Here is a 115,343-nt window from a genome sequence, read left to right on the forward strand (position 1 = left end):
TCCACAGGATCAGCGCACATACAACCACGCCACATCCACTTCAATCTTCGATAGCCTGGGCAACTCCCACGAGCTGACTCAGTTCTTCGTGAAAGAGCCTTCGCCGGGAAATGGCGTGGGGGTAAGCGAGTGGTCGGTGTACCTGCAGATTGACGGGGAGATGGTTGCCGGTACAGATACCACGCCCTACACCGCAAGGTTTGATCAGGACGGCATCCTGCAATCCATCGACGGCAACCCCAATGGTGAAATACTGGTAACCGACTGGATTCCAAAGGACAAAAACGGCCAGCCCAACGGTGCCGATGGCCCACCGGCAGCGGGCACCTCAGTGGTTACACCCATCCCTGAACCACCAACTACATCAGCCTTTGTGCTGAACCTTGGGGAAACTACCCAGTATGGTGCCGCTTTCGGGGTGGATGACCAGCGCCAGAACGGTTACACCACAGGCCGCCTCTCGGGGCTGGATGTTTCTGGCCAGGGTGTCCTTTTTGCCCGCTATACCAATGGCCAGTCCAAGGCGCTGGGGCAGGTTGCCCTTGCCGCGTTCAACAATACAAACGGGTTGTCGCCGGTTGGAGATACCAGCTGGGTTGAAACCTTCGAATCCGGGCAGCCCATCATTGGCCAGCCGGATACCGGCACCCTCGGCAGCATCAAGTCCAGTTCGGTAGAGGAATCCAATGTGGATCTCTCGGCGGAACTGGTGAACCTGATTATTGCCCAGCGCAACTATCAGGCAAACGCCAAAACCATTGAAACCTCCGATGCGGTCACCCAGACCATCATCAACCTCCGCTAAACGGCTTTGATGTAACTATGGCACGACTCCTGCAGGAATTCTGGAAAGCACTGGAAACAGTCAAAATTCCGGCAGGAGTTTTCCCATGGACAAAGCACTTTATATCGGTATGTCTGGCGCCAAGCAGAATATGCTGTCCCAGCGTGCCCATGCCAACAACCTGGCCAATGTAAGCACAACCGGCTTCAAGAAAGACTTTGCCCAGGCCCGGAGTATGCCTGTGTTCGGGGAGCACTACCCGACCCGGGCCTATGCCATGTCTGAGCGCCCCGGCACAGACCTGTCTGCCGGCTCCCTCATGCAAACGGGTCGCAAGCTGGATGTGGCTATAGAGGGGGAGGGCTGGCTGGCGGTTCAGACCAGCCTTGGGGAAGAGGCCTTTACCCGTTCCGGTAGCCTGCAAATTGATGTCAACGGTCTTGTTCGTCTGTCCAGTGGCGAGATGGTGCTGGGCAATGGCGGGCCGGTTGCACTCCCGCCCTTTGACAATGTTCAGGTGGGCGCAGATGGCACCATTTCAATCGTTCCTGTGGGCGGTCCTCCCGATCAGCTTGTGGAAGTAGACCGGCTGAAACTGGTTAATCCACCGCAGGAGGCGCTTGAGAAAGGTCTGGACGGGTTTATTCACCGCAAGGCGGATCAGGCAATTGATGGCGAAGAGCCGGTGGATGCGTCATTGCGGGTGGCTTCTGGTTTTCTCGAGGGTTCCAACGTTAATGCAGTGGAAGAAATGATTTCCAATCTTCAGCTTTCGCGACAGTACGAGATGCAGGTGAAGGTTATGCGCACCGCAAACGAAAATTCCGAAGCAGCGGCACGGCTGTTGCAGAACCTCTGATAACTGTTGAAAACAACGCCAGCCAAGCCAGAAGCGGCAATTTCTGGCCGCTGGCCTGGCACCGGCAAGGAGTAAAGACTATGCATCCGGCTCTTTGGGTCAGTAAGACGGGTCTCAGCGCCCAGGACACCAACATGTCCACCATCTCCAACAACCTGGCCAACGTGAACACCACCGGTTTCAAACGCGACCGGGCAGTGTTCCAGGATTTGCTGTACCAGATCAACCGGCAGCCCGGGGGCATGAACACCCAGAACTCCGAACTGCCCTCCGGCTTGCAACTGGGCACCGGTGTGAGGGTGGTGGGCACGGCGAAGCAGTTCGGCCAGGGCAACCTGGAGGTGACCGAGCAGCCCCTTGACCTCGCCGTTAATGGCCGGGGTTTTTTGCAGATTCAGCTGCCCGATGGCCAGACCGCCTACACCCGCGATGGCCAGTTCCAGCTCAATGCGGACGGCGATGTGGTTACACCCGATGGCTATCCGCTTGAGCCCAATATCAACGTGCCGGATAACGCCACAACGGTAACCATCGGCAAGGATGGCACCGTATCTGCCATCACTGACGACCAGGCGGCACCGGTTAACCTGGGCCAGATTACCCTGGTGGACTTCATCAATCCGCAGGGTCTGCAGGCTATTGGTAATAACCTGTTCAAGGAAACCAATGCCAGCGGCGATCCGGCGGAAGGCGAGCCCGGGCTGGCCGGGTTGGGCTCGCTGGAGCAGGGCATGGTTGAATCATCCAACGTGGAAGTTGTGGAAGAACTGGTGAATATGATTACCACGCAGCGTGCGTATGAGATGAATTCCAAGGTGGTCTCCACTACCGACCAGATGCTCCAGTTCATCACCAATAACATTGGCTGATGATGTGAAAGGCGCAGGATACGAGGCGAGGAGTGAGCTCATGAAACCGACCACATCAATCCGGTTGACCCGGCCGGCAGCAAGCCTTCTGCTGGTCTGGTTGCTGATATTGCTGCAGGGATGTACCGCCATGAGCCGGCCACGGGCGGAGCCGGACGACCCCGCCTATGCTCCGGTGCGCGCTCAGGCAATGATACAGCGTGATCCGGAGTCCGGAGCGATTTACCAGAGTTCCCGTAACTACAATTTTTACGGCGATACGGTAGCACTCAATGTTGGTGATGTTTTGACGGTTACCCTCAGGGAATCCACCCGTGCCAGTAAAAATGCGGAAACCAGCATTACCAAGGACAACGAGATTTCCTTGCCGGAACCCAACATTCTGGGCAAGAACAATATCGGCCTCGCAACGTCCCTGAAGCATGAGCGGGATTTTAGCGGCAAAGCCGAAGCCGACCAGAGCAATAGCCTGGCGGGCAGTATCACAGTGACGGTCACAGAAGTGTTGCCCAATGGCGTTCTCAGGGTTCGCGGAGAGAAATGGATCTCGCTGACCAATGGTGATGAATATGTGCGCCTGACCGGCCTCGTACGCCCCCAGGATATCGACCCGGGTAACGTTGTTGCTTCCAGTCGTATTGCAGATGCGCGCATCGCTTACGGTGGTACGGGTGATTTTGATCAGGCAAACCAGATGGGCTGGCTGGCCCGGTTCTTCAACAGCGAGTGGTGGCCCTTATGACGATACGCCGGTGCGTGATTCTCTCGCTCATGCTTGCGGTTCTGGCAGCCCCGGTAATGGCTGACCGCCTCAAGGATCTGGCGCGGATCAAAGGGGTGCGTAATAACCAGCTTGTGGGTTACGGGCTGGTGGTTGGCCTTGACGGGACGGGCGACAAGGCACCGTTTACCAACCAGACTTTCCGCAACATGATGAACCAGTTTGGCATTACCTTGCCGGATGGCGTGAACCCCAACCTGGCCAACGTGGCAGCGGTTACCGTGAGCGCCACTCTGCCGCCATTCGCCAAAACCGGCCAGGAAATGGACATTACCGTTTCTTCCATTGGGAATGCCGACAGCCTGCGCGGGGGCACTCTGCTGATGACACCGCTCAAAGGGGCGGACGGCAACGTTTATGCCATGGCGCAGGGCAGTCTTGTGGTAGGCGGTTTTGGCGCCCAGGGTCAGGACGGTTCCCGCATTACTGTGAACGTACCAAGCGTGGGCCGTATACCGAACGGGGCAACCATTGAGCGTGAGGTTGCCTCCCCGTTCACCCGGGGCGATACCATTACATTCAATCTGATGCGCCCTGACTTCACCACAGCCCGTCGCGTGGTTGAAGTGATTAATGAATACCTTGGCCCGGACATGGCATACGCCCACGACGCAACAGCGATTTCAGTGCGGGCACCCCGCGACCCGTCCCAGCGAGTGAGTTTTTTATCCATTCTGGAAAACCTTGAAGTGGATCCGGCAGAAGATGCCGCCAAGGTGGTGATCAACAGCCGCACAGGCACTATTGTGGTTGGGCAAAACGTCAAAGTGAGCCCCGCCGCCGTAACCCACGGCAACCTGACGGTAACCATTCAGGAAAACCCCGAAGTGCAGCAGCCTAATCCGTTTGCGGGTGGCACAACAGCTGTGGAGCCGGATACCCAGATAGCGATTACCGAGGACCCGGCCCGCATGTTCAAGTTCGGGCCGGCGGTGACGCTCAACCAGATTGTTCAGGCGGTGAATCAGGTAGGCGCAGCACCCGGCGACGTGATGGCGGTGCTGGAAGCGCTCAAACAGGCTGGCGCTCTGCGTGCCGAGCTCATTGTTATCTAGGTGACGTGATGCAGGACTATCAGCTTCAACAGGCCAGGATATACACAGATTTCAGCGGATTGAACGCGCTGAAGCACAGTGCCGGGGATGATAAACGGGCAGCCCTTGAGGAAGTGGCGCGCCAGTTTGAGAGCATATTCCTCTCCGAGATGCTGAAATCCATGCGCAAGGCCGGCGACGTGTTTGCTGAGGGCAATTATCTGAACAGCAGCCAGTCCGAATTCTACCGTGATATGTTTGACAGCCAGTTGAGCCTGACCATGGCAGGCGGGCAGGGCACCGGCCTTGCAGATGCTCTGGTTCGGCAGTTGGGTAAAGATATTCCCGGAACGGACAGCCAGGGCAGCCCGCTTGCCTCCCGCAAGACCGCACTGGCGGACTATGAACGCAATCTGCCTCCGATTTCTCCGAGGCTGCCGGCCCGGGTTGATGAAGTTACAGCGGCGGCTGAGAGCCAGGCCCTGATGCCTGCGGACACGGACCCTGTGCTGCCTGAGCAGTTCGAGTCGCCTGAGCAGTTTGTACGCACCTTGTTGCCGGTTGCCCAATCCATCGCCGCAGATACGGGTATTGACGCAAGACTGATGGTTGCGCAGGCAGCTCTGGAAACCGGTTGGGGGCGCCACATGATCCGTGGTGATGCCAACGAACACAGCTATAACCTGTTCGGTATCAAGGCCGACAGCCGTTGGCAGGGGGATGCGGTAACCGTCACCACCACTGAATTCCGTGAAGGCGTGCCCATGAAAGAGCGTGCGGATTTCCGGGCTTACCCGGATTACGAATCCAGCTTTCGGGATTACGTGGCGTTTCTGGAATCAAACCCGCGGTATCGGGATGTGCTGGCCAGTGCAGACCAGCCGGAAGTGTTTGCCAGAAAGCTGCAGGAAGCCGGCTACGCTACGGACCCGCAGTACGGTGACAAGATCAACCGGATAATGAACCGTGATTCTCTGATGACACTTTCAATGGGTAATGGAGCCGGGGAGTAAATGCTATGGCGGGACTGATTGGTATTGGCCTGACCGGTATTCTTGGTCACCAGAGTGCGCTGAATACCACGGGCAACAACATCACCAACGCCAATACTCCAGGCTATAGCCGGCAGGAAGTGGTGTTCGAAACCCAGCCGGGGCAGCGTACCGGAGCCGGAACCATTGGCAAGGGTGTCAACGTTGCGGATATCCGCAGGCTGGCCAATGAATTTCTTGTGCAGCAGGTTCGCGAGGACAGTACCCTGACTGGCGAGCAGCAGGCTCTGAACTCCGAACTGAGCCGGCTTGATAACCTGCTGGGCGGCGAGACCACGGGGCTGAATAATGCCCTGAACAACTTCTTTGCAAGCCTGCAGAATGCCGCAGAAGATCCAGCTTCGCTGCCGCAGCGCCAGCTGGTGCTGAGCGAGGCGCAGCAAGTGGTAAACCGTTTTCAGGCGCTTAGCCAGGAGTTTGTTCAGCAGCGGGAATCGGTAAAAACCCAGATGCAGCAGGGTGTGAAGGATGCCAATACCCTGCTGAACAGCATTGCGGATCTGAATCTGGCTATTTCGGAATCCCCGGGTCTTGCCCAGGGCAGAATGCCGAACGAGTTATTGGACAAGCGCGACGAAAAGCTGCGTCAGCTCTCTGAACTGGTGAACATACGGGTAACGGAAACCGAGGGCAGCCAGGTAAACGTTTCGCTTGCCAACGGGCTTTCCCTCGTAGTGGGAAATAACGCCGCACAGTTTGGTACCAGAAGTAGTTCAGAAGACCCGACACGCCTGGAATTTACCCTCACCAATGGCGGCCGTATCCTCAGTGTTGATGAGCAGATCAACGGTGGAAAGTTGGGAGGTTTGCGTCGTTTTGACAATGAGGCCCTCAAACCTGCGTTCGATGAACTGGGGCGAATTGCCATAGGGCTGTCCGCCAGTGTAAATCAGCAGCACGAGATTGGAATGGACCTCGAGGGTGATCTTGGCGGGCTGTTTTTTAACGATGTTAATAATCTTGCGGCGCAAAGAAGCCGGGTTGTGGCCAACGCCAACAACCAGTTGCCAAAAGATGGTCAGTTGGCGGTAGAAATCACTGATAGCACCATGCTGCCGGCAGGCAGCTGGACACTGCAGTTCAGTGGCGACGGGCGCAGTTTTGAACTTATTGACAAGGCTACCGGCGAGATTGTGAATCAGGGCCGGCTGCCAAACCCTGTGCAATCTGAAATTTCCATGCCCGGTTTTAATATTCGCGTTGAAGGCGGCACCTTCAACGCAGGTGACAAGTATCTGATCCAACCCAGCCGCAACGCAGCAGAATCCATGGCCTTGCAGGTTAACCGGGAAGAGGATCTGGCGTTCGCCAGCCCGGTGCGAGCCACTACCGGTGGTCAAAACGTCGGTACCGCAAGGATCGATCAGGGCACAATGTTGAATGTGCGCAGCCCGTTTACAGGCTCTCTGTTACCGGCTTTTCAGACCGCGGGCGAGTTGGCGAACGGACCTTTTACCATTTCATTTGCAGTGCCAAATCCCGCCAACCCGGAATCCATGACGTACACGGTGTCCGGGTCATCACCATTTGTTGACATAACAAAGTCATTTACCCGCGGAGATCCGATTACATTTTTCAGCAATGATCCAGCCGCTGGTGGTGAATACCAGGGGTTTCAGTTCAAGCTGACGGGCGAGCCAGCACCGGGGGATACCTTTCAGATTATCTATAACAGCAACGGGGTTTCAGATAACCGTAACGCCGAACGCCTGGCGGCGCTGGGCACCGCCAACACCTTAAACGGCAAAAGCCAGAGTTTCACCGAAGGCTATGCAGGGCTGGTGGAAGATATTGGCGTAAAAACCCGCCAGAGCCAGTTTGATCTGGACGCTGGCAAAACCCTGCTGGAGCAGTCCACCGCGCAAAGGGAGTCAGTTTCAGGGGTAAACCTTGATGAGGAGGCCGGCAAGCTGATCCAGTACCAGGCTGCCTATAACGCCTCTGCGCAGGTGATTTCAGTGGCCCAGGATCTATTCAATACGCTGTTGCAGACGTTCCGGTAACAGACGAGGTGATGTGACATGATCAGAATTTCCTCACAACAGGTGTTCTCAAGCGGTATCAATCGGTTGCAGGAGTTGAATGCTAACCTGAATAACACGCAACAGCAGATATCCACGGGTAAGCGGGTAAACAAGCCTTCCGATGATCCGGTGGCCGCAGCCCGTATTCTGAAGCTTGACCAGGAACTGTCCCGGGTAAAAACCTACGAGCGCAATGTTAACCTTGCCGACAATCGCCTCAAGCAGGAAGAAAGTACTCTGGCAAGCGCCATAGACGTTATTCAGCGAATTCGTGAGCTAACGGTGCAAGCGGGTAATGGGGCGTTGTCCCCCAATGATCGCAAGTCGATCTCTTCCGAAATGAAAGAGCGGCTGGAGCAGCTTGCCAATATCGTGAATACCCGGGATGCGTCAGGCGAGTATATCTTCAGCGGGTTTCAGGGTTCTGTTCAGGCATTCCAGCAGGAAAACGGAAGGTACGTTTACAAGGGTGACGAAGGTCAGCGGGTGCTTGAAATTGATGATGGGGTAACCGTGCCTATCAGCGATAACGGCAAAGGTATTTTTGTAAATGTGCCTGCAGCTGTGACCGGAGAACCTACGATAAACAACTCCGGTAGCTTTATCTCGGGTGTTTCGGTTGTCAACGAAGCGGATCTCATTGCTGCCTATAGCGGCTCGTTTCCAGACGATATTACGATCACCGTAGATGCTTCTAACACTATTCAGGCGCGGGACAGCCAGAACAACCCGCTTGCCGTTAGCCCGACGACCTATACAAGCGGCGAGCCTTTCGTGGTTGCTGGGGTGGAGGCAACCATCACGGGTACAACGGCGGGAAGCGGAGATGTGTTCACACTGAAAATCAACGAAAAACAGTCAGTCTTCGGCACCATCGAGAACCTGGTTGCCGGTCTGGATTCAATCGATAAGGGCACTCCGGAAGGCCAGGCAAAATACAATGACCTTGTCGCCCAGTCATTGGTGAACCTGGATAACGCGCAGGAGAGCATCATCCTGAAGCAGACCGAGCTGGGCGGGCGTATGAATGCGGTGGAATCCACCAAAAGCTTTCTGGCGGATTCCTCGGTGTATACCAATGAAATCCGTTCCCAGTTGCAGGATGTGGATTATGCCGAAGCAATCAGTAACCTGAGCTTCCAGAGCTTTGTGTTGCAGGCGGCACAGCAGTCATTTGCGCAGGTTTCGCAGCTGTCGTTATTCGATCGGTTGTAAAACAGGCGCCAAGGGGAAACTCTCAGGCCAAGTGTATTGATTTCACGATCAGCCCAAGTATAATCCCCCCACTCTTCGTTGGCGGCGTGGTGAAATTGGTAGACACGACGGATTCAAAATCCGTTGGGGTAAAACCCGTGGCGGTTCGAGTCCGCCCGCCGCTACCATATTCAAGTCGCAGATAGCGGCTCCGTGAACAGCCCGGTCCATGAACGTCTCCGATTTTCACTTCGATCTCCCGGACGAACTCATCGCCCGGTATCCACTCAGGGAGCGCAGCGCTTCCCGGCTGCTTTGTCTTGACGGCACATCGGGCGACATTGCTCACCGTTGTTTCACAGACCTTCCGAATATACTCCAACCGGGCGATTTGCTGGTTTTCAATGACACTCGTGTGATACCGGCGCGCCTGTTTGGAAAAAAACAAACCGGGGGTCAGGTTGAAGTACTGGTTGAGCGGGTAACCGGTGAGCACAGCCTTGTTGCCCATGTTCGTGCTTCCAAGGCATTGAAAGAAGGGCAGAGAGTAATTCTTGAGGATGGCTCCGCACTGCGCATGGCTGGCCGTAGCGAGGCGCTTTTTTATCTGGAGAGTGAAAGCACGGAGCCGGTTCTTGAACTGCTTGAGCGCATAGGGCACATGCCTTTGCCGCCGTATGTGGATCGTCCGGACGAATCCACCGATCGTGAACGCTATCAAACCGTCTACGCCAGGCAGGCAGGCGCCGTTGCGGCGCCGACCGCGGGTTTGCATTTTGATGATGCGGTTCTGGAAGCCCTGAGAGCCCGCGGCGTGGAAAGCACCTTTGTGACCTTGCATGTGGGTGCCGGAACCTTCCAGCCGGTGCGGGTAGACCGTATTGATGAACACGTTATGCACAGCGAGATAGTGCACGTACCTGAAGAAGCCGTGAGCGCCGTGAATCGTGCACGTGCGCGGGGTGGCCGGGTGATTGCTGTTGGAACCACATCGGTACGTTCACTCGAATCTGCAAGCCGTGGGGGCCAGCTGAGGGCATTTCAGGGTGAAACGGACATATTCATTTACCCGGGTTACAGGTTTCAGACCGTGGATGCGATGGTTACCAATTTTCATCTGCCTGAATCCACGCTGATTATGCTGGTCAGCGCCTTTGCAGGCTACGACCATGTGATGCAGGCCTACCGTGAAGCGATTGCCGAAAAGTACCGGTTTTTCAGTTATGGTGATGCCATGTTCATAACCGGGCAGGAGCCGAGCCGGGGTATGCTGCTTGGCGCACCGGATGCTTCTGCACAGGCTGGCCGCCCAACACCATTCAATGCCGGAGACAAGCTGTGAACCAGTCCTGTTTTATGTCTTTTGAAAAACTGGGAGAAGACGGCCTTGCCCGGCGTGGCAGGCTGACGTTCCCCCGGGGAACCGTTGAAACCCCGGCGTTTATGCCGGTGGGCACATACGGAACAGTCAAGGGAATGTTGCCCCGGGATATTCATGAAATCGGCGCCGAAATCATACTCGGCAATACCTTTCATCTGATGCTGCGCCCCGGCACTGAAGTGGTGAAAGCCCATGGCGATCTTCACGATTTTACCCAGTGGAAAGGCCCGATACTCACCGACTCCGGTGGGTTCCAGGTTTTCAGTCTTGGCGACATGCGCAAGATTACCGAACAGGAAGTGACCTTCCGCTCGCCGGTGGATGGCTCGCCGGTCAAGTTGTCGCCGGAAATCGCAATCCAGGTACAGCGCGATCTGGGCTCTGATATTGTGATGATTTTCGACGAATGCACACCGTATCCGGCAACAGAGAAACAGGCACGGGAATCCATGGAGCTTTCGTTACGCTGGGCAAAGCGTAGCAAGGATGCTCACGGGGACAGCCCTTCGGCGTTGTTTGGAATTGTTCAGGGCGGAATGTATGAACCACTTCGGGACCGGTCCCTTGAAGGCCTCACGGAAATCGGGTTTGACGGTTACGCCATTGGCGGGCTTTCCGTTGGAGAGCCCAAAGAGGATATGATTCGCATACTGGATCACCTGACACCCAGAATGCCTGAAAACAAACCCCGTTATCTGATGGGTGTAGGGCGGCCTGAGGATCTGGTAGAGGGTGTACGCCGGGGAGTCGACATGTTCGATTGTGTGATGCCAACCCGAAATGCCCGTAACGGGTACCTGTTCACATCCACCGGTATTGTAAAAATACGCAATGCCAGGCACCGGCACGACACAGCCCCCCTGGATGCGCGTTGTGACTGTTACACATGCAAGAATTTTTCGAGAAGTTACCTGTATCATCTGGATAAATGCGGAGAAATGCTTGGCGCCCAACTGAATACCATTCATAACCTGCGCTATTACCAGAACCTGATGGCCGGATTGCGCGGGGCCATTGAAGCAGGTACATTGTCGGACTTTATAACCAACTTCTATGCTCTGCGCGGCGAGACAGTGCCGGCCATGAGTAATGAGTAAATTATTATTTAATCAACGGAGAGTTTTGATGAAATCAGTCAAGTTGTTTCTGGCCGGCCTGATGGCCATGCTACCCGCGCTGGCAATGGCTCAGGAAGGTGCCCCGGCTGGCGGCATGGGTGTTATGGGCCAGGTTATCTTTTTTGCCGGTTTTATTCTGATTTTCTATTTCCTGATCTGGCGCCCCCAGTCCAAGCGTGCCAAGGAACACAAGGCGCTGATGTCTGGCCTAAACAAGGGTGATGAGGTGGTTACCTCCGGTGGCATTGCCGGTAAAATCACCAAGGTGTCTGACGATTTCATTGTTGTTGAGATTGCCGACAATGTTGAAGTGAAGGTACAGAAAGTGGCTGTTGCCGCCGCACTGCCTAAAGGTACGCTCAAAGATATCTGAGCAAGGACTCTCCGGCCAGCCCTGATACCTGCTGGCCTGAACCTTTCTGGCTGAAACACCAAGGCCGGCCCCCGGGCCGGCTACAAGGGATCCCATGCTGAACAAGTATCCGCTCTGGAAAAACCTGCTTATCCTGATCGCAATCGTGATCGGGTTTATCTACGCATTGCCCAACCTGTTTCCCGATGATTACGCTGTGCAGATCACCGGTGCCCGCAGCAGCACCGAAGTGGATGCTGCGGTGCTCGAAAGAGCCGTTAAAGCACTGGAATCGGATGGTATTGAGATAAAAAGCAGTTCGCTCGATGATCGTGATGCGCTCATCCGGTTAACCAGCTCTGATGATCAGTTGCGTGCCCGGCCAGTGGTGCAGGCGGCTCTCGGTAACGATTATCTGGTTGCCCTGAATATGGCGGCTTCTACACCTGCCTGGTTGAAAAGCCTGGGCGCCGGCCCTATGAAACTCGGCCTTGATCTGCGTGGTGGTGTTCACTTCCTGCTGGAGGTGGATATGGACACGGCTGTCGGGCAGAGGCTCGAAGCCGTATCCGGGCAAATCAAGCGCGAGCTTCGCGAGGAGCGTATACGCTACCGGGGCGGAGATGTGGAAGGTAACCGTAACATCGTCCTGTCGTTCCGCGATAAGGCATCACGTACCGAGGCCTTCAACCTGATCAAACGCCAGTACAACGAGTTTCTGTTGGATGAAAGAACCAGCGGTGACGAGTTCCAGATTGTTCTTACCCTTTCCGAAGGTGAAGTAAACGCCATCCGCAAGTACGCTCTCGAACAGAACCTGACGACCATTCGTAACCGGGTGAATGAACTCGGGGTTGCAGAACCGCTGGTTCAGCAACAGGGTGCCGACCGGATTATTGTGGAACTTCCGGGTGTGCAGGATACAGCCCAGGCCAAACGGGTTCTTGGTGCAACTGCCAACCTTGAGTTCCGTATGGAAGCGCGCCAGGATGCGCCGGCCAGCGAGACTGAACAGTTCAGCTTCCGGGATGACCCCCAGCGCACCGCCCGTCTTGAGCGTGAAGTGATTGCCACCGGTAACAATGTCGCCAATGCGCAACAGGCGTTCGACGAAAATGGCCAACCCCAGGTCAATATAACGATGGATTCGATAGGGGGCGATTTGATGAATCGCGCCACACGCAATGCCATAGGTCGGCGCATGGCGGTTCTGTTTATCGAGTTCCGCACTGAAACCGAAACCAGAATGGTAGACGGTGAGCCGGTTGAAACAGAGAAGCGGGTTGTGGAGAAGGGCATTATCAGCCTTGCAACTGTTCAGTCTGCTTTGGGAAGCAGTTTCCGTATCACGGGGCTGGATTCCATTCCGGAGGCTGCCGAGCTTGCACTGCTTTTGCGGGCGGGTGCACTGGCCGCGCCCATGTACTTCGTTCAGGAACGCACCATCGGCCCCAGCCTGGGGCAGAAGAATATTGATGCCGGGATGATGTCGGTGGGGCTTGGCTTTGTTCTTGTTCTGCTTTACATGCTGGTTTATTACCGCGGATTCGGTTTGGTGGCAAATATTGCCCTGACCATCAACCTGATGCTTCTGATCGCCTGTATGTCCATCCTCTCTGCCACTCTGACGTTGCCGGGTATCGCCGGTATCGTATTAACGGTGGGCATGGCGGTAGACGCCAATGTGCTCATATTTGAGCGCATAAAAGAAGAATTGAAATCGGGCGTATCACCCCAGCTTGCCATCAATGCCGGTTATTCCCGCGCCTTTGTTTCCATATTTGATGCCAACATAACCACCCTGCTGGTTGCGATCATTCTGTTCGCGATGGGCACGGGCCCGGTTAAAGGCTTTGCAGTAACGCTTTGCATCGGGATTCTTACATCGATGTTCTCGGGGCTGATGGTCAGCCGGAGTATCGTCAATATGGTTTATGGCGGCCGCAGGGTCGAGAAGCTGTCGATCGGAGGAAAGCTCGCCAATGTCTGATGATCAGAAGAAGTCGTTTGATTTTATGGGGTTCCGGAAGCTCGCTTCCGTATTCTCCATTGTGCTGGTTGTTGCGTCGGTTGTTCTGTTGGGCGTTCGTGGCCTTAATTATGGCATGGACTTCACCGGCGGTACCTCCGTGGAACTGGAATATGCAGAAGCACCACAGTTGGACGTGGTTCGCTCGACGCTTACGGATGCGGGCTATGATCAGTTTGTAGTGCAGAATTTCGGTGCCGACACGATTGTGCTGGTGCGCCTGGCAGAGGCTGGTAACGATAAGCTGGCAGAGGAAGTTGCCCAGGTCCTGGCTGCGACCGGTGATGATCTCGAGCTGATCAGCTCAGAGTTTGTGGGGTCTCAGGTTGGTGACGAACTTAAGGAAGAAAGCGGGCTTGGGCTTCTGATCGCACTTGCGGTTGTACTCATTTACGTGGGTATGCGGTTCCAGTTCAAGTTCGGGATTGCGTCTGTCGTGCCTTTGGCACACGACGTGATTATTATTCTTGGCGTTTTCGCGTTGTTTCAGTGGACATTCGATCTTACCGTACTTGCGGCACTGCTCGCGGTTATTGGTTATTCGCTGAACGATACCATTGTTGTAGCAGACCGGATCCGTGAGAACTTCCGAAAAATGCGGGTGGGTGAACCCTGGGATATCATCAACGAGTCGATCCATCAGACTATAGCCCGTACCATAAATACCTCAGGAACTACGCTGGTGGTTCTCCTGGCACTGTATTTCCTGGGTGGTGAAGCCATCAATAACTTTGCGCTTGCGTTGATTATTGGCGTGGTGGTTGGTACCTACTCATCCATCTACGTATCTGCAAACCTGTTAATGGTTATGGGAGTGTCCCGTGAGGACCTTATGGTTCCGGCCAAAGAAGGTTTGGCCGATGCGGAAGAGGACGAGCAGCCACCCGAGTGGCTCAATCGCATGTAATCCCTGATTCTTCCTGGAAATGCTTTCCGGGATACAAAAAAACCGCCAACTGGACAGTGGCGGTTTTTTGTATCCTTTTTTGTACCTTTACATCGGCCCTGGCCACAGAACCGGGGTAGGTGTCATGCGGGAATGCGGCCACGGAACGGATGCAGGATTTTCAGCACTTCGCGGAACAGTTTGGGGTTCGCAACCACCAGTTGGCGGGCGTTGTCGGTTGAGGGGTTGCCTGAGAAATCGGCACTGAGTGCGCCAGACTCCATGGCCAGAGTTACGCCAAAATCAAGATCGGCTGCTTCCGGGCGAAAGATAACGGCTGCATCCAGAAGGCCTGCAGATACCCGGGCAATATCCAGAACCACACAACCTGAAGTGCGAAACATGGAAGCGTTCTGGGCCAGTACTGCCGCTATTTCGCCCCATAGAAGTGCGTTGTCGCTCTTGCGTGCCTGATCCAGCAGGTTGGTCGCAAAAGCTGCATTCTCTGTGTACCGCACATCCGAGACCCTGACTCTGCGGCTGTTTAATGCCGCGCCACGCCCACGGCTGGCTGAATATTCCTCACCGGTAACCGGGTTCACCAGCAGAAGGTTTTCCGTACGGTTATTCTTCTTCTGTGCCAGAACCAGGGCAAATTCCGGAATGCCTCTGAGGAAGTTTTCGCGCCCCATTACCGGGAAAATATGCCAGCTTCTTTCACTGGCCCCGGCATTTGCTTCATTGAGTGGAGCGATGCTGTGATCCTTGTAAGCCTTTTCAAGCTGCTCGGCGAAATTGTCATAGATTGACTGTTCCACCCGTTCCAGTTGGCGACGACGCTCTTCGCCGTCCTTTCCAACAGGCTCCTGGCGTTCGAAGTGGGCTTTCAGGTAATCCGACCCCTGGCGTGCGACGCGCAGGGCCATTTTAATAGCTGGTTGCATCTGAGAGTTCGTTATCCGGGTGTGTGAAGGCCCGACATGATAGCAAAAGATCGCCCTCCTTGTCTGTTTTTTGACTCAGGAAAAGCACGGATAAGCGGGTATTCGGGGGCGCAGAAAGCGCTCGCTTTCTGCTATCATTGCCGCCCGTAAACGATAACCTTGGACCAAGTCGCTAATGCATAAGCCATCCCCGCCTCTGGAAGGGCCGGACATGTTTCAGGATCAGATCCGCATTGTTCTGGTTGAGACCTCTCATTCAGGGAACATCGGAGCTGTTGCCAGGGCCATGAAGAATATGGGGCTTGGCAATTTGTGGCTGGTCAATCCGAATTCTTTCCCGGATGAAGCTTCCTATGCCCGTGCGGCGGGTGCATCCGATATACTCGACCGGGCCCAGGTGGTGGGCACCCTGGGCGAAGCCCTGGGAGACTGTGTGCTGGTGATGGGCACAAGCGCCCGGGATCGCAAAATACCCTGGCCGGTGATGCCGCCATCGGAAGCGGTCGCGGTGGCAAGTGATCACAGTCGTGAAGGGGCAGTGGCCCTGGTTTTCGGGCGCGAAAATCATGGTTTGAGCAATGATGAACTGCATCGTTGTCACTATCATATCCATATCCCGTCAAACCCGGATTACAGTTCACTCAATCTGGCGATGGCCGTTCAGGTTATGTGTTACGAGTTACGCATGTTTTACCTGCGTAACCTTGAAGATAGCGATGGCAGACCCGACTTGAGGTCCATGAAGGCGCCCGGTGATGCAGGCTGGGATGTTCCCCCGGCAAAGGTTGCGGATGTCGAGGGGTTCTTCGGTCACCTTGAACAGACGCTTCATGATGTCAGTTTCCATCGACGCGACAATCCCAGGCAGCTGATGTCCCGCTTGCGCAGGCTGTTTCAGCGGGCACAGCTTGATCAGATGGAAATCAATATTCTCCGGGGTATCCTGAGCGCGGTGCAAAAGGCCGCCGGAGCGCAGGAAAGTACGAAACCAACTGAGGCCGGTGCCGAGCCGGCCAGACAGGAAGATGGCCATGTTTAGGCATTTGCGTGAAGATATAAAAAGCGTATTTCACAGGGATCCTGCTGCCAGGAATACCTTTGAGGTGCTCACCAATTACCCGGGGCTGCATGCCCTTCTGATACACCGTTTTTCCCACTGGCTGTGGAACAGGGGGCTGAAATGGCTGGCGCGTACCATTTCCACGCTGGCCCGGTGGTTTACCGGTATAGAGATACACCCGGGCGCAACCATTGGCAGGCGGTTTTTTATCGACCATGGCATGGGCGTGGTAATCGGCGAGACGACCGTCATTGGTGATGATGTTACGCTGTATCAGGGGGTCACGCTTGGCGGTACAAGCTGGAACAAGGGCAAGCGCCACCCCACGATCGGTGATCGTGTTGTTGTTGGTGCTGGTGCAAAAATTCTGGGGCCTTTCGAGGTGGGCGAAGATGCCAAGATCGGTTCCAACTCCGTTGTAACAAAAGCGGTTCCTGCCGGTGCCACGGTAGTAGGTATTCCGGGCCGGATTATTGTAAAACAGAAATCCGAAGACGATGCCCGCCGCAAGGTCATGGAAGAGCGTATGGGCTTTGACGCATACGGAGTAACAGAAGAAATGCCAGACCCGGTTGCCCGCTCCGTGCGCGCATTGCTCGATCATATGCATGCCGTGGATGATCGCATTGAGATTATGTGCAAGGCGCTTCGTAAGGTGAACAGTGAATATCAGAACGGCAAGTTGCCTGAACTGGATGAAGAGGACTTCGATTGCGTGCGGGATGAGAGCCAGGATCGCGGCTGAATACTTGACTGAAATAGTTGGTCAATTCATACTCAGTCGCGTATATCAAGATTCAATCCCATCACGGGGCTGATGCCATGAAGTTGACAACCAAAGGCCGCTACGCTGTTACGGCAATGCTGGATCTTGCTCTCCATGGAGGGCAGGGACCGGTGACGCTTGCAGATATTTCAGCCCGCCAGGAAATTTCGCTTTCATATCTTGAGCAGCTTTTCTCGCGTCTTCGCCGTCGACAGCTGGTTACAAGTATCCGGGGCCCTGGTGGTGGATACCGTCTGAGCCGGGATGCGGACTGCATTTATATTGCCGACGTTGTCGATGCGGTCAGCGAATCTCTCGACACCACTCGGTGCGGCAACAAAGGTGACTGCCAGAATGGCGAAAAGTGCCTGACACACCATCTGTGGTCAGACCTGAGTAGTCAGATTCATCAGTTTCTCAGCGAGATCAGTCTCGGCGATCTGATGAAAAGGCATGAAATCCGCCAGGTGGCGGACCGGCAGAACCGCCGCCAGACAGGCAGCGATTCTGACACGATTAATACCGAGCGTCTGAATGATCAGGCGCCCGCCTGATTCAAGCCCCTGTAAATTTATGAAAAAGCCCGTTTATCTCGATTATGCGGCGACAACGCCCGTTGACCCTGCTGTTGCCGACGAAATGGTCAAATATCTCACGCCAGACGGTGTTTTTGGCAACCCGGCATCCCGCTCCCACGGTTTCGGATGGCAGGCAGAAGCTGCCGTGGAGTCTGCCCGGGGGCAGGTTGCCAGCCTGATTCATGCCGACCCGCGCGAAATTGTCTGGACGTCCGGCGCAACAGAATCGGACAATCTTGCGATAAAAGGCGCATTTGCCGACCTCGAAAATGCCCACCTGATCACCTCGACAGTTGAACACAAGGCCGTTGTAGATACCTGCAAATGGCTCGAAGCCCGGGGTCTTGATATTACCTGGTTGACACCTGGCCGCGATGGCATCGTGCAGCCGAAGCAAGTGTTTGAGGCACTGAAACCGGAAACACGGCTGGTAAGCCTGATGCTGGTTAATAATGAGCTGGGCTGTGTGACCGATGTAGCCACGATCGGCGCCGGGCTTCGCGAGCGTGGCGTGTTGTTTCATGTCGATGCCGCCCAGGCCGCCGGCAAGACTCCCGTGGACGTAACCGCCATGCCGATGGATCTGATGTCTCTCTCCGGCCATAAGGTTTATGGCCCTAAAGGTGTGGGGGCGCTTTATGTGAGGCGCTCGCCGGATGTACGCATAGAGGCACAGATTCACGGTGGCGGCCACGAACGCGGAATGCGTTCCGGGACCCTGCCAACGCACCAGATAGTCGGAATGGGCAAGGCCTTTGCCCTTGCCGAGTCGTGTCTTGATACAGAAATTGATCAGCTTGAGACCCTGCGTGCATCCTTCCTGGAAGGCTTGAAAGGCCTGGAGGGTGTCACGCTCAACGGCTCGGAAACCAACCGGGTACCAGGAATTATCAATCTGTCGTTTGATGGTGTTGATTCGGAATCCCTCATGCTGGGTCTCCGGAATCTGGCGGTTTCATCCGGCTCCGCCTGCGCGTCCGCCACGGTTGAGCCTTCCTACGTTCTGCGTGGAATTGGGTTAAGCGACGAGCGCGCTCATCGTGCTTTGCGGTTTTCCATGGGGCGTTACACAACGGCCGAAGAAATGGCTTTTGCCAGTGCGGAAATTATTGAAGTTGTTACCCGCCTTCGCGCTGTGCGGTAGGCAGTGGCCCTCCGACTGCGTATAATCGCAGGCCTGAATTTTACCCGTACCCCATTAATCCAGTCCCTGAAGGAGAAACACCATGGCTACTGAGCGCACGCTTTCCATTATCAAGCCCGATGCCGTTGCAAAGAATGTGATTGGCGAAATCTACAGCCGTTTTGAAAAAGCCGGCCTGAGCATTGTTGCAGCCCGTATGATGCACCTCACTCAGGAGAAGGCTGAAGGCTTCTATGCCGAGCACAGGGAGCGTCCGTTCTTCAACGATCTGGTTGCATTCATGACATCCGGCCCTGTTGTTGTTCAGGTTCTGGAAGGAGAGGGCGCCATCCTGAAAAACCGCGATCTGATGGGTGCCACCAACCCTAAAGAAGCCGATCCCGGCACAATTCGCGCCGATTTTGCATCATCCATCGATGCGAATGCGGTTCATGGCTCTGATTCCGCAGCTTCTGCAGAGCGCGAAATCGCCTATTTTTTCAATGACAACGAAATCTGCCCGCGCGGCTGAGATTGTTGCCCGGGGCTGCCTGTGGCAGCCCCGGCATTGGTTATCTGATTGAGGTTATAAAATGACAGCGGCCGCTGAAAAAACCAATCTGCTGGGGATGCCCAAGGACAAGCTTGAGGCTTTCTTTGATTCCCTTGGGGAAAAGCGTTTCCGCGCTACCCAGATTCTGCAGTGGATGCATCAGCGTGGTGTGGATGACTTCGATCAAATGACCAATGTGAGCAAAGCCCTCAGGGAAAAGCTCAAACAGGTTGCAGAGATTCGTGGCCCTGAGGTCGTTTATGACGAAACATCCAAAGATGGCACCCGAAAGTGGGTCATGCGCATGGATAACGGCAACAGTGTAGAAACTGTGCTGATTCCTGACGGCGAAAGGGGCACTCTGTGTGTATCCTCGCAGATCGGGTGCACACTGGACTGCACCTTTTGCTCAACAGGCAAGCGCGGCTTCAATCGCAACCTGACAGCGGCCGAAATCATTGGTCAGGTATGGGTTGCGCGCAAGGCCTTTATGCCGTTTGAACCAGGCCCCGACCGGCCAATCACCAACGTTGTCATGATGGGCATGGGCGAGCCCCTGATGAATTTTGACAATGTGGTAGATGCAATGAACCTCATGATGGAGGATCTGGCTTACGGCATTTCCAAGCGCCGGGTTACACTGAGCACTTCCGGAGTGGTGCCGGGTATTGACCGGCTGGCAGAAGTTACCGATGTTTCACTGGCCATTTCCCTGCATGCCCCTAATGATGAATTGAGGAACCAGTTGGTTCCGCTCAATAAAAAGTATCCGATTGCAGAATTGCTGGCGGCGACACGTCGTTATTTCAGCCGTTTGCCAGACAAACGGAAGGCCACTATTGAGTACACGGTCATTGAAGGCATGAACGACAAGCCTGAGCATGCGCGAGAACTCGCCGAGCTTTTGCGAGATCTCCCCTGCAAGATAAATCTGATTCCCTTTAATCCGTTTCCGGAAAGCGATTTTCGTCGTCCGAGTATGAACGCTACCCGGCGTTTTCAGGCTGTGTTGAATGAAGCAGGTTATATCGCGACAATCAGGACGACCCGGGGCGATGATATTGATGCGGCCTGTGGTCAGCTGGTGGGCCAGGTGGAAGATCGAACCCGTCGAAGCCAGCGATATATCAATGTTCAACAGGTGAATCCCTGAACGGGCATTTGTGATGCCCAACCCGCGAGGAATGCATTCTGTGGCTATAAAACCGGTAAATGGACGTTTTACTTCTGTCGTAACCCTGCTGGTTGCGCTGCTGCTCACCGGGTGCGTCACTACAACGGACAGTCGTTTTACCCGCGAGGCAGACCGGCAAAAAGCCGTTGAAAACTATGTTCAGCTTGCAACCGCCTACCTCGGCCAGGGCAACATAGAAAGGGCACGCCATCACCTGGATCGCGCCCTTGAGCTTGATCCGGATAGTCCCCAGGCTCTTGCGGCCCTCGGGTTAATCTATAATACCGATGGTGAGGCGGAACTTGCCGAAAAGAGCTTCAGAAAAGCCATTTCCGAAAGTCCCGGGTATACCCGTGCCAGAGTCTATTACGGTGCCTTTCTCTACTCCCAGGAGCGGTTTGAAGAATCACGTGATCAGTTCCGTGCGGCTTCCAGGGATACCGATTACAAGGATCGGGGTTCTGTATTTTACAATCTGGGCATGACTCAGGAGCGTCTGGGGCAGCAACAAGAAGCCATTGTCTCATATCGTCGTGCCGTGGAGCTGACTCGTGGCGATGCCCGCTCTCTGCTCTCGCTTTCCCGGGTAATGGTGAATTCCGGTGATGTGGAAGGCGCTGCACGATACTATAATCGCCTGATGATGATCATGCAGCGGAACAAGCGTTTACAGCACTCGCCTGAAAGCCTGCTGACGGGAATTCGCATTGCACAACACACTGGTGACAGGAACCAGGAAGCAAGTCTGGTGCTGCAATTGAAGAATAACTACCCGGAGTCAGCAGAGTACCAACAATACAAGGCCCTGATTTCCAATGACAAGTGATGATTCCCCACAGACTGTTGCCCATGACTCCGTTGGCCAGCAACTGAAGCAGGCACGGGAAAGGCATGGCTTGAGCATTTCCCAGATTGCTAACGCACAGCATTTGCGAAACGGTATCATCCAGGCCATTGAAAACGGCGATTACGGGCAGATTGACAGTGAACTGTTCCTGAAAGGCTATGTGAGGGCGTACGCGAAACAGGTGGGTCTTGACGGCGATGCCATTATTGCAGATCTAAATCGCGAACTGGAACCGGGGCGCCTGCAAAAAGCACGCGAACTGGAGGCCAACCCGCTCATTGATATCGAGCGTCGCCGGCGCAGAAAACGCAGAATCGCAAAGCTGTTTTTGCTGGTTCTGGCTGTAGTGCTTTTAGCGGCTCTGGCCGTTACGCTCATTATGCCGAAACTCAGTTCCGACGCGGCTGATACCGAGCTTTCTGGTGCTGCAGAAACGGTCGGGCAGGCCGGTGAGCTGACTGCCCCGGGCAGTTCAGACATGCGGGCTGATGAATCCCGTGACGCACCGGCGACTGCTACAGAGCCAGACGTTACGCCTGAGAGCCGGGAAACGGCGGAAGGGGAGCCTGAACAGGTTGGTGCGGGCCCAGAGAACATAGCCACAGAGCCCGCTGAAGTATCCGAGGAGTTCACGGCGGATCAGATACCCGTGGTTGCGCAAACGCCTGAGCCTGCTCTGTCAGGGCCAGCGGCGGATGATGATGGCCTTGTCACGGGCAAGCTGGAAATTGTGTTTACCGGTGACTGTTGGGTGCAGGTGCGTGACGCAAATGGAGATCGTCTGGCAAGTTCCTTGCAGAGGGCCGGTGACCGGCTTGAAGTCTCTGGCAAGGCGCCCCTGAAAGTGGTTATTGGTGCGGTCGACACCGTTGATACGATTCGCTTCCAGGGTGAGCCGGTGGATATCCGGAATTTTCCGGTGGTGAACAACCGGTCCGAGTTCACGCTGACAATCTGAACATTTTTTGCATTAATCTATTTCGGTCGCAAGAAAATGAAGCACGAATCCCCGATAAAAAGACGCAAATCCCGCCAGATCATGGTCGGGAACGTACCCGTTGGCGGCGACGCGCCAATCGCGGTGCAGAGCATGACAAACACCAACACCTGCGATGTTGATGCAACCGTAGGGCAGATTACTGCGCTGCAGGAGGCGGGTGCCGATATTGTCAGGGTGTCTGTACCCTCCATGGAGGCCGCCGACGCCTTCGGGAAAATTCGCAAGCGTGTCTCTCTGCCTCTGGTCGCTGACATCCATTTTGATCACAAAATCGCACTGCGCGTGGCCGAGCTGGGTGTGGATTGTATGCGTATCAATCCGGGCAACATCGGGCGCGAAGACCGTGTAAGTGCGGTTATCAGCGCGTGCCGTGACCGTAATATCCCTATGCGTATCGGTGTGAACGCGGGGTCCCTGGAAAAAGACCTGCAGCGTAAATACGGTGAGCCTACTGCAGACGCACTGGTTGAATCCGCTATGCGCCACATCGATATTCTGGATCGCCACGATTTCCAGAACTTCAAAGTCAGCCTGAAGGCCTCCGAAGTATTCATGACCGTGGACGCTTACCGCAACATTGCGAGCCAGATCGATCAGCCCTTGCATCTTGGTATCACCGAGGCCGGCGGGCTGCGGTCTGGTACAGTGAAATCGTCCATAGGTCTTGGCATGCTGTTGATGGATGGCATCGGCGATACGATCCGTGTGTCTCTTGCAGCGGATCCGGTTCAGGAAATCAAAGTAGGTTTCGATATTCTCAAAAGTTTGCGGCTGCGCAGCCGGGGTATCAACTTTGTGGCGTGTCCAAGCTGCTCACGCCAGAATTTTGATGTCATTCAGACCATGAATGATCTGGAAGTGCGGCTTGAGGATGTTAACGAATCCCTGGACGTTGCCATCATCGGCTGCATAGTGAATGGCCCGGGTGAAGCCAAAGTGGCTGACATCGGCCTGACAGGCGGCAGCCCGAAGAACCTGTTTTACAGGGCCGGCAAACCGAACCAGAAACTAGATAATGCAACCCTTACCGATGATCTTGAACGGCTGATTCGTGAAGAAATCGCCCGTAAAAAAGAACAGGAAGATGCCATTATTGCGCGCTCAGACAAGTGATTGTTTAACGCTTTCAGGCACGATTATCCAGAAAGAATTAAGGGTTTACATTGGCTAAGATTCAGGCAATCCGCGGGATGAACGATATCCTGCCAGAGCAGACACCAATCTGGCAGTTTGTTGAATCTACCGTGCGCAAAGTGTTGCGCCAATACGGTTATCAGGAAATCCGGATGCCGGTGGTGGAGCAGACCGATTTGTTCAGGCGCTCCATCGGTGAGGTTACGGACATCGTTGAAAAGGAAATGTACACCTTCGAGGACCGCAACGGTGACAGTCTGACCCTGCGACCGGAAGGCACGGCCGGGTGTGTGCGTGCGGCAGAAGAGCACGGATTGTTGTTCAATCAGACGCGCCGGTTATGGTATATGGGGCCCATGTTCCGCCATGAGCGCCCACAAAAAGGCCGTTATCGCCAATTCCACCAAATTGGCGTTGAATGTTTTGGTATGGCCGGGCCGGACATTGATGCTGAGTTGCTGATTCTTACGGCCAGGCTCTGGCAGGAGCTGGGGCTGGGCACCCATGCGCGCCTGGAAATCAACTCCATCGGTTCATCGGCGGCGCGCAACCAGTTTCGCGGTGCCCTGGTGGATTATCTGGGGCAATACAAATCGCAGCTTGATGCAGACAGTCAGAGACGCCTGGGTACCAACCCGCTGCGGATTCTGGACTCCAAGGACCCTGAAACCCGTAAGCTGCTTGCAGACGCTCCGCGGCTGGAAGATTATCTTGACGCTGAGTCAAAAGAGCATTTTGACCGGCTTAAAGACTTGCTGGACGCGGCGGGGATTGCCTACACGGTGAACCCCGCCCTTGTTCGCGGGCTTGATTATTATGGCAAAACGGTTTTTGAGTGGGTCACCGACAGCCTCGGTGCCCAGGGCACCATCTGTGCGGGTGGCCGTTACGATGGCCTGGTGGAACAGCTTGGTGGCAAACCCACCACCGCCGTTGGTTTTGCCATGGGCCTGGAGCGTCTTATTCTGCTGCTTGAAACGCTGGGGCTGGTGCCGGAAGACGCCAACAACAATGCTGATGTGTATGTGACTGCCATGGGTGAAGCCGCAGTTACACCGGCAATGGCGCTGGCCGAGACGCTGCGCAACCGGCTCCCCGGCCAGGTGATAGTCAACCATTGTGGCGGTGGCAGTTTCAAAAGCCAGATGAAAAAAGCAGACAAAAGCGGAGCCCGGTATGCCGTGATTCTCGGCGAAAATGAGCTGGAGAATGTTACGGTCAGCCTCAAGCCGTTGCGCTCGGATGAAGACCAGATCAGCGTGGCGCAGGATGAGTTGGCCGCGGTGCTTGCGAAAGCTCTGGCAAACTGATTCGCACAGACATAAAAGTAAAAATCCATTACAGGAGTCATCATGGCTGAATTGCGCACCGAAGAAGAACAGATACAGGCGATCAAGGATTGGTGGAAGAATAATGGCAGTTCCCTGCTCATTGGTATCGGTGCCGCCCTTGCAATTGTATTCGGCTGGCAGGTCTGGCAAAACCATCAGGAGCAGCAGAGGGCCGAGGCCGCAAATCAGTTTGCAACGCTGCTGAACGCGTTTGCTGATCAGACGGACGAAACCACAGGGGAAACCGTCGCCTTTGTAGCGAAAACTCTGCGAGAGGACTATACCGACAGTGCCTATGCTGTGTATGGCAACCTTATCCTTGCACGCCAGCAACTGATGGAAGACAACAACGCAGAGGCAGCCATTGATTCACTGCAATGGGCTCTCGATAAAGCCGGAGACTACGAGGCGCTGGCTCTGGTGGTGCGTAACCGCCTTGCCCGGGCTCAGTTTTCTGCCGGGCGTTATGATGAAGCACTGGCCACTATTGAAAACGCGGGAAGTGTTGAGCGTGCAGATGCCTTTGCTGCAATTTTCTCCGAGTTACGGGGCGACATCCTGTTGGCCCAGGGTGACACAAAAGGTGCCCGTGAAGCTTACCTGACGGCCCGGGAGCAGAGCCAGCAGGGCCGCAGTGGTCTTCTGGAGCTCAAGCTGTCTGATCTTGGTGTTGGAGAGGAGGCCTGATGCAGGTGACGGGCAACAGACTGGTCCGGGCCGGCGTAATCGCTGTTTTGCTGGCAGTATTCGGTGTTTCCGGTTGCAGCACAACCGATACGTTTGAGCAGCCGGTGCCGGTTCCCGACATCGACAGCACCGTTAAGTTCAAAAAGGTGTGGAGCAGGTCGGTAGGGGATGGCCACGATGATGATTTTCTGTATCTCGCGCCCCTGAATGCCGGTGACACAGTGTATGCCGCCTCCGCTGACGGCGAGCTGATGGCCCTGGAGGCTGAAACCGGTAAGCTGAAATGGGAACGGGACCTTGAGGATCGCATATTTGCCGGTGTTGGCGGCGACCGTGATCAGCTTTACCTGGTAACCCGTGAAGCAGATCTTCTGGCCTTGTCCCGTAAAAACGGAGAGGAGCTGTGGCGCAAAGCCCTGCCAACAGAAGTCCTTGCTGCACCGCAATCCAACGGGGCATTGGTAGTCACCCAGACCACCGATGGCCGGGTGCTTGCGTTTGATACAGCCAACGGCGAGAAACTCTGGCAGTATGATGGTTTTGTGCCGGCCTTGTCGTTGCGCGCAGCTGCGGCTCCTCTGGTGGGGGGTGATGTCGTGATCGCCTCGTTCTCGAACGGCAAGCTTATCGCCCTGTCGGCCGACGCCGGCCAACCGGTTTGGCAGTATGAGGTTGGGCAGCCCCAGGGGCGCACAGAGCTGGAGAGGCTTGTAGACATTGCCGGCCAGCCGTTGGTTCTCGACAGTGCGGTGATGGTTTCCGGATACCAGGGCAAGCTGGCTCTGGTTGATATCCGTACCGGCCAGGAAATCTGGAGCCGCAAGGCATCGAGTTTGCAGGCGCCAATGGTTGGCAACGGCAACATCTACCTGTCTTTGGCAAACGGCAACATAGTCGCTTACCGGGGTAGTGACCGCAGAGAACTCTGGCTTCAGGACAAGTTATCCTGGCGCCAACTGACCCAGCCTGCCGTGTATGGAAACTACCTGGTTGTTGGCGATTATGAAGGCTATCTGCATGTGCTGGCCAGTGATGATGGCAGTCTCGTGGGCCAAAAACATTATGATGGCGATGGTATTCGGGTTCCATTGCAACGCCTGGCGAATGGAAATCTAATGGTTTTCGGAAATGGCGGTAAACTGTCCGTATTCAAACTGAAGGAGCGGAACTGAACCGCTCCTCCTCGACGCTCTGCCGGTTGCCGGGCCTGAAACGAATCTACAGCGAATTATTATGACCCCAGTAATTGCCCTTGTCGGTCGGCCAAACGTTGGCAAATCGACTTTATTCAACCAGATGACGCGTTCCCGCGATGCTCTGGTGGCGGACTTTCCCGGGCTGACCCGGGATCGCAAGTACGGTGAGGGCACTTACGAAGGCCAGCGCTTTATTGTTATTGATACCGGTGGCCTGACGGGAACAGAGGAGGGCCTGGATGCGGAGATGGCACGGCAATCGCTGCAGGCAGTTGATGAAGCCGATATCGTGCTGTTTCTGGTTGATGGTCGGGCCGGGCTGACGGCGGGTGACGAAGTGATTGCCAATCATTTGCGTCGATCAGGCAAGCAGGCGCATCTGGTGGTTAACAAGACGGACGGCCAGGACCCCGACATCGCCGCTGCTGATTTTTACAGCCTCGGGTTTGAGTCGACTTTCCTGGTGGCGGCCTCCCACAATCGCGGCATTCGTTCGATGCTGGAGGTGCTGTTACCTTCCGAAGAAGACCGCGTGGAGGAGGACCGGGCTGAGCGTTATCCGGGTATTCGGATTGGTATTGTCGGTCGGCCCAATGTCGGAAAATCGACGCTGGTAAACCGGATGCTGGGTGAGGAGCGGGTAATTGTCTACGATATGCCCGGCACTACGCGAGACAGCGTGTATATCCCTTACGAACGCCACGGCAAGCAATACACCCTCATAGATACCGCAGGTGTCCGGCGCCGTAAAAATGTCAGTGAGGTGGTGGAAAAGTTTTCCATCATCAAGACCCTGCAAGCCATTGATGATGCCCATGTGGTAATACTGGTTATAGATGCACGTGAAGGCCTGGTTGATCAGGATCTGCACCTGATTGGTTTCGTTCTTGATGCCGGCCGTTCACTGGTAATAGCGGTTAATAAATGGGATGGGATGGATCCCGAAGACCGGGCTCGGGTAAAAGAGCAGGTGAAGCGTCGCCTGGATTTTCTTGATTACGCCGATAAACACTATATTTCCGCGCTCCACGGATCCGGCGTGGGCGTTATGTACGATTCCGTTGAAGCCTGTTACGAGTCGGCGATGGCAAAATGGCCAACCAACCGCCTGACCGCCATCCTTGAAGACGCCGTTTCCCAGCACCAGCCGCCCATGGTTCGAGGGCGCAGGATTAAGCTGCGTTATGCCCACCAGGGTGGTTCTAACCCCCCGATCATTGTGGTTCACGGTAACCAGACAGCGGCCTTGCCAGCCTCCTATAAGCGTTACCTTGAAAATACTTTCCGCAAGGTGTTGAACGTAACAGGGTCGCCTATCCGCTTCGAATTCCGTTCAAGCGAGAATCCCTTTGCCGGAAAAGTTGACCGTAAAACGCCGCGCCAGAAGGTTAAGCAGGATAACGACATGAAGGCGGGGCGCCGGGTGAAAAAGGCCCGCCAGAAAAGTTTAAAGCGCTGAAAGGCCCATTCTGCGGGGCGGCTCAGGCCAGCCCCGCGTCCTCTACCTGTTTCGCCTGCACTGCCGTCAGTGCGATGGTAAATACAATATCCTCCACCAGTGCACCCCGCGAAAGATCGTTTACCGGCTTTCTCAGGCCCTGAAGCATGGGCCCGATACTTACCACATTGGCACTGCGCTGAACGGCTTTGTATGTGGTGTTTCCCGTGTTGAGATCCGGGAAGATGAATACGGTGGCTTTCCCGGCTACCTTGCTTTCCGGAGCCTTGCTTCGGGCTACGCTTTCGATGGCGGCTGCATCATACTGGAGCGGGCCATCGATCAGCAGGTCCGGCCTGCGCTCGCGGGCAATTCTGGTTGCTTCCCGCACTTTCTCCACATCATGCCCGCTACCGGACTCACCGGTGCTGTAGCTGATCATGGCGACAACCGGCTCAATACCGAATGCTTCTGCTGACTGGGCGCTCTGTATGGCAATGTCTGCCAGTTCCTCGGCGTCTGGGTCCGGGTTGATAGCGCAGTCACCGTAAACCAGAACCTGTTGCGGCAAGAGCATAAAAAATACCGACGAAACGACCTTGGCCTGATCGTGGGTCTTGATCAGCTGCAGGGCTGGGCGCACGGTATTTGCCGTGGTGTGAATAGCCCCGGAAACCAGGCCGTCGGCCTCGTCGAGCGCTACCATCATGGTGCCCATAACCACGTTATCCTCAAGCATCGCTTCCGCCATTTCCGGCGTCAGCCCCTTGTGTTTTCGCAGTTCAACCATCGGCGTGACATAATTCGGGCGGGCGCGCACAGGGTCGATGATTTCAATTTCATCGGGCAATTCAAATCCCTGAGAGGTCGCGATGGCACGGATTTCTTCCTTGTCACCGATCAGGACACAGCGTGCCAGTTGACGCTGGTGGCAGATAATGGCGGCCTGCACTGTCCTGGGCTCGCTGCCTTCGGGCAAAATGATGCGCTTATCTGCTGCCCGGGCTCGTTCGGACAACTGATAACGAAAAGCCGGAGGAGACAGGCGTTTCTGAACTTCAACACGAAGGTGTTCCTGCAGCCAGTCGGTATCAATCTTTGTCGCCACGGACTCCATCGCTTTTTCTATCCGATCCGGGTCGTCGGTCGGAATACCGGTAGACAGGTTCGCCAACAGGTGAGCTGTCTCATAGGTATTGGTCTGTGAACTCAGGACCGGCAGGCCGGTGTTCAGGGCCCGGGAGCACAGGTTGATTACCCGTTGATCGGGCATCAGGCCGCCGGTCAGCATGAGACCGGCCAGGGGTACGCCATTCAGGGCCGCCACGGCGGTTGTCACGATAATGTCTTCACGGTCGCCCGGTGTGACCAACAGGGTGCCCGGGCCCAGGATCTCTGTCATGTTGCGAATTGAACGGGCACAAACCGAAACCTTCTGAACTCTGCGTGTGTGCATCTGGCCTTCATGCAGCGCGGGAACACCAAGCTCACGTGCAATATCGGATACACGAGGCGCGAGCAGATCGGGCTGCCAGGGGATTTCGGCCAGCAAACGAAAACGACCATCCCGGAAAACCTTGCAATTGTTCCGGTAATCGGGGGTTTCACGGACGGCTTGGCTTATATTGCTATAGGGTTCGAGGCCTGACCTTTCGGGTTCTCCAATCTTGTTGAGTATAACCGCAATGACATCCTGCACGGATACATCGGAAAACAGCCGTGCAGCGAAATCCAGTTCCTCATCCAGTTCTTCCGTGCTGCTATCGCCCGGGGTGCTCACAAGTATTACATCGGAGCCGAGGTTGCGGGCCACTTCCAGGTTCAGCCGGGCTATGTACGCCTCACTGCGATCAGGAACCAGGCCTTCGATGACCACTACGTCTACATCTTTTGCGACTTTCTGGTATTCGCCAACCACAGATTCCATCAGCAGGTCAGATTTGCCTCGGTTCAGCAGTTGCTGGGCTTTTTTTAGCGGAATGGGGTCAGGTGGGCGCAGATGGCTGCGCGACTGGACAAAGGTAACCGATGAATCCTTGCCATCGTTGTGTGGCGACCGGCTCTGATTCTTTGATGGACGAAAGGGTTTGTAAAATCCAACGCTGACGCCCACGCGCTCCATGGCGCGCAACAAACCAAGGCAAACAGACGTGAGCCCCGAATCCATGGATGTCGGGGCGATAAACAGACTTTTGGCCATAAATGAGTTCCGGGTAGTGCTTGAAATAGTGCTTTAAAATGATGGTAAAAAGGCGCCGTGGCAGTTTGTGACAGGTTCTGGACACTGCGCCTCAGAGGGTGGCCGCCAGGCGGCGAGCCTCGCGGGCGATCACCAGTTCTTCGTTGGTTGGAATGACCAGAACGGGAAAGCGTGAATCGGCATGGTCTATTCTGCCATCGCTGTAGCGACCATGATGCTCGTTCATATCCGGATCAATAGTGAACCCCAGAAGCCCCAGGTGCTCCAGGGTTTTTTCCCTGACCCGGTCGCTGTTTTCTCCGATACCTCCGGTGAACACCAGGGCGTCAAGATGTCTCAGCGATGCCATCATGGCTCCGACATATTTCGCAAGGCGGAAACAGAATATCTCGATGGCAAGCGCTGACGGTTCGTGGCCATGATCAGCCAGTTCACACAGTGCCCGCATATCGTTGGTCTGGCCGGATATGCCGAGAAGCCCGCTCTTGTGGTTAAGTATCTTGTGAACCTCTGCCAGCGGGATGCCTCTGGACGCCAGGTAGTCGAAAAGGCCCGGGTCAATATCGCCGCTGCGGGTTCCCATAACCAGCCCCTCCAGCGGGGTCAGGCCCATGCTGGTGTCGACGCTGAGGCCATCCCTGATTGCCGTAATGCTGCACCCGTTGCCCAGGTGAGCTGAAATGATGGACGTTGTCGCCAGTGTTTTGCCTAATCGTCGTGCCGCCTCATTTGCCATGAAAAAATGGCTGGTTCCGTGGAACCCATAGCGTCGGACACTCCAGTCATGGTAGAAGGCTTGCGGAACCGCATAAAGGTACGCTCTCGGCGCAAGAGTCTGGTGATACGCGGTGTCAAACACCGCAACCTGTGGAACGTCGGGAAACAAGTCCCGTGTCGCTTCAATTCCCACAACGTTCACCGGGTTGTGAAGGGGTGCAAGGCCGGCACATTCGTCTATGGCAGCAACAACGTCGTCATCAATGAGCGCGGCTTCGCGGAAGGTTTCCCCTCCATGAACCACCCGGTGACCAATGGAAGCTGGAATGGCCGGCATCAGCTGACGTTCCCTCAGGGTAGAAATCAGTGCCTGCAAAGCCTGTTTGTGATCGGCACTGGCCGGGAGTGCTACGGTTCGGTTGTCGCCCTCGATTCTGGCAAAAGCATCCTTGCCATTAAGGCGCTCGGCTGTTGCCGATGCGAGCTGCTGATCAGTTTCGTCGAACAGCGCGAGTTTAAGCGATGAGCTACCACAATTAACGACCAGAATGGATTGTTTCATGTTCCAAAGACACCCCGGGGGTCAGTTTGGTGTACGGTGATTGGTTCTAAGCCACTCGCTAAACTCCTCGGCAGGGAGTGGACGACTGTAGAAGTACCCTTGGGAGTAATCGCAGCCCTCCTTTTTCAGGAACCGGGTCTGTGGTTCGCTTTCAACGCCTTCCGCGACGACGGTCAGCTCAAGGCTGTGAGCCATATTGATGATCGCGCGCACAAGAGAAGCATCCTCGGGTTCCTTCAGCACGTCATTGATAAAGGTCCTGTCTATTTTCAGACTATCAAACGGATAGCTTTTAAGGTAGCTCAGGGCAGAGTAGCCTGTGCCAAAATCATCCACTGACAGGCGTACTTTCTTCCGATCCAGCTCCTTGAGAATTTGTGCCGTTTCGATCGAGTTATCAAGCAGCAAACGTTCGGTAATTTCCAGCTCCAGACGCTCCGGCGCCAGGTTGTTGTTCGAGAGTGCACGTGCGACAGCACTGATAAAGCCGGGGTCACGAAACTGCCGGGGCGAGACATTAACCGATATGCCTATGTCCAGACCGGTCTGTTCCTTCCAGCCGGAGGCAGCGCTGCAGGCCTGCTCGAGCACCCATTCGCCGATAGAAATAATAAGCCCCGTCTCTTCGGCCAGCGGGATAAAACGGTCCGGCATCACCATGCCCATAACCGGGTTATTCCAGCGCAGCAATGCCTCGGCCGCCCGCAACTTACCGGAGGCAGTATCCACAATGGGTTGAAAGTAGAGTTCAAATTCCTTCAGCTCCAGCGCCCTGCGCAGGCGGGATTCCATTTGCAGGCGCTCATGGGATACCTCAGACATTTCCGGGGTAAAGTGGGCGTAAGAGCTCTTGCCCTGGTGCTTTGCCTGGTACATGGCGGCATCCGCGTGCTGGAGCAGGGTACCACTGTTATCAGAATCCGTGGGGAAGATTGAAATACCGATACTGGTGGTAACAAACACTTCCTGGCCGTTCAGCGCGTAGGCGGGTTCGAAGGTTGCCAGGATGCGTTCGGCAACCTGGGAAGTGGATTCGGGGCCTGCAAGACCCGGAAGAATAACCAGAAATTCGTCACCCCCGAGCCGGGCTACGGTGCTGCTTCCGCGTAAACAGCTGGAAATTCGCCGCGCGGCTTCAATCAGAAGGCTGTCACCGGCATCGTGGCCGAGGGTGTCGTTTATGTGCTTGAAATTATCCAGATCGAGAAACATCACGCCGACCATGGAGCCTTCACGGCGCGCCTGCGCCAGCGCCAGTTTTAGCCGGTCCAGCGCCAGCATGCGGTTGGGCAGGCCGGTGAGGATGTCGTAATTGGCCTGTCGCAGCAACTGCTGCTCGAAGCGTTTCCGGATGCTGATATCCTCACCCAGGATGAGATAACCCGTGACCTCGCCAGCACTATCTTTTATAGGTGTGACGGTCAGTTGTTCCCAAAACCGTTCACCGTTTCGCCTGATGCTGTTTACCTCACCCTGCCAGACACCAACACGCTGAACCTGCAGGCGGATGGATTGCCAGAGAATGCGATTGTCCCGGTTTTCCGCGCTGTTATCGCTCAAGGCTCCCGGATGGCGGCCCACTATTGATTTGGCATTGTATCCGGTGAGCTGCGTGAACTTGTGGTTGGCAAATTCTACCCGCCACTGGCGGTCGCAGATAACGACGGAGGAAGGGCTTTGCTCGATGGCTTTGGAGAACTTGTGGATCTCCGCAGCGTCCCGTTCCTGGCGCACCATGTCGTCGTTCAGCCTCTCGCGCATCTGGTTGATGGCTTCGGTTACACGACCGATCTCGTCGCTCCGGTGAGACGGCGTATCCGGGCGATCCAGGGTGAGGGGGGTGCCCAGGTTTGTCAGGGACAGATCTTTTGCGTAATTCGCCATCGAGGTGAGATGGCGGGTAACAAAGTGCTGGAATACCAGGATGATCAGTATGGATACAAGAAACGTTTTCAGGAACTCCGTGGCAAGTATGATACCCACCTTTTCTTTCAGGTCCTGGTAAACGCGACCCAGATCAGCGGTAACCGTCAGTTCGCCGAGCCTGACTTTGCGGTCGCCCTGGTGAAAAATTTCGAACTTGTGCGATCTGGTGTCGGCACCACGGGCAATTTCGCCCATGACCAATTCGGAATCCGGCTCAATCCCCAGTCGCAGATGGACAATGTCAGGCAGGCTAAGGATGCCCTCCATTTGGGTCTGGAGCAGGTTCCGGTCGAGCGCCCAGAGACTTTTTGCAAGGCTGGAGGAGTATCCTGATTCAACAACCTGCATACGGCTGTCAATCTGGGCGAGTTCCTTGCGATAGTCAGAATAGATCTGGATGGCCGATGCGATGAGCGTAAAAACCGTGCTGAACACGAGAATCCAGGCAAGAAGCCTGAACGACAGGGGAGACCCAGTGCGAAAGCGCTGAAGGCGTGTCGGTAGTTTTGGCATGTCGTACTTCAGCCACCCAAACCGGTTTATTGGAACAGACACTCTGTTGATGGCCGACTATAGCAGCCTTGCACTTCAAATTCCCTGAAAACAGGAGAAAAGTGTGCCGCTTTAGGCGTTTGCAGCAGTTTCCATTGCGGGAGTGGTATTGACCATTGATGTAGATCAATAATTGTGTCCGGTGGTGGCGTAATCTGAACCCAGTCAGGTTTGATAGCAGACGGGAGAAGAGTCATGTATATGGACGCAGTCGTTTTCGCAGGAATTGCAACAGTTCTGTTGATGGTAGTGTTTTTTGTGGGTGTCGGTGTTTTTGTAATGCGGGATCAAAAAGCACACGGGGGAAAAACACGAAAGAAGGACGTTAAAACCGGAGGCACTGCAATCTGAATTGGCCACAATTGAAGCCTGGGAAGTCCGGTCTCTGTGTCTGAAACCGGTGTTTACTTTACGGTCCGTAAGCTGAATGACCGGGCAGTAAAATTGGCGTCCCCTAGGGGGTTCGAACCCCTGTTGCCGCCGTGAAAGGGCGGAGTCCTAGGCCACTAGACGAAGGGGACGCAACGCTTTAAAACCTTCCCTCGTCGAGGTGGCGCGTATATTAGGTAAGGCATTAGCACCTGTCAACGGTTTTGTTTCAAAAAAACGGCCTCTTCATCGCACAGCGTCTTCAAGGGCGTTGTCCAGGGTTGGGAACCTGAATTTGAATCCGGAGTTGTTCAGTCTTTCGGGTATCGCCCTCTGACCTGTGAGCAGAAGGCGGGACATTTCACCGAGGGCCAGTTTGAGCATGGGCGCAGGTGCCGGAAATATCGCAGGCCGCCTGAGCGTGCTGGCAAGGCAGCGAGTAAATTCCCGGTTGGTGACCGGGTTCGGGCTGACGACGTTATAGGCGCCTGACGCTTCTGGTGTTTCCAGCATCCAGATCAGGGCGGCGACCACATCCGTGCGATGAATCCAGGGCATGAACTGCTCTCCGGTTCCGAGGCGCCCTCCGAGCCCGAGTTTGAATGGCATAAGCATGCGCTGCAAAAAGCCGCCTCCGGGGCCTGCCACGATACCGGTTCTGGACAGGCAGACCCGCACGTTGAGAGAGCGTGCTGCAAGCGCCGCATTCTCCCAGTCTCTACATAACCGGTGGCTGAATTCATCATGAGGCACAGTATCTTCCGTTACCGGTTTATCTTGCTGGTCGCCGTAAAAACCGACTGCCGACCCTGATACCATAACTTCGGGCGGGTTCTTCCAACTGCTGATGATCCCGGTGAGGGTGTTGGTAAGATCTATCCGGCTTTCCCGCAGGATCTGTTTTCGCTCCTCAGTCCAACGCTTTTCTGCGATCCCTTCCCCTGCGAGGTTGATGATCGCCTGGTAACCATCATCGGATCCCAGGCTTTCAAGGTCATGAACAACGCATACTTCACCGCAGATTGAGCGTACCTTTTCTGCAGATTGCCGGCTTAAAACAGTCAGCTCATAGCCTCGGTCAAGCATATTGGCGCATAGTGCGCTGCCAATAAAACCGGTTCCGCCGGTAATCAATACTCGCTTGTTCATGGTGGTGCTCCTCAATCTCCGGTGTTGTGACCGAGCTGGAGTGCAACAACGTCTTTGATTGCCTGCCCCAGCAGCGGATTTTCCCCAATGGGCGGGCAGAGCCTGATGCTGGCACCAGTGGACTTTTCAAGAGCCTCGATCATTGCCGGCACATCTTTGCGCAGGTGGCGGCCGGCCGCGAGAAACAGGGGCACTACGGTAAACTCAAGGGTGCCGTTAGCAATGCCCTCATGCACGACGGTATCCAGCGACGGTTCTGCGAGTTCCATGTAGGCAATCCTGGAGTTGTCGACTGCCTTGATGGTGGGCTCTGCGAGAGCTTCGAAAGTGTCGCACCAGCGTTTATCGCTGCTGCCATGTGCTAACAGAATGATGCCGTGTCTGGTCATTAAAGCTCCCGGGTAGTCAATAGAAAGATGTCTGTCGTAATTTCCAGTGTGGGCCGGTATTCTCTGCCTGCTCAATAATCAAGATAACAGGGTGTCAATCAATGTTCGATTGGAAAGAGATTCTGGATTTCTGGTTTGGAAGTTTTGATGAACACGGATTACCCGACAGCTTTCATCGCAATCGCTGGTTTCGTGTCAGCAAAGCGTTTGACCGGGAAATCCGGCGCCGCTTTCTTTCCATGGTTCTCTTTGCTTCTGAACAGGGGCTGGACCACTGGCGCAGAGAACCGGGTGGCCGGCTTGCGGAAATACTACTGCTGGATCAGTTTTCCCGGAACATTTTTCGTGGCGGGGCCCTGGCGTTTGAACAGGATAAGCTCGCCAACAGGCTCTGCAAGGAAGCTATGCGTAAAGGTCATGATATGTCGCTACCACCCGTTCAACGGGCTTTCATGTACATGCCCCTGCAACATGCAGAAAACAGGGAGGACCAGGCGTTGTCGGTGGAATGTTATGAGCAGTTGGTGGCTTCAACAACCGGGATACTTCAGGAGTTTCTGGGAAGCTTTCTGAAATCTGCGGAGGATCACCGGCAAATCATCGACCGGTTCGGCCGCTTCCCCCACAGAAACCAGGCTCTGGGGCGTGCATCTACCGAGGCTGAAAAGGAATACCTGGGCACCGCCCGCCGCTTTGGTCAATAAAAGTTCCGAAAGGAGGTTGACGAAAGGGACGGGACGGGTAAAATACGCTTCCGTTGTTGGCAGCAGCCGATCAACACTGCGGGAATAGCTCAGTTGGTAGAGCACAACCTTGCCAAGGTTGGGGTCGCGAGTTCGAATCTCGTTTCCCGCTCCAGATTCAGGAAACCCGGTTCTCGAAAGAGGCCGGGTTTTTCTTTTTTCGGTATACTGGTCGCCTCGCCCATACCTGAATTCTGCTTCGGAGGTGCGCCTTTTGAAAGTCCATTCACTCCATATATACCCGGTCAAGTCTCTTGCGGGCATCGACGTTTCCCGGTTTGAAATGGATGATTTCGGCCCTAAGGGTGATCGTCGCTGGATGCTGGTGGATGACGATCGCCGCTTTGTTACGCAAAGGGAAGTACCAGTCCTGGCGAGGGTGGCTGCGGAACTGGAGAACGGGCACACCACGATTCGTATTCCTGATGAGGGTGTCTTCAGGCTGCAGGTAACTGATCGTTCCTTGCGAGTGCTGGTCTGGCGTGACTGGGTTAAGGCTTATGAGGGCGAAGAGGCTGCAAATGAGGCGATAAGCCGTTTCTGCGGCAAGCCTCTGCGCTTTGTTTACATGCCGGATTCATCGTTTCGGCGCGTTGATGCGGGGCGTGTTGATGAATATCGCCGCGTGGGGTTCGCAGACGGCTTCCCTTTCCTGATTTCCAGCCTGGCATCATTGGATGAGCTTAACGGGCGGCTCGAGACACCGGTCGAAATGCGACGGTTCCGGCCCAACATTGTTGTTGCGGGCGCGGTGCCGTGGCAGGAGGACGGGTGGCGCAAACTGACAGTGGGAAGCCACCGCTTCGATATTGTGAAGCCGAGTTCCCGCTGTATTCTGACCACCGTCGATCCCGATACCGGGGTAAAAGACCCCGGCCTGCAACCCCTGCGAACGCTGTCAGGATACCGCAGAACGGCAGATGGCGTGATCTTTGGCCAGAACGCCATTCACGAATCCCCCGGGATCATCCATGTGGGTGACCCAATCACTGTTATTGAATCGGAGTAAAACGCAACGTGCCACTGTTAACGCTGGATTCGATTTCCCTGGCCTTTGGGATGCACCCGTTGCTTGACCAGGCCTCACTCAGTATTGAAGCCGGGGAGCGGGTGTGCCTGTTGGGACGAAACGGCGAGGGCAAATCAACCTTGCTCAAGATTGTCAGCGGAGAGGTCATTCCTGATGGCGGCAAGGTGCGCCTTGAAGAGGGCGCCGTGCTGGCCGTTCTGCCACAGAACCTTCCGTCTGATGACTCCAGAACCGCGTATGAAGTTGTTTCCGGCGCATTTCCGGAAACCGGACAGCTGCTGGCGGAGTTCCACACCCTTGCGCAGCAGGCCGATGAAGCCAGCCTTGATCGTATGATGAAGGTTCAGGAACGGATTGAAGCTCTTGACGGCTGGCGGCTTGACCAGAAGGTTACCGCTGTTCTGGCGCAATACGGTATAGATCCGGATCAGCGACTGGACACATTGTCAGGTGGCTGGCAACGTCGGGTGTTACTGGCCAGAGCTCTGGTTGGCGAACCGGATATCCTGTTGCTGGACGAGCCTACCAACCACCTTGATGTGCCCGCAATTGCCTGGCTCGAAGAAGCGTTGGGTGCCTTCCGCGGTGCCATGCTGTTCGTGAGTCACGACCGCGCCTTTATCAGGCGTATGGCAACCCGGGTGGTAGAACTGGACCGTGGGAAACTGGTCAGTTTTGCAGCCTCTTACGATCGTTATCTCGAATTAAAGGAAAAGGCACTGGAGGAGGAAGAGCGGGAAAATGCGCTTTTTGACAAACGTCTGAAGCAGGAAGAAGCCTGGATTCGCCAGGGCATCAAGGCCAGGAGAACCCGTAATATGGGTCGGGTGAGGGCGCTCAAGGCAATGCGTGAGGAGCACCGGCAGCGTCGCGTTCGGGGCGGTACCGCAAGTTTCGCGGTGGAGGATGCTGCGCGCTCGGGCAAGCTGGTTGTTGAAGCCATCGATGCCGGCTTTGCCTATGCGGACGGTACGCCGGTCATCCGTAATATGAATCTCACAGTGCTCAGGGGCGACAAGATTGGTCTAGTGGGGGAAAACGGCACCGGCAAGACAACGCTGGTGCGTTTGTTGTTGGGCGACCTCAAGCCTACAGAGGGCTCCATTCGCCTGGGTACCAACTTGCAGGTTGCCTATTTCGACCAGCTCCGTGGCGAACTGGACCTTGACCGCAATGCTCTCGACAATCTGTCTGAAGGCCGGGAGTTTATTGATATCAACGGTCAGAGCAAGCATGTGCTTGGCTACCTGCAGGAATTCCTGTTTACACCGGAGCGGGCCCGGTCGCCGGTCCGGGTTTTTTCCGGCGGTGAGCGAGCGCGCTTGCTGCTTGCCAAGCTGTTCAGTAAGCCGGCGAATATTCTGGTGCTTGATGAGCCAACCAACGATCTGGACGTTGAAACCCTGGAGCTGCTGGAAGAGCAATTGGCGGAATTTGCCGGAACGGTGATTGTTATCAGTCACGACCGGGAGTTTCTTGACAACGTGGTAACCGAAACCGTGTTTCTTGACGGCTCCGGCGCGGTGCGTGAATACGTGGGTGGCTACAGCGACTGGCGACGCCAGGGTGGGCGTTTTCCGGCAGAAACCAGTGGTGCCCGCCCCGACCGGCACGACAAGGCGGCCAAAACCGGCAAGCAAGTGCGCAACGCAACGCAGAGCACCGCACCTGCAAAAGACGCAAGCAATCAGTCGCAGCCGGGAGGTGGTGCGGCGAACAAATCGAAACCCGCCAAGCTGAGCTATAAGCTGAAGCTCGAGCTGGAGCAGCTACCGGGGCAAATAGAGGCTCTTGAGAAGGAGGTTGCGGGCATTCAGGATCGCATTTCGTCTGCCGATTTTTATTCAGGGCCACCTGAGGAAGTTGCCAAAACCCTGGAGGAGCTGGAGCAGAAGGAGGCTCGCCTGGAAAAAGTGATTGAGAGATGGATGGAGCTTGAAGAACAGGCTCTCAGTTAGGTTTCCCTGAAAACCTTTTTCCGCGCACAATAAAACCCGGGACACTCTGTCTGTGTCGCCGGGTTTTCCGTGCCTGCCGCAAGAGCTTTATCGGATCCTTACCGCCAGTACATCGCATTCAGAACCGTGCAGAACGCCGTTGGCGGTGGAACCAAGGAGCAGTTGGAAGCCCTTTCTGCCGTGACTGCCCACAACCACCAGGTCTACTGCCTGCTCTTTAACCAGGCGGTGAATTTCAGACTCGGGGCGGCCAACCGTCACAATCTGGTTGGCTTTATCCACGCCATACTGCTCACCGTAGACGGAGAGCTGTTCCCGGGCGGCTTTGTCCAACTGGTCCTGAAGCTCGGTCAGATCCATCGGTATGTCGCCACCATAGGCGTAGCCCACAGGCTCTACTACATGCACGAGAATCAGGTTTGCACCATGGGCATCGCTCATGGCTCTGGCTTTTTCAAGAACCTGAGGGGCTTCTTCAGTAAGATCGATGGCAACCAGCATATTCTTGTAAGTAGGCATCCCTAACTCCTTAACGTAACGGCTTTGTTACAGCATAATACGCGAACCTGATCGTGGGAAGGGCCGGGCCCCGCTCAGGCACTTTGCTGGAGCAGGCCGATAGCCATAGTCAGGCTTTCCAGGATACGCTTGGAGTATCTGTCAATTACAAAGCCGACGTTGTTTTCGTTGTAGTTGATGAAAGAGCCGCGAATAAATTGCCATTTGGAGGTTACATCGCTCAATAGCGCCTGTAGCTCGCCATCGCTTTCGCCCTCGTTCAGGTTTTTGAGCAGGGCGTCAAATTCCCGGGCCTGTTCGTCGAGCGACGTTTCTGTTGATGAGCCCTGGAACGTCTGGGAAACGGAAGAATTTGTCCGCACAGCGTATTTCGCCATCATCTGTGCTATTTTCACGGCGCCCATCCTGGCGGCTTCAACTCTCGGGTTGGTACTGGTCTGTGAATTCTCCTGCGCAACCTGATAAAACTCGGTGGCCATATCATTCATCGCCAGCGCCTGGTTGGCCATATCAGCAACAAGGCGCAAATCCGGATAGCCGGTATTGCGCACATCGTTGATATTATCGCGCATCAGATTTTTGAATTTGGCAAACTCATCACTGAGCTTCTCGATCTGCTGGCTGGAAAGCACGCCGCTGGTGCTGTTTGCGAGAAAGTTCATGGCCTCGTTGGCTGCATTGATACCTGCCACGATCTCGTTCAGGGTGTCGGTGCTGCCGCTTCCACTGAACCGGTAATAGGCATCAAGTGAAATATAGTTACTCACGCGAAAAGCATGGAGCTGAGCGAGAAAGTTGTCTGCTTCCTGAGCCTTTACACTCACGGATGTCAACAGGAAGATAAAGAACACGGCGACCAGGGAACGTGTCCGCAGGTGGGTGGTTTCCATCGGATTGTGTCTCCGTAATGCATTTATTATTGTGTACCAAAGTCGTAGATCGAAGGTAAAGTATGTTCCCCGGCCAATCAAGCAGTTTTGCGGGTGCTGGCTGCGGGAAATGTAAATATCTTTGAAATTTGCGTGATGAAGTTCAGGTTTTTTCTTTGATGTATAGTGTAGGCCACTGAAAAACATGGAATCTGATCTGGAAAACCGGAAAAAGAAGTACACATTGTGCCTGTTCACAAAGAAACGAATTGACAAACGGGCTGTTTTTTCACATCGTGTGCCCTCACGATTCAAACGACTGTATGAATTTTTGGTCGATTAATCGGGCAGTGACCGAAATCTCGCTGCATGAAACAGCTCTGACAACTCATCAGACGAGTATGTTCAAAGCTGTCAGCAGTTCCAAACACAGACTGGAGATCAGTTGATGATTTACGAAGGTAAAGCCATCACGGTTAAAGAGATCGAAGGCGGGATCGCTCAGTTGGACTTCGACTTGCAGGGCGAGTCGGTAAACAAGTTCAACCGTCTTACCATTGAAGAGCTGAACGCCGCGACTGATGCACTCAAAGCACAGAAGAAACTCAAGGGGCTGGTGGTAACCAGCTCCAAAGACGGTTTCATAGTGGGTGCCGACATTACAGAGTTTACCGAACTGTTTGCCGGTTCCGAAGAAGATCTGGTTGCCAACAACCTGAAAGCCAATGCCATTTTCAGCGCGGTAGAAGATCTTCCGTTCCCCACCGTTACCGCGATCAATGGCATTGCTCTGGGCGGTGGGTTTGAAATGTGCCTGGCGACCGACTACCGGGTTATGGCACCCACGGCGAAAGTTGGCCTGCCGGAAGTCAAGCTGGGCATCTTCCCGGGTTTTGGCGGTACAGTTCGCCTGTCCCGCCTCATAGGTGTGGATAACGCCGTTGAATGGATTTCCGGTGGTTCAGAAAACCGTGCCGACGCAGCTCTCAAAACCGGCGCTGTCGATGCGATCGTTGAACCGGAAAAGCTGGTGGAAGCCGCTGTTGCCATCATCAATCAGTGCAACGAAGGCAAGCTTGACTACGAAGCGCGTCGTGAAGAGAAGAAAGGCAAGATCAAGCTGAATGCCATGGAAAGCATGATGGCGTTCGAAATCTCCAAGGCGTTTGTCGGTGGAAAGGCGGGCAAGAATTACCCGGCACCGGTAGAAGCTATCAAGGTGATGCAAAAGCACGCTGGCATGACCCGCGACAAGGCCATTGAAGTGGAAGCCAAAGGTTTTGCCAAGATGGCAAAAACCAATGTTGCAGCCTGTCTTGTTGGCTTGTTCCTGAACGATCAGGAACTCAAGAAGAAAGCCAAGGCATGGGGAAAAGAAGCTTCTGATGTAAAACTGGCTGCCGTACTGGGGGCCGGCATTATGGGTGGCGGTGTGGCTTATCAGTCTGCACTGAAGGGCACGCCCATCATCATGAAGGATATTAACCAGGACGGCATCAACCTGGGCCTGAAGGAAGCGAAGAAGCTTCTCACCAAGCGCGTCAGCAAAGGCAGGATGGATGTCGGTAAAATGGCTGATGTCCTCAACAGCATTACCCCAACGCTGAACTACGGTGATTTCAAGAACGTAGATCTGGTTGTTGAAGCGGTTGTTGAAAACGCGAAGGTAAAAGACTCGGTTCTGCGTGAAACTGAAGAGATGGTCCGTGACGACGCCATTCTGACGTCCAACACGTCCACTATTTCCATCGACCTTCTGGCCAAGAATCTGAAACGCCCGGAAAATTTCTGCGGTATGCACTTCTTTAACCCGGTACATATGATGCCGCTGGTTGAGGTGATCCGTGGCAAGAAAACCAGTGACCGGGCGATTGCGACCACCGTTGCTTACGCCAAGGCCATGGGCAAGACCCCGATTGTTGTAAACGATTGCCCGGGCTTCCTGGTGAACCGCGTCCTGTTCCCGTACTTTGGCGGTTTCTCCGGATTGATCCGCGATGGTGCCGACTTCCAGAAAGTGGACAAGGTGATGGAAAAGTTCGGTTGGCCGATGGGGCCTGCCTACCTGCTCGACGTAGTGGGTATGGACACAGCCAAGCATGCCAATGAAGTAATGGCTGAGGGTTTTCCTGATCGCATGAAGGCCGACTTCAAGTCAGCCGTAGAAGTAATGTTCGAGAACGACCGTTACGGCCAGAAAAATGACAAGGGCTTCTATAAATACGAACTGGACCGCAAAGGCAAACAGAAGAAGGTGGTTGATGAGGACACCTACAAGCTGATCGAGCCGGTCGTTCAGGGCAAGGGTGATTTCAGTGAGGAAGATATCATTGCCCGCATGATGATTCCTTTGTGCCTCGAAACCGTTCGCTGCCTGGAAGACGGCATTGTTGAAGACCCGGCTGATGCCGATATGGGTCTGATCTACGGTATCGGTTTCCCGCCGTTCCGTGGTGGCGCTCTGCGTTATATCGACGACATGGGCGTAGACAAGTTCGTTGAACTGGCAGACAAGTATGCAGATCTTGGTCCTCTTTACCACCCGACCGAGAAGCTGCGTGAAATGGCCAAAACTGGTGAAAAGTTTTTTGGCTAACCCTGAACGAGATTTCCGAACGGAGAAAGATCTATGAGCCTTAATCCGAGAGACGTTGTCGTCGTCGATTGCGTGCGGACTCCGATGGGTCGTGCCAAAAATGGTTGTTTCCGTAACGTGCGTGCGGAGACCCTGTCGGCTGCGCTGATCGAAGCACTGTTTGAGCGCAACCCGAAGCTCGACCCGAAAGAAGTTGAAGATGTTATCTGGGGCTGTGTAAACCAGACCAAGGAGCAGGGCTTTAACGTGGCGCGGCAGATTTCCCTGCTGACCCGAATCCCTCATGAGTCTGCAGCCCAGACGATTAACCGTCTGTGTGGTTCTTCCATGAGCGCTATCCATACCGCGGCGCAGGCCATCATGACCGGTAACGGTGATGTGTTCATGGTTGGTGGTGTAGAGCACATGGGGCACGTACCCATGACCGAAGGTTTCGACCACAACCCGGCCGCTTCCAAATACACTGCCAAAGCCTCGAACATGATGGGTCTGACCGCTGAGATGCTGGCCAAAATGCATGGCATCACCCGTCAGCAGCAGGACGAGTTCGGTGCCCGCTCGCATCGTCTGGCCCACGAAGCAACCCTGGAAGGCCGTTTCAAGAATGAAATCGTACCCATCGAGGGTCACGATGAGAATGGCTTCAAGGTGCTGATTGAGCAGGATGAGACTATTCGCCCGGACACCACTGTGGAATCTCTTGGCCAGCTCAAGCCGGCTTTTGATCCCAAGAACGGTACCGTAACGGCGGGTACGTCCTCGCAATTGACTGACGGTGCCTCTGCGATGGTACTGATGTCCGCAGAGCGTGCACAAGCCCTTGGGCTGAAGCCGATTGCGAAGATTCGCAGCATGGCTGTTGCCGGCTGTGATCCCGCAATCATGGGTTACGGCCCGGTGCCCGCAACCAAAAAGGCGCTCAAGCGTGCAGGTCTGAAAGTTGAAGATATCGACTTCTGGGAACTGAACGAAGCCTTTGCCGGTCAGTCGTTGCCGGTCCTGAAAGACCTGAAACTGCTGGGCGTAATGGAAGAGAAGGTTAACCTGAACGGCGGCGCGATTGCTCTAGGTCATCCGCTGGGCTGCTCCGGTGCCCGTATCTCCACAACCCTGTTGAACGTAATGCAGGACAAAGGCGGTAAGCTTGGTGTTTCCACCATGTGTATCGGCCTTGGCCAGGGCATTGCGACGGTCTGGGAGCGTCTGTGATCCGTTAATCGGGCGCAGTAACGCTTTCATGGAAGGCCCGGCATGCGCCGGGCCTTCCTGCTTTCAGGGCAGCGACAGGAAGCCATTTTCAGTACTGAAAAAACCGCGACTGATACAAAGAATGGGTTGTCTTGATATTGCTGACCCTGTAAAACAGTGGGCCTGAACATAATGGCGGCTCCCTGTGTTTTCCAGCCGATTGATTTTACAGCGAGTTTACGGTCTGCTTTTCAGTGACCGATTGTTCGCAAAGGATATAGATCTCCGATATGGGTAAAAGTCTCGTAATTGTCGAGTCACCAGCGAAAGCGAAGACCATCAACAAGTACCTGGGCTCCGAGTTCATTGTGAAGTCGAGCGTCGGGCACATTCGTGATCTCCCTGTCAGTGGCAGCGGGTCCCAGTCTGATCCGAAAGAGCGTGCCAGGCAGGCAGCCGTCACCCGTAAGCTCAGCCCTGAAGATAAAATTGCGCATAAAAAACGCAAGGCCCGGGAGCAGCTGGTTGCCCGTATGGGTGTTGACCCTGATCGTGACTGGAGTGCCCGATACGAAATTCTTCCGGGCAAGGAAAAGGTTGTCAGCGAACTCAAACGGCTGGCGAAATCTGCCGATCATATCTACCTCGCAACGGATCTTGACCGCGAGGGGGAAGCCATTGCCTGGCACCTCAAACAGACCATTGGTGGAGAGCCTGAAAAGTATCGGCGTGTGGTGTTCAACGAAATTACCAAACGTGCCATTCAGGAAGCGTTTGAAAATCCGGGAAGCCTTGACACCAACCAGGTGAATGCTCAGCAGGCGCGGCGTTTCCTTGACCGTGTTGTGGGTTACATGGTTTCACCACTGTTGTGGGCCAAACTCGCCCGGGGGTTGTCGGCAGGGCGTGTGCAGTCCGTCGCGGTGCGTTTGATAGTAGAGCGTGAGCGTGATATCCGCGCCTTCGTTCCGGAAGAGTATTGGCAGTTGTTTGCCGGGCTGGGTGCCAAAGCCAGTGCGCAACCGGTGCGTTTCGAAGTTACCCGTTACAACGACAAGCCTTATCGCCCTGTTAATGAACAGCAGAGCAATAAGCACGTTGAGCGCCTCAAGGCTGGCAGTTTCGAGGTAGCCAAGCGCGAAGACAAGCCGACCCGGTCCCGCCCGGGAGCCCCGTTTATCACGTCCACATTGCAGCAGGCTGCAAGTAACCGCCTGGGATTCAGTGTCAAGAAAACCATGATGCTGGCTCAGCGCCTGTATGAAGCCGGCTACATTACCTACATGCGTACCGACTCCACCAACCTGAGTCAGGACGCTGTTAACAGTTGTCGCGATTACATCAAGGATCAGTTTGGTGACCGTTACCTGCCTGCAAAGCCCAGGGTTTACGGTAGTAAAGAGGGGGCTCAGGAAGCACACGAAGCCATTCGCCCCACCGAGGTAGCCCGTCAGGCTTCTGCCATCAGTGGCCTTGAGAAGGACGCTGAGAAGCTCTATGAGCTTATCTGGCGCCAGTTTGTTGCCTGCCAGATGTCAGAGGCGGAATTCCTCAGTACGTCTATCGTGGTGGCTAACGGCGATTATGAGCTGCGTACCCGCGGTCGCATTATCAAGTTTGATGGTTTTCTGAAAGTGGCGCCTCAATCGGCCAAAAAAGAGGAAGATATTGCCCTGCCCGATATCCAGGTCGGGGAAGCGTTAAGCCTGGAAAAGCTGGAGCCAAGCCAGCATTTCACCAAGCCGGCTCCGCGCTACACGGAAGCGAGCCTGGTAAAAGAACTGGAGAAACAGGGTATTGGCCGGCCATCCACCTATGCTTCGATTATTTCCACCATTCAGGATCGGGGCTACGTACGGCTTCAGAACCGGCGTTTTTACGCAGAAAAAATGGGCGAAATTGTCACTGAGCGTCTGTGCGAGTCTTTCTCCAATCTGATGGATTATGATTTTACAGCCAAGATGGAAGGAGATCTTGATCATATCGCCGAAGGCGAGGTGGACTGGAAGAAGGTTCTCAACGACTTTTATGCCCGCTTCCGCCAGCAACTGGAGGCTGCTGAAACGGAAGAAGGCGAAGGCGGCATGCGCCCGAATACGCCAACGGAAACCAGTATTCCGTGCCCCACCTGCGGTCGCAATATGCAGATTCGCGTTGCCAGTACCGGTGTGTTTTTGGGGTGCTCGGGTTATTCGTTGCCTCCAAAAGAGCGTTGCAAGACCACCATCAACCTGGTCTCCGGCGATGAGGTTGTCAGTGCCGATGATGATGTGGAAGGCGAGGGTGAAACCCGACTGCTGCGCAAGAAGCGTCGCTGCCCGATATGCTCTACTGCCATGGACAGCTATCTGGTGGACGAAACCCGCAAACTCCACGTTTGTGGTAACAACCCCGACTGTTCAGGTTACGAAGTTGAAGAAGGTACGTTCCGGATAAAAGGCTATGATGGCCCCACACTTGAGTGCGACAAGTGCGGCTCCGAGATGCAGTTGAAAACCGGTCGCTTTGGCAAGTACTTCGGGTGTACCAATGACAGCTGCAAGAACACACGCAAACTGTTGAAGAGCGGCGAGCCTGCGCCCCCCAAGATGGATCCGGTTCCCATGCCAGAGCTGAAGTGCCAGAAGGTGGATGACACCTATGTTCTGCGTGATGGCGCCTCCGGGCTTTTCCTTGCCGCCAGCAAGTTTCCCAAAAACCGTGAAACCCGTCCGCCGCTGGTGATGGAGATCAAACCACACCGGGACGAGATCGATCCGAAACATGACTACCTGATGGATGCCCCTGAACGGGACCCCGAGGGCAATCCCACAGTCATCCGTTATAGTCGTAAAACGAAAGAGCAGTACGTGATGTCGGAAAAAGACGGCAAAGCTACTGGCTGGTCTGCGTGGTATATAAATGGGAAGTGGCAACCACGCCAGAAGTGACCTTGTGGAAGCGGCTGATCAAAAAAAAAGAGGGGTAGGCAATTTACTACCCCTCTTTTGGTTAAGCCGGTTTATGTTTTGTTGACCGGAAGCGTCGCAATCTCTGGATCAGCGAGGACGTGTCCCAGCGCCTTCCGCCCATTTCCTGGACATCCCCGTAGAACTGGTCCACCAGAGCGGTAACCGGCAGTGAAGCATTCACTTTACGGGCTTCCTCCAGGCATATGCCCAGATCCTTGCGCATCCAGTCCACCGCAAATCCATGATCAAACTCGCCATCAATCATGGTTCCTGAACGATTCTCCATTTGCCAGGACTGGGCGGCGCCCTTCGAGATCACATCCACAACCTTTCTCACATCAAGATTCGCCTGCTCCGCGAAGTGCAGGGCCTCTGAGAGCCCCTGAACCAGGCCTGCAATGGCAATCTGGTTGACCATCTTGGTCTTCTGGCCACTACCTGCAGGGCCCATCAGGTTCAGGGCCCGGGCATAATGTTGAAGCACCGGCTCGGCTTTTGCGTAATCGGGCTCGGTGCCCCCACACATGATGGTGAGCTGGCCGTTTTCAGCCCCTTGCTGGCCTCCTGATACTGGTGCATCTATAAAACCCATGCCCGCCTTGCGTGAGGCTTCGGCGAGTCTCTCGGCTACGCCGGCGGAAGCGGTGGTATGGTCCACCAGAATGGCGCCGGGTTCCGCATGGGCCAGAATGCCTTCACTGCCTTCGTAAACTGCGATGAGATCCCTGTCAGCGCCTACGCAGGTCAGAACAAAATCAGCGCCTTTGACGGCGTCCTCAATGCTCTGGCATGCAGTTCCCGGGTAGTCTCTGGCCCATTGCCGGGACTTTTCTGCTGAGCGGTTCCAGACTCGCACGGTCAAGCCTGCCCGTGCCAGGTGGCCCGCCATGGGGTAGCCCATTACACCAAGACCGATAAAAGTTGCTGTAGTCATCAGTTTCTCCTTGAAGATGTGTAGAGCTTAACTTAGCACAGAGTTCGTGGCCTGCCGGTGTAAAAAGACTGGTAGCCAAATGTCCAAAAAAAAGGCCGCTGAATCAGCGGCCTCGAAACTGACAGGGCTCTACTTCTGAGGGTAATCCCGCGCGGTTGAGCCAGTGTAAAGCTGACGCGGTCTGCCAATGCGGTAATCGCCACTCACCATTTCATTCCAGTGTGAGAACCAGCCGATGGTACGCGACATGGCAAAAATAACCGTAAACATGGACGTGGGGATGCCCATGGCTTTGAGGATAATGCCGGAATAGAAGTCCACGTTCGGGTAGAGTTTGCGCTCCACGAAGTACTCGTCTTCAAGGGCAATCTTCTCCAGGCGCTGTGCTATTTTCAGCAGCGGATCGTTTTCAAGGCCCAGCTCGCCCAATACTTCATGCGCTGTCTCAGCCATGACCTTGGCGCGCGGATCGAAGTTCTTGTACACCCGGTGGCCAAAGCCCATCAGGCGGAACGGGTCGTCTTTGTCCTTGGCCTTGGCGATGAACTTTTCAATGTTGGATTCGTCGCCGATTTCAGCGAGCATTTCCAGTACCGCCTCGTTGGCGCCGCCGTGAGCCGGGCCCCAGAGCGCTGCAATGCCGGATGCAATGCAGGCGTAGGGGTTGGCACCCGATGAACCTGCCAGCCGAACCGTGGACGTGGAGGCATTCTGTTCGTGGTCTGCATGCAGAATAAATATCCGGTCCATGGCTTTCGCCAGAATCGGGTTTGGCTCGTAGGTCTCGCAGGGAACGCCAAACATCATCTGCAGGAAGTTCTCAGCGTAGGAAAGATCATTCCTTGGATACACAAAAGGCTGGCCAATGCTGTACTTGTAGCACCAGGCCGCAATGGTCGGCATCTTGGCGACCAGACGATGGGCTGTGATTTCCCGTTGATGCTCGTCGGTAACATCCATCTGGTCGTGATAAAACGCTGAAAGCGCTCCGACCACACCGCACATGATAGCCATCGGATGCGCATCCCGGCGGAAACCGTGGAAGAAATTACGCATCTGGTCATGGAGCATGGTGTGATTCTTGATGGTTTCGTGGAACTGCCTGTTTTCCTCAGCGGTGGGTAGCTCGCCCTTGAGGAGCAGGTAACAGACTTCCAGATAATCCGAGTGCTCTGCGAGTTGCTCGATCGGATAACCCCGGTGCAGAAGTACGCCGTTTTCACCATCAATGTAGGTGATTGCCGACTCGCAGGAGGCTGTGGAAACAAACCCCGGGTCGTAAGTGAAAACGCCGTGCTGGACCAGGCTTCGTACGTCAATAACGTCAGGGCCTACGGTGCCGGAATAAACCGGTAGCTCAATGGACTTGTCTCCCACCGAGAGCGTGGCTTTCCTGTCGGTCATAGTGCTCTCCTGTTTATCAGCTCTGGCAGCGCCGGCTGCCTTTTATAGTTGCGCGAGAAGTCGCGTATTATCGCAAAACTGGCGGCAAAATATAGGGCGTTGCCTTTTTTTGTCAATGAAAGAGTGCGGAAACCGCGTGATTGAGTCCTTGTTGTAAATCAGGGATATCACGAATAATGCCGTCTGCTGCCAAAAAAAGCATTTGTCAATACGCCTAATAGCTTGCTGTGTTAAGGTTTTAGTCGGAATTTCGCACCGGTTGCGCGTTTGTAATTATACGGGCGCCTCCTTATAATCCGTAGCCCGGAATCGGGGATTCATCGTCTTGGGTGCTTGTGCGTAGCAAGCTACCTGGTTGGTGTCCGCCCTCCTGAACCATTCGGTTGTCGGTTTCGTATCGAACATCCGAGCCTAACATACCAACCATCCGCCACCGGTTTTCCGGTCCCGCGGCATCAAGAGAGAGTGTGAGAGCGCTGTGAATAGCAAACGACCAGTAAATCTCGATCTCGGCAAGTTTCATTTTCCGCTGCCAGCCATTACGTCCATATTGCACCGCATCAGCGGCATCATCATTTTTGTTGGTGTTGCGTTCCTGCTTTACGGGCTTCAGCTTTCCCTGTCGGGGGAAGAAGGCTTCAGCCAGGTCAGTGAACTGCTGAACAGCTTCCTTGCCAAGCTGATTGTCTGGGGCATCCTGTCTGCTCTGCTGTATCACCTGGTTGCAGGTATCAAGCACCTGCTCATGGACATGGGTATCGGTGAAGAGCTGGAGAGCGGGCGTGCAGCCGCGAAGATTACCATTGCAGTTTCCGTCATCCTCATCGTTCTGGCAGGAGTTTGGGTATGGGCATGAATAGTGTGACCAATCTTGGTCGTAATGGTATCCAGGACTGGATCATCCAGCGGGTCTCTGCCTATGTATTAGCCTTTTACACGCTGTTTCTGATCGGTTTTTTTGCGACAACCGATGTTGATTACCAAACATGGTCGGCATTGTTTGATCAGTCGTGGTTCAAGATATTTACGCTGCTGACCCTTCTTTCGATCGGTGCCCATGCTTGGGTTGGACTTTGGACGGTTTCCACGGACTACATCAAATCCGCGATGCAGCGTTTTCTCTTTCAGGCAGCGTTCATGCTCGTGATTTTCGTGTATGTGGTCTGGGGTATTCAGATTATTTGGGGGCTTTAATTAATGGCTAATATCAAGACCATGTCATACGACGCAATTGTTATCGGTGGTGGCGGTGCCGGTATGCGAGCGGCCCTGCAGTTAACCGAGTCTGGCGTTAACACGGCCTGTATCACAAAAGTATTTCCGACCCGTTCGCACACAGTGTCTGCCCAGGGTGGCATTACCTGTGCGATCGCAAGTGCAGACCCCAACGATGACTGGCGCTGGCACATGTACGACACCGTTAAGGGGTCTGACTACATCGCCGACCAGGACGCTGTTGAATACATGTGTTCAGTAGGGCCCCAGGCCGTATTTGAACTCGAGCACATGGGGCTTCCGTTTTCCCGTACCGAGCAGGGCCGAATCTACCAGCGCCCGTTTGGTGGCCAGTCCAAAGGGCCGGATAACCCTACGCAGGCTGCCCGCACCTGTGCTGCCGCTGACCGCACCGGCCATGCGCTCCTGCACACGCTTTACCAGGCCAACCTGAAAGGCGGCACAACGTTCCTGAACGAGTGGTATGCGGTTGATCTCGTCAAGAACGGCAAAGACGAAGTTGTGGGCGTTGTGGCCATCGAAATTGAAACCGGGGAAGTGGCTTACATCAAGGCGAAGGCCACGGTTCTGGCTACCGGCGGTGCCGGCCGGATATACGCTTCCACAACCAACGCCCTGATCAATACCGGTGACGGTATTGGCATGGCATTGCGTGCCGGTTTCCCCATGCAGGACATGGAGATGTGGCAGTTCCACCCGACAGGCATTTACGGTGCCGGTACTCTGGTAACCGAAGGTTGCCGGGGTGAGGGCGGTTATCTCATCAATGCCGAGGGCGAGCGCTTTATGGAGCGTTACGCTCCGAATGCCAAGGATCTTGCCGGCCGTGACGTTGTAGCCAGGGCCATGGTTATCGAAATTCTTGAGGGCCGTGGTTGTGGTCCGGAGAAAGACCACGTTCTGCTGAAGCTGGATCATCTTGGTGAAGAGACCCTGAACCTGCGCCTGCCAGGTATCTGCGAGCTTTCCCGTACCTTCGCGCACGTTGATCCGGTAAAAGAGCCGGTTCCCGTTGTGCCTACCTGTCACTACATGATGGGTGGCATTCCCACTAACGTAGGTGGCCAGGCGCTGACCCAGGACGAGAATGGGAACGATAAGCCGATTCCCGGCCTGTTTGCCTGTGGTGAGGCTGCATGTGTATCGGTTCACGGTGCTAACCGCCTGGGCGGGAACTCGCTGCTGGACCTCGTGGTCTTTGGGCGTGCAGCGGGTCTGCACATTGAGGAGCAGTTGCGTGGCGGCTTTGAAGTAGACGGCGCCAGCGAAGAAGATATCAAGCGCGCCATGGCTCGACTCGACCGCCTGAACAGCGCTTCAGAAGGCGAAAGCGTTGCAGAGGTTCGCAAAGACCTGCAAAACTGCATGCAGCTTTACTTCGGCGTATTCCGTGACGGCAAGAGCATGGAGGAAGGCCTGAAGAAGCTGGAAGCCATCGGAGAACGTGTTCGCAACACCAAACTTGCTGATACCAGCAGCGCATTTAACACTGCACGGATTGAGGCGCTGGAGTTGGATAACCTGTTTGAAGTGGCTCAGGCTACGGCAATTGCAGCTCACGAGCGCAAGGAAAGTCGCGGTGCCCACGCCCGCAACGACTTCACCGAGCGTGACGATGAGAACTGGCTGAAGCACTCTCTTTATTTCCCACTGGACAAGAGAATCGGCAAGCGTGACGTTAACTTTGCGCCCAAGACAGTCGATACTTTCCAGCCTAAAGTCCGGACCTACTAAGGGGAACACACATAATGTTGGTAAGCCTATACCGCTATAACCCGGAAACTGACAATGCCCCCTACATGCAGGATGTCGAGGTTGATCTTCCTGCAGGCAAGGATCTGATGGTGCTTGACGTACTTAATCTGATCAAGGAGAAGGATCCGTCGATGGCCTATCGCCGCTCCTGTCGTGAGGGGGTTTGCGGTTCAGATGGCATGAACATGAACGGCAAGAACGGGTTGGCCTGTATAACGCCAGTGTCACAAGTGGTGAAAAACGGCAAGCTGGTGTTGCGCCCGCTGCCAGGATTGCCGGTCATTCGCGACCTCGTTGTGGATATGAGCCTGTTCTACAAACAGTACGAGAAGATCATGCCGTACCTGGTGAATGACACGCCGGCGCCTGCCATTGAGCGTTTGCAGTCTCCGGAAGACCGGGAAAAGCTGGACGGTTTGTACGAGTGTATCCTCTGTGCCTGCTGCTCAACGTCCTGTCCGTCGTTCTGGTGGAATCCGGACAAGTTTATCGGCCCGGCAGGGTTGTTGCAGGCCTACCGTTTTCTGGCAGACAGCCGCGACACGGCTCAGGCCGAGCGGCTTGCCAATCTGGATGACCCGTTCAGCGTGTTCCGTTGCCGGGGTATCATGAACTGTGTCAGCGTTTGTCCCAAAGGGCTGAACCCCACAAAGGCAATCGGCCATATCCGGAATCTGTTGCTGCACAGGACGACCTGAGCAGCAGTATTTCATATAGACGCTATACTGTTCTGACCAGGTTGGAACCCGGAAGGCCTCGCATGCATGCGGGGCCTTCAACCAAAGGCTTATAGTCAAAGGTCTTACCCGGGTGCAAACTACGCAAGCCGTGGCGGGAACCATCATATTTTCTTGCGGCGTTGCTGAGTATAAAAATCATTGGGGAACGGAAAACATCCGTGTTGGGTGTGATGACCACAGTCGATCCCGTAAAAACCCGTATTGACTGGTAATTGCCCTTGGCCGACCATGTTTGGCTTCCCCGCATCAGCCCAAGGTGAGCTATTCAAAATGCAAGAAAGCATCATGGAGCAGTTATGGCAGACTTCCCACTTGCAGGGTGGAAATCTGGCCTATGTTGAACAGCTTTTTGAAACCTACCTGACAGATCCAAATGCCATTCCTGAAGAATGGCGAAGCTATTTTGACAAGCTACCAAGCGTTGACGGCTATCAGGGCCGCGACGTGAATCATTCCTCTATTCGCGAGCAATTTGAACACATTTCCCGCAATCAGCGTTTCCTCGCAAGCACCAGCGGCGTACCGGTTGGTGCGATTTCAGATTCGGATAAAAAACAGATTCGTGTCCTGCAGCTTATCAACGCTTATCGCTTTCGTGGTCACCAGGAAGCCAAGCTTGATCCGCTCGGTGTCTGGCAGCGTCCCAAGGTAGAAGATCTCGATCTGTCTTTTCATGATTTGACCGAGTCCGATCGCGATCTGGAGTTTCAGACCGGTTCCCTGAGCTTTGGCTCGGAAACCATGAAACTTGGCGATATCGTTGACGGGCTTCGGAAGACCTACTGCGGCAGCATCGGCGCCGAGTATATGCACGTAGTTGATACGCGCATTAAACGCTGGTTCCAGCAGCGCATGGAACCGGTTCGCTCCGAGCCCGGTTTCGAGTCCAAAACCCGCAAACACATTCTTGAGCGCCTTGTGGCAGCGGAAGGCCTGGAGAAGTATCTCGGTTCCCGCTATCCGGGTGTTAAACGCTTTGGTCTCGAGGGCGGCGAAAGCCTGATTCCCTGCGTGGACGAACTGATCCAGCGTGCCGGTTCCTATGGTGCCAAGGAAATTGTTCTGGGTATGGCACACCGTGGCCGCCTGAACGTGCTGGTTAATACCCTGGGCAAGAACCCCAAGGAATTGTTTGACGAATTCGAAGGCAAAAAGCTCGCCGACTCCGGTTCCGGTGACGTCAAGTACCACCAGGGTTTTTCATCGAATGTGATGACCGAGGGTGGGGAAGTACACCTTGCGATGGCATTCAACCCGTCGCACCTGGAAATCGTATCTCCGGTTGTTGAAGGTTCTGTACGCGCGCGTCAGACTCGCCGAAATGACACCGAAGGCAATCAGGTGGTTCCCGTGATCATGCACGGTGATGCCGCGTTTGCCGGCCAGGGTGTGGTGATGGAAACCTTCCAGATGTCCCAGACCCGTGGTTTCGGGGTGGGCGGCACCATTCACATCGTCATCAACAACCAGGTTGGCTTCACCACCAGCAAGCAGGAAGATGCACGCTCCACCGAGTATTGTACGGACGTTGCCAAGATGGTGCAGGCGCCCATACTGCATGTGAACGCCGACGATCCCGAAGCGGTTGTGTTCGTCACTCAGATGGCAATGGACTACCGTAACGAGTTCAAGGGCGACGTGGTGATCGATCTGGTGTGCTACCGCCGCCGTGGCCACAACGAAGCGGACGAGCCTGCAGCTACCCAGCCGATGATGTACGAGAAAATCCGCAAGCTGAAAACCACGCGCAATATCTACGCCGACAAGCTGATTGCGGAAGGTGTTGTGAGCGAGGACGAAGTCAAGGAAATGGAGAATGACTACCGTGACGCGCTGGATAACGGTGAACATGTAGTCAAATCCCTGGTGAAGGAACCCAACAAGGATCTCTACGTTGACTGGACTCCCTATCTGGGCCACGAGTGGACGGCCAAGTGCAAATCCAGCGTCGCTCTGAAAACCATTCAGAAATTGGGTAAAAAACTGACCCAGGTTCCGGAAGGTTTCAGCATTCAGCGCCAGGTTGCCAAGATCGTAACCGATCGGGAAAAAATGACAGCGGGTGCGCTTCCCATAAACTGGGGTTACGGCGAAATCATGGCTTACGCAACGCTGTTGAATGAGGGGCACCCGGTGCGGATCACGGGTCAGGACGTGGGTCGGGGCACCTTTTCCCACCGCCATGCGGTTCTGCATAATCAGAAAGACGGCTCCAGGCATATTGCGCTTGCCCAGCTCTCTGAAGACCAGCCCAAGTTTGAGATCTACGACTCACTGCTTTCCGAAGAAGCGGTGATGGCGTTCGAATATGGTTACGCAACCACCACACCCAATTCCCTTGTAGTGTGGGAAGCCCAGTTTGGCGACTTCGCAAACGGTGCCCAGGTTGTTATCGACCAGTTCCTGACCAGTGGTGAGCATAAGTGGGGTCGCCTGTGTGGCCTTACACTGCTGCTGCCGCATGGTTACGAGGGCCAGGGCCCCGAACACAGTTCTGCCCGCCTTGAGCGATTCCTGCAGCTCTCCGCGCAGAACAACATTCAGGTGTGTGTGCCGACAACGCCATCCCAGATATTCCACATGCTGCGCCGTCAGGTGAAGCGCCCGCTGCGTAAGCCGCTGGTTGCGATCACGCCCAAGAGTCTGTTGCGCCACAAGGAAGCCACCTCGGATCTGGACGACCTCACCTCAGGCACCTTCCAGACCGTTCTTCCCGAGAAAGAATTGCCGGAAGCGAAAAAAGTTACCCGGGTTATTCTTTGCAGTGGAAAAGTTTATTACGACCTGTTGGAAAAGAAGAAAACCGATGAGCGTGAGGATGTTGCCATTGTTCGTATCGAGCAGCTCTATCCGTTCCCCGGTGAGGACCTGGACGAGACGCTGGCGCCTTACACAAAGCTGAAACACGTTGTATGGTGTCAGGAAGAGCCGATGAACCAGGGTGCCTGGTACTGCAGTCAGCACCACATGCGCAATGCGCTGCAACGCCTGAATCCCAAGCTTTCGCTGCAGTATGCAGGGCGCGCGGCATCTGCCTCTCCGGCAGTCGGTCATATGTCTGTGCATATTGAAGAACAGAAAAAACTTGTTAACGACGCGTTTGAAATCTGACGAGCTACCGAACTAAGGAACTGTAATGTCTACTGAGATCAAAGCCCCCGTATTCCCGGAGTCGGTCGCAGAAGGTACTGTCGCGACCTGGCACAAGCAGCCTGGCGAAGCCTGTTCACGTGACGACCTGATCGTCGATATTGAAACCGATAAGGTGGTTCTCGAGGTTGTTGCGCCAGCGGATGGTGTAATTGAAGAAGTTATTAAGGGTGAAGGCGACACCGTTGAAAGCGGTGAGGTTATTGGTAAGTTCAAAGAGGGCGCCAAGGGTGACGCCAGCCCTGCTGACAGTAAAGATTCAAAAGCTGAGGCGGACCAGGACAAGGAGAAAGCTGAAGAGAAAGCCGACTCCAAGCAGCAGGATTCCGCTGATGCCATACTCAGCCCGGCCGCACGCAAGCTGGCTGAGGAAAACAACGTGGACCCGGATGCTGTAACAGGTACCGGAAAAGACGGACGCGTTACCAAGGAAGACGTTCAGAATCATATTGATAGCACGAAGTCTTCAGGCGAATCCTCAAAAGCGGCGCCTTCTGAAATGCCCGAGGTAAATGTGGCAGCCGGCGAGCGTCCGGAAAAACGTGTTCCCATGACGCGTCTGCGGGCCAGTATCGCCAAGCGCCTTGTGAACGCCCAGCAGACAGCGGCCATGCTGACAACCTTCAATGAGGTTGACATGGGGCCGATCATGGAACTGCGCAAGCAGTATCAGGACAGTTTTGTAAAGCGTCATGATATCAAGCTTGGCTTTATGTCGTTTTTTGCCAAAGCTGCAACTGAAGCCCTGAAGCGTTTCCCCGCTGTTAACGCCTCTATTGATGGTAATGACATTGTTTACCATGGCTATCAGGATATCGGGGTTGCCGTATCCACGGATCGTGGCCTGGTCGTTCCGGTTGTTCGCGATGTGGATGCGCTGGGCCTGGCGGATATCGAGAAAAAGATTGTGGAGTACGGCACCAAGGCAAAAGGTGGCAAGCTTGCCATTGAAGATATGACCGGTGGTACCTTTACCATTACCAACGGTGGTATTTTCGGATCCCTGCTGTCTACGCCGATCCTGAACCCGCCCCAAACGGCGATTCTGGGTATGCACAAGATTCAGGAACGCCCCATGGCGGTCAATGGCAAGGTTGAAATTCGTCCGATGATGTACCTTGCGCTGTCCTATGACCACCGCATGGTTGATGGCAAAGAGGCGGTGCAGTTCCTTGTGGCCATCAAGGACATGCTCGAGGATCCGGCACGTATTCTGCTGGACGTGTGAATCGACATTTAACGAATCAGAAAACAGGATTAGCTATGTCTGATAAGTACGACGTAATCGTCATTGGTGCGGGCCCCGGTGGCTATGTTGCTGCTATCAAAGCGGCTCAGCTCGGGCTCAAAACCGCATGTGTCGAGTCGTGGAGCTCCAAGGATGGCAAAAGCCAGGTTCTTGGTGGCACCTGCCTGAACGTGGGTTGCATCCCATCCAAGGCGTTGCTCGAGATTACCCACAAGTTCGAGGAAGCGAGCCACGACTACGAAATGCAGGGCATCATTGCCAAGGATGTCAAAATAGATGTTGCCAAGATGATGGAGCGCAAGAGCGGCATCGTCAAACAGTTGACCGGCGGTATTGCGGGGCTTTTCAAATCCAATGGCGTGACCCCCATTCATGGGCACGGCAAGCTTCTGGCGAATCGTCAGGTTGAAGTTACCGATAAAGACGGCAAGACCAAAACCTATGAAGCTGAAAACGTGATTATCGCGACCGGCTCGAAGCCGATAGAAATCCCGCCGGCCCCCATGACAGAAGGCTATATCGTGGATTCGGAAGGCGCGCTGGAGTTTGACGAAGTGCCCAAGCGCCTTGGCATTATCGGTGCCGGTGTTATCGGCCTTGAGCTGGGTAGTGTCTGGGCCCGTCTCGGTTCGGAAGTGACAGTGCTTGAAGCACAGGACACCTTCCTGCCCGCAGTCGATCAGCAGGTCGCCAAGGATGCGCTGAAGCAGTTCCGCAAGCAGGGCCTCAATATTATCATGGGTGGCCGGGTAACCGGTGCAGAGGTCAAGCGCAAGCTGGTTAACGTGAGCTACGAAGACAGCAAGGGCAAACAGGAACTGAAGGTGGACAAGCTGATTGTTGCTGTTGGCCGCAGGCCCTACACAGACAATCTTCTGGCCGCAGATTCCGGCGTCAGCATGGACGAGCGTGGCTTTATCTTTGTAGACGACCAGTGCAAAACCGAGGCTCCCGGCGTTTGGGCGGTGGGCGACGTTGTGCGTGGCCCGATGCTGGCGCACAAAGCTTCGGAAGAGGGCGTTATGGTTGCCGAGCGTATTGCCGGTCAGAAACCCCAGGTCAACTATGACTGCATCCCCAACGTTATCTACACGTCGCCGGAGGTGGCCTGGGTAGGTAAGACCGAGGAGCAGCTCAAGAATGAAGGTGAAGCCTACAAGGTTGGCACTTTCCCGTTTGCGGCTAACGGTCGTGCCATGGCGGCAAATTCCACCGCAGGCATGGTGAAAATCATTGCCGACGAGAAAACTGACCGGATTCTGGGCTTCCACGTTGTCGGGCCGCAGGCATCGGAAATCATTGCCCAGGGCGTTATTGCCATGGAATTCGGCTCCAGTGCAGAAGATCTGGCGTTGACCTGTTTTGCACACCCGACTCTTTCCGAGTCTGTGCATGAGGCAGCACTGGCAGTTAACGGTGGTGCGATTCATATCGCAAACCGTCGCAAAAAGAAGTAACGCAAGCCAGGAAGCAGGGGCGCCCGTGATGGCGCCCCTTTACCATAAAAACAGCTGATTTCCGGTTGCGATCGTGGTGAGCTGAGGTGATCCCCTGCTCATCGAACCGAATTCGCGTTAAAGACTCCCTCTGCGGGGAGCGGCGGGTTCACTTCCGTACGTGGTTATCCTCCATCAAAAAGCGGGACACTAACTATGAATTTGCATGAATATCAGGGCAAACAGCTTTTCGCTGAATATGGCCTGCCGGTATCCCAGGGTATTGCCTGTGACACCCCGAAAGAAGCGGTTGCTGCCGCTGACGAAATTGGCGGCGATGCGTGGGTGGTCAAAGCCCAGGTTCACGCGGGTGGTCGTGGTAAGGCTGGCGGTGTAAAGCTGGTCAAGAGCAAAGATGAAATCCGCGAGTTCGCTGAGAAGTGGCTGGGCAAAAACCTGGTAACCTACCAGACAGACGAAAACGGCCAGCCGGTTAGCAAGATTCTGGTTGAGTCGCTGACTGACATCGACCAGGAGCTGTATCTGGGTGCGGTGGTTGACCGTGGCACCCGCCGTATCGTTTTCATGGCATCCACCGAGGGCGGTGTCGAAATCGAGACGGTTGCCGAAGAAACACCGGAAAAGATTCTGAAAGCAGAAATTGACCCGCTTGTTGGCGCTCAGCCATACCAGGGCCGCGAACTGGCCTTCAAGCTTGGCCTGGAAGGCAAGCAAATCGGCCAGTTCACCAAGATTTTCCTGGGGTTGGCGAAGCTGTTTGAAGAGCGTGATCTGGCTCTGCTGGAAATCAACCCGCTGGTCATTACGCCAGCCGGTGACCTGCACTGCCTGGATGCGAAGATTGGCGTTGATGGCAACGCACTGTACCGCCAGAAGAAAATCCAGGAAATGCACGATCCTTCCCAGGAAGACCCCCGGGAGGCCGAAGCCGCCAAATGGGAACTCAACTATGTGGCCCTCGATGGCAATATCGGCTGCATGGTGAACGGCGCCGGCCTGGCCATGGGTACCATGGATATCATCAAGCTCTCTGGCGGCCAGCCGGCCAACTTCCTGGACGTTGGCGGTGGTGCTACCAAAGAGCGGGTTTCCGAAGCCTTCAAGATCATTTTGTCTGATGACGCAGTGCAAGCCGTACTGGTTAACATCTTTGGCGGTATTGTACGCTGCGACATGATTGCTGAAGGTATTATTGGCGCGGTCAAAGAAGTCGGCGTCAAGGTTCCTGTGGTTGTGCGCCTTGAAGGCAACAACGCTGAGAAAGGCACCAAGGTACTTGCCGAAAGTGGCCTGAACATTATCGCCGCCACCAGTCTGGCGGATGCTGCAGAGCAAGTTGTTAAAGCCGCAGGGGGTAAATAATGAGCATCCTGATCAATAAAGACACCAAGGTTATCTGCCAGGGTTTTACCGGCGCACAGGGTACCTTCCACTCTGAGCAGGCTATCGAGTACGGCACCAAAATGGTTGGTGGTGTCAGCCCGGGCAAGGGCGGTACCGAGCATTTGGGCCTGCCTGTATTCAATACCGTTCGCGAAGCTGTGGAAAAGACCGGTGCCCAGGCAACCGTCATCTATGTTCCGGCTCCCTTCTGTAAAGATGCAATTATTGAAGCCGCCGATGCCGGCCTCGAGCTGATTGTATGTATTACCGAAGGCATCCCGACCATCGATATGCTGTATGCCAAAGAATACGTTGACCGCAAAGGCGTTCGCATGATCGGGCCTAACTGCCCGGGCGTTATCACACCGGGTGAGTGCAAGATTGGTATCATGCCGGGCCACATTCACAAGCCAGGCAAGGTGGGGATTGTATCCCGTTCCGGTACCCTGACTTACGAAGCGGTCAAGCAGACCACAGATTTCGGTTACGGTCAGTCTACCTGTGTAGGCATTGGTGGTGACCCGATTCCGGGGTCCAACTTCATCGATATCCTCAAACTGCTGCAGGAAGATCCGCAGACCGAAGCCATCGTGATGATTGGTGAAATTGGTGGCACGGCTGAAGAAGAAGCTGCCGCTTACATCAAAGAAAATGTCACCAAGCCTGTGGTTTCCTACATTGCCGGTGTTACTGCACCTCCAGGCAAGCGTATGGGCCACGCCGGCGCAATTATCTCCGGTGGCAAGGGTACCGCAGACGAGAAGTTTGCCGCCCTGAACGACGCCGGTGTGAAGACCGTGCGCAGTCTGGCCGAGATTGGCAAGGCTCTGAAGGAAGTTACTGGCTGGTAAGCAGGCTTCTTTTGCCAAAACCCCCGTTTCTGTTCTGCAGAGCGGGGGTTTTTTATTTATAATGCCGGGTCGCCTGATCTACTATGGGCGTTTTCCATTCAAAAGAAGGAGTTTGTGCTTTGAGTTCTGTAGATTCCCAGCAACGGGTATTGTCCGGTATGCGTCCGACCGGCAAGCTTCACCTTGGTCATTATCATGGTGTGCTGAAAAACTGGGTGAAACTCCAGCACGAATTCGAGTGCTTCTTCTTTATCGCCGACTGGCATGCGTTGACCACTCAGTATGATGACCCCTCCGGCATTGAGCAAAGTGTCTGGGACATGGTGATTGACTGGCTGGCAGCAGGTGTAAATCCGGGTTCTTCCACCATGTTTATCCAGTCCCAGGTGCCGGAGCACGCGGAATTGCATTTGTTGCTGTCCATGATTACACCGCTGGGCTGGCTGGAGCGCATTCCAACCTACAAGGACCAGCAGGAAAAACTGCGGGAAAAAGACCTGGCGACCTACGGGTTCCTGGGCTATCCGCTGCTGCAAACCGCCGACATACTGATGTACCGCGCGGGTAAGGTTCCCGTGGGTGCAGACCAGGTGTCCCACGTTGAAATAACCCGCGAGATCGCCCGTCGATTCAACCATATCTATGGTCGCGAGCCGGGTTTTGAAGAGCAGGCGGAATCGGCCATCGTCAAGATGGGCAAGAAAAACGCCAAGCTCTATCGCACGCTCAAAAAGCGTTATCAGGAAGAGGGCGACATGGAGGCATTGGACACCGCGCGCGCCTTGCTGATGGAGCAGCAGAACATTTCTCTTGGCGACCGTGAACGCCTTTACGGGTATATCGAGGGTGGTGGCAAGGTTATCCTGCCAGAGCCCCAGCCACTGCTGACGCCGGAATCCAAGATGCCGGGGCTGGATGGGCAAAAAATGTCCAAGTCCTATAATAACTACATTGGCCTGCGGGAAGAACCCGACAGTGTGGCGCAAAAAGTTCGCACCATGCAGACAGACCCGCAGCGGGTTCGGCGCACCGACCCGGGCGAGCCCGAGAAATGTCCGGTTTGGGGATTGCACAAAGTGTACTCCGACGCAGCAACCCAGGAATGGGTGCAGACCGGTTGTCGCAGTGCGGGTATAGGCTGCCTGGAATGCAAGGCGCCGTTAATAGAATCCATTCTTGAAGAGCAGCGCCCCTTGCGCGAGCGGGCGCTTGAATACGAAGATAATCCGGATCTTGTACAGTCCATCCTGCAGGAAGGGCGTGAACATGCCCGTGACGCAGCACGGGATACGCTTGAGGAAGTCAGAGCAGCCATGGGCCTGAGCTATCGTTAAAGTTAAAGAAGCCAAACCAGAGCCGTTAGCGCTGGCACGGGTATCCGGGGAACCGTTTACCGATCTGCCCAGCGATCTGTACATTCCACCAGATGCTCTTGCCGTCTTTCTTGAGGCCTTCGAAGGGCCTCTTGATCTATTGCTGTACCTCATACGGCGGCAGAATATGGACATTCTGGATATTGATGTCAGTGAAATAACCCGGCAGTACATGGACTACATCGGAGCGGTTGAGGTTATGCGCTTTGAGCTGGCCGCCGAGTATCTTGTCATGGCGGCTACCCTGGCCGAGATAAAATCCCGTATGCTTCTTCCAAGGCATGAGAGCGAAGAGGACGAAGAGGTAGACCCAAGGGCCGAGCTTATTCGCCGGTTGCAGCAGTATGAGCGTTTCAAGCAGGCTGCGGAAGACATTGATGCTCTGCCACGGATGGAGCGGGACATCTTTCCCGTATCCGCATCCCTGCCGCAGTTGCCCTCGCACCAATCGCATCCGGATGTCGATATGCGGGAATTGCTGCTCGCTCTGCAAGGCGTGCTGAAGCGTGCCGATCTTTTTACCAGTCACCATGTGGAGCGGGAGAAACTGTCCACCCGGGAGCGGATGTCCGCCATCCTCTCCGTGTTACAGGATGATCAGTTTGTCAGCTTTCAAAGCCTGTTTACCATCGAAGAAGGCCGCCTGGGGGTTGTGGTAACGTTTCTGGCAACCCTGGAACTGGTGAAGGAACAGTTGATAGAAATGGTGCAAACAGAGGTGCTGGGCTCGATCCACGTGCGCGCGCGGGCGGCCCGCTAATCCTCCGCACTGTAAAATGGATAGGCAATATGAATGAAGAGCATCTCTCCAGAATTCAGGCAATAGCAGAAGCTGCTCTGCTGGCAGCGGGCAAGCCTCTTTCCCTTGACCAGCTGCGGGAATTGTTTCCGGAAGAGGAACGCCCCGCTCGCCAGGTGATGGAGCACGTTATGATGCTTCTTGACAATGCCTGTGAAGGTCGTGGGTTCGAGCTTCGGAAAGTGGCCAGCGGGTACCGTTTTCAGGTTCGTGAAGAGTTTGCCCCCTGGGTCGGCCGGCTCTTCGAGGAAAAGCCCCAGCGCTACTCCCGTGCATTGCTGGAGACCCTTGCCCTGATTGCCTACCGCCAACCTATTACCCGTGGAGAGATTGAAGACATACGGGGTGTTGCGGTAAGCAGCAATATCATTCGTACTTTACTTGAGCGAGAGTGGGTGCGCATTGTCGGGCATAAGGATGTTCCGGGCAGGCCGGCCATGTACGCGACAACCCGCCAGTTTCTTGATTACTTCAATCTGTCTGGCCTGGATCAGCTGCCACCTTTGTCCGAGATCCGGGATCTGGAAGAAATAGGCCGGGAAGTGGAAAAGAACCTGCAGGCGGAAATCGAGTTTGATGCAACACCTGCGCAGCCCGCGGACGATAACCCGCCAGATCAGACACTTCACTGATATTATTCGGATATCAGTCAGCGATTAAGGATTATGTTCATGGCGTCAGAACGCCCCGGAAAAAAAACAAAGCCGGCAGCAGACCGGGTTGTTAACGAAGGTCCTGAGCGGATCCAGAAACTCCTGGCTCGTGCCGGGATTGGTTCGCGGCGTGAGATTGAAAGCTGGATGGAAGCCGGGCGCCTTACGGTGAACGGTGAGGTTGTTGCGCCAGGCCAGAAAGCAACGGTGAATGACCGGTTTGAGCTGGATGAAAAGCGCCTGGACGTAGCTTCGGCTGCTGTTACCGTGCGCCGGGTTCTTATTTATAACAAACCGGAAGGCGAGGTAACCACACGAAAGGATCCCGAAGGCAGACCAACCGTCTTCGATCGACTGCCAAGACTTAAAGATACCCGCTGGATCTCGATCGGGCGCCTGGATATCAATACGACCGGTCTTGTGTTGTTTACCACAGACGGTGAGCTGGCCAACCGCCTGATGCACCCCTCCAGCCAGATTGATCGGGAATATGCAGTCCGGGTGTTTGGGGAAGTGGATGATGCCATGATTGAGCGCCTGATGGCGGGTGTATTGCTTGAAGATGGCATGGCGAGGTTCAGTGATATCAGTCCGGCGGGGGGAACCGGGATTAACCGCTGGTTCCACGTTACGCTGCTGGAAGGCCGGAACCGCGAGGTACGGCGCCTGTGGGAATCCCAGGGTGTGCGCGTAAGCCGCCTTAAACGGGTGCGTTATGGCCCGGTTTTCCTGCCCAGCCGGCTGACGCTTGGCAAATGGGAAGAGCTGGATCAGAAGGCCGTTGATATGCTTAGCCGGACAGTCGGGCTCGCTTCGGTAGATATACCCCAGAAAACCCCTGACGAACAGGCCACACACGATCGACAGAGAAGAAAGAGCCCCGGGAGCAGTGGCAGAAAGGCCGGAAGCCGGCGTTGGGATGTGAGTGATACCAGGCCAGACCGCAGTGGTGGCTCTGATAAGCCCCGTAAAGCTGGGCAAAAACCCCCACGAACATCAGGGCGCCCGCGCAAGCCCCGTCCCGACAGATAAGAAACGGGGCGAAAGCCGGATTGCCGGGGGCCTCTCCGCCTGTTCAGCCGATGCTGGCAAACACCCGCGTACAGTTCCGGCCCTGGGCTTTCGCCCTGTAAAGGGCCTCATCTGCGCGGGCAATCCACTGGCTCGCGCCTTCTTCCGCCAGATGTCTGGCAACACCGCAACTGATGGTTACGGACAAGTCAGTGCCGCCACAATCCACCCTGAGGCTCGAAACAGCATGGCGTATCCTGTCTGCAACGTCCCGCGCTTCCTGTTCGCCAGTATGGGGCAGTAAAACGGCAAACTCCTCTCCGCCAAACCGGTAAACGCTGTCCGAGTTTCTGATCGTACTCCCAATGGCCTCGGCCGTAAGCCGCAGCAGATGGTCTCCCACCACATGTCCGTACTCATCGTTCACCGATTTGAAGTGATCCAGGTCGCCCAGAATCAGGGCATATTCTTCACCATGGCGGTCGGAAAGCCGGCTGGCACGTTCAAGGTGCTCATCCAGTGCACGTTTATTTGGAATCGAGGTCAGGGCATCAGTCAGCGCTGTCTGCTCAATGGCAATGTACTGGCAGGCGTTCCTTAGCGGGCAAATGGCGGCACTGATGATCATCTCGATACCTTCCAGTTCCTCCTCTGAAAACTTTTGCCTGCGATTCAGGGTGAGAGTGCCGTAGTGCACGCCCTCAAGGCTGAGCCGGTACTCACAACGGTGAGGGCCTCCCATGCCTGTGGCGAACACGAAATCCCGGTGCGCGATCTGATGGTGATAACTTAGCGCATCAAACGGAATGCTGGCATTCATCTCTTCGGCCAGGATACCAAGCTGGGTTTCCAGGGAGAGCGTGGTGGACAGTCGGCGTGTGAGTCGTGTGAGGGGGTCTGGGGCATCCTTCCAACCCTGAAACGCCTGCCGCAATGCTGCCAGGTCTTTTGCCTGTGAGGTGGTTCGCTGTATCGACGGGATATTTTTCACTAGGATTCGCTCTGGTGTGGCAAAATTCATCAAAGTTGACAGGGCCGAGCATTGATCATGCCTGGAATTGAATTCGGTTTTTAAAACAATGGCATGTGAAGCTTTTGTGAAGTGCTTTAAAAGTGTATTCAGTGAGTGTGGTTCAGTGTGTCAAAAATCTGGCAAGCTTTATCCGGCGATAACGCACACTGGCGTAAAATGCTGTTCGGGAGGGGTGGGGATGAAGAATCCCTGTGGTAAACTCTCGGGCCTGTATATTCGCGACCTTTTCGAGAGTGAGCATATTTCCGTATGACGTTTCAGGCCCCAGAAAGTCTTTCCGAGCAGATCGCCCAGCATTTGGGGCAAAGGATCGTCACGCGGGATCTGAAGCCGGGGAGTCGTATTCAGGAGCTCAAGGTGGCCGGCGCCCTTAACGTAAGCAGAGGGTCGGTGCGCGAAGCCTTGCTGATTCTCGAGCGCAGGCATCTGGTTGAAATATTCCCGCGCCGGGGGGCTGTGGTATCCAGCCTGACCGTTGCCAGTGTCAATAATCTCTACGATATCTATATAGACCTGCTTTGCATGCTTGGGCGTAAAGTCATCGAGCGCTTGGCAGGTCATGAACTCGGTGGTGTCATGAGCCGCGTACGTGAGGTTGAGGCGGTTATTCAGGCAGTCAATTCAACCGGCCCGGATGCCGCCGAAAAAGTGATTGATGCGGGTTTCGATGTCATGCGCTATGCCTACCGGCTGGTGGAAAATCCGTTTCTCGAGGAAACTCTGGAAAACTTCCGTCCGGCGATCAGCCGAACCTATTTCGTCGCCCTTGACAACTTCCGGGATGGTATAGGGCAGACCGCCATATTTTTTCAGCGCCTTGGTGAAGCCGCGTTGAGCGGCGACGCCGAGCGTTTGCAGTCAGCAATACAGGCGTTCGGTGAACACCAGCGCCAGCAGGTGCTCAGCATTCTCAGGGAGGAGGAGAGCGCGTGACATGCGCCTGAAGTCCATCAAGCTCGCCGGGTTCAAATCGTTTGTAGATCCTACAACTGTGCCGTTTCCTACCAATATGACGGCCGTGGTGGGCCCCAATGGTTGCGGCAAATCCAACATCATTGACGCTGTCCGCTGGGTTATGGGGGAGAGCTCTGCCAAGTATTTGCGTGGCGAGTCCATGACCGACGTGATTTTTAACGGCTCCAGCGCGCGCAAGCCGGTTGGTCAGGCATCTATTGAACTGGTATTTGACAACAGCGATGGCTCGGCTCCCGGCGAATTCATGAGTTTCAATGAAATTTCCGTGCGCCGCCGGGTTTCCCGCGAAGGCCAGTCCGAGTACTTCCTTAACGGTTCGAAATGCCGTCGCCGGGATATCACAGACCTGTTTCTGGGTACCGGTCTGGGCCCCCGCAGCTACGCCATTATCGAACAGGGCATGATTTCACGGCTGATCGAGGCAAAACCGGAAGAGCTGCGGGTCTATATAGAGGAAGCAGCCGGCATATCGAAATACAAGGAGCGCCGCCGGGAAACAGAAAACCGCATGCGTCGTACCCAGGAAAATCTGGAGCGACTCACCGATCTTCGCGAAGAGCTGGGGCGTCAGCTGCAGCATCTTGAGCGACAGGCCGCAGCGGCAGAAAAGTACAAAGCCTGCAAGCAGGAAGAACGCGAGAAAAAAGCAGAGCTGACGGTCCTGCGCTGGCAAGCACTGGATAACGACTTGCAAGCCTGGCGCAGCAGGATCCGGGACACCGAGCTGGAACTCGAGAAGCAGCTTACTGAACGTATTAACCTGGAAACCTCCCTTGAGTCCCTGCGCAACAGCCATCAGGAACGCAGCGAGCACTTCAACCGGGCCCAGGCCCGCTATTACGAAGCGGGCGCGGACATAGCACGTATCGAACAGAGCCTTGAGCATCAGCGCGAGCGCAGCCGCCAAACGGCTGCTGAGCTGGATCAGGCCATGGCCAATCAGCGTGAGCTTGCGCGGGAGCTGAGCCAGGACGAAGAGAAGCTGGCGGCGATACGCGAAGAGCTGGATATGCTTGGTCCAGAGCAGGAGGAACTGGCCATCCGCTCTGAGGAGTCTGGCGAGAAGCTTCAGCTAGCTGAAGAAGACATGAGCGCGTGGCAACAGCGTTGGGAGGCATTTAGTGCACGCTCTGCGGACGCCCGCCGGGAGGCAGAACTTGCACAATCCCGCATCCGGTCCCTTGAGGATGCCATAGACCAGTTGCTGTCGCGCCAACGCAAACTCAAGGAGGAGCAGGGGCAACTGGATGGCCAGGTTGATCGTGCCGCGCTTGAGGCGTTCCTGGAGCAGCAGGAAACGCTGGAATGGCAGCGCGAGGAAGCTGCCGAGCGCATCGAGGCGGTACAGGACGAGCTTCAGGAGGCCCGGCATAACCAGCGTGATACTGAGCAGAACCTGGCCGAAGCCCGACAGCGGGTTCAGAGCCTGCAGGCGGCACTGGAATCCCAGCAGTCGCTGCTTGATGAACAGATGGGCGGACAGGATGATGCGTTACAGGCATGGCTGGCGGAGCATGGGCTGGGAGATCTGCCCAGAGTTGCCGGCAGTCTCAGCATAGAGCGAGGCTGGGAATTTGCAGTGGAACAGGTCATCGGGCGTTTCAGTCAGGGGCTGGTGTTACTGGAAATTGCAGAGCTGTCCAGGGCTTTGCAGGGCGCGCCCAAGGGCCTTGCGGTGATCCAGCAAGGTTCTGGCGGCAGTGTGTCGGCACCGGATCAGGGGTTGGCGGCTAAAGTGAATGGAATGGCTTCTGTCAAAACCATGCTGGCGGGCATCGACACCGCAGAGACCCTCACGGACGCATTAACCAGGAGGGCCGGGCTTTCAGGAGGCCAGAGCATCATTACCCGTGAGGGTGTCTGGCTGGCCCGGGACTGGATACTGATGCCGGATTCCGACGCCGGGCAGATTGGCGTTATTGAGCGACAGAGGAAAGTAGAGGAACTCACGGATCAGTTAGCACAGGCCGAACAGTTACTGGAAGAGGCAAGCGCCCACTACGAAGCCTTGCGGGAACGATCTGAAAAGGCAGAAGCTGCAAGAGACGATGCCCGGGCTCGGCTGGCCGAAACGGATCGCGAGCTTGCCCTGGTTGCTTCCCGGATTAGTGGTCTTCGCGCACGGTCCGAGCAGATAGATGCGCGAATGGCACACATTCATGAGGAGATGTCGGACGTAGCGCTGAACCTGCAAGAACAACAGGAAAACCTTGGCGCAGAGCGTGAGTCCTGGCAGCAGGCGCTGGCACTGACTGAAGATGGCGATGATGAAAAAGAACGCTTGCTGGAGCAACGCGACCTGCTCAGGGAAAAGCTTGATGGCCTGCGCCAGGAAGCGCGACATGACAGAGACCACGCCCACCGGCTGCAGCTTCAGCTGCAAACCCTCCGCAGCCAGCACGATGCTCTGAGCCAGACCATAGATCGTATGCAGCTACAGAAGGAAAGGCTCGATGAGCGCCTGGAAATCCTCAGGGAATCCCGGGAAAGTGCGGAAGAGCCCATGGAAGACCTGAAGATGCAGCTTGAGGGGCTTCTGGACCGCCGGCTTGCGGAAGAAGAAAAGCTGGGCGCAGCCCGGGACGCACTGGAAGAGATTGATCGCGAGGTGCGGGAAAAAGAGCAGGGCAGAAGTGGCACAGAACAGCGGATTCAGGATGTCCGCTCCAGGCTTGAAAAACTGAAAATGGAATCCCAGGCCCTCGAGATCCGCTCCGGCAACCACATTGAGCAGCTTGAAGAGCTGGGTGTGAAGCTGCAGGACGTACTATCGCGGTTGCCCGAGGGAGCCAGCCAGGATGAATGGGCCGCAGAGCTGGAAAAAATTGGTAACCGTATTCAGCGCCTTGGGGCCATCAATCTCGCGGCCATTGACGAATATCAGGTTCAGAGTGAGCGCAAAACCTATCTTGACAGCCAGTACGATGACCTTACGGAAGCCCTTGATATTCTGGATACCGCCATCCGGAAGATCGATCGGGAGACCCGCCAGCGCTTTAAAGAAACCTTTGATCAGGTCAACGCAGGGCTGCAGGCCCTGTTCCCGAAGGTGTTTGGGGGTGGCAATGCCTCTCTGGAGCTGACGGGAGAGGATCTTCTGGAGACCGGCGTCGCCATTATGGCGCGACCGCCCGGCAAGAAAAACAGTACTATTCATCTGCTTTCCGGTGGTGAAAAGGCACTGACAGCGATTGCTTTGGTCTTTTCCATTTTTCAGCTCAATCCTGCGCCTTTCTGTATGCTGGATGAGGTTGATGCACCTCTGGATGACGCAAACGTTGGCCGTTATGCGAATCTGGTCAAGGAAATGTCAAAACAGGTACAGTTTATCTACATTACCCACAACAAGATTGCTATGGAAATGGCGGATCAGCTTATGGGAGTCACCATGCACGAGCCGGGATGTTCACGCCTCGTGAGTGTGGATGTCGATGAAGCAGCCGCCCTGGCGGAGGCTTAAACCCCCGTTGCCTGAAAATCCGTCAAGCATGACAAAAAGGCCATGTGATGCGGCTTTGCGTTGTATTCATTACGGGCTTTTTTTAGAGTATCAGCCGGAGCTGTTGTTATCGGCTTCCGGATCCGATCTGCAAACAGGACAGTCGCATTATGTCACTTAGGGAATGGTTAATTGCCATCGGCACCCTGGTTATCATCGGTATTGTTATCGACGGCCTGAGGCGCATGCGCCGGGCTCGTAAGGAATCCATAGCGATATCTTCCGGTATGGGCGCCGATGATCTGAAAGAGTCTCCGCTGGATGACGATCATAACCCTGAACTCCCCAATGGCGGGGCCAGAAGTATATCCAGGGACACGCTGGAAGAGCGCGGCTATGTACGTCGTGAAAAAACCTCACGCTTTGGCGCCCCGCAACAGAAACCGACCCGGCCGGTCTATGAAGCCCCCGGCAAAGACACGCCGATGGCTGGCAACAATGCTTTTGATGAGGATTTTGGCGAAACCGGTCTGTCCTCCGCTGAGCCAGAAGAGCAGGCCATGGATACAGGTTGGGGCGCAGATAACGATGGCATGTCTTCGCAACAACCGTCAGAGAGACCCCTTGATGTAGAAGAAGACACGGCCCGGCGTGAGCCACCTGGTGAGCCACACGCTTCTGCCCCGGACCAGCCTTTGGCCGGTGCAAACCGACCGGAGGCAAGTGAGGTGATTGTCATTAACGTGCTGGCACGCCAGGGCGAAGACTTCAGCGGAGCGGCATTGCAGAAACTGTTTGAAGCCTGTGGCCTGGAACATGGCGATATGGATATCTATCATCGCCATGAGGCGGCAGATACCACCACACCCGTACAATTCAGTGTTGCCAATGCCGTGGAACCCGGCACGTTCAAGCCGAACGACGTCGCCGCCATGACCACACCGGGTATCAGCTTTTTCATGAGTATGCCGGGGCCGACCAACGCCCTTCAGGCCTTTGATTTCATGCTTGAAACTGCCCAGTGCGTTGTCCGTAATCTGGGCGGCGAACTGAAAGATGAGCGCAGAAGTGTGATGACCGCCCAAACCATAGAACACTGCCGCCAGCGCATTCGTGAGTTCGAGCGCAAGCAGCGGTCGCCGCGCCGCTGAGCCTGGCCGGGAGAAGAACGAAACAGCAATGCCCGGGGTTCTCCGGGTATTTTTTTGCCAGTCGAGAGCACCAGCCTATGAGCAAACCGTCACCGGATACGATCAAGCGCGTAGACGAACTGCGATCTACCCTTGAAGAGCACAACTACCGGTATTACGCGCTGGACGACCCGGGCATTCCGGATGCGGAATACGATCGCCTGTTCCGGGAGTTGCAGGAGCTTGAAGCGGAGTACCCGGACCTGGCTACGGATGATTCGCCAACGCGGCGTGTCGGAAGCAGTGCAGAAACCAGCTTTGCCGAAGTGGTGCACCGGTTGCCCATGCTGTCACTGGATAATGCATTCAGCGAAGACGAACTCCGCGATTTTGACCGCCGGGTGAAAGAGCGGCTTGGCAGTGAAGATGACGTTGAATACGTCTGTGAACCAAAGCTCGACGGGCTGGCGGTCAGCCTGCATTACGAAAACGGCTCGCTTACACGGGCTGCAACCCGTGGTGACGGTTATGCCGGGGAAGACATTACGGAAAACATTCGCACCATTCCCTCGGTTCCCTTGCGGCTCAGGGGCAGCGATGTTCCGGATCTGGTAGAAGTTCGGGGTGAGGTTTATATGCCCCGGGCGGGCTTTGAGGCCCTCAACAAACGACTGATGGATCAGGGGGAAAAAACCTTTGTTAACCCGCGGAATGCTGCCGCTGGCAGCTTGCGCCAGAAAAAATCCACAGTAACGGCACGACGCCCGCTGGAAATGTGCGCATACAGTGTTGCGGTTACGGATGAGAGCCTGCTGCCTGATACCCAGTGGGAAAATCTTCAGCAGGTCCAGCGTTGGGGTTTCCGGATTAACCCTGAAATGCGCAAGGCTGTGGGGGCCGACGAATGCCTTGAAGCCTATGAAGAGCTGATGCAGAAGCGCGATGCCTTGCCCTACGAGATCGACGGCATAGTGTTTAAAGTAAACCGGTTGGATTACCAGAAAACCCTGGGCTTCGTTTCCCGCGCACCACGTTGGGCCATTGCCCATAAATTCCCGGCTCAGGAAGAGCTTACCATTATTGAAGATGTGGAGTTTCAGGTAGGGCGAACGGGCGCGGTTACACCCGTGGCACGCCTTAAACCGGTATTTGTGGGCGGTGTGACGGTCAGTAATGCGACACTGCACAATATGGATGAGATCCGCCGGCTGGATGTTCACATTGGCGACACGGTGTTTATTCGCAGGGCCGGAGATGTTATCCCGAAGGTTGTGAAGGTGGTTGTGGAGCAGCGACCGGCAAACGCGCAACCGGTAGAACTCCCCGAAAAGTGCCCGGTTTGCGGCTCGGATGTTATCCAGATAGAAGGCGAAGCGGTTGCCCGCTGTTCCGGTGGGCTGTTTTGCCCGGCCCAGCGCAAAGAGGCGATCCGCCACTATGCCTCCAGAAAGGCGCTGGATATCGAAGGCCTGGGTGACAGATGGATCGATATTCTGGTGGACCAGGGGCTGGTCGAAACCGTAGCGGATCTATACAGCCTGACCACAAAAGACCTGATCCGCCTGGAGCGCATGGGCGAAAAGTCTGCCAGCAATCTGGTTGAGGCAATCGATCGCTCCAGGCACCCGGTGCTTTGGCGTTTTCTTTACGCCCTTGGAATTCGCGAAGTGGGCGAGGCTACGGCCAAATCCCTGGCCTCGCATTTTGGCACCCTGGAGGCGGTGGCAGAAGCCGATGAAGAATCTTTGATGGCGGTTCAGGACGTGGGGCCTATTGTAGCTGGCCATATCCGAAGTTTTTTTGAACAACCCCATAACCGGGAAACACTTGAGGCCCTGCGTGAAGCGGGGGTTCAGTGGCAGGAAGAGGTTATTGCCGCCGGCGCAAAACCTCTTCAGGGACAGACATGGGTGCTGACCGGTACCTTGTCGAAACTGACCCGTGATGAGGCCAGGGAAAAGCTTGAGTTGCTGGGTGCCAGGGTGGCGGGCAGCGTTTCCGGAAATACCGCCTGTGTTGTGGCTGGTGAAGCCGCCGGTTCGAAATTGACGAAAGCGCAGCAGTTGGGCGTACGGATTCTGGATGAGCCGGCGTTCCTGGAACTGTTAAACGAACATGACCTGCTGTAACTACGGAACCGGTCACTTCAGTTAAGGAGAATCGGGAATAACATCCACAGACGTTTTCTGGCCGGTAAATCTGAGAACTCGTGCAGATACCCCGCTTGTGAAACTGGCTAACATGGCGGTGTTCTGTAACGGTGTGTAAACCTCCGGCATCTGCCAGCGGGTGCATGCTGCAATAACAACAATGTTCTGAAACGGATTTTTCCATGCGCGCCGAGTTGTTTCCCCGCACTGCCGCCTTTGCCATGCAGGTGGCCGTCGTTTTTGTTCTGAGCCTCACTGCCTCAGGGTGTAAAACCGAAAAAGACCCGGATCAGCCAACCATACTGGGCGTCCCGCCCGGAACAGCCTACCTGGGTGTGGAATATTCCTACAATTTTGGTGCCTATGGCGGCGAAGGCATACTCGACTACACGCTGACCAATGCCCCTTCGTGGCTGGCCCTGGAAGATACCAGCAACAAAGCCCGGCAGGGCATTATCATGCGGGGTGTGCCCGGGCTCACTGGAGGCGCCCGGGGCGATGCCGATCTCGGCAAGCAGGAAGATATCAACCTTGTGACGACCGATGGCCGGATGGCAGGTGCTCAGCCGTTTGATATTGAGGTCAAGTATAACGTCTTGTCGCTTGAGGCTGAGGCGTTCGAAGAAGGTGTCGCCTCCACAGTGCCGGACAGTAACGAACAAAGTTGCAAGCTGCCTGATCTGGATACCCCTGGGGAACACAGTTTTACCATCAATCTCTATGACGACAACGGCGAGGTTACCGGAACCCGCAATCTCACTGTGCCTACCCGACAGGTGTTCGCAAAAATATCCCTGGAGCGACCGTCGGTAACCCGGGTAGCCGTCGCTTTCGAACTGACGTCAGACTATGACGCATCCAACTGTGATCCGAACATCACGGCGCCCCATCAACGTTGCGATCACAGCCGGGCCAACACCGGAGACGCGATTATCGGCCAGGATATTGTGGCTTTGGGCAGTGGCAGCGCATCCTTACTGGAAGAGCTTCCCTATCTGGCTTATGACACCGACAGTTCGGGCGCGTCCACCAGTGGCGTAGTCACATTGGAGCCCGGTATTACCGAGTGCTACATTCGCCTGGAAGTGGCAGAAGACAGTTTCCCGGAGCCATCGGAAGCCGCACAGCTCAGGCTTACCGAAGTCCGCTCCGGCCTCGCGGGGCTGGGTGCGAGTAATGGCGGTGTTCGCACTTCGCTGGTCATAAATGACAACGAGCCCGAGGTGAGTCTTGAGACTCTTGCAGGTGGAGCCCGGGATGCGTTGAATGTTGGCGGTACGCGAGCGTACGTGGCGCGCCTGACGGGCGAACGCGAGGGAACGGTCCGGGCCAGACTGAAGCACACCGCGGATTCGACGGCTCGCCTTGGTGCTGAGTTCAGCACGAATTTACAGAACGATGAGCTGGTTTTTCCTGACGGTGTCGATGAGATCGAGTTCAGCATTCAGATCGCTGATCCCGGCAGCTACACCAATGTCGGATCCAATGATCGTTTCATTCTGCTGGGTCTCGATGAGGGCTTTCAGCGTGGGCGGGAAAATTATGCCCGTGCCGCCGCAGAGGAGATGCTAAGAATCAGTATCAATGAGCTTGTTACACCACTGGCTCTGGGGTCCGGCAGCAGTTTTGTGGCAACAGACCTGGCTGTGGGCCATGCCGGGAGGATGTTTGTTAGCGGATATGATCGCACGCAAAACGACAGAGTTCAGGTGCGCATATTCGATCAGAAGGGCAATCTGTTTCAGCAGCTTGAAATTTCCGCCCCTGGTGATCAGTTATCCGAACCGCAGGTAACCATTGACGTGGCCAGGCGCGAGGTCACCCGGAACAACATCAAGACTGAACGCTTCGAACTTCTCGTTGCCTACAGCACTGATGGCGTTGTGGCCGGAACCACAGAACAGGGCGGAATGGACGTAGTCAGCTCTCTGTATTGGTACAACCCCGAAAGTAACGGCGGCGAGTATGTTGAAACCTGGACAGTTCGAACCGGCACTGCTGATGATGATCTGGTTCGCTGGGCAGGGATAAATGTCGCCAGTGGTTTTGTTGTTATCGCCGGTGAGACGAAAGGTAAATGGCCCGGTCAGACCGCCACCGGGGGCTACGACAGTTTTTTGCAACGCCTGGATTCCTTGCCGGATGGAAACCAATTTGTTCCCGCTCTGGCATGGACACGGCAGGCAGGATCTTCGGCTGACGACCGTGTGGCAGGGGCAAGTGCCGAAGGTGCCAGCGCCTTGCTGTTTGGCTCTGCCCAGGGCGCGGTTAATGGTGAGCCTCCATTAGGGGGATGGGATGCCTACTTTTATACCGCTGCCTCCGGCGACGGCGATGTCAGCGTACGCCAGCGTGGCACAGAGGGTGATGAACAGGTTGTCGACGGCTTTGTGGGCGGAAACATCCTGTGGTTATTGGGGAACGGCGCCAGTGAATATGCCGTCGAGAGAAACGCTGAAACAGAGGACGGCTCCGTGATTCTGGTTAGCCAGCCCAACTCCAGTGCCAGCGGTTTTATTCTGGGTTATTCCACCGCCGGCGATGTTGTCCGGGCATATAACCTGAACGATGAGGCCGATTCTTCCACTGAACATTTTTTGGCATTAGCCGGCTTTGACGGTGATCTGGTTGCTGCCGGCCATACCGATGGGGACTTTACCGGCACCGCAATTGCCAGTGGCGTCAACTCTGGCATCGTTACCCGGATATCCACCTTGCCAGAAGCTGACTCGGGCTCCGGCACGGATGCGGAAACCGGTGTCTTCCGGGGCGAGTGGCGATCACAGTTAAATACCGGAGCCTCACGGATTACAAGGCTCGCAAATTACCGGGATGATGAAATCGTGGCGCTTTCCCTGCAGGGTGCCCAATGGAAGTTGATACTGTTCAGCCCAGAGGGTGTGTTGTTGACGCCCTGATCAGGTTTCAAACGCTGTCTTGCTGCCCCCCCACGCTGGCGTACAGGCGCAGATAATCGGTACTGGTGACGACACCTATGGCCTTGCCCTGTGCATCCACAACCAGAGCGGCATTCAACTGGTGGGCCAGCATCAACCTCGCAAGCTGGTGAGCATCGGTTTCCGGTGAGGCGGTCAGGAAGGCTGGTAGCTCGATATGGGTCAGGCTCTGGTTCATGGCGTCTGCCTGGTTTTCCAGAAGCCACGCCATTAGCCATTGCCGCCCCACAAGTCCGGCGATATTTGTATCTGCGGTCACCACCAGATGATTCGCACCCTGCTCATCCATCATGGTGATGGCTTCCGCGACGGTGGAGGAAGCAGGCAAAGAATGGATGGTGGGTGAGCAGATTGACGAAACCGGGAGATAGGGGCGTTGTTCTTTTCGCTCACCCGCCGTGGCGGCTCCGTATTCTTCCAGCGCACGGTGTCGCCCGGAGCGGGCTGCAAGCTGGAACTCCGAATCGGTAGCTTCGCTGTGCCCGGGGTCGATTGGCTGGCTCTCCGTCAGTTCGCTCACATTGCCCACACGCCGGCCCCGGAACAGGTCCGGTAATCTTGTGCCGATGGGTCGGCCCGGTTCGCTCACATAAATGGACACTGGTCTTACCCCCTCAAAAAGGCACTCTTTATGTCTGTGTATCGGCTACCGGAAGCAGAGCATTAGCAGTAATTGATTACGAAGACGCCATCTTTGGCTGATGCATGCGCCCGGTTGCCAGCCGTTTCGCCAGGGACAGGGGCAGGGCGCAGGGTTGGCCGGTTAGCTGGTCCGCAATAAATTCCGCAAGCAGTGGAGCGTAACCAAGGCCTTTGCTGCCCAGGCCTGTCAAAAGATAGAGCCCTTCCAGTTCGCGCCCTTCAGCATCATAAAACGGCCCGGCCACAGGCTGGTAATCGTGGGTTGTGCAGCGAAATCCTACACGCCCCGTTAGTTGTTCGGGAGTCGGACCGGTTGCAGTTTCTGCCGGCAGCATTCTGGGTACCATTGCCGAAGTTTCGCGAATATTTTCCCTGTGGCTTTCGCTCGTTGGTTTCGGTTCATTGCTGTGAAGATCAAATGTTGCGCCGATAACGGACAGTTGCGAGCCCGGGGAGTTGTGGGCGGGATTGAGATAGCGGGCGCCACAGACAACCGCTTGCGGGCTCTCTATCAGCGGCCCTGGCATGTGGGTTACCTGCCCTCGAATCGCCTTGAAGCGGAGCGCTTCGGAACCCGGAACCAGATGCGGGCTTTGGTGTCCCGCGCAGATCACGATCCGGTCTGCGAGAATCTTCCGGTTGTCAGGGTTGTCAGAGTAAAGAGCCCAGGAACCGTCGGAAGCCGCGACTTTGCCAACCGTGAAACCAGTTACCCGGTGAATGCCCGGATGTGCAGCAAGCGCTTTACAAAGTTTGCCGGGCTCCACCCACCCGCTACCCGGGAACCACAATCCGCCACTTTCAAGTTTGGCTCCGGTAAGAGCTTCAGCTTGCTCCCGGTTCACCTGGCGCAAGAGATTTTGGGGATACTGGTTGCACTCGAGGAACCGGCGTTGCCGCTCCCTCTCAGTGTTATTCCAGGCCAGTTGCAGTAAGCCGGTAGGGTGCCAGAACTGCTTGCCACTGGCGTTATAATACCGCTGGCTGAATGTAAGGGCTGAGAGTGCGAGCTGGGTCTGGTGGTTATATTCCACACCGAGTTTTACGTACAGGGCGCCTTGAAGATTGCCCGATGCGGCGGAGCCGGGCTCTTCGGCAGAGTCTACCAGAGTGACGGCATAACCGCGTTTTGCCAGGTTGTTTGCAAGCAGACACCCGGCTATGCCAGCGCCGATTACTGCTATTTCAGGGGCAGTTTGTGCCGGGCCTTGCGTTGGAGGCGGGGCGCTGTCTGGCTGAAACCTGCCAGTCAGCATTTCCCGTTTGCGCCCGTATCCAGCTTGCTTCTGCATCCGGAAGCCTGAGGCTTCCAGCCCGCGCCGGATTGCCCCGGCGGCCGTAAATGTGGCCAGGGTAGTACCGGGCTTACTGTGCTGGCGCATCTGTTCAAAGAGGGCTGCCTGCCACATTTCCGGGTTAACCGCCGGTGCAAATCCGTCCAGGAACCAGGCATCTGCTTTAAAGCAGAGTGCTTCCCAGGCATCCTGTATGTCACCAAAGAAGAGGGTCAGGCGCACCCTGCCACCTGCCAGAACCAGGCGGTGGGCACCGCGTACCAGCGGTGGATAGTTGGCAATCAGTTCATGCGCGGGTTCGTGGAGTTCCGGCCAGAATGAAAGCGCCTTTTCGAGATCCTGCAGGCGCAGTGGATAGCGTTCAACGGAGATAAAATGCAGCGTGGCTGTATGGGATGGGCCCCAGGTTTGCCAGGCCTGCCATGTGGCAAGAAAATTCAGGCCTGTGCCAAAGCCACTCTCGGCAACCACAAAGCACCCGGCTTCAGGAACCGAGGCGAAACGTGCCTGCAGCTGGTTATGCCTGATAAATACATACCGGGATTCCTCAAGGCCATTGTGGCGGCTGAAATAGATATCACCGAATTGCCTGGATTCCGGCACATCGGCGTGCCAGGTCAATTCCGCCGGCTCAATGGCTGGCGGAACAAGGATTGGAGTCATTCTGATGCCCTGTGGTTTTTTTTGCCGGTAAGGGGTAATCGGTTAATCCATCAGGGTGACGCTCTCGATTAACACGGGAGTTACCGGCACATCAGCCATACCCCGGACGCGCGCCGTCTTGACGTTTGCAATCGTGTCTACCACGCCCATACCGAACATTACCCTGGCGAATACCGCATAGCCGGCACCACGAACCCCCGCATTGAGGAAATCGTTGTCTGCCACGTTAATGAAAAACTGGGAGGTTGCAGAATCCGGAGCGTTGGTTCGGGCCATGGCCACCGTACCGCGCAGGTTAGGCAGGGTTGGCGAGGCTTCGTTCTGGATGGGTGAGCGGGTTTCCTTGCGCGTCATGTTGCCTGTGAAACCGCCCCCCTGAATCATGAAGCCGGGAATGACCCGGTGGAAAATTGTGCCATCGAAATATCCATCGCGGGCATACTGAAGAAAGTTCTCTACTGTTTTCGGGGCCACATCAGGGCGGAGCTGGAGTTCAATCGCACCCATGCTGGTCAGGATTCGCACCTTCGGAAGCTCGGATTTTGCGCTGTCTGAATCGGTTTCTGCATGGGTGGGTATAGCGAAAAAGAATAATGCGAGAGTCATAACTACGACCTGAATCACATTACCCAGGGGTTTTACCAAATTTGTCATTACCGGGGCTCTCAGTTTGTTAGTGACACGTGAATTTCCTGCAATAATTACCGGAACTCAATCGTGTTCCGATCTTACCAGATTTGATTGACCGTTCGAGATACAGGCCTGCGCAAAACCAGTCACTGAGCAGGACATAACCACCGGGCCGGGTTGTACGGTGTTCACTGAGGGAAATGGGAGAGACCTAGTGAAATTCCGCAAAGGATACGAGGAAAAGTCACGTCTTGGGCGGCTGCTGGTTAACCGCGGCTATTTGTCCGAGAGCCAGGTTGAGGAAGGCCTCCGACTGCAGCGAGAGAGCGGCGGACGCCTGGGTGAGGTGTTAATTTCAGCCGGCTGGATAAGCGAGAAGGAGCTTGGCCGGGTTCTCAAGCACCAGTCACGCTACCGCAATGCAGCAGCGATGGTCACCATGGCAACCTTGCCCTTTCAACCGCTGGTTACCTTTGCGGCGAGTAATAACGCGAAAGCTGCCCAGGCGGCCGAAGCCGGCGAGCTGTTTGATGCTGCCGGAATGGCGCCAATGACCGAGGACGAACTGTCGGCGGTTTCGGGGCAGGGAAGCAACTCATTGCTTGATCACATTGGCCTTGTTTCCGGGGTGGTTGAAAGTGCCGGTTCAGCCGTGGATGAGGGCCAGTCGAAACCCGACGCAATTGAAGGTCTGAAGCTCACGGCGAATGTATTTTTCCCGGTTCTGAATGTTCTGGACTCGGACTTTTCGATTTCCGGTGTGCACTACCGGGAAGGGGAGCCCCGGTACCTTGTGGGTGAGGATGGAGCACTAACCATGGCCTTTCCGGAGCGTATTGAGGAAATTCGCATGGACAATATCCGGGTCCGTGGCGGCAAGGGTCCTTCCATGGGCAATGTCAGCATCCAGAACATCCGTTTCCACTCTGATTCCCGAATGACGATCTACACACGCTGACCCGGAAAGCGCTCCTGTCAGGCACTGGCCAGGACAGTCCGGCTCGATACCGTTGTCTGTTGCCCTTTGGCACCGTATAGCTTTTGCTGACCTGAGGCGCCCCGGAAAATGTCGGTAAGCCGGCACAGGCGCTTCTGCAAGTGGTTGATGATGCGCCCATTGTTTTCATTGAGACTATGGCAGTGCCGAAGCTTGCTGTCTGCCTCCTGCCAAAAGGCGTAAAGCCCATCGAGGCCAGCACTGCGGATAAAGCGCGAGGGGTCTCCGCTGTCTGGCCGATACCCCATGGCTACCAGCAAACGGATTTTTTGCTTGGCGCGCTCACGGATATTTTCCAGAATCTCGTTCTTTTGCCGGGTAAGTAGCTCCAGCGCTTTGGCGTCGGAGCCGGACAGGCAGGCTTTCTCTTTTTCGAGCGTCTCCGCAAGGGTATCCAACTGGCGAATATCCAGAGAAAGAAGGTTTTTCAGATCATCGATTACAGACATGGCTCACTCACCCGAAAATGCTTTTATCCATATCAAGCATTTTCTGGGCCAGTTTTTGCGCGTCAACTTTATAGGTGCCGTTTTCCAGCGCGGATCGAATCTGTTCAATCCGCTCATCATCCATTTCCGGATAATCTCCCAGCTTCTGCTCCAGCTGCTTGAGATTCCGGGCCTGACTGCTCAGATTTACATTTTCACCGCGGGCAGCCTGGGCCTTCGCGTTAGCCTGCTCGGGAGAGGCTTTAGAGGCATTCTGGCTGTTGGCGGATTTTTCGGCCGTGGTTCTCTGAGTGTTGACCTGGCCGGGGCCAATTCCATTTAAGTCAACTGACATATCAATACCTGCTTTTCATTGAGGCCGCACATACGCGGGCTGTACTTGGTTTATATCTGTTTAACGGCACCGTGCCGGCATACTTTAGGGGTAAAACCTGTTTTTTGTTAACATTCTGTCACAAATTCACTGCTGGCCTGACCATGAAAACGACGGCAGACCGTTGCCGGCGGCAAAGGTTTGCCATTTTTCCGCGCTACATCGGAACTTCAACGTGCCCGGGGCGGATAACACTGGCTTTTACCGTGCGGGACGAGCCGAGGTTTTCCACCAGTACCTGTTCGCCAATGGACGCGTTTGCCAGAGCTTTGCCCCGGGTACGAACTGAAAATGAACCGCTGCGGGCAGTAATGATAACATGATCACCGCGTGTAACGGCATCCGGCGCCTCCAGAAGATCCGGCGTGAGAACCGAGCCTGCATTGACTGGCCGGCGCGCAATCATGCCTTGTACCAGTTCTGCATCGGTTATGATTCCCCGTCGGCTGGCGTTAACAACAACGGACCGGGTTTCAAGCATATCCCCGGTGATTCGCTCGCCACGCCCAAACGGGCGACTGGCCACCAGAGCCGGGCCGCTTACAGAAACCGTTGTTGTTACGAACATCCGCCATGGGCGCTCTCCGCTACAGGCTACCTGCACGGATGGGTGCTCACTTTTCCAGGGATCGCCGGTGAATTCCACCGAAAGGGCCTCGGAACAGGGCGCAAGCGCAATTCTCGGGTCGATATTGCCGGCCTCGAATGCGACCTGATACCCTTTGTCGGTCTGGGCCTGGGCAAAAGCTTCAAGAAAAGCCGTGGCGGCGTCCCGTATTTCGTCCGCGGTGGTTTTTGCCTGTGCCGGGCCGGCAAAAGCGGATATGACTATGGTCAATACTAAAAGCTGGGTGCGCATATGCCCTGGTATGTCCTATGCTGTCGGTAATAAGGCAAAATTCATCGAAATGCCTAAGGATTACAGTATTCCGGTCGTTAACAAGGCTGATCCGTTTGCAGGTGGCACTATTCTGTCGCCCGGTTAACTCACCAGGTTAGATTCGCAAAATGCGTGCCGGTGCTATCCGGCCATCAGGAGAGACTGCTATGGCAGGGGTATTGGACAGTGTAAATCAGCGTACTCAGCTGGTAGGGCAGAATCGCCTGGAGCTGCTTCTTTTCCGTTTACGCGGGCGTCAGATTTATGGCATCAACGTATTCAAGGTCAAGGAAGTGCTCCAGTGCCCGAAGTTGTCGTCCATACCTAACAGCCGTGCTGTGGTTCGAGGTGTTGCCCATATCCGGGGCCAAACAATTCCTGTGATTGATCTGGGCATGGCGATTGGTCTTCCGGGGATTGCACAGGAAGATTTGCCCAACAGTTTTGTAATCATTACCGAGTACAACCGCAAAACCCAGGGGTTTCTGGTATCCGCAGTCGACCGAATCATGAACATGAACTGGGAGGATATCCTTCCACCACCGAAAGGGTCAGGCAAAGACGTTTACCTTACCGCCGTGACCAAAATCGAAGACAAGCTGGCTGAAATCCTGGATGTAGAGAAGATTCTTTCCGAGGTTTCCCCTCTGAGAGAAGATGTAACGGAAGCCATTGTAACCAGAAGTGCGCAGCGGGCTCCCGGGCACCTGCCGGTTCTTGTGGTAGACGACTCATCTGTGGCACGGCGCCAGATCGAACGTTGTCTGACGGCGATTGGTATGGAGGTGATCACCCGCAATGACGGCAGGCAGGCATACGAATACCTTAAAGAAATCACGGCGGACGGTTCAAAGGCAGGCGACCACTTTTCGCTGATCATCTCGGATGTGGAAATGCCTGAAATGGATGGGTACACACTGGTTACGCGGATTAAAACGGATCCCGCTCTCAGCGGGCTGTTTGTTATGCTCCATACTTCACTGAGCGGAGTATTCAACAAGGCGATGGTGCAAAAAGTCGGAGCGGATGACTTCATGGCGAAGTTCAGTCCCGATGAACTCGCTGAGCGGGTCATGGAAATTATTGACCAGAACTGACTCCTTAGCCCCTCTGAAAATTTATTCACAATTGAGATCCAATGAAAACGGATATTACGCCACAGGAATATGAAGCCTTCAAAACGTTCCTGCAGGACGCTTGTGGCATTTTGCTGGGCGATAACAAACAGTACCTTGTGAAAAGCCGTTTGCGGCGAATTCTTGAAGAAAACGACCTGAAATCCCTCGGGGAATTGCTTGACCGCCTCCGGAAATCGGGCCGGGGTAGCCTCAGGGAAGTCGTGATTGATGCGATGACTACCAACGAAACCCTCTGGTTCCGCGATGATCACCCGTTTCGTATTCTGCAGGAAAAACTGCTCCCGGAGTTTGCCGCGCGCTCTGCAGTATCACCCTTAAGGATCTGGTCGGCTGCATGCTCCACCGGGCAGGAGCCTTACTCGGTGGGCATGGTTGTAGAAGAGTTCCGGCGCCAGAAACCGGGCAAATTGCGCGACGTAAAAGTGACCGCAACGGACATATCGAAAAGCGTGCTCGAGGTTGCTCGCCGTGGTGAATATGAAATGATCGCCATTGGAAGAGGCTTGTCGCCGGAACGTCAAAAGCAGTTTTTTACCCCCTCTGCCAACGGTGGCTGGCAAATCCGACCGCAGATCCGAAATATGGTGGAGTTCCGGGAACTCAATCTGCTTGAGCGCTACCTGTTGGGAAAATTCGACATAGTGATGTGCCGGAATGTTCTGATCTATTTTTCAGCAGACCTCAAAAGAGACATCCTGACCCGCATCCATGCCACTCTGAATCCCGGTGGTTACCTTATTCTCGGAGCCTCGGAATCGCTCAATGGCCTCCCGGAGCTTTACGAGATGGTGCAGTGCCACCCGGGGATTATCTACAGGAAAAAGTAATCCATGCCCTTTAATGTGTGGGTCCTGGTAGCAGCACAAGCGCTTGCCATGTGTACGGCGCCATTTATCGTTTTCATCGGAAGTATCCAGGGCCGCCTGCTTGCACCTGCACCTGAGTACGCAACACTGCCTGTAGGGCTTGTGGTGGTTGGAACTGTGCTTGCTATCAAACCTGCTACCTGGTTGATGGAGAGGCTGGGCCGCAAGCGGGTAATGCTGCTTGGCGCCCTCATGGGTATGCTGGCGGCGTGCCTTGGCGCGATCGCATCCTGGCAGGGGCTGTTTACCTTGCTTTGCCTGGCTGCGCTGGTTGGCGGGTCCGGCCTGGCGGTGGTGCATCAATACCGGTTTGCAGCAATGGAATCCGTGCCGGACAGCCTGGCAGGCTCAGCCGCAGCAAGAGTTTTGCTCGGAGGCCTGATTGCCGCCTGGCTCGGGCCCGAAATTGCGTCACTTGGCAGCGGGGCAGAGGCACGTTACCCCTTTTTGAACAGTTGGATTGGCCTGGCCGGTGTGCAGTTTGGCGCGCTGGTGATACTCGGAGCGGGTTACCGTGCCCGTGGTGAGCGGGTACGGGAAACCCATGCTGGTGGCGGCAGGCCACTGCGGGAAATACTTGCCAATCCGCTGATCTGGGCAGCCATCAGCGCTGCGGCCATTGGCTATGCGGTGATGAGTTTCATCATGACCGCAACCCCTCTGAGCATGACAGAAATGGCGGGGCACGACCTGGATGATGCCAAGCGGGTTATTCAGTTGCACATTATGGCCATGTACCTGCCATCGCTCATCAGTGGCTGGTTGACGCGTGTGGTGGGCATACCCCTCATGATGGCAGCGGGGCTGCTTGCTTACCTGGGATGTGTTGTTCTGGCCGCCAGTGGTGTCAGCTTCCACCATTATCTGTCTGCTCTGTTGCTGCTGGGTGTGGGCTGGAACTTTCTTTTTGTAGGCGGCACCACCTTGTTACCTCATGGGTATACCGACGCCGAACGTTTCAGGGTTCAGGGGCTCAATGATATTTTGGTATTCGGCTCACAGGCCACAGCGGCTCTATCGGCAGGTGTCATCCTGTCCTGGCTTGGCTGGTCGGCGCTTGTGATGATTGCTGTGCCTTTTCTGGTCGTTCATGGGGTACTGATGGTTCTGTGGCTGACTCGGGGAGATGCGGTAGCCCGAAAGCCTTTATAGCCGGGGGTCTGAATGGACCAGATGAATCTGCGCCATCTCTATTATTTCTGGGTAATAAGCCGCGAAGGTTCTATTGCCAGGGCCAGTGATGTCCTTGATCTCGCACCGCAAACTCTCAGCGGCCAACTGGCGACGTTTGAAGCCTCTCTGGGCGGACGCCTGTTCCTGAGGGAGCGGCGCAAGCTGATTCTTACTGATCTTGGCCGATTGGTACTCGGTTATGCCGATGATATTTTTGCGCTGACCGGCGAGTTGACTGAAACCTTGCGGTCGGGTCCTGCAGAACGCCCCCTGGCACTTTCTGCGGGCATATCTGCCTCTATCCACAAACTGATTGTCTATTACCTGTTGCAGCCTGCGATGACCATTGAGCGGCCGATTCAGCTCGAATGTCAAACCGGCCGAACCCAGGGGTTGATCCTCAGCCTGAAGCGGAAAGAACTGGATGTGGTACTGACTGATCGCATGCCGGGCGTCCATAACGAGCCCAATCTGACGGTTCACCCGATAGCGAGTTCCAGTATCAGTCTTTTTGCAGCGCCAGCCCTCGCCCAGAGATTGCGTTCGGGGTTACCGGGATCACTCAATGGTGAGCCTTTCCTCGCCAATGCTACCGACGTGCCTTACTTCGAGCGCCTGATGAACTGGTTTGCCCTGAAAGGGGTACGCATGAACCTGGTAGCCCGGGTGGATGACAGCGCGCTGATCAAGGTTTTTGGCCGCGAAGGCTTTGGCGTTTTCGCTGCGCCTACGGTAATTCGTGATGAGGTATGCCGGCAGTATGAAGTGGAGCACCTCCTGGCCGTGGATGAGGTAACGGACGAGCTCTTTGCCATCACACGGGGAAGTCGGTTGAATCATGAGGGTGTCCGGGCCATCTGTGAAGCCCGCACCGATTTCCGGAACTCAAAATCAGCATCGAAAAAAGCGATGTAAAATAATCATAAAACCTTATTTTATCGAGCTTCAATTGTCGGCACTATGGATGCGTGAAAGGTAGTAACCCAAAGGAGAAGCAGCCATGAAGACGATCCATAAATTCCGCCTTGAACCGGGTAAAGAGCCGACCACTTTATCTCTCACCGAAGGTTACAGAGTGGTTCGTTGTGAGTACATTGTGCCCCACAAGGCCGTTTACATTTGGGTAGAACAGCCGTTGAACGTAGGCACACCGGCTCTGAAGCGCCAGTTCCGGGTAACTTTCTCCGGAGAGCCGGTGCCCCGGACCTATGAGTACGTAGACACTGCGCTCGATCAGTTCGGCCCTGAGGCTTATCACGTCTATGCAGTTCCGGCTGAAGGCCAGGCTGGTGGTAGCAAGCCCGAAAGTGATGTTCCCATTAACCAGCCTTTGGCGGCCTCAGACTGGTGAGGCAGCATTAGCTCTTGCGCTTTCCCTTTTCAGAGAGCCCTCCGGGGCTCTAGCGCAGGTGGCCGGTTTTTACCCAGATTACCGTTTCCTGGTCCACAAAAGGATGATGTTGGCTCATGTGGGGGCTCCTTATCCAGGTACCGGCAGGGTAGTGCCCGTGTTCGTCGCAGAATTCGCCTGAAAGCACAAATATCTCTTCACCGCCGAAATGCCTGTGTGGCTGAAACGTCTCTTTGGCAGGCCATTTAACGAGAGCCACATGTTCGTGTTCAAACTCGTGCAGCGGCATGACTTCAAGGCCACCAATACCAGGCAGCCAGTCGCTGTTTCTGGTATCAACGCGAACAGTCTTCAGATCCCGCTCATTGAATTGATGCAGTTTGACCAGCAGTGTGCAGCCGGGCTTGCTGAACGGTGCGTGCGCGCTGCCGGGCGGATTGCGAAGGTATGTGCCGGCAGGATAATCGCCTGATTCATCTGAAAACACACCGTCAAGTACGAGGATTTCTTCCCCAAGCGGATGTTCATGCCGGCTGAAGCTTGCTCCGGGTTCGTATCGGACAATACTGGTGGCATGGCCACGCTCGGCCTCTTCCCGAGCCAAAGGTTTCCGGACAACCCCGCCGGAAGGGCTGGGAAGCCATTCCAGTTCATGAGTCCGGATGACAACCTTGCGACTAAAGTCCATATTCAGCATTGCACTGCCTTGTCAATAAATACAACCATTAATTACGATTGAAACTCGCACACGGATGCACAGAATCGCCACTACTTTATCAGCTTCTGAACATCCCGAAACGCCGGGTGGGTGCAGTGACGCATCCACTCAAACGCCACCATCTCCGTAGTAACGATGCGGGCGCCGCTCTCACTGAGCCGGTCCAGGGCAACGTCGCGATCGAATTCATTCCGTGACCCTGTTGCATCTGCCACCACCCAAACCTTATAGCCGGCATCAATAAGGCTGAGAGCTGTCTGCATCATGCATACATGAGTCTCGCAGCCACCGATAACTATATGCTGCCGCCCTTCCGGCAGATTCTCTACCAGCCCATCCGAACAAGCGTCGAAATGATGCTTGCTCAGTGTCTGGTGGCAAAGCTCTTTCACCGCCTCCACATTTGGCCCCAGTTTTTCCGGCAGTTGCTCGGTGGCGAGCACCGGAATGTCCAGTAGCCCGGCAATCGTTGCAAGGGTAACGCATTGATTGATTACATCCTGCCCATGGGTAATTGCAGGCATCAGCTTTTCCTGAACGTCGATCAGAACCAGGGTCGATTGTTCGGATTTCATCAGCATTGCCAGTCTCCAAACGTTGATAACACTGAACAAATGAGAAGTGCCATGGTACTCGTAATGCCAGGGCACGTGTAATGAAAGTGGCGAGCACCATAAAACCATTATCGGCATAAAGTGAAAATTTTGCCGGGATTTACAGCGCAGGAGTTGCCAAGCGCCCCCAAAACCATTAAAGTTTGCGCCCTCAAATGAGCGACGACATAGCTGATTTGAAACAGGTTATTGGAGAGGTGGCCGAGTGGCTGAAGGCGCACGCCTGGAAAGTGTGTATACGTTAATAGCGTATCGAGGGTTCGAATCCCTCCCTCTCCGCCAATACAAAACCCCGGCAACGCTGGGGTTTTTTATTGGCCGAAGGACAGGGTAGAAAGAACCCTCGCGGGTTCGACCGCAGGCTGCGAAGCAGCCGGAGGAACGTCGGAGCCACGCGACGACGGCCCCGAAGGGGAGAGGTCCGCAGGGCCGAATAATCCCTCCCTCTCCGCCAATACAAAACCCCGGCAACGCTGGGGTTTTTTATTGGCCGAATCGACTCCCATACCCGTCTACACTTTTCTCCAGACCAGTAGCCGGTTATTCGCGGGCATATCAAAGTCCGACTCCAGGGCTAAACCATTTTCACTGGCGATGCGTTTGAGGTCGTCCATATCCCGGATTCCCATCACAGGGTTCTGTTGCCTCAAAGAGGCATCAAACTGCTGATTGCTTGCGCTGGTGAATCTTCCGCCGTAATTAAATGGTCCGTAAAGGCAGAAGGCGTCTCCCTTCGTGAGATGGGCGGCCACGCCCCTAAACATGGCCTCTACTTCGTGCCACGACATGATGTGGGCGGTGTTGGCAGAGAATACGCCATTAATCGGTGGAATCTGCCAGGAGTCGGCACTGACATCCAGGGGCAACGGGCTACTGATGTTTGGCAGGTTTGCCTCTGCAAGCCACGGCTTGCACAACTGGTAGTTGCGCGGATGGTCGCTGGGCTGCCACTTAAGGTGCGGGAGGCTGCCGGCAAAATGCACTGCGTGTTGCCCGGTGCCTGTGCCGATCTCGAGAACAGTTCCGGGGTTGATGAACACCGCGGAGAGCTTTTCAAGAATGACCTGCTTATTATTCTCGCAGGCTTGAGAAAACGGTTTTCCTTCAGTCATTGGTGGCCCTGATTTGTCGCTGAATGCTCGAGATGCCAAGATGTTCGAATCTAACGTTTGGCAGCGAGCGTGTCCAAGGAGAATTGCGATTATGTCTGGCGTATTCAGAAAGCGTAACGAAACAGGGTACGCAAATGCGCTGATCTGTGAAGCAGAGGGCCTGGAAAGCCTGAGGGAAGCTCTTCGCGATGCAGGCGTATCCGGCATTCGGATTCCCGAGGTGCTCAGTGTCGGCGAATCCGAAATGGAAATCGAGGCTATTGCCTCCCGCTCCCCAACCGCTGCCTCACTTGAAGAGCTGGGTGAGGGCCTTGCGCAAATGCACAGGGTTCCGAAGCCGCAGTATGGTTGGGCCAGCGACAATTTCATAGGGCTCTCGCCACAACCGAATCACTGGTCGGCAACCTGGGGTGAGTTTTTCGTGAGGGATCGCCTTGAATATCAGGTGTCCGGGATCCGGGAGCCTGCTATACGCGAAAAATTCAGTGAGGTGCTGAGGCATCACGGAGAGCGCCTGGCTGACTGGCTGGACGAACACAGCACTCACGCAAGCCTTCTGCACGGAGATCTCTGGAGTGGCAATGTACTGTTCGACGCAGAGCATCCCTGGCTTATCGACCCGGCAGTATATTGCGGTGGCCGGGAAGCCGATCTGGCGATGACGGAAATGTTTGGTGGATTTGGCCGGGCATTCTATCAAGCCTATGACCGGGTTTATCTGCGTTCATCCGTTTACGAGCAGAAACGGGATATCTATAACCTCTACCATTACCTGAACCACTACAACCTGTTCGGATCCGGTTATCTGGATGGGTGCAAGCGCGGTTTTTCAAGGCTGAAGCGAATTACAGAGAGCCCCTGAGGGGTGGATGGCCGGGCTCAGATAATCCCCGCGCCTTTCAGGACAAATACCCCCAAGGTTATGGTGACGCTCGCCATCAGGGTTGTAATGGCAATGATGTTCGCCGCCAGCCGGTCGTTTCCTCCGAGCGCTTTTGCCATCACAAAACTCGCAGCCGCGGTAGGGCTGGCGAAGAACAGGAACATCAGCCCCAGCTCGGGGCCTGAGAAGCCCAAGGCCCACGCTGTAGCGGTGCACAGTATCGGCAGGACTACCATTTTCATCAACGCAGAGCTGAACGCTGTTGAACTGTTGCGGCGAAGCGCGCTGAAGGAAACCGTTGCACCTATACACAGCAAAGCCAGTGGCAGCGTGAGAGACGCAAAGTAATCACCACTGGTCAGCACCCATTCAGGTAACTGCAGATCAAGCCATGCCACCGGTATGGCCGCAAACACGGAGAGTATCAGGGGATTGCGCAGTATGTCCCTGAGGATGTGGCGCCATTCCGGGGTTGCTCCCGCCTGGTAGGTGGTAAGCACAATGACTGAAAGTGCGTTGTAGGAGAGAATGACCAACCCCAGCAGAATGCTGCCCGCCGAAAGCCCGAAGTCGCCGTAAAGGTTTGCGGCCAGGGCCAGGCCGACAATGCCGCAGTTTCCCCGAAAGGCTCCCTGCACATAAACACCACGATCTTCGTGAACAACCCGCCAGCGCGCCCACAGCCAGGCCAGTGCGAAACTGGCGAGTGTCGCAAACAGATAGAACACCAGAAGGCCGGGATTCAGGGCGGTGCTGAGATCGGCTTTTATGATGCTGAGGAAAACCAGTGTGGGCAGTGTTGCTTTGAAAACCAGTGCTGAAGCGGTATGAACAAACCTGTCGTCTATCCAGCCGATCCGTCGAAGCCCGAGCCCGATAAACACCATGGCAAAAACCGGGAGAGTAGTTTCCAGTGTTTGTTGAAAAAGGCTGATCAAATCCATTCAGGTTGGCCAGTGGGCTGGGGAATGAGGGCCATATCATAGATCTGACGGAAAGGTAATGAAATGGTTTGCTGCAAGCCATGGTGGGTGGGCTATAGTGATGCGAAACATAACCGTGCAAGAGAGTTCCCATGAAGGCCGTTAACCCCACACCGGAGCAGCTGAAGCAGGTTTTGGCGGACACTCCCAAAGACCAGCCTGTGGTAATGCTCAACCTGCTAAGGTTTCGCGACAAAGCGAATTATGACAATGAGCCCGGCGAACGCAGCGGGCGGGAAGCTTATCAGCTGTATATGCGCGAGGCGGCGGCTTGTGTAAGCGCTGTGGGTGCCGAAGTCATATGGTCCGGTCGCAGCGTTGGTTCGTTGATTGCTCCACCAGATGAATCCTGGGATCAGGTTCTGCTTGTGCGCTACCCCTCAATTGATGCGTTTATGGCGATGATTGAAAGCCCGGAGTATAAAGGCGTAGTAAAGCACCGCACCGCAGCTTTGAGTGATTCGAGGCTGGTGGCCAATCTGGAAGCTTAACGCTGATGCAACGCGTTTCAGCCCGCGAGCCCGGATTCCAATATGCCGGTCTGGCGTATCAGCATGTAGGCCGCAGTGCCTGCCGCGATGGAAAGCAGGGCATTTCGGCGCCAAAGATGAATGATAACAACAAGCACACCCGCAAAAACGGCATCAAAGCCGGGTAAAGGTGCAGACCAATCCGCCGAGCGCTGCAAAAACACCGTGGCCAGCAAGGCCATAACCGCCGCTGGCAGGTAACGCCCCAGATGTTTGACGAGCGGGTGTTCGGTATGACGCTCGAAAAACAGGAAAGGAATAATCCTGGTGGCAAAGGTTGCAACGGCGGCCACAGCAATGAAGGCAAAAAGGTAAGCAGTATCAGACACGGCTGCTCTCCTCCGCAGCGGTCCTTGCCCGCAAGTTACGGTACTGCAGCAAGAGCACAGCAGTCACTATCGCGATGGCGCCGATCAGTTGGTGAGCCGGCGGGAGCAATACCATTGCAACACCCGCAGCCGCTGCGCCGGCCCAGACCGGGAAGGCGTCCCCCAGGGCTTTGAGCTGTTCGATTGTGAGCACTATAAACAGCGCCACAAGTGCAAATTCGATTCCCGTGCTGTCGAAAGCCACGCTGCGACCCAGAAGCGCGCCCAGAGTGCAACCAATCACCCAGTAAAACTGGTTGAAGGCCGTAATACGAAAATCAACATCCAGTTCGTGCATGGTGTCCTGTGAGCGCGACCGGCTGGTCAGCAGCGAGTAGGTCTCGTCAGTAAGGCCAAAAATCAGGTAGAGCTTGCGCCAGCCTGCACCCCGGAATTGCCCCAGTAACGACAGGCCATAGAACAGGTGCCGCGCATTAAGAACAAACATGGCAATGAACACCTCCAGCAACCCGGCACTGGCCGCCAGCAGACTGACGGCCAGAATCTGCCCGGCTCCCGCATAGATCAACACACCCATCAGAGGTGCCGCCCACCACGCGTAGTCAAGCTGGGTGGTGAACAGCACCCCGAAGGCCATGCCGAGCGGAAGGTAGCCGAACAGAATCGGAAGTGTGAGACGAAATACCCGGGAGTTCATTAGCATCCAAACGTTATGGAAACCGGAGGATAATAGAGAATCGGGGCGGATTTTGAAAGTGGGTGAGGGTTCTCCTTTCGGAGCATAATCCTTAAGATGAGGGGGTCCAGAGGAGATGTTATGAATGACGAGACCGCGCACAGGCCGCAGCCGGATCCCAGGGAAGAAAAGTTCATTGTGGATAAGGCGCTTTTGACGGAAGAACAACTGACAGGCCTGGCAGAAGAGTACTGCACCCGTTATCACGGCCTGAATGACACTGAAAACCCGTTGGCCGAACGCAGCCGTGTTCTGGCGGCCGTCAGTCGTGGCGATCTGGTGGTCTGGTTCGACCCGGTGGAGAACACCGCGGGTCTTGGTGTACCGGAGTAATTGTTAACCTCTCGGTGTATTTCGGTTTGCACCTACCCGGCGGCGCTTGTAAACGGTACAATCTCGCTGATTTCCGAAAGCGGTGTGCGAGGTGAATTTTGATCAGGGTATTGGTTGTAGATGACCATGAGCTGGTTCGTTCCGGGATAACCCGGATGCTCGCGGACAATCCCGATATTGATGTGATTGGCCAGTCATCGTCTGGTGAGGGCGCAATTGAGTTTGTACGTAAACAGCGCCCGGATATCGTACTCATGGATATCCGGATGCCAGGTATTGGAGGCCTGGAAGCCACGCGTCGCATTCTGAGAATTGACGACACCATTCGTGTGATCGTGGTAACAGCCTGCGCCGACGACCCATATCCTGCCCGGGTCATGCAAAGCGGAGCCACGGCCTATATCACCAAAGGTGCCGATATCCGGGAGATGGTTCGTGCCATTCGCATGGCCCATTCGGGGCAGCGCTACATCAGCCCGGAAATTGCCCAGAAAATGGCATTGAAGCAACTGGGTGGCGACAAGGAAGAGGAGGGCGAATTATCGTTGTTTGACCGCCTTTCCGAACGGGAAATGCAGATCGCCCTGATGGTGGTGGACTGCCAGAAAGTGCAGGACATTTCGGACAAGCTATGCCTCAGCCCGAAAACCGTGAACAGCTACCGCTACCGGATTTTTGAAAAGCTGGAGATCTCCAGCGATGTTGAACTGGCCCTGATGGCAGTGCGGCTCGGGTTACTCGATGCCCATAAGGTCTGATGTCCCCGGCACAAGCGGCGGGGAGTTCGACAGCAAATACTTCCTGAAACAGCTTACCGAGCGGCCCGGCGTCTACCGAATGTACGACGAAGGCGGCTCTGTGTTGTACGTGGGCAAAGCAGGAAACCTGAAAAAACGGGTCAGCAGCTATTTCCGCAAGACCGGCCTGGCGCCAAAAACAGAAGCTCTGGTCGCAAAGATTGCTTCCATTGAAGTGACCATTACCGGCAGTGAAACCGAAGCGTTGCTGCTTGAACAGAATCTCATCAAGTCTCTGCGCCCGCCCTACAACATCCTGCTCCGGGACGACAAATCCTATCCTTATATTTACCTGTCATCCCACAGTGATTACCCGTCGCTGACCTTTCGGCGTGGGCGTACAAAAAAGGGGGGAGGTACCTGGTACGGGCCCTTCCCGAGTTCCGGTGCGGTCAAGGAAAGTCTTAATGTTTTACAGAAGGTATTCCGTATAAGATCCTGTAGTGAAAGCTATTTCAGAAACCGGACCCGCCCGTGCCTGCAGTACCAGATCAACCGCTGTACAGCACCGTGCGTCGGCTTCATCTCGCCTGAAGATTACCTGCAGGATATCCGCCACGCCACCATGTTTCTGGAGGGCAAGAACCCGGCGATCATCCGAAATCTTATGGATGCCATGGAAGCCGCTGCCAGGAACCTGGAATTCGAAAAGGCCGCCGCTTACCGGGACCAGATAAATCACCTGCGCCACGTGCAGGAGCAACAAGCGGTTGATGGCGGAGGTGGTGACGCAGATGTCATTGCGATTGCCCAGGATGCCGGAATCGTCTGCATCGTGGTTATTATTGTGCGTGGTGGCAGGGTTTTGGGAACCAAGGATTATTTTCCCCGGTATTCCCTTGAGCAATCCGAGGGTGAACTGCTTAGCGCGTTTCTGGGGCAATACTATTTTGGTGGCAACACGCGGCGCGAGATCCCGCGCGACGTGCTGGTGCCCGTTGCGGTTGAGGGTCAGGAGCTGCTGGCCCAGGCGCTGTCCGATGCCGCAAACCGTGAGACCCGCATACGCGGGAATGTGCGTGGGGAGCGCCGCCGCTGGTTGGAGCTGGCCATGACCAATGCCCGGCAGACCCTGCTTACCCATCTTGCCAGCAAGGAAACCGTCTATCGTCGTTTACTGGCACTAAGGGACATGCTGGAGCTTGCGGAAACGCCGTCTCGGATGGAGTGTTTCGACATCAGTCATAGCCACGGTGAAAATACCGTCGCATCCTGCGTCGTTTTCGATGAGAATGGGCCCCTGAAAAGTGATTACCGGCTGTATAATATCGAGGGTGTGACCGCCGGCGATGATTATGGCGCCATGCGCCAGGTGCTGACACGCAGATACCGCCGGATGGTTGCAGGCGAGGGTAAGCGCCCTGATCTGGTGTTTATCGACGGTGGTAAGGGGCAGTTGAACATTGCCCGGGAAGTGTTTGACGAACTTGGAATTTCTGACATTCCACTGATCGGCATCGCCAAGGGCGTAACCCGACGTGCGGGCATGGAACAATTGATTGACGCCATGACAGGCGATGTTTTCCGGGTTCCTGCCGATTCACCGGCCTTGCATCTGATTCAGCACATAAGGGATGAATCCCACCGCTTTGCCATTACCGGGCACCGTAAAGGCCGCGACCGCAAGCGCCGTCAGTCTACTCTTGAAGGCATTGAGGGCATCGGCCCCAAGCGCCGGCGGGAGCTGATCCGGTATTTTGGTGGCATACAGGAACTACGCAAAGCCAGTATTGATGAAATGGCCAAGGTTCAGGGCATCAGCAAATTACTGGCTGAAAACATATACGCAGCACTGCACGATGAGTAATAACTGTATGAATTTACCCAACCTGCTCACACTCTCCCGCATCATTATGATTCCGGTTTTTGTGGTGGTTTTTTACCTTCCTGTGCAGTGGAGCTATTTGGCCAGTGCTGCCATTTTCGCCATAGCTGCTTTGACGGACTGGCTGGACGGGTATCTTGCCCGTAAACTTGACCAGAGCACACCCTTTGGTGCGTTTCTCGACCCGGTTGCCGACAAACTCATGGTGGCGGTTGCCCTGGCGCTATTGATTCAGGAATATTCGGCCATTCTGCTTACCATACCGGCAACGGTGATCATCGGTCGGGAAATCGTTATTTCGGCATTGCGGGAGTGGATGGCAGAAATCGGCAGCCGGGCAAGTGTTGCGGTGTCGTACATCGGCAAGATCAAAACCACGGCGCAAATGGCCGCCATCGTAGGTCTGCTGGCGTTTCCTCCGGGGCAGTTGCTGTCCCAGCTCGCCGTGGCACTGTTATACGTTGCTGCAGTACTCACCCTCTGGTCCATGGGGCTTTACATCAAGGCAGCCTGGCCAGACCTGTTCCCGGGCAAGGGCTGAGCAGGGAGTGGTGCGCACGCCGTGGCCCAGTCAATAACTTCTTCAGCGAGTTGTTTCCCCGTGGCGCCGAAGGCCTGAACTACGGATTCTATACCGGCGTCTTTTGCAGGCGAGGAGACAATAAAGCTGTTGGCGCAAAGAGTTGCCCGCGAGCGGTTATCAATCAGTTGTGCATAGATGGCAACGGTGGAACGGGTGCTGGCGCCCTGGCTGAGCGTGTGGAACGCGGTAATTTCCGTAGCCAGGGTGAGATCCGTATTGCCAGGGCCCGTATCCATGGTCACATCATGAAAGCTGGAGCTTTCCCTGAATGCGCCCACCAGCATGTCCCTGAGGATGACCGGGGCTGTATCGCGCCACCTTACACCGCCATACACACGGAACTCCCACGGCTCAGGCTTGGCCAGAATGTGAGTGCTGTTGAATGGCTCTGAGGCAAAGGGCGTGTCAATCCGAAGGCTTTGTGGCCGGCTGTTGTCACTGGTTTGCCGTGTATGGGGCACCGGAAAATCCATTACCCTTGGGGCTTCGGGTAGCGGAAAAACCGAACAGGCTGCCATCAACCCCGACACAACCAGCACCGGGACCACAGCCCTGAAAGTCCTTGCAGGGGTTCTGGTCACTGAGATACCTCCTTGATTGTAGGGCCGCCCCAGATGGTTCGCGTTGGGTCTTGTTCCAGGCGACGGGTAAACTGGTTCAGATTTCTGAGGGTGTTGCGCAATTCTCGCAGGGCCGGTGCCAGCTCGGCCATACCCTGAAGGCCGGAATCGAGCGCGCCTTCGTTTACTTTGGTTAGCCGGTCAATGCGGGTTGCTGTTTCCTGGACCCTTTCCAGAGACGCATTCATGCTGGTCAGCACTGACTTTCCTTCGGTTTGGAGCAGGACATTGACGTTATCCGAGACCGCAGCCACCCTCGAGGCTGCTTCGGCAGTGCGCCTGGCTGCGTCATCCATGCGTAGGAACAGTGCCATGAGCTGGTCACGGCTGCCCAGCAGGGAGTCGCTTGCTTCTTTGGCGTTGCGGAGAATGGCGGTCAGGTTTTCCGTATTTTCTTCGGAGAGCAGGTTGTTTGCGGTGGTGAGCAGGGTTTCCGCTTTTGTCAGCAGTGCTTCGCCATTGGTAAGCAGGCTATTAAAAGCAGAAGGCTCGGCGGTAATCAGCGCCGGATCCTCTCTGGTGCCTTTCAGTATCGGGCTGTCTTTACTGCCACCACTGAGCTGGACACTCATGCTACCGGTAATATTGGTCAGCACCATTCCGGCACGGGTGTTTTCCCGTACCGGAACATTCTCCTCCACGCGCACCAGCACGCGTACATGGCCGGGATTGTCCTGGTCCAGCCTGAGATCGAGTACATTGCCGACTTCAATGCCGCTGTAAAGAACCGGATTGCCCTTGGCGAGACCGCTCACCGCGTGACCAAACAGAATTTCGTAATAGGCCCACTCGCGATCAGCCGACGACTTGGCGAGCCACAGCGCAAATATTAATGCTGCAGCGGTAGCGATCAGCGTAAACAAACCAATGATCAGGTGATGTGCTTTCGGTTCCATAAACTCCTACTCCCGTGAGCGGTTCTTTTCCTGAGCTCCGGATGCGTAACTGGCGGCTCGCCCGCGCGGGCCCTGAAAATAGTCCTGAATCCACGGGTCATCTGTGGTTGCTACGGTTTCAATCCGGTCTGCAACCAGAACTTTCTTCTGAGACAGAACCGCGACGCGGTCGCAGGTTGTGTACAGCGTATCCAGATCGTGGGTGACCAGGAATACGGTCAACCCCAGTGCATCCCGAAGAGTAACAATAAGCCTGTCAAAGGCCGCTGCGCCAATCGGGTCGAGGCCGGCGGTCGGTTCGTCCAGAAACAGAACTTCAGGATCCATTGCAAGCGCCCGCGCCAGAGCCGCACGCTTGACCATACCACCGGATAGTTCTGACGGGTACTTGAGCGCGGAATCAGCCGGCAGGCCGGCCAGCGCCAGTTTCATGCGGGCAAGGTCTTCTGCGTCCGGGCGCGGCAGACCGCAATGCTCAATCAGGGGCAGCGCAATATTCTGCAGCACGTTCAGCGAACTGAACAGGGCGCCGCGCTGGAACAGAATGCCAAACCGTTGCTCAACGTCTGAGCGCTCGCCAGCACCAAGTTTATCCAGGTCTTTTCCGAATACCCGTATATGACCCTGCGACGGCTTGAGAAGGCCGACAATGCTCCTGAGCAAGACGGATTTCCCGGTTCCGGAACCACCAACAACGCCAAGGATCTCGCCTTTGAACAGGTCGAGATCAAGGTTGTGATGGACCACATGGTTTCCAAAGCGGTTATCAAGATCCCTAACTTCGATGACGGGCGCTGGCTTGGTTCCGGTGTTTTGGGTTATTGGGTTTTCCATAGGTTACCAGCCCATTTCCATAAAGAAGAGAGCTGCTATGGCATCCAGAAGAATAACCATGAAAATGGACTGGACCACGCTGGATGTTGTGTGTGTGCCAACCGACTGGGCGCTTCCACCCACCTTGAACCCTTCCAGGCAGCCGATGGCTGCTATCAGGAACGCAAAAACGGGAGCTTTCGACATACCCACAAGGAAGTGTTTGAGCGCGATATCCCTTTCCACAATTGCCATGAATTGCGCTGGTGATATATCCAGGGCAATCGCGCAGACCAGCCCGCCGCCTACCAGGCCTGCAAGCATGCCTACAAAGGTAAGAATTGGCAGGCTCACCATCATCGCCAGCACTCTGGGAATAACCAGCAGTTCAACCGGGTCCAGCCCCAGTGTGCGGATGGCGTCCAGTTCTTCATTCACTTTCATGGCGCCAATCTGCGCGGTAAAGGCGCTGGCGGTGCGGCCCGCAAGCAAAATTGCGGCAAGCAGTACACCAAACTCCCGTAAAAACGAAAAGGCCACAAGATTGACCGTGTAAATGGTCGCGCCAAAGTCTTGCAGAACCGTGGCACCCAGGAAGGCCACAACCGCGCCCACCAGAAAGGTGAGCAGCGCAACGATGGGGAGCGCGTTGAGCCCGGTGTTCTGTATTGCGGCTATAAACGGTGTAACACGCCAGCGCCTGGGTCTGGGCAAGACAACAAACAGTGTTGCGATAATCTGGCCGATAAATCCGGCAAGCAGGTAGGAGAGGTGCCAGATTGCCTCAACCTTCTTGCCGGTTTCCGTCAGGAAGTGTGCAACGGGCGCCAGACCTTCCGGTTCGGGAGCCGGTGTGTCGCGCATGGCCTCTGCCACCGCGTGAAGCAGTGCGCGTTGCTCGCGGGGGAGCGTGCCTTCCTGTTCCGCCAACGCGCCAAGTATTCCTGGCCCCAGCAGGGTTGCCAGGAGCGAGGCGCCGGCTGTATCAACCCGCCCCAGTTTTTTCAGCTCAATGTTTTCGGCGCTCCACTGCTCGCCGGAATAAGCCTCAACATTCCGTTTAAGCGCTTGATAATCAGCCAGGGTCCAGTCCCCCTGGATAGTCAGGGTGTCGCCCTGCGTTGTCAGGGAATCTGTCACACGGCGATTCGATGATGAGTTTTCAGTTTTGCCAGCACTCGTACTTCTGGGCACGGGTTCAGAAATCCAAAGGTTGGGTTGTCCGGTTTGTTAGCTTACTAGCTTAGAGTCTGTAGACGCTATCTGCCAGTATGCGGCGGTCTTCTTTATCATGGCTGGCCAGTATAATAATCGTACCCCGGCTTTTTTGCTCCAATAGAAGCTGCCTGAGAAGATCCCGCGCTTCACTATCGAGCCCGGTGAGTGGCTCGTCCAGAAGTAGTACGGGCTGTTGGCGAAGAATCGCACGCAACAGTGCAACACGCTGTCGTTGCCCGCCCGAAAGATCTCCGGGCAATCGCTTGCCCAAACCGCCCAGGCCGACACTTTGCAACCCGTTTTCGATTGCCTGCTGGTCATCCGGCAAGAGTTTGAGGCCGGGGTGTATGCCCAGGCCAATGTTGGTCTGCACATCAAGATGCTCGAACAGGTTGTGCTCCTGGAAGACACTGGTCATCGGCCGTTGCCATGGAGGCAGACTGAGGATACTTCTGTCTTGCCAAAGGATATCGCCGGATTGTGGCTCAAGAAAACCGGCCAGCAGGTTCATCACCGTCGATTTGCCCGACCCGCTGGCACCGTGTACGGCAATGCACTGCCCCGGGGAAACAGTAAAATTGAAAACCCAGGGGGTATCCTGGCCAGGATAGGCAAAAACCAGGTTTTTCACCTCAAGCATGTTCCGGCTCCGGTGCGGTGCTGAGAGAGTGAGCGAACGGGCGGCCTCTGAACAGCGGTGAACCCAGCCGGTTAAACAGCCCGAAAAGCGATAGTAAAAGCAGTACCAACCACAAACCGGTTGCTGCGGCGGCATCAATACGATAGCTGCCCAGTTGCTGGTAGAGCAGCACTGGCAGGGTAGGCTCCCCCGGGCTTCCGAACAGGGCAATTACCCCGAAATCGCCCAGTGACAATCCCGTGCCATAGGCCATGGCCAGGGCCAGTGGCTTGCGCAGCCTTGGCCAGTGCAGCCAGCGCCAGCGATACCAGCCCAGAATACCAAGCTGATCAGCTTGTTGCCGGCTGGCTGCATCGAGGCTGGCCAACGGGCCTCTGAGCATCTGCAACACAAAGGGCAATGCCATCATGGCATTGATAAGCGTGACCAGTACCAGCCCCTGGCTGGAGTTGCCAAGGCTTGGCCTGAACAGTAAAAACAGCCCGGTGCCCAAAACCAGTGGTGGCACCATAAGCGGCAGGTAGGCCGCCACATTGGTAAGCCGTGTGATTGCCTTGTTGGGCGCACTGCTGCCACATGCCAGAATCAGCAAGGCTGCGCTCACCGACATCAGCCCGGCAGGCAGAGCGATGGCGAGGCTTCTGGCTGTGGCATCAAGCAAAGCGGGGGCTGCAACAAATGAACCCTCCGGAAAAAATGCTGAACCCATCCCTGGCAAGCCCCTGATAAAAACAGCAACCAGAGGCATCGCCAGAAAAAGCACGAACAGCACGATAAAAAAGCCGTCTGCCAGGCGCGCTCCGATGGAGCTGCCGGTTTTGCTTTTGTGTGAGGCAACCCGCCTGTCCGGAAGTAGTGACGCGGTAAGCCCCTGGCGGGCGGCCAGCCACCAGAGAAACCCACAGATAATCAGTTGCACCATGGCCAGCAGGGCGGCCTGGCCTGCATCAAACTCGAACCTGAGGGACTGATAAATGGCGACCTCAATTGTGGTGGCTGCAGGCCCTCCGCCAAGGGTCATTACAATGGCAAAACTGGTAAAACACAGGGTGAAAACGAGTGCCGCCAGGCCGGGCAATACAGGTTTGACTGCCGGCCACTCTACGGCACGCCAATACCACCTGCGGCCAAGCCCGAGTTGCGCTGCAACCCGGTGCTGGGAGGCTGGTACACCTTCGATGGCCTGTAGAAGAATCCGCGCAGCCAGAGGCGCATTGAAAAACACGTGTGCGAGCACGATGCCGTTAATGCCGTAGAGATTCCAGGATGCGCCGACCAGATCGTTGGCTAATACGGTGAGCCATCCCTGGCGCCCGTAAACGCTCACCAGGCCGGATACCGCAACAATCGAGGGAAGAACCAGGCTCAGCTCCATTACCCGCAGCAACAATCCACGGCCGGGAAATACCGGTTGTCGCGCCAGAATCCTGGCCATCGGGATGGCCACAAGCAGGCTGAGTGCCACGGAGAGAAACGCCTGCCAGGCGGTAAACGTTACGACCGTGCGCAGGTACCGGTTGTTCCAGAGCTGAGCCACATCCGGTAATGAGGCTTCCAGAATCAGAGCTCCAAGCCCGGCTATGGCCAGAACCACCAGAGCACTCGCCATGGTCAATCCGGGCCACAGCTGCCAGGCGGGGTGGCCAAATGGCGCAGAATAGAGTCGGGAGTGCCGTTGCTGGCGCATGGGGTTATTCATATGCTTCGATTAACGCGTCATGGCATCCAGCCATTCGTTCAGCCACTGGCGCCGGTTATTGGTCACTGTCTCAGGCTCGAAATAACGTGCTTCCGGGGGTTGAATCAAATGATTGAACACATCCGGCAGCTCGTCCCCAAGATCTATGGCGGGGTACATCACATTTTTCAGGGGAATGTGGCGCTGAAAGCCCGGGGTCAGCATGAATTCGAGAAACTCCCGCGCGAGTTCTTTCTGAGCCGAGGATGCAACCAGGGCAGCGACTTCAACCTGCAGGTAATGGCCTTCCTCAAATTCAGCGGCCTGGTAACGATCGGTGTTATCCATCGCCATGTGGTATGCCGGGGAGGTACTGTAGGAAAGGATCATCGGCGCCTCACCGTTCATGAACAGTGAGAAATAGCCATCACTCCAGCTTTTGGTGGTTGTGAGGATTTTGCCTTTGAGCTGCTGCCATTTTTCGGGGGCCCGGTCGCCGTACACATGGCGCATCCAGAGCAACAAGCCGAGGCCGGGGGTGCTGGTTCTCGGGTCCTGGATAATGATTTTCAGGTCATCAGGCGCCGCAATCAGCGCTGCCAGGCTTGCCGGCGGGTTGGGCAGTTGTTCGGTATCGTAAACAAATGCAAAGTAGCCCCAGTCGTAAGGCACAAAAACCGGATCCTGCCAGTTGATGGGCAAATCCAGGGGTGAGAGGTCTGTCTTGTGGTTGCCCAGCAAACCCGTTTGGCGGGAGGTTTCCATCGTGCCTGTATCCAGGCCAAGTACCAGATCGGCCTGGGTACTTTTGCCTTCAAGGCGCAAACGCTGAAGAATGTCACCGCCGCTGTCCAGCACAACGTAGTTGATCGTGCAGTTACAGGTCTGCTCGAAGGCCTCCTTGACAGCTGGCCCCGGACCCCATTCGGCTGCAAAAGAAGGGTGGGTATAAATTGTGAGGGCCGGTGTTTGCTGAGCCATGGCCGACGCAGAAGCCAGAGCAAGCAGGCCCAGTGTGAATGCCCGGATGAGCATGGTGTTGTAACCTCCGCAACAGAAAAGGGGGAGCCATTCCAGGGCAGCCATGTCGCGGGCCCCGCCAACGCGGGCGAGTGCTCAATCCCTTCGCCGGTATAATCCGGATCAGGTTCCGCGGGTATGGTCTCAGCCCGGCATTTGCCTGGCACCCCGTTGAGTTGAATAAAGTGTAACATGCGGGCGGTCGGTAAGGATAAAAAGGGTAAAAGGGTAATAAGGCTAAGAAGCAAGGAGAAGGCAGGTGCCGAGATTTTTGCACACAGCGGACTGGCAGATGGGCCGCACCTACAGCAGGTTCGATACGGAAGACAGCGCTGCGCTTGTTGAAGCCCGCTATGAGGCCATAGAACGCCTGGCCGCGCTGGCTACGGAACATCAGTGTGATGCCGTGCTGGTGGCTGGCGATGTGTTCGATGCACAAACCGTCGCTGATCGCACAATCCGGCGGGTTTTCAATGCCACGAAAGGTTTTTCCGGCCCCTGGATCATGCTGCCTGGTAACCATGATGCGGCGCTGGCAGAGAGTGTCTGGACCCGGGCAAAACGGCTTGATGCCGTTCCGGATAATGTACATCTGCTGCTTGAGCCCGGTGTTATCCGGTTACCGGAGCAGGGCATGGCAGTGCTGGCCGCCCCTTTAACCCAGCGCCACACCTACGGTGACCTGACTGCGCCTTTCAACCAGATGGAAACCCCGCCCGGCTTGCTTCGCATCGGCCTGGCTCATGGTAGCGTGCAGGGCGTACTGCCTGAAGATATTGATTCCACGAATCCCATTGCGCCAGACAGAGCCGCCACTGCGAAACTGGATTACCTTGCCCTGGGTGACTGGCATGGCACCAAACAAATCAATGAGCGTACCTGGTACAGCGGAACACCGGAACCGGAGCGCTTTCGCAATAACGAGGCCGGCTACGTATTGATTGTTGATATCGACACACCGGGCGCGACACCGCAGATTTCCCGCCATAAGACGGCCCGTTATCAATGGCACCAGTGGCAGGAGAGCTTTTCGGTGCCTTCCGATGTGGATGATCTGCTCAATCGCATTAACCAACTGCCTGAGGCCTCGGTGCTGGATATTAAACTGAGCGGCACTCTCACGCTGGCGGGGGACCAGAAACTGACTGAGGCCCTGGCCATCGCCGAGGCGCGATTCCGAAGTGTGACCTGCGACCGCAGCAAACTGCAGCTTGAACCCACCGAGGACGACATTGCCGAACTGCAGGCAGACGGCTATCTGGGGGAAGTGGTTCAACAGTTGCGGGAAACCCAGCAGGTCAGCGAAAAAGATGATGAGGCAGCAACAGCCCGGGACGCGCTGGCCATACTTGCAAGCCTGCTCAAGTCAAAACATGCGGGGGCTGCCCAATGAAACTCCAACGTTTACGGGTTGAGCAGTTTCGTCAGTTCAGGCAAGGCCTGGAGCTGGATAGCCTGAAACCGGGTATCAACCTGATCCACGGCCCCAACGAATCCGGCAAGAGCACCCTGGTACGGGCCATTCGGGCTGCCTTTTTCGAACGTTACCGGTCGAAATCTGCAGAAGACCTGGCGCCCTGGGGTGACTCATCCGCCGCACCAACAGTTGAGTTGGTATTTGAGCACAATGGCCAGCGCTGGCAACTGGACAAACGCTTCCTCAAACGCCATCGCTGTGATCTGTTGATTGATAGCGCATCATTCAGCGGCGAGGAAGCGGAAGAAAAGCTTGCAGAATTGCTGGGTTATCAGTTCCCCAAAAAAGGCGCGAGTAAAGAAGAACACTGGGGCATTCCGGGTTTGCTCTGGGTTGAACAGGGCACCGGACAGGATATTGAAAAGGCGGTTCTGCACGCCGGCGGCCACCTGAAATCCGCCTTGAACAGTCTGGTGGGTGAAGTCGCCAGCAGTGGTGGAGATGAAATTATTCAAGCGGTGGAACAACAACGCAAGGAATTGCTGACGTCCACTGGCCGCCCGAGAGGCGATTACCTTGATCTCGCAAATGCCCGGCATACATTGCAGGAGCAGGTTGCGGAGCTGCAATCCCGTGTCGAGCAATACAAGGCGCAGGTTGATCGCCTGGGCAGTCTTGCCGCGGAGCACGAACAGGCAAACCGGGACAGGCCCTGGGAAGAAGCCAGGCGCGGTATGCTGCGGGCGGAAGAAAAATACCGGGAAGTTGAGGCGCTGCAGGAAAAGCAGGCCCGGGGACAGGACGCCCTCAAACAGTTACAGCAAAATCTCGCCTTGCTGCAACAGAGCCGGGCGCATTGGCAAAACCAGAACGAACAACTTGAGTTGCGTTACCAGACTTATAAAAAGGCTAAAAAACAACTGGAGCAGGAAGAGCTCGCCAGCCCCGAATTGGCGAAAACTGTTGAGGCTGCCCGCAACCAGTACCAACAGGCTGCTGATGCGGTGCAACAAGCCCACCTAAGAGATAAGCGGGAGCGCCTGCAGAAGGACTGCGCGAGGCTGGAAGCAGAACTCTCCAAACTGAAACAAAGCCAGGAAAAAGCTCGGGAAATTCAGGCGTCACTGGAATCCTTCCGCAAGATAAAAAGTGATAATATCATTGATGTCAATGTATTACGTAAACTAAAACAGAATCAACGTGAACTCGATGATGCAAATATACGCATCCAGACCATTGCAACCCGCGTTACCTGGAATCTAAACCCCGGCAAAGACCTGACATTGAATGGGGAGAGCATTGAGGGGCATGGTGAAAAGCTGCTGTTGGAACCCGGTCTTCTTGAAATCCCGGGCTTCGGCAGCCTGGGCATCCAACCCGGCGGTGACGACCTTGCGAGCCTCCGCCGCCAACTCGAACGCCTGCAGCAAATGGTTTCACAGCAACTGGCCACACTGGCGGTTGAATCCGTTGAGGCAGCTGAACAAAAACTGGCGCGCCTGCAAGAGGCCGAGGCGCAAGTTCAGCGTTTTGATGAGCTTCTGAAATCCCTGGCCCCGAATGGGGCAGATCATCTGAATTCGATGAAGCAGGAAGTTGAAGATGAATTGCAAGCCCGTAGCGCCGAACTTAAGGCTATGGCTGTTGATTGGAATACCGCAGATACCAGGCCGCTCAGCCATGTGGAAGCTGATCTTAAACAGGCAGAGACACGATTAGCCGAAGCAGAATCACGACAGCGTAACCACGAGACCGAATTACTGAAACTCCGGCATACCTGCGACGCCGCTCACCGTGAGTGGCAGCGAATGAAAGACGAGCTGAACAATCCTGAACGCCAGCAGCAGATGGAAAAGCTGACCGGGGATATCACCGCTGTTGAGAAACAGCAGGCAGAACTCGAAACCGCCCTGAAAGAGCGCGAGGCAAGAATCAGCGAAGCGCGCCCGGAGCTATTAAAACAGGACATTGAACGATACAGGGCAACCGCCGAACAACAGGAAAAAGCCCAGCAGAAGCGCGCCCTGGAGTTGAGCGAGATTCGGGCAAAACTGGAAGCCTGGGGTGCGGAAGGGCTAGAAGAACAACACAACGAAAAAGCAGCGGAGCTGGAGCACGTGAGCCGCCGCTATCTTGAACTAGACAGGCGGGCAAAAGCGCTGGATTTACTGCTGAACCTGCTGAAAGAAAAACGCCAGGCACTGACCCGCCGATTGCAGGCACCGCTTCAGAAGCATCTGGACCATTACCTTACCGTGCTGTTCCCCGAGGCCAATCTGGAAGTGGATGAAAACCTGATGCCCGGCAAATTCAGCCGGGGCTCAGAGCTGGGACAGATGGCCGAACTGAGCTTCGGCGCCCGCGAACAGATGGGATTGATCAGCCGCCTCGCCTATGCCGACCTGTTGCAGGAGGCAGGGCGCCCGACGCTGATCATTCTGGATGACACGCTGGTGCACAGTGATGCAGACCGCTTGGAAGGCATGAAGCGGATTCTTTTCGATGCCGCAAACCGGCACCAGATATTGCTGTTTACCTGCCATCCCGAAAAATGGCAGGATCTGGGTGTGGAACCACGGGATCTGAAAGCATTGAAGCTGCAGGGAGATGCTGGTTAAATTTCGTGCACAAATCTTCGTTAAAACAGAAACTTAAAAAAAGGTATTGACGACACCACTGTAATCCGTAGAATACGCATCCGTTGTCGGGGCATTGCTCCGGGAACAAGAAAGCGGGAATAGCTCAGTTGGTAGAGCACAACCTTGCCAAGGTTGGGGTCGCGAGTTCGAATCTCGTTTCCCGCTCCAATTACTCCAAGTCTCTCAATGCCCACCTGAGAGCAAAAAGATCCGATTCCTTCGATCTTTCCAGGCGCGGTGGCAGAGTGGTCATGCAGCGGACTGCAACTCCGTGTACGCCGGTTCGATTCCGACCCGCGCCTCCATTTTTACCTTATATTTCAGTATCTTGAGATTGGCAAATTAGTTAGCTTTTGCACTGAAAAAATACTGAAAACAAAGTGAAAAAATAATCCGTGTTCTCCAGTCAATTTTGAAGGGGCTATCCTTCAGTTAGACCCATCCTTTTTGGCGTTTTCGCGCAGGATTTTGATCGTCGACCTGGCACGCTTCGGCGGCTTCACCAGCCGGTAATGATTCCGCATCGCCTCAGATTCATGCCCACCTTTATCGTTTTCGCCTTGATTGAGGAATTCTTGCGTCAGACCTTTTTTGCGAAGATCTTGAAGACGATAAAGATCACCATATCCAGCCTCTCTGCAAGCCTTGCGCCAGGCACTCTGTAGTGTCCGATGTCGAATATAACTTGCCCTCGACCGCTTATCGAAATACCGTGGGTTGGCAAGAAGGTATGGGCTGATGATTTGCTGGTCTTTTTTGAAATCCAAGAACCATTGCCAGAGCTCCGCTAGCTCCTCGTTCATGTAGAGGTCTATCCCTACCATGGTCTTGTGGCGAGAGAAACGAATCACGCCATAGGCCAGCTCGTCGTCCACCAGCCTTGGTTCCGGAAAGATCTCTCCCTGGCTTTCTTTAATTGTCAGTACGTCAATGGGTTGTTGGCTCATCATGTAGATCAAGTCACAAGCCTTGGCGCGCCAGGTGCCATCCATAATCCTCCGATTATGTTTGTGGATACACAACCGTTCGGTGATTGCCTTGTAGGCATCGTCAGGAACCAAAACCTGTCTTTTGGGGATGACCGCTTTTCGAACATCAACGACCGGGTTTCGCTGGACGATGCCATCATCCACTGCATGCATATACACTCGATTCAGTGTATTTCGTAGTCCATTGTAGTGAGTTGGCTTGGTTAGCCATGGAGAAAGCAGCTTCCGAATTTTCTGTACGGCATCTTGAGCAGAAAGGGGAAACTTGGCATCGTCAGATGCCTCCAGTTGTTGACAGTCTGTCGCGTAATCTCGTCTCGTTGGGAGCGCGATCGGTTGACCCTGGTGAGGCCCGCGAATGGCGAAAACTTTGCATTCTCCCCAGACAACTCTCCCGTCCACAATGGAGTGGCCAAGTACCTCCGTCCTCCATGTGTGCAGATATTCTGACAGCGAGATTTGCCCTGCAGGGTCAAGCGGTACTGACAGCGCCGAGAGACGGTTAGCCAGCTGTTCGCTTCGCCAGTTATGAAGCTCCCGCTCCCATTGCTCATGAATTAATGTCCAGCGCCGAATGGCCATGGAGCGGTTCTTGGTTTCGAGTGTAGAGCGCCTGCCGGTCTTGGGGTGCACGACGAAAAATACGCCGTGTTCGTTAAGATAAAGACCAGGGAAATCCTGCAACCACTCATTGCCAGGTTTGCGTGCGCGTGCTGCCATTAATTAGTACTCCTTTTTAACAAAACGTTTAAGAAATTCACGGTCTTCGTCACAAATATCTGAACGAGCTGCCATGCGGCGTTCCATTTCAGGGATGTAGGTGTCGATGTCAATTTTCCATGCTTTGCCGATCTTGCAAGCCCCTGGAATTTTTGGAGCGCCATTTTCGTCGAATTGAGAACAATGGCGACGAATTGTCGACGGTGCTGGTGGCTGGTCATCACCCTCGAAAACAACATTGATAAATCGATTTATAGAAACAAGACGCATCGGAAATTGTTACCCTCATAATAAAGAGCATTGGGTCCACACAAAGCAGTGGTTAAGGACGTCGATGCTCCAAACACGAATAAATACCTTGAGATAACAATACCTAGATGCAAGTAGAGAAAGTTTCGTGTAATTGACAAAAAATTGGATTTAGACAGCTTGACATGAGGGTTAGGGCAGGTTTGTGGTAGGCACACCGGAGCCACCTAGATGGAGAAGCTGAGTCGTGGTGGCTGGCCATGGCTTCTCCCCGAGACACATATATGTATGAGCCGGTTGCTGCCAAAAATCATTTATTTCTGGTTCTACGACAAGCTTTTATGGTTGTTTGGGCTGTGCCTTGGAAATATTATAAGGTTGCAGGTAGTCGAATTATCATTGTGAAGTTGACTCACAATGAAGTCCGCAGCTCTTTGGCATGCAGCAAGCGAGTTAACGCCAGAAATCAATAAATCATGGTGTTTACAATTTTTAGGATACCTATTTCCAGCTAGCACCATTACCGATATTATGTCTAGTTCTTGAAGCGCAGAAAAACAGATTTCGCTATCGGATGAAATATAGACAGGAAAAGAGGTTCGACCACTTGGCATCGCCTCCAATAGCGCCTTGTGGGCGTTTATCTTTTCAGGCCATAGAATCCTATTCTGATGTTTCTTAATAAATTCTCGCTCAATTATTTCTTTAATATATTTGTTGTCGAATAAAATAGAAAAACCCATCTGGATCATCTCATCACCCATTTTTTATCTAATTCAGGTTCACATCCACTTAAAATCATTGGTCTCAGAGTCTGCCCCTTCAGAGGTGTCAATCCGACCGGGCGTCCAGTGCGATTGTGCTCTAATAAAATCGGATTTTGCGCCACCATCTTTACGTATCAGGACGGATACTTCGACTTCATAGAAGTCTTCGATAGCTTCCGAATTGGCAATTATTTCTTGAATCAGGTTACTAATCTTTTGTGTCGTCATCACCGGGTCCTCTGTTTTTTAGTCGATAATAAAACTACACCAAAAGAGGATTGATGCAAGAAAATAGTTACCAGTGCAGTTGTTGTTTTATGGGGCGAAGAGCAGGAAGGGCCGGCCATAAGCAAAACGCTTGAGGCCGGCTGATTGGAATCGACTACGGATAAGTGATTTTGGTATGAGCTGTATTTATATTAATAGTTACATTAGCTCTTGTTGCAGTTTTTAGGAATTCAAACTCATTTGGAAGCAGTATTGGTGTAGCTACACAGTAATACCGGATCGGCAAGTCTAAAACGCTCTGGCCGGTACTTTCTTGTAAAAGCAGCGCTGAGGCAATTTTTTGTACCACCGGATTATCAACGTAGCATTCATCCTCTCGGCAGCTCTGAAAAAGGTTTTTTTCCGTTTTGCTCAGTGAGTCATAAATCTTGTCGCCATCGAAGACAATGACACCGCAACGTGCCAGTTCTTGAGCTTCCTGCTTATCAAAGCATTGGATGTAAAAGCCAGAAACATTCGCTTGCGTTGCTTGGGGTGAAACGAAAATCACTCGGCCGTCCGCCATACGGTGAATGACTGCCTCTCCGATACTTGGCGTTTCAGCAATGGCTCCGTCATTCGCTTCACGGTGCTCAACGGTCTCGTTAAGAATAGTGAAAATAGACATTGGATTAGATCCTTTATTAAAGTAACACCATCCAATGATATTGAAATGCAACCGCTTCGTGGCGAGTCTAATTTCGCTAAAAATGCAATAAGGCTAAAACTGGTAATTTTTTGAGGTCAGGGGAGCTTGAGAGCCACATTCTATCTGGCGCCGCTTTAATTGTGGTTGAAATCGTCAAAGATGCTATCCATTGAGGATGTTGAGTTGAAGTCGTCATGGCTGCTAAAGTCAAAACCATAGGGATTTCCCCCGACATCAAGCCCACCGATCCCATCACCCTGCATCGGCAGCCCTGTGGCCGGATTAATCTCCCCAGCTGGTGAATAGTTGTCTACTTGGTAGGACATCAAGTCGTCGTCCTCAGATATATAGCAAGCTCCCTCCTGGTCTCTGAGTTGAAGCCCATCGTCAAAGTCGACTTCTCCATCGTGGCTCTCGTCGGAGGCCGTCGGTTCTGTTTGTTCCAGCCAGGCGCTGAATCCGATACCTGCGAGGACACCCACGAAAGTGCCTACCGGCCCTGCGAGATAAAGTCCGGTTACACCGCCCGCAAAGATCATCAGCATGTATGTCATGGTTTTTGCTCCTCATAGTTTTGCCTTGAAACGAATTTACATCAGAAGCACGGAGGAGCAAGCAAATCGCTGATCCAGTTGCTGGCCAACAACGGTGCGCTATGCTGGCGGAGTCAAGGGACTCTACAGGAGCGTGATATGAGGGAGTTGCGTGCTCAGAATCTGATCGACCGGATGCTCAATGCCTTGCTGTTGTATCTGATTGGTATCCTGTTTTGGTCCTGGCTGGGGGAGGTGTCAGGACTACCAATCAGCATCCTCCTGGGAGTGGGTGCGATTTTGATGACTGCGGATCTCAAAGATTTTTCCGGCGATCCTCGTCCGTTTTCGCTCCTGGTAGGAGCAGCTCTTCTTCCGGCATGGCCATTAATTCGGTACTGGCTGAAAGTAATAAGATGACGAGGATTGATCGGGGAGGGTTGAAGAGAAGAGGTTGCACGCCCCCGAAGTGGAGGTTTCTCCGTGACGTGCTGCTGGCGTTATTGGGCACCTCCAGCTGGCCCCTTTGATGGTTTCAATGTACAACAGATTGTCTTGCTAGCAAGCAAAAAGACCTGGTCGAAAGTGTTAGTTTTGGAGGGAGAATTACCGTGGGTAAAAAAATCCGTTTTTGTCTTGAGTTCGATGAGCGTGAACTCGTGGTAGACCTGCTTCAACAAGAAGCAGGCTCTCTTGGTCTTACTCCAGAGCAGTTGATCAAGCGCTTTGTTGTTGATGCGCTGTCAGGTGATGACCGTTCACCGAGCATTCTCGGTGAAACCCTCGAAGACTTTCTCGTCAAAAATGGGGCTATTCGCCCCAGACAAGACGATTGATCCGCGATAGCCTTGTAGTCACTTAAATTTTCATGTTGATAACAAGGGTTTCACATGTCCAATACCGCCGTTCGTTACCTCACGATGCTCAGAATGGTGCCTCGTTTCCCTAAGGCCATAACCACAAGCGAACTGGCGGAGCGCCTGGAGGATCATGGATTTAAGGTGACGATGCGCTCGATACAGCGGGACCTGGAGAAGCTTAGCTCGGACTTTCCGTTGATGGTGGATGAGGGTTCTCGGCCTTACAGGTGGTCTTTCGACCGAAATGCCACCATGGACATTATTCCTGCCCTTGATCTACCCGCCGCGTTAACTTTTGAGCTCGCCAGGGCCTACCTTTCACCCATGTTACCGCCGCGGGCGTTATCTCACCTGAAGCCCCATTTCGATGAAGCCCATAGAACCTTGCTCAGGGAAAAGAACCCTCTCGGTCAATGGCCAAACCGGGTGCGTGTTATCAACCGTGGCTTAGGCGGTGAGAGGCCGGCTATCGATGCGGATGTTCTGGAAACGGTTACTGAAGCCTTGTTACGAGAGTACAAATGCAAGTTGACCTACCAAGCCCGTAAATGGGCAGAGCCTGAGGAAATCGTAGTACATCCATTCGGCCTAATCTTCCGGGACCCGAATGTGTATCTGATTGGCACCATCGAAGGTAGGGAAGGCACGCGCCAAATGGTTCTCCATAGGGCGACCACGGGTGAACTTCTGGAAGAGCCGTCCGACCGCCCTGAGGATTTCGATCTGGATTTGTACATCCGCTCCGGCGCTATGGGCATTCTCAAATCCAATAAGCCGGTGTACCTGAAGTTACGGTGCGACAAACCAGCACTGAATCACCTGATTGAGTCGCCGTTGGGTTTTGATCAGATCACCACGGAGATTGATGACAAGACCTTTGAGATTGGGGTTACGGTAGGGGATACGCAGGACTTGCGGTGGTGGCTGACGGCGCAGGCGATTCATTGCGATATCCTGGAGCCTGAATGGTTAAAGCAAGAAGTAATCTCTACGCTTCAACGCGGTTTGGATCGAATTAAATCCTAAACGGGATGCATCCCAAGAGAGAGCGATGGCCGCTAGTTACCCGAAAAGTCTCGTTGAGAACGCGCCGCGGGTTGGATGGCCCCGCGGCACCTTTTGAATCCTTAACTGGCATTGAACCCTAGGTTAGGGCAGATGAGATGCACCATTTTATCTGACTTCCGGCGGTAGTCGACTCCGGCCCAGACGTAGGCCTTAATCCAGATGGTCATGTCTTGATATTGGAATCGGATGCAGCTCCCGCCATCCAAGTGTTTGCTGGATCTTGGAACGCCTTCCCCTCGCTCAAACACAGTGGCAACAAGCCCGACCCGGTAGTCACGGCCACATTCTTGTTGGTACTTCACAGAGCTAAAGTCTGCGTTGGAAAATTGATAGAGCGCTTGCCGCTCTAAATCCAGCTCGGTCTTTATACCATCTCCGGGAGTAGTATAGGGGTGACTATGATAGTCACCTAAAAACGCAAGTTCAGGGTAGTAAACGGACACGAAATCAGACTTGGCGTCATAGCTTTCTTGCTTGTCAATCACGAACCCTTGACCCCTGTGGGCAGCTGTTGAAACGTCTGCCATCACCACGCGAAAAACCTCCTCACCCAGCCCAGAGGTGCTTCGATAACCCCAGAGGTTGCCGAAGGTCTCAAGGTGTTTTGATTCCTCCTCTGCGTTCGGGTCTCCGTGATGAACGCTATAAGCCTCCAAAGCGGCTGTGACGATGGTGAAGAAGGCTTGGTCTGATATGGAAACAAGGCAGTTAGACATGAGGACCTTAATCAGTAATGAGGGAATAGGAATACTCTTTTATTCGGCTTTTCGGATCAAGTCAGGCAGAGCTGCTGTTTTCATTCAATCGC

Annotated in this window: 104 protein-coding genes, 6 tRNA genes and 1 riboswitch (1 of these 111 only partly in view); of the genes, 73 read left to right on the plus strand and 37 right to left on the minus strand. The window is 55.0% G+C overall.

Annotation, left to right across the window (positions count from 1 at the left end):
* The 14 genes from CDH48_RS08025 to secF all read left to right on the plus strand — a co-directional run.
* Positions 1–805, plus strand: the 3' portion of a protein-coding gene (locus CDH48_RS08025) for a flagellar hook protein FlgE (RefSeq protein WP_100688221.1). 1,142 nt of this gene lie to the left of the window's left edge; only the last 805 of its 1,947 coding nucleotides appear in the window; its start codon lies off the left edge, out of view; it ends in the stop codon at positions 803–805.
* A gap of 85 nt (positions 806–890) precedes the next feature.
* On the plus strand, positions 891–1,643 hold the full coding sequence (locus CDH48_RS08030; protein ID WP_100688222.1) for a flagellar basal body rod protein FlgF: 753 nt from the start codon (positions 891–893) through the stop codon (positions 1,641–1,643).
* An 80-nt stretch (positions 1,644–1,723) separates the two neighbouring features.
* On the plus strand, positions 1,724–2,512 hold the full coding sequence (flgG, locus tag CDH48_RS08035; protein ID WP_100688223.1) for a flagellar basal-body rod protein FlgG: 789 nt from the start codon (positions 1,724–1,726) through the stop codon (positions 2,510–2,512).
* A 40-nt stretch (positions 2,513–2,552) separates the two neighbouring features.
* Positions 2,553–3,254, plus strand: a complete 702-nt coding sequence (gene flgH / locus CDH48_RS08040; protein WP_100688224.1) for a flagellar basal body L-ring protein FlgH — start codon at positions 2,553–2,555, stop codon at positions 3,252–3,254.
* Positions 3,251–4,348 carry a flagellar basal body P-ring protein FlgI gene (locus CDH48_RS08045; protein ID WP_100688225.1) on the plus strand — a complete coding sequence of 366 codons (1,098 nt, stop codon included), beginning with the start codon at positions 3,251–3,253 and terminating at the stop codon, positions 4,346–4,348. Before flgH ends, CDH48_RS08045 begins: the two co-directional genes overlap by 4 nt.
* A gap of 8 nt (positions 4,349–4,356) precedes the next feature.
* Positions 4,357–5,340, plus strand: a complete 984-nt coding sequence (flgJ, locus tag CDH48_RS08050; RefSeq protein ID WP_100688226.1) for a flagellar assembly peptidoglycan hydrolase FlgJ — start codon at positions 4,357–4,359, stop codon at positions 5,338–5,340.
* Positions 5,341–5,345: 5 nt separating this feature from the next.
* The gene (gene flgK, locus CDH48_RS08055; RefSeq protein WP_100688227.1) at positions 5,346–7,382 is read left to right on the plus strand and encodes a flagellar hook-associated protein FlgK; all 2,037 of its coding nucleotides are present in this window, start codon (positions 5,346–5,348) and stop codon (positions 7,380–7,382) included.
* A gap of 18 nt (positions 7,383–7,400) precedes the next feature.
* Positions 7,401–8,618, plus strand: a complete 1,218-nt coding sequence (gene flgL / locus CDH48_RS08060; RefSeq protein ID WP_100688228.1) for a flagellar hook-associated protein FlgL — start codon at positions 7,401–7,403, stop codon at positions 8,616–8,618.
* 80 nt (positions 8,619–8,698) lie between these two features.
* Positions 8,699–8,785: transfer RNA gene (locus CDH48_RS08065), tRNA-Leu, on the plus strand.
* Positions 8,786–8,826: 41 nt separating this feature from the next.
* The gene (gene queA, locus CDH48_RS08070) at positions 8,827–9,939 is read left to right on the plus strand and encodes a tRNA preQ1(34) S-adenosylmethionine ribosyltransferase-isomerase QueA (protein WP_100688229.1); all 1,113 of its coding nucleotides are present in this window, start codon (positions 8,827–8,829) and stop codon (positions 9,937–9,939) included.
* Positions 9,940–9,953: 14 nt separating this feature from the next.
* A complete protein-coding gene (tgt, locus tag CDH48_RS08075; RefSeq protein ID WP_100688344.1) occupies positions 9,954–11,075 on the plus strand; it encodes a tRNA guanosine(34) transglycosylase Tgt in 1,122 nt (373 codons plus the stop codon).
* 28 nt (positions 11,076–11,103) lie between these two features.
* Entirely contained in the window at positions 11,104–11,469 is a 366-nt protein-coding gene (yajC, locus tag CDH48_RS08080) for a preprotein translocase subunit YajC (protein WP_100688230.1), read from the plus strand.
* 94 nt (positions 11,470–11,563) lie between these two features.
* Positions 11,564–13,438 carry a protein translocase subunit SecD gene (secD, locus tag CDH48_RS08085; protein ID WP_100688231.1) on the plus strand — a complete coding sequence of 625 codons (1,875 nt, stop codon included), beginning with the start codon at positions 11,564–11,566 and terminating at the stop codon, positions 13,436–13,438.
* Positions 13,431–14,384, plus strand: a complete 954-nt coding sequence (gene secF, locus CDH48_RS08090; RefSeq protein ID WP_100688232.1) for a protein translocase subunit SecF — start codon at positions 13,431–13,433, stop codon at positions 14,382–14,384. The genes secD and secF overlap by 8 nt, the downstream gene beginning before the upstream one ends.
* A gap of 122 nt (positions 14,385–14,506) precedes the next feature.
* Here the strand turns inward: secF and CDH48_RS08095 are convergent, their stop codons facing one another.
* A complete protein-coding gene (locus CDH48_RS08095; protein ID WP_100688233.1) occupies positions 14,507–15,307 on the minus strand; it encodes an inositol monophosphatase family protein in 801 nt (266 codons plus the stop codon).
* A gap of 175 nt (positions 15,308–15,482) precedes the next feature.
* Here CDH48_RS08095 and trmJ point away from each other — a divergent pair, with 175 nt between their 5' ends.
* From trmJ to der, 13 genes are all read left to right on the plus strand, one after another.
* On the plus strand, positions 15,483–16,346 hold the full coding sequence (gene trmJ, locus CDH48_RS08100; protein ID WP_100688234.1) for a tRNA (cytosine(32)/uridine(32)-2'-O)-methyltransferase TrmJ: 864 nt from the start codon (positions 15,483–15,485) through the stop codon (positions 16,344–16,346).
* Positions 16,339–17,112: a serine O-acetyltransferase gene (cysE, locus tag CDH48_RS08105; protein WP_100688235.1), complete on the plus strand. Its 774-nt coding sequence runs from the start codon at positions 16,339–16,341 to the stop codon at positions 17,110–17,112. The genes trmJ and cysE overlap by 8 nt, the downstream gene beginning before the upstream one ends.
* Positions 17,113–17,189: 77 nt before the next feature.
* Complete coding sequence (gene iscR / locus CDH48_RS08110; protein ID WP_100688236.1) at positions 17,190–17,687, plus strand: Fe-S cluster assembly transcriptional regulator IscR; 498 nt, start codon at positions 17,190–17,192, stop codon at positions 17,685–17,687.
* Between the two features lie 19 nt (positions 17,688–17,706).
* Positions 17,707–18,855 (plus strand): IscS subfamily cysteine desulfurase, encoded by a 1,149-nt coding sequence (locus CDH48_RS08115; RefSeq protein ID WP_100688237.1) that lies wholly within the window; start codon positions 17,707–17,709, stop codon positions 18,853–18,855.
* An 82-nt stretch (positions 18,856–18,937) separates the two neighbouring features.
* Entirely contained in the window at positions 18,938–19,366 is a 429-nt protein-coding gene (gene ndk, locus CDH48_RS08120) for a nucleoside-diphosphate kinase (RefSeq protein ID WP_100688238.1), read from the plus strand.
* A gap of 61 nt (positions 19,367–19,427) precedes the next feature.
* Positions 19,428–20,540 (plus strand): 23S rRNA (adenine(2503)-C(2))-methyltransferase RlmN, encoded by a 1,113-nt coding sequence (gene rlmN / locus CDH48_RS08125; RefSeq protein WP_100688239.1) that lies wholly within the window; start codon positions 19,428–19,430, stop codon positions 20,538–20,540.
* 46 nt (positions 20,541–20,586) lie between these two features.
* Positions 20,587–21,387: a type IV pilus biogenesis/stability protein PilW gene (pilW, locus tag CDH48_RS08130; protein ID WP_379923650.1), complete on the plus strand. Its 801-nt coding sequence runs from the start codon at positions 20,587–20,589 to the stop codon at positions 21,385–21,387.
* On the plus strand, positions 21,377–22,366 hold the full coding sequence (locus CDH48_RS08135; RefSeq protein ID WP_100688241.1) for a RodZ domain-containing protein: 990 nt from the start codon (positions 21,377–21,379) through the stop codon (positions 22,364–22,366). The genes pilW and CDH48_RS08135 overlap by 11 nt, the downstream gene beginning before the upstream one ends.
* 36 nt (positions 22,367–22,402) lie before the next feature.
* On the plus strand, positions 22,403–23,521 hold the full coding sequence (gene ispG, locus CDH48_RS08140) for a flavodoxin-dependent (E)-4-hydroxy-3-methylbut-2-enyl-diphosphate synthase (protein ID WP_100688242.1): 1,119 nt from the start codon (positions 22,403–22,405) through the stop codon (positions 23,519–23,521).
* Between the two features lie 50 nt (positions 23,522–23,571).
* Positions 23,572–24,852 carry a histidine--tRNA ligase gene (gene hisS / locus CDH48_RS08145; protein WP_100688243.1) on the plus strand — a complete coding sequence of 427 codons (1,281 nt, stop codon included), beginning with the start codon at positions 23,572–23,574 and terminating at the stop codon, positions 24,850–24,852.
* 42 nt (positions 24,853–24,894) lie between these two features.
* The gene (locus tag CDH48_RS08150; protein ID WP_100688244.1) at positions 24,895–25,560 is read left to right on the plus strand and encodes a YfgM family protein; all 666 of its coding nucleotides are present in this window, start codon (positions 24,895–24,897) and stop codon (positions 25,558–25,560) included.
* 5 nt (positions 25,561–25,565) lie between these two features.
* Positions 25,566–26,732, plus strand: a complete 1,167-nt coding sequence (gene bamB / locus CDH48_RS08155) for an outer membrane protein assembly factor BamB (protein ID WP_227521009.1) — start codon at positions 25,566–25,568, stop codon at positions 26,730–26,732.
* Between the two features lie 61 nt (positions 26,733–26,793).
* Complete coding sequence (gene der / locus CDH48_RS08160) at positions 26,794–28,215, plus strand: ribosome biogenesis GTPase Der (RefSeq protein WP_100688246.1); 1,422 nt, start codon at positions 26,794–26,796, stop codon at positions 28,213–28,215.
* Between the two features lie 22 nt (positions 28,216–28,237).
* Here the strand turns inward: der and pta are convergent, their stop codons facing one another.
* From pta to CDH48_RS08175, 3 genes are all read right to left on the minus strand, one after another.
* A complete protein-coding gene (gene pta / locus CDH48_RS08165; protein WP_100688247.1) occupies positions 28,238–30,394 on the minus strand; it encodes a phosphate acetyltransferase in 2,157 nt (718 codons plus the stop codon).
* Positions 30,395–30,485: 91 nt separating this feature from the next.
* On the minus strand, positions 30,486–31,673 hold the full coding sequence (locus CDH48_RS08170; protein ID WP_100688248.1) for an acetate/propionate family kinase: 1,188 nt from the start codon (positions 31,671–31,673) through the stop codon (positions 30,486–30,488).
* Positions 31,674–31,694: 21 nt separating this feature from the next.
* Positions 31,695–34,112, minus strand: coding sequence for a bifunctional diguanylate cyclase/phosphodiesterase (locus CDH48_RS08175; protein WP_100688249.1), 2,418 nt, complete (start codon positions 34,110–34,112; stop codon positions 31,695–31,697).
* 234 nt (positions 34,113–34,346) lie between these two features.
* Between CDH48_RS08175 and ccoM the strand changes: the two genes are divergently transcribed.
* Positions 34,347–34,502 (plus strand): cytochrome c oxidase subunit CcoM, encoded by a 156-nt coding sequence (gene ccoM, locus CDH48_RS19190; RefSeq protein ID WP_188437723.1) that lies wholly within the window; start codon positions 34,347–34,349, stop codon positions 34,500–34,502.
* Between the two features lie 94 nt (positions 34,503–34,596).
* On the opposite strand, the gene CDH48_RS08180 is transcribed toward ccoM, so the two are convergent.
* The 3 genes from CDH48_RS08180 to CDH48_RS08190 form a co-directional block, all read right to left on the minus strand.
* Positions 34,597–34,672, minus strand: a tRNA-Glu gene (locus CDH48_RS08180).
* A gap of 94 nt (positions 34,673–34,766) precedes the next feature.
* Positions 34,767–35,669 (minus strand): TIGR01777 family oxidoreductase, encoded by a 903-nt coding sequence (locus CDH48_RS08185; RefSeq protein WP_100688250.1) that lies wholly within the window; start codon positions 35,667–35,669, stop codon positions 34,767–34,769.
* 11 nt (positions 35,670–35,680) lie between these two features.
* Positions 35,681–36,058 carry a sirohydrochlorin chelatase gene (locus CDH48_RS08190; RefSeq protein ID WP_100688251.1) on the minus strand — a complete coding sequence of 126 codons (378 nt, stop codon included), beginning with the start codon at positions 36,056–36,058 and terminating at the stop codon, positions 35,681–35,683.
* Positions 36,059–36,159: 101 nt separating this feature from the next.
* On the opposite strand from CDH48_RS08190, the gene CDH48_RS08195 reads away from it, so the two are divergent.
* From CDH48_RS08195 to CDH48_RS08210, 4 genes are all read left to right on the plus strand, one after another.
* Positions 36,160–36,762 carry a DUF924 family protein gene (locus CDH48_RS08195; RefSeq protein ID WP_100688252.1) on the plus strand — a complete coding sequence of 201 codons (603 nt, stop codon included), beginning with the start codon at positions 36,160–36,162 and terminating at the stop codon, positions 36,760–36,762.
* A 78-nt stretch (positions 36,763–36,840) separates the two neighbouring features.
* Positions 36,841–36,916, plus strand: a tRNA-Gly gene (locus CDH48_RS08200).
* Between the two features lie 90 nt (positions 36,917–37,006).
* Positions 37,007–37,810, plus strand: coding sequence for an MOSC domain-containing protein (locus CDH48_RS08205; protein ID WP_319826651.1), 804 nt, complete (start codon positions 37,007–37,009; stop codon positions 37,808–37,810).
* A gap of 8 nt (positions 37,811–37,818) precedes the next feature.
* A complete protein-coding gene (locus tag CDH48_RS08210; protein ID WP_100688254.1) occupies positions 37,819–39,789 on the plus strand; it encodes an ATP-binding cassette domain-containing protein in 1,971 nt (656 codons plus the stop codon).
* Between the two features lie 87 nt (positions 39,790–39,876).
* On the opposite strand, the gene CDH48_RS08215 is transcribed toward CDH48_RS08210, so the two are convergent.
* Both CDH48_RS08215 and CDH48_RS08220 read right to left on the minus strand, forming a co-directional pair.
* Positions 39,877–40,308 carry a universal stress protein gene (locus CDH48_RS08215; protein ID WP_100688255.1) on the minus strand — a complete coding sequence of 144 codons (432 nt, stop codon included), beginning with the start codon at positions 40,306–40,308 and terminating at the stop codon, positions 39,877–39,879.
* A 74-nt stretch (positions 40,309–40,382) separates the two neighbouring features.
* The gene (locus tag CDH48_RS08220; RefSeq protein WP_100688256.1) at positions 40,383–41,198 is read right to left on the minus strand and encodes a hypothetical protein; all 816 of its coding nucleotides are present in this window, start codon (positions 41,196–41,198) and stop codon (positions 40,383–40,385) included.
* Between the two features lie 427 nt (positions 41,199–41,625).
* Between CDH48_RS08220 and fadB the strand changes: the two genes are divergently transcribed.
* The 3 genes from fadB to topA all read left to right on the plus strand — a co-directional run bounded on the left by fadB (position 41,626) and on the right by topA (position 47,891).
* Positions 41,626–43,773 carry a fatty acid oxidation complex subunit alpha FadB gene (gene fadB / locus CDH48_RS08225; protein ID WP_100688257.1) on the plus strand — a complete coding sequence of 716 codons (2,148 nt, stop codon included), beginning with the start codon at positions 41,626–41,628 and terminating at the stop codon, positions 43,771–43,773.
* A gap of 33 nt (positions 43,774–43,806) precedes the next feature.
* Positions 43,807–44,982, plus strand: a complete 1,176-nt coding sequence (fadA, locus tag CDH48_RS08230; RefSeq protein ID WP_100688258.1) for an acetyl-CoA C-acyltransferase FadA — start codon at positions 43,807–43,809, stop codon at positions 44,980–44,982.
* 269 nt (positions 44,983–45,251) lie between these two features.
* Positions 45,252–47,891: a type I DNA topoisomerase gene (topA, locus tag CDH48_RS08235; protein ID WP_100688259.1), complete on the plus strand. Its 2,640-nt coding sequence runs from the start codon at positions 45,252–45,254 to the stop codon at positions 47,889–47,891.
* A gap of 61 nt (positions 47,892–47,952) precedes the next feature.
* Here topA and CDH48_RS08240 read toward each other — a convergent pair whose 3' ends face one another.
* Together CDH48_RS08240 and gltA are read right to left on the minus strand one after the other, a co-directional pair.
* A complete protein-coding gene (locus tag CDH48_RS08240) occupies positions 47,953–48,864 on the minus strand; it encodes an NAD(P)-dependent oxidoreductase (protein WP_318276860.1) in 912 nt (303 codons plus the stop codon).
* Between the two features lie 111 nt (positions 48,865–48,975).
* The gene (gene gltA, locus CDH48_RS08245) at positions 48,976–50,250 is read right to left on the minus strand and encodes a citrate synthase (RefSeq protein ID WP_100688261.1); all 1,275 of its coding nucleotides are present in this window, start codon (positions 50,248–50,250) and stop codon (positions 48,976–48,978) included.
* A gap of 478 nt (positions 50,251–50,728) precedes the next feature.
* Between gltA and sdhC the strand changes: the two genes are divergently transcribed.
* From sdhC to rluB, 13 genes are all read left to right on the plus strand, one after another.
* Positions 50,729–51,106 carry a succinate dehydrogenase, cytochrome b556 subunit gene (sdhC, locus tag CDH48_RS08250; RefSeq protein WP_100688262.1) on the plus strand — a complete coding sequence of 126 codons (378 nt, stop codon included), beginning with the start codon at positions 50,729–50,731 and terminating at the stop codon, positions 51,104–51,106.
* On the plus strand, positions 51,097–51,444 hold the full coding sequence (gene sdhD, locus CDH48_RS08255) for a succinate dehydrogenase, hydrophobic membrane anchor protein (RefSeq protein ID WP_227521010.1): 348 nt from the start codon (positions 51,097–51,099) through the stop codon (positions 51,442–51,444). Before sdhC ends, sdhD begins: the two co-directional genes overlap by 10 nt.
* 3 nt (positions 51,445–51,447) lie before the next feature.
* Entirely contained in the window at positions 51,448–53,220 is a 1,773-nt protein-coding gene (gene sdhA, locus CDH48_RS08260; protein WP_100688263.1) for a succinate dehydrogenase flavoprotein subunit, read from the plus strand.
* 14 nt (positions 53,221–53,234) lie between these two features.
* Positions 53,235–53,939 carry a succinate dehydrogenase iron-sulfur subunit gene (locus tag CDH48_RS08265; protein ID WP_100688264.1) on the plus strand — a complete coding sequence of 235 codons (705 nt, stop codon included), beginning with the start codon at positions 53,235–53,237 and terminating at the stop codon, positions 53,937–53,939.
* Positions 53,940–54,251: 312 nt separating this feature from the next.
* Positions 54,252–57,092, plus strand: coding sequence for a 2-oxoglutarate dehydrogenase E1 component (locus CDH48_RS08270; protein ID WP_100688265.1), 2,841 nt, complete (start codon positions 54,252–54,254; stop codon positions 57,090–57,092).
* Positions 57,093–57,117: 25 nt separating this feature from the next.
* Entirely contained in the window at positions 57,118–58,359 is a 1,242-nt protein-coding gene (gene odhB / locus CDH48_RS08275) for a 2-oxoglutarate dehydrogenase complex dihydrolipoyllysine-residue succinyltransferase (RefSeq protein ID WP_100688266.1), read from the plus strand.
* Positions 58,360–58,394: 35 nt separating this feature from the next.
* Positions 58,395–59,837, plus strand: a complete 1,443-nt coding sequence (gene lpdA / locus CDH48_RS08280; RefSeq protein ID WP_100688267.1) for a dihydrolipoyl dehydrogenase — start codon at positions 58,395–58,397, stop codon at positions 59,835–59,837.
* A gap of 195 nt (positions 59,838–60,032) precedes the next feature.
* Complete coding sequence (gene sucC, locus CDH48_RS08285; protein ID WP_100688268.1) at positions 60,033–61,199, plus strand: ADP-forming succinate--CoA ligase subunit beta; 1,167 nt, start codon at positions 60,033–60,035, stop codon at positions 61,197–61,199.
* Complete coding sequence (gene sucD, locus CDH48_RS08290; protein ID WP_100688269.1) at positions 61,199–62,071, plus strand: succinate--CoA ligase subunit alpha; 873 nt, start codon at positions 61,199–61,201, stop codon at positions 62,069–62,071. Before sucC ends, sucD begins: the two co-directional genes overlap by 1 nt.
* A 119-nt stretch (positions 62,072–62,190) precedes the next feature.
* A complete protein-coding gene (locus CDH48_RS08295; protein ID WP_100688270.1) occupies positions 62,191–63,405 on the plus strand; it encodes a tryptophan--tRNA ligase in 1,215 nt (404 codons plus the stop codon).
* Positions 63,398–64,204, plus strand: a complete 807-nt coding sequence (locus CDH48_RS08300; RefSeq protein ID WP_100688271.1) for a segregation and condensation protein A — start codon at positions 63,398–63,400, stop codon at positions 64,202–64,204. Before CDH48_RS08295 ends, CDH48_RS08300 begins: the two co-directional genes overlap by 8 nt.
* A gap of 29 nt (positions 64,205–64,233) precedes the next feature.
* Entirely contained in the window at positions 64,234–64,875 is a 642-nt protein-coding gene (scpB, locus tag CDH48_RS08305) for an SMC-Scp complex subunit ScpB (RefSeq protein WP_100688272.1), read from the plus strand.
* 39 nt (positions 64,876–64,914) lie between these two features.
* Positions 64,915–65,928, plus strand: coding sequence for a 23S rRNA pseudouridine(2605) synthase RluB (rluB, locus tag CDH48_RS08310; protein ID WP_100688273.1), 1,014 nt, complete (start codon positions 64,915–64,917; stop codon positions 65,926–65,928).
* A gap of 43 nt (positions 65,929–65,971) precedes the next feature.
* Here rluB and CDH48_RS08315 read toward each other — a convergent pair whose 3' ends face one another.
* A complete protein-coding gene (locus CDH48_RS08315) occupies positions 65,972–66,898 on the minus strand; it encodes a GGDEF domain-containing protein (RefSeq protein ID WP_100688346.1) in 927 nt (308 codons plus the stop codon).
* Positions 66,899–67,189: 291 nt separating this feature from the next.
* On the opposite strand from CDH48_RS08315, the gene CDH48_RS08320 reads away from it, so the two are divergent.
* From CDH48_RS08320 to CDH48_RS08340, 5 genes are all read left to right on the plus strand, one after another.
* The gene (locus CDH48_RS08320) at positions 67,190–67,873 is read left to right on the plus strand and encodes a GntR family transcriptional regulator (protein WP_100688274.1); all 684 of its coding nucleotides are present in this window, start codon (positions 67,190–67,192) and stop codon (positions 67,871–67,873) included.
* A 1-nt stretch (position 67,874) separates the two neighbouring features.
* Positions 67,875–71,375 (plus strand): chromosome segregation protein SMC, encoded by a 3,501-nt coding sequence (gene smc / locus CDH48_RS08325; RefSeq protein WP_100688275.1) that lies wholly within the window; start codon positions 67,875–67,877, stop codon positions 71,373–71,375.
* A gap of 149 nt (positions 71,376–71,524) precedes the next feature.
* Positions 71,525–72,505 carry a cell division protein ZipA gene (gene zipA / locus CDH48_RS08330; RefSeq protein ID WP_100688276.1) on the plus strand — a complete coding sequence of 327 codons (981 nt, stop codon included), beginning with the start codon at positions 71,525–71,527 and terminating at the stop codon, positions 72,503–72,505.
* Between the two features lie 77 nt (positions 72,506–72,582).
* Positions 72,583–74,613: an NAD-dependent DNA ligase LigA gene (ligA, locus tag CDH48_RS08335; protein ID WP_100688277.1), complete on the plus strand. Its 2,031-nt coding sequence runs from the start codon at positions 72,583–72,585 to the stop codon at positions 74,611–74,613.
* Positions 74,614–74,816: 203 nt separating this feature from the next.
* Entirely contained in the window at positions 74,817–77,552 is a 2,736-nt protein-coding gene (locus CDH48_RS08340; protein WP_100688278.1) for a hypothetical protein, read from the plus strand.
* A 7-nt stretch (positions 77,553–77,559) separates the two neighbouring features.
* Here CDH48_RS08340 and CDH48_RS08345 read toward each other — a convergent pair whose 3' ends face one another.
* The 3 genes from CDH48_RS08345 to CDH48_RS08355 all read right to left on the minus strand — a co-directional run bounded on the left by CDH48_RS08345 (position 77,560) and on the right by CDH48_RS08355 (position 80,797).
* Positions 77,560–78,192 carry a CBS domain-containing protein gene (locus tag CDH48_RS08345; protein ID WP_100688279.1) on the minus strand — a complete coding sequence of 211 codons (633 nt, stop codon included), beginning with the start codon at positions 78,190–78,192 and terminating at the stop codon, positions 77,560–77,562.
* Positions 78,193–78,268: 76 nt separating this feature from the next.
* Positions 78,269–80,191, minus strand: coding sequence for a bifunctional tRNA (5-methylaminomethyl-2-thiouridine)(34)-methyltransferase MnmD/FAD-dependent 5-carboxymethylaminomethyl-2-thiouridine(34) oxidoreductase MnmC (gene mnmC, locus CDH48_RS08350; protein WP_100688280.1), 1,923 nt, complete (start codon positions 80,189–80,191; stop codon positions 78,269–78,271).
* A 42-nt stretch (positions 80,192–80,233) separates the two neighbouring features.
* Positions 80,234–80,797, minus strand: a complete 564-nt coding sequence (locus CDH48_RS08355) for a peptidylprolyl isomerase (RefSeq protein WP_227521011.1) — start codon at positions 80,795–80,797, stop codon at positions 80,234–80,236.
* A gap of 238 nt (positions 80,798–81,035) precedes the next feature.
* Between CDH48_RS08355 and CDH48_RS08360 the strand changes: the two genes are divergently transcribed.
* Complete coding sequence (locus CDH48_RS08360; RefSeq protein ID WP_100688282.1) at positions 81,036–81,779, plus strand: pilus assembly protein PilB; 744 nt, start codon at positions 81,036–81,038, stop codon at positions 81,777–81,779.
* Positions 81,780–81,796: 17 nt separating this feature from the next.
* Here the strand turns inward: CDH48_RS08360 and CDH48_RS08365 are convergent, their stop codons facing one another.
* The 3 genes from CDH48_RS08365 to flgA form a co-directional block, all read right to left on the minus strand.
* Entirely contained in the window at positions 81,797–82,267 is a 471-nt protein-coding gene (locus CDH48_RS08365) for a flagella synthesis protein FlgN (RefSeq protein ID WP_100688283.1), read from the minus strand.
* Positions 82,268–82,274: 7 nt separating this feature from the next.
* Positions 82,275–82,601 (minus strand): flagellar biosynthesis anti-sigma factor FlgM, encoded by a 327-nt coding sequence (gene flgM, locus CDH48_RS08370; RefSeq protein WP_100688284.1) that lies wholly within the window; start codon positions 82,599–82,601, stop codon positions 82,275–82,277.
* Between the two features lie 196 nt (positions 82,602–82,797).
* A complete protein-coding gene (gene flgA, locus CDH48_RS08375; protein ID WP_100688285.1) occupies positions 82,798–83,499 on the minus strand; it encodes a flagellar basal body P-ring formation chaperone FlgA in 702 nt (233 codons plus the stop codon).
* 188 nt (positions 83,500–83,687) lie between these two features.
* On the opposite strand from flgA, the gene CDH48_RS08380 reads away from it, so the two are divergent.
* The 5 genes from CDH48_RS08380 to CDH48_RS08400 all read left to right on the plus strand — a co-directional run bounded on the left by CDH48_RS08380 (position 83,688) and on the right by CDH48_RS08400 (position 88,049).
* Entirely contained in the window at positions 83,688–84,617 is a 930-nt protein-coding gene (locus CDH48_RS08380) for a chemotaxis protein CheV (RefSeq protein WP_100688286.1), read from the plus strand.
* A gap of 41 nt (positions 84,618–84,658) precedes the next feature.
* Positions 84,659–85,486: a CheR family methyltransferase gene (locus tag CDH48_RS08385; RefSeq protein WP_100688287.1), complete on the plus strand. Its 828-nt coding sequence runs from the start codon at positions 84,659–84,661 to the stop codon at positions 85,484–85,486.
* A gap of 3 nt (positions 85,487–85,489) precedes the next feature.
* Positions 85,490–86,677, plus strand: coding sequence for an MFS transporter (locus CDH48_RS08390; protein ID WP_100688288.1), 1,188 nt, complete (start codon positions 85,490–85,492; stop codon positions 86,675–86,677).
* Positions 86,678–86,689: 12 nt separating this feature from the next.
* Entirely contained in the window at positions 86,690–87,613 is a 924-nt protein-coding gene (locus tag CDH48_RS08395) for a LysR family transcriptional regulator (RefSeq protein WP_100688289.1), read from the plus strand.
* Between the two features lie 85 nt (positions 87,614–87,698).
* Positions 87,699–88,049, plus strand: a complete 351-nt coding sequence (locus CDH48_RS08400) for a DUF7352 domain-containing protein (protein ID WP_100688290.1) — start codon at positions 87,699–87,701, stop codon at positions 88,047–88,049.
* Between the two features lie 49 nt (positions 88,050–88,098).
* Here CDH48_RS08400 and CDH48_RS08405 read toward each other — a convergent pair whose 3' ends face one another.
* Together CDH48_RS08405 and CDH48_RS08410 are read right to left on the minus strand one after the other, a co-directional pair.
* A complete protein-coding gene (locus CDH48_RS08405; protein WP_100688291.1) occupies positions 88,099–88,746 on the minus strand; it encodes a cupin domain-containing protein in 648 nt (215 codons plus the stop codon).
* A gap of 71 nt (positions 88,747–88,817) precedes the next feature.
* The gene (locus CDH48_RS08410; protein WP_100688292.1) at positions 88,818–89,348 is read right to left on the minus strand and encodes an isochorismatase family protein; all 531 of its coding nucleotides are present in this window, start codon (positions 89,346–89,348) and stop codon (positions 88,818–88,820) included.
* Positions 89,349–89,572: 224 nt separating this feature from the next.
* Between CDH48_RS08410 and CDH48_RS08415 the strand changes: the two genes are divergently transcribed.
* Positions 89,573–89,663: transfer RNA gene (locus CDH48_RS08415), tRNA-Ser, on the plus strand.
* A 230-nt stretch (positions 89,664–89,893) separates the two neighbouring features.
* Here the strand turns inward: CDH48_RS08415 and CDH48_RS08420 are convergent.
* On the minus strand, positions 89,894–90,493 hold the full coding sequence (locus CDH48_RS08420; RefSeq protein ID WP_100688293.1) for a DUF938 domain-containing protein: 600 nt from the start codon (positions 90,491–90,493) through the stop codon (positions 89,894–89,896).
* 91 nt (positions 90,494–90,584) lie between these two features.
* Between CDH48_RS08420 and CDH48_RS08425 the strand changes: the two genes are divergently transcribed.
* Positions 90,585–91,355 (plus strand): fructosamine kinase family protein, encoded by a 771-nt coding sequence (locus CDH48_RS08425; protein WP_100688294.1) that lies wholly within the window; start codon positions 90,585–90,587, stop codon positions 91,353–91,355.
* 17 nt (positions 91,356–91,372) lie between these two features.
* Here CDH48_RS08425 and CDH48_RS08430 read toward each other — a convergent pair whose 3' ends face one another.
* Complete coding sequence (locus CDH48_RS08430) at positions 91,373–92,320, minus strand: AEC family transporter (protein ID WP_100688295.1); 948 nt, start codon at positions 92,318–92,320, stop codon at positions 91,373–91,375.
* A 131-nt stretch (positions 92,321–92,451) separates the two neighbouring features.
* On the opposite strand from CDH48_RS08430, the gene CDH48_RS08435 reads away from it, so the two are divergent.
* Positions 92,452–92,850, plus strand: a complete 399-nt coding sequence (locus tag CDH48_RS08435; protein ID WP_100688296.1) for a DUF1330 domain-containing protein — start codon at positions 92,452–92,454, stop codon at positions 92,848–92,850.
* A 17-nt stretch (positions 92,851–92,867) separates the two neighbouring features.
* On the opposite strand, the gene CDH48_RS08440 is transcribed toward CDH48_RS08435, so the two are convergent.
* Together CDH48_RS08440 and CDH48_RS08445 are read right to left on the minus strand one after the other, a co-directional pair.
* Complete coding sequence (locus tag CDH48_RS08440) at positions 92,868–93,218, minus strand: branched-chain amino acid transporter permease (protein WP_100688297.1); 351 nt, start codon at positions 93,216–93,218, stop codon at positions 92,868–92,870.
* Positions 93,211–93,915, minus strand: a complete 705-nt coding sequence (locus tag CDH48_RS08445; RefSeq protein ID WP_100688298.1) for an AzlC family ABC transporter permease — start codon at positions 93,913–93,915, stop codon at positions 93,211–93,213. Before CDH48_RS08445 ends, CDH48_RS08440 begins: the two co-directional genes overlap by 8 nt.
* A 120-nt stretch (positions 93,916–94,035) precedes the next feature.
* Here CDH48_RS08445 and CDH48_RS08450 point away from each other — a divergent pair, with 120 nt between their 5' ends.
* From CDH48_RS08450 to pgsA, 4 genes are all read left to right on the plus strand, one after another.
* Positions 94,036–94,287, plus strand: a complete 252-nt coding sequence (locus CDH48_RS08450) for a hypothetical protein (protein ID WP_100688299.1) — start codon at positions 94,036–94,038, stop codon at positions 94,285–94,287.
* Between the two features lie 98 nt (positions 94,288–94,385).
* Positions 94,386–95,045, plus strand: a complete 660-nt coding sequence (gene uvrY / locus CDH48_RS08455; protein WP_100688300.1) for a UvrY/SirA/GacA family response regulator transcription factor — start codon at positions 94,386–94,388, stop codon at positions 95,043–95,045.
* A complete protein-coding gene (gene uvrC / locus CDH48_RS08460; RefSeq protein ID WP_100688301.1) occupies positions 95,029–96,891 on the plus strand; it encodes an excinuclease ABC subunit UvrC in 1,863 nt (620 codons plus the stop codon). The genes uvrY and uvrC overlap by 17 nt, the downstream gene beginning before the upstream one ends.
* Positions 96,892–96,898: 7 nt before the next feature.
* Entirely contained in the window at positions 96,899–97,450 is a 552-nt protein-coding gene (pgsA, locus tag CDH48_RS08465) for a CDP-diacylglycerol--glycerol-3-phosphate 3-phosphatidyltransferase (RefSeq protein ID WP_100688302.1), read from the plus strand.
* On the opposite strand, the gene CDH48_RS08470 is transcribed toward pgsA, so the two are convergent.
* From CDH48_RS08470 to thiB, 7 genes are all read right to left on the minus strand, one after another.
* Positions 97,405–98,073 (minus strand): ABC-type transport auxiliary lipoprotein family protein, encoded by a 669-nt coding sequence (locus CDH48_RS08470; protein WP_100688303.1) that lies wholly within the window; start codon positions 98,071–98,073, stop codon positions 97,405–97,407. The two genes, pgsA and CDH48_RS08470, sit on opposite strands and share 46 nt — an antisense overlap.
* Positions 98,070–99,008: an MlaD family protein gene (locus CDH48_RS08475; RefSeq protein WP_100688304.1), complete on the minus strand. Its 939-nt coding sequence runs from the start codon at positions 99,006–99,008 to the stop codon at positions 98,070–98,072. Before CDH48_RS08475 ends, CDH48_RS08470 begins: the two co-directional genes overlap by 4 nt.
* A gap of 6 nt (positions 99,009–99,014) precedes the next feature.
* Complete coding sequence (locus tag CDH48_RS08480) at positions 99,015–99,842, minus strand: ABC transporter ATP-binding protein (RefSeq protein WP_100688305.1); 828 nt, start codon at positions 99,840–99,842, stop codon at positions 99,015–99,017.
* A 3-nt stretch (positions 99,843–99,845) separates the two neighbouring features.
* Positions 99,846–100,961 (minus strand): ABC transporter permease, encoded by a 1,116-nt coding sequence (locus CDH48_RS08485; protein ID WP_100688306.1) that lies wholly within the window; start codon positions 100,959–100,961, stop codon positions 99,846–99,848.
* Between the two features lie 103 nt (positions 100,962–101,064).
* Entirely contained in the window at positions 101,065–101,679 is a 615-nt protein-coding gene (locus CDH48_RS08490; RefSeq protein WP_100688307.1) for a thiamine ABC transporter ATP-binding protein, read from the minus strand.
* Entirely contained in the window at positions 101,672–103,378 is a 1,707-nt protein-coding gene (thiP, locus tag CDH48_RS08495) for a thiamine/thiamine pyrophosphate ABC transporter permease (protein WP_319826652.1), read from the minus strand. The genes CDH48_RS08490 and thiP overlap by 8 nt, the downstream gene beginning before the upstream one ends.
* 9 nt (positions 103,379–103,387) lie before the next feature.
* Complete coding sequence (thiB, locus tag CDH48_RS08500) at positions 103,388–104,392, minus strand: thiamine ABC transporter substrate binding subunit (protein ID WP_100688348.1); 1,005 nt, start codon at positions 104,390–104,392, stop codon at positions 103,388–103,390.
* Between the two features lie 68 nt (positions 104,393–104,460).
* Positions 104,461–104,558: riboswitch (TPP riboswitch) on the minus strand.
* 78 nt (positions 104,559–104,636) lie between these two features.
* Between thiB and CDH48_RS08505 the strand changes: the two genes are divergently transcribed.
* The 4 genes from CDH48_RS08505 to CDH48_RS08520 all read left to right on the plus strand — a co-directional run bounded on the left by CDH48_RS08505 (position 104,637) and on the right by CDH48_RS08520 (position 108,738).
* Positions 104,637–105,770 carry a metallophosphoesterase gene (locus CDH48_RS08505; protein ID WP_100688308.1) on the plus strand — a complete coding sequence of 378 codons (1,134 nt, stop codon included), beginning with the start codon at positions 104,637–104,639 and terminating at the stop codon, positions 105,768–105,770.
* Positions 105,767–108,412: an AAA family ATPase gene (locus CDH48_RS08510; RefSeq protein ID WP_100688309.1), complete on the plus strand. Its 2,646-nt coding sequence runs from the start codon at positions 105,767–105,769 to the stop codon at positions 108,410–108,412. Before CDH48_RS08505 ends, CDH48_RS08510 begins: the two co-directional genes overlap by 4 nt.
* A 113-nt stretch (positions 108,413–108,525) precedes the next feature.
* A tRNA-Gly gene (locus CDH48_RS08515) sits at positions 108,526–108,601 on the plus strand.
* Between the two features lie 63 nt (positions 108,602–108,664).
* Positions 108,665–108,738: transfer RNA gene (locus CDH48_RS08520), tRNA-Cys, on the plus strand.
* A gap of 123 nt (positions 108,739–108,861) precedes the next feature.
* On the opposite strand, the gene CDH48_RS08525 is transcribed toward CDH48_RS08520, so the two are convergent.
* The 5 genes from CDH48_RS08525 to CDH48_RS08550 form a co-directional block, all read right to left on the minus strand.
* Entirely contained in the window at positions 108,862–110,142 is a 1,281-nt protein-coding gene (locus CDH48_RS08525) for a site-specific integrase (RefSeq protein ID WP_227521012.1), read from the minus strand.
* 3 nt (positions 110,143–110,145) lie between these two features.
* Positions 110,146–110,412: a hypothetical protein gene (locus CDH48_RS08530; RefSeq protein ID WP_100688310.1), complete on the minus strand. Its 267-nt coding sequence runs from the start codon at positions 110,410–110,412 to the stop codon at positions 110,146–110,148.
* Between the two features lie 761 nt (positions 110,413–111,173).
* Positions 111,174–111,386, minus strand: coding sequence for a hypothetical protein (locus tag CDH48_RS08540; RefSeq protein ID WP_100688312.1), 213 nt, complete (start codon positions 111,384–111,386; stop codon positions 111,174–111,176).
* Between the two features lie 154 nt (positions 111,387–111,540).
* Positions 111,541–112,053, minus strand: coding sequence for a hypothetical protein (locus CDH48_RS08545; RefSeq protein ID WP_100688313.1), 513 nt, complete (start codon positions 112,051–112,053; stop codon positions 111,541–111,543).
* Between the two features lie 155 nt (positions 112,054–112,208).
* Positions 112,209–112,628: a hypothetical protein gene (locus CDH48_RS08550; protein ID WP_100688314.1), complete on the minus strand. Its 420-nt coding sequence runs from the start codon at positions 112,626–112,628 to the stop codon at positions 112,209–112,211.
* A 138-nt stretch (positions 112,629–112,766) separates the two neighbouring features.
* On the opposite strand from CDH48_RS08550, the gene CDH48_RS08555 reads away from it, so the two are divergent.
* The 3 genes from CDH48_RS08555 to CDH48_RS08565 all read left to right on the plus strand — a co-directional run bounded on the left by CDH48_RS08555 (position 112,767) and on the right by CDH48_RS08565 (position 114,493).
* Positions 112,767–113,027, plus strand: coding sequence for a hypothetical protein (locus tag CDH48_RS08555; RefSeq protein ID WP_100688315.1), 261 nt, complete (start codon positions 112,767–112,769; stop codon positions 113,025–113,027).
* Positions 113,028–113,218: 191 nt separating this feature from the next.
* Complete coding sequence (locus tag CDH48_RS08560) at positions 113,219–113,443, plus strand: hypothetical protein (RefSeq protein ID WP_100688316.1); 225 nt, start codon at positions 113,219–113,221, stop codon at positions 113,441–113,443.
* Between the two features lie 54 nt (positions 113,444–113,497).
* Positions 113,498–114,493 (plus strand): helix-turn-helix transcriptional regulator, encoded by a 996-nt coding sequence (locus CDH48_RS08565; protein WP_100688317.1) that lies wholly within the window; start codon positions 113,498–113,500, stop codon positions 114,491–114,493.
* A 101-nt stretch (positions 114,494–114,594) separates the two neighbouring features.
* Here CDH48_RS08565 and CDH48_RS08570 read toward each other — a convergent pair whose 3' ends face one another.
* A complete protein-coding gene (locus tag CDH48_RS08570) occupies positions 114,595–115,251 on the minus strand; it encodes a hypothetical protein (RefSeq protein ID WP_100688318.1) in 657 nt (218 codons plus the stop codon).
* Between the last annotated feature and the right edge of the window lie 92 nt (positions 115,252–115,343).

Origin of the sequence: Marinobacter aromaticivorans (assembly GCF_002806975.1) — a bacterium.
Lineage (GTDB): Bacteria > Pseudomonadota > Gammaproteobacteria > Pseudomonadales > Oleiphilaceae > Marinobacter > Marinobacter aromaticivorans.

Excerpts from the sequence above, each read along its gene's own strand:
- CDH48_RS08030 (WP_100688222.1), top strand. The coding sequence starts at position 891 with ATGGACAAAGCACTTTATATCGGTATGTCTGGCGCCAAGCAGAATATG.
- flgG (WP_100688223.1), top strand. The coding sequence starts at position 1,724 with ATGCATCCGGCTCTTTGGGTCAGTAAGACGGGTCTCAGCGCCCAGGAC.
- flgH (WP_100688224.1), top strand. The coding sequence starts at position 2,553 with ATGAAACCGACCACATCAATCCGGTTGACCCGGCCGGCAGCAAGCCTT.
- CDH48_RS08045 (WP_100688225.1), top strand. The coding sequence starts at position 3,251 with ATGACGATACGCCGGTGCGTGATTCTCTCGCTCATGCTTGCGGTTCTG.
- flgJ (WP_100688226.1), top strand. The coding sequence starts at position 4,357 with ATGCAGGACTATCAGCTTCAACAGGCCAGGATATACACAGATTTCAGC.
- flgK (WP_100688227.1), top strand. The coding sequence starts at position 5,346 with ATGGCGGGACTGATTGGTATTGGCCTGACCGGTATTCTTGGTCACCAG.
- flgL (WP_100688228.1), top strand. The coding sequence starts at position 7,401 with ATGATCAGAATTTCCTCACAACAGGTGTTCTCAAGCGGTATCAATCGG.
- queA (WP_100688229.1), top strand. The coding sequence starts at position 8,827 with ATGAACGTCTCCGATTTTCACTTCGATCTCCCGGACGAACTCATCGCC.
- tgt (WP_100688344.1), top strand. The coding sequence starts at position 9,954 with ATGTCTTTTGAAAAACTGGGAGAAGACGGCCTTGCCCGGCGTGGCAGG.
- yajC (WP_100688230.1), top strand. The coding sequence starts at position 11,104 with ATGAAATCAGTCAAGTTGTTTCTGGCCGGCCTGATGGCCATGCTACCC.
- secD (WP_100688231.1), top strand. The coding sequence starts at position 11,564 with ATGCTGAACAAGTATCCGCTCTGGAAAAACCTGCTTATCCTGATCGCA.
- secF (WP_100688232.1), top strand. The coding sequence starts at position 13,431 with ATGTCTGATGATCAGAAGAAGTCGTTTGATTTTATGGGGTTCCGGAAG.
- CDH48_RS08095 (WP_100688233.1), bottom strand. The coding sequence starts at position 15,307 with ATGCAACCAGCTATTAAAATGGCCCTGCGCGTCGCACGCCAGGGGTCG.
- trmJ (WP_100688234.1), top strand. The coding sequence starts at position 15,483 with ATGCATAAGCCATCCCCGCCTCTGGAAGGGCCGGACATGTTTCAGGAT.
- cysE (WP_100688235.1), top strand. The coding sequence starts at position 16,339 with ATGTTTAGGCATTTGCGTGAAGATATAAAAAGCGTATTTCACAGGGAT.
- iscR (WP_100688236.1), top strand. The coding sequence starts at position 17,190 with ATGAAGTTGACAACCAAAGGCCGCTACGCTGTTACGGCAATGCTGGAT.
- CDH48_RS08115 (WP_100688237.1), top strand. The coding sequence starts at position 17,707 with ATGAAAAAGCCCGTTTATCTCGATTATGCGGCGACAACGCCCGTTGAC.
- ndk (WP_100688238.1), top strand. The coding sequence starts at position 18,938 with ATGGCTACTGAGCGCACGCTTTCCATTATCAAGCCCGATGCCGTTGCA.
- rlmN (WP_100688239.1), top strand. The coding sequence starts at position 19,428 with ATGACAGCGGCCGCTGAAAAAACCAATCTGCTGGGGATGCCCAAGGAC.
- CDH48_RS08135 (WP_100688241.1), top strand. The coding sequence starts at position 21,377 with ATGACAAGTGATGATTCCCCACAGACTGTTGCCCATGACTCCGTTGGC.
- ispG (WP_100688242.1), top strand. The coding sequence starts at position 22,403 with ATGAAGCACGAATCCCCGATAAAAAGACGCAAATCCCGCCAGATCATG.
- CDH48_RS08150 (WP_100688244.1), top strand. The coding sequence starts at position 24,895 with ATGGCTGAATTGCGCACCGAAGAAGAACAGATACAGGCGATCAAGGAT.
- der (WP_100688246.1), top strand. The coding sequence starts at position 26,794 with ATGACCCCAGTAATTGCCCTTGTCGGTCGGCCAAACGTTGGCAAATCG.
- pta (WP_100688247.1), bottom strand. The coding sequence starts at position 30,394 with ATGGCCAAAAGTCTGTTTATCGCCCCGACATCCATGGATTCGGGGCTC.
- CDH48_RS08170 (WP_100688248.1), bottom strand. The coding sequence starts at position 31,673 with ATGAAACAATCCATTCTGGTCGTTAATTGTGGTAGCTCATCGCTTAAA.
- CDH48_RS08175 (WP_100688249.1), bottom strand. The coding sequence starts at position 34,112 with ATGCCAAAACTACCGACACGCCTTCAGCGCTTTCGCACTGGGTCTCCC.
- ccoM (WP_188437723.1), top strand. The coding sequence starts at position 34,347 with ATGTATATGGACGCAGTCGTTTTCGCAGGAATTGCAACAGTTCTGTTG.
- CDH48_RS08185 (WP_100688250.1), bottom strand. The coding sequence starts at position 35,669 with ATGAACAAGCGAGTATTGATTACCGGCGGAACCGGTTTTATTGGCAGC.
- CDH48_RS08190 (WP_100688251.1), bottom strand. The coding sequence starts at position 36,058 with ATGACCAGACACGGCATCATTCTGTTAGCACATGGCAGCAGCGATAAA.
- CDH48_RS08195 (WP_100688252.1), top strand. The coding sequence starts at position 36,160 with ATGTTCGATTGGAAAGAGATTCTGGATTTCTGGTTTGGAAGTTTTGAT.
- CDH48_RS08215 (WP_100688255.1), bottom strand. The coding sequence starts at position 40,308 with ATGCCTACTTACAAGAATATGCTGGTTGCCATCGATCTTACTGAAGAA.
- CDH48_RS08220 (WP_100688256.1), bottom strand. The coding sequence starts at position 41,198 with ATGGAAACCACCCACCTGCGGACACGTTCCCTGGTCGCCGTGTTCTTT.
- fadB (WP_100688257.1), top strand. The coding sequence starts at position 41,626 with ATGATTTACGAAGGTAAAGCCATCACGGTTAAAGAGATCGAAGGCGGG.
- fadA (WP_100688258.1), top strand. The coding sequence starts at position 43,807 with ATGAGCCTTAATCCGAGAGACGTTGTCGTCGTCGATTGCGTGCGGACT.
- topA (WP_100688259.1), top strand. The coding sequence starts at position 45,252 with ATGGGTAAAAGTCTCGTAATTGTCGAGTCACCAGCGAAAGCGAAGACC.
- gltA (WP_100688261.1), bottom strand. The coding sequence starts at position 50,250 with ATGACCGACAGGAAAGCCACGCTCTCGGTGGGAGACAAGTCCATTGAG.
- sdhD (WP_227521010.1), top strand. The coding sequence starts at position 51,097 with ATGGGCATGAATAGTGTGACCAATCTTGGTCGTAATGGTATCCAGGAC.
- sdhA (WP_100688263.1), top strand. The coding sequence starts at position 51,448 with ATGGCTAATATCAAGACCATGTCATACGACGCAATTGTTATCGGTGGT.
- CDH48_RS08265 (WP_100688264.1), top strand. The coding sequence starts at position 53,235 with ATGTTGGTAAGCCTATACCGCTATAACCCGGAAACTGACAATGCCCCC.
- CDH48_RS08270 (WP_100688265.1), top strand. The coding sequence starts at position 54,252 with ATGCAAGAAAGCATCATGGAGCAGTTATGGCAGACTTCCCACTTGCAG.
- odhB (WP_100688266.1), top strand. The coding sequence starts at position 57,118 with ATGTCTACTGAGATCAAAGCCCCCGTATTCCCGGAGTCGGTCGCAGAA.
- lpdA (WP_100688267.1), top strand. The coding sequence starts at position 58,395 with ATGTCTGATAAGTACGACGTAATCGTCATTGGTGCGGGCCCCGGTGGC.
- sucC (WP_100688268.1), top strand. The coding sequence starts at position 60,033 with ATGAATTTGCATGAATATCAGGGCAAACAGCTTTTCGCTGAATATGGC.
- sucD (WP_100688269.1), top strand. The coding sequence starts at position 61,199 with ATGAGCATCCTGATCAATAAAGACACCAAGGTTATCTGCCAGGGTTTT.
- scpB (WP_100688272.1), top strand. The coding sequence starts at position 64,234 with ATGAATGAAGAGCATCTCTCCAGAATTCAGGCAATAGCAGAAGCTGCT.
- rluB (WP_100688273.1), top strand. The coding sequence starts at position 64,915 with ATGGCGTCAGAACGCCCCGGAAAAAAAACAAAGCCGGCAGCAGACCGG.
- CDH48_RS08320 (WP_100688274.1), top strand. The coding sequence starts at position 67,190 with ATGACGTTTCAGGCCCCAGAAAGTCTTTCCGAGCAGATCGCCCAGCAT.
- smc (WP_100688275.1), top strand. The coding sequence starts at position 67,875 with ATGCGCCTGAAGTCCATCAAGCTCGCCGGGTTCAAATCGTTTGTAGAT.
- zipA (WP_100688276.1), top strand. The coding sequence starts at position 71,525 with ATGTCACTTAGGGAATGGTTAATTGCCATCGGCACCCTGGTTATCATC.
- ligA (WP_100688277.1), top strand. The coding sequence starts at position 72,583 with ATGAGCAAACCGTCACCGGATACGATCAAGCGCGTAGACGAACTGCGA.
- CDH48_RS08340 (WP_100688278.1), top strand. The coding sequence starts at position 74,817 with ATGCGCGCCGAGTTGTTTCCCCGCACTGCCGCCTTTGCCATGCAGGTG.
- mnmC (WP_100688280.1), bottom strand. The coding sequence starts at position 80,191 with ATGACTCCAATCCTTGTTCCGCCAGCCATTGAGCCGGCGGAATTGACC.
- CDH48_RS08355 (WP_227521011.1), bottom strand. The coding sequence starts at position 80,797 with ATGACTCTCGCATTATTCTTTTTCGCTATACCCACCCATGCAGAAACC.
- CDH48_RS08365 (WP_100688283.1), bottom strand. The coding sequence starts at position 82,267 with ATGTCTGTAATCGATGATCTGAAAAACCTTCTTTCTCTGGATATTCGC.
- flgM (WP_100688284.1), bottom strand. The coding sequence starts at position 82,601 with ATGTCAGTTGACTTAAATGGAATTGGCCCCGGCCAGGTCAACACTCAG.
- flgA (WP_100688285.1), bottom strand. The coding sequence starts at position 83,499 with ATGCGCACCCAGCTTTTAGTATTGACCATAGTCATATCCGCTTTTGCC.
- CDH48_RS08380 (WP_100688286.1), top strand. The coding sequence starts at position 83,688 with ATGGCAGGGGTATTGGACAGTGTAAATCAGCGTACTCAGCTGGTAGGG.
- CDH48_RS08385 (WP_100688287.1), top strand. The coding sequence starts at position 84,659 with ATGAAAACGGATATTACGCCACAGGAATATGAAGCCTTCAAAACGTTC.
- CDH48_RS08390 (WP_100688288.1), top strand. The coding sequence starts at position 85,490 with ATGCCCTTTAATGTGTGGGTCCTGGTAGCAGCACAAGCGCTTGCCATG.
- CDH48_RS08395 (WP_100688289.1), top strand. The coding sequence starts at position 86,690 with ATGGACCAGATGAATCTGCGCCATCTCTATTATTTCTGGGTAATAAGC.
- CDH48_RS08400 (WP_100688290.1), top strand. The coding sequence starts at position 87,699 with ATGAAGACGATCCATAAATTCCGCCTTGAACCGGGTAAAGAGCCGACC.
- CDH48_RS08405 (WP_100688291.1), bottom strand. The coding sequence starts at position 88,746 with ATGCTGAATATGGACTTTAGTCGCAAGGTTGTCATCCGGACTCATGAA.
- CDH48_RS08410 (WP_100688292.1), bottom strand. The coding sequence starts at position 89,348 with ATGCTGATGAAATCCGAACAATCGACCCTGGTTCTGATCGACGTTCAG.
- CDH48_RS08420 (WP_100688293.1), bottom strand. The coding sequence starts at position 90,493 with ATGACTGAAGGAAAACCGTTTTCTCAAGCCTGCGAGAATAATAAGCAG.
- CDH48_RS08425 (WP_100688294.1), top strand. The coding sequence starts at position 90,585 with ATGTCTGGCGTATTCAGAAAGCGTAACGAAACAGGGTACGCAAATGCG.
- CDH48_RS08430 (WP_100688295.1), bottom strand. The coding sequence starts at position 92,320 with ATGGATTTGATCAGCCTTTTTCAACAAACACTGGAAACTACTCTCCCG.
- CDH48_RS08435 (WP_100688296.1), top strand. The coding sequence starts at position 92,452 with ATGAAGGCCGTTAACCCCACACCGGAGCAGCTGAAGCAGGTTTTGGCG.
- CDH48_RS08445 (WP_100688298.1), bottom strand. The coding sequence starts at position 93,915 with ATGAACTCCCGGGTATTTCGTCTCACACTTCCGATTCTGTTCGGCTAC.
- CDH48_RS08450 (WP_100688299.1), top strand. The coding sequence starts at position 94,036 with ATGAATGACGAGACCGCGCACAGGCCGCAGCCGGATCCCAGGGAAGAA.
- uvrC (WP_100688301.1), top strand. The coding sequence starts at position 95,029 with ATGCCCATAAGGTCTGATGTCCCCGGCACAAGCGGCGGGGAGTTCGAC.
- pgsA (WP_100688302.1), top strand. The coding sequence starts at position 96,899 with ATGAATTTACCCAACCTGCTCACACTCTCCCGCATCATTATGATTCCG.
- CDH48_RS08475 (WP_100688304.1), bottom strand. The coding sequence starts at position 99,008 with ATGGAACCGAAAGCACATCACCTGATCATTGGTTTGTTTACGCTGATC.
- CDH48_RS08480 (WP_100688305.1), bottom strand. The coding sequence starts at position 99,842 with ATGGAAAACCCAATAACCCAAAACACCGGAACCAAGCCAGCGCCCGTC.
- CDH48_RS08490 (WP_100688307.1), bottom strand. The coding sequence starts at position 101,679 with ATGCTTGAGGTGAAAAACCTGGTTTTTGCCTATCCTGGCCAGGATACC.
- thiP (WP_319826652.1), bottom strand. The coding sequence starts at position 103,378 with ATGAATAACCCCATGCGCCAGCAACGGCACTCCCGACTCTATTCTGCG.
- thiB (WP_100688348.1), bottom strand. The coding sequence starts at position 104,392 with ATGCTCATCCGGGCATTCACACTGGGCCTGCTTGCTCTGGCTTCTGCG.
- CDH48_RS08510 (WP_100688309.1), top strand. The coding sequence starts at position 105,767 with ATGAAACTCCAACGTTTACGGGTTGAGCAGTTTCGTCAGTTCAGGCAA.
- CDH48_RS08525 (WP_227521012.1), bottom strand. The coding sequence starts at position 110,142 with ATGGCAGCACGCGCACGCAAACCTGGCAATGAGTGGTTGCAGGATTTC.
- CDH48_RS08530 (WP_100688310.1), bottom strand. The coding sequence starts at position 110,412 with ATGCGTCTTGTTTCTATAAATCGATTTATCAATGTTGTTTTCGAGGGT.
- CDH48_RS08540 (WP_100688312.1), bottom strand. The coding sequence starts at position 111,386 with ATGACGACACAAAAGATTAGTAACCTGATTCAAGAAATAATTGCCAAT.
- CDH48_RS08545 (WP_100688313.1), bottom strand. The coding sequence starts at position 112,053 with ATGTCTATTTTCACTATTCTTAACGAGACCGTTGAGCACCGTGAAGCG.
- CDH48_RS08550 (WP_100688314.1), bottom strand. The coding sequence starts at position 112,628 with ATGACATACATGCTGATGATCTTTGCGGGCGGTGTAACCGGACTTTAT.
- CDH48_RS08555 (WP_100688315.1), top strand. The coding sequence starts at position 112,767 with ATGAGGGAGTTGCGTGCTCAGAATCTGATCGACCGGATGCTCAATGCC.
- CDH48_RS08565 (WP_100688317.1), top strand. The coding sequence starts at position 113,498 with ATGTCCAATACCGCCGTTCGTTACCTCACGATGCTCAGAATGGTGCCT.
- CDH48_RS08570 (WP_100688318.1), bottom strand. The coding sequence starts at position 115,251 with ATGTCTAACTGCCTTGTTTCCATATCAGACCAAGCCTTCTTCACCATC.